Origin of the sequence: Listeria sp. ILCC796, assembly GCF_900186175.1 — a bacterium.
GTDB lineage: Bacteria > Bacillota > Bacilli > Lactobacillales > Listeriaceae > Listeria > Listeria goaensis.
This window is the reverse complement of record NZ_FYBV01000002.1, coordinates 230,687-346,029: the sequence shown is the minus strand read 5'-3', so window position 1 is coordinate 346,029 and position 115,343 is coordinate 230,687. Positions and strand designations below refer to the sequence as shown.

119 protein-coding genes and 1 other annotated feature (1 of these 120 cut by a window edge) are annotated in these 115,343 nt (G+C 39.8%); of the genes, 83 read left to right on the top strand and 36 right to left on the bottom strand.

Features of this window, described 5'->3' with window-relative positions; translation table 11 throughout:
- Positions 1-466 precede the first annotated feature (466 nt).
- The 5 genes from CFS04_RS04395 to CFS04_RS04375 all read left to right on the top strand — a co-directional run bounded on the left by CFS04_RS04395 (position 467) and on the right by CFS04_RS04375 (position 2,920).
- Positions 467-1,018 carry a hypothetical protein gene (locus CFS04_RS04395; RefSeq protein WP_088809395.1) on the top strand — a complete coding sequence of 184 codons (552 nt, stop codon included), beginning with the start codon at positions 467-469 and terminating at the stop codon, positions 1,016-1,018.
- Between the two features lie 88 nt (positions 1,019-1,106).
- Positions 1,107-1,406 (top strand): hypothetical protein, encoded by a 300-nt coding sequence (locus CFS04_RS04390; protein WP_088809394.1) that lies wholly within the window; start codon positions 1,107-1,109, stop codon positions 1,404-1,406.
- Positions 1,407-1,681: 275 nt separating this feature from the next.
- On the top strand, positions 1,682-2,140 hold the full coding sequence (locus tag CFS04_RS04385; RefSeq protein ID WP_088809393.1) for an EndoU domain-containing protein: 459 nt from the start codon (positions 1,682-1,684) through the stop codon (positions 2,138-2,140).
- 19 nt (positions 2,141-2,159) lie between these two features.
- Entirely contained in the window at positions 2,160-2,468 is a 309-nt protein-coding gene (locus CFS04_RS04380) for a hypothetical protein (protein WP_088809392.1), read from the top strand.
- Positions 2,469-2,737: 269 nt separating this feature from the next.
- Entirely contained in the window at positions 2,738-2,920 is a 183-nt protein-coding gene (locus tag CFS04_RS04375) for a hypothetical protein (RefSeq protein WP_179946376.1), read from the top strand.
- Positions 2,921-3,378: 458 nt separating this feature from the next.
- On the opposite strand, the gene CFS04_RS04365 is transcribed toward CFS04_RS04375, so the two are convergent.
- From CFS04_RS04365 to CFS04_RS04355, 3 genes are all read right to left on the bottom strand, one after another.
- Complete coding sequence (locus CFS04_RS04365) at positions 3,379-3,777, bottom strand: hypothetical protein (protein ID WP_088809391.1); 399 nt, start codon at positions 3,775-3,777, stop codon at positions 3,379-3,381.
- A gap of 117 nt (positions 3,778-3,894) precedes the next feature.
- Positions 3,895-4,239, bottom strand: a complete 345-nt coding sequence (locus CFS04_RS04360) for a DUF4870 domain-containing protein (protein ID WP_088809390.1) — start codon at positions 4,237-4,239, stop codon at positions 3,895-3,897.
- A gap of 107 nt (positions 4,240-4,346) precedes the next feature.
- Positions 4,347-5,687 carry an MATE family efflux transporter gene (locus CFS04_RS04355; RefSeq protein ID WP_088809389.1) on the bottom strand — a complete coding sequence of 447 codons (1,341 nt, stop codon included), beginning with the start codon at positions 5,685-5,687 and terminating at the stop codon, positions 4,347-4,349.
- A gap of 193 nt (positions 5,688-5,880) precedes the next feature.
- Here CFS04_RS04355 and CFS04_RS04350 point away from each other — a divergent pair, with 193 nt between their 5' ends.
- The 5 genes from CFS04_RS04350 (at position 5,881) to CFS04_RS04330 (ending at position 10,972) form a co-directional block, all read left to right on the top strand.
- The gene (locus CFS04_RS04350; RefSeq protein ID WP_088809388.1) at positions 5,881-6,372 is read left to right on the top strand and encodes a MarR family winged helix-turn-helix transcriptional regulator; all 492 of its coding nucleotides are present in this window, start codon (positions 5,881-5,883) and stop codon (positions 6,370-6,372) included.
- Entirely contained in the window at positions 6,356-8,080 is a 1,725-nt protein-coding gene (locus tag CFS04_RS04345) for an ABC transporter ATP-binding protein (RefSeq protein ID WP_088809387.1), read from the top strand. Before CFS04_RS04350 ends, CFS04_RS04345 begins: the two co-directional genes overlap by 17 nt.
- On the top strand, positions 8,077-9,906 hold the full coding sequence (locus tag CFS04_RS04340; protein ID WP_088809386.1) for an ABC transporter ATP-binding protein: 1,830 nt from the start codon (positions 8,077-8,079) through the stop codon (positions 9,904-9,906). Before CFS04_RS04345 ends, CFS04_RS04340 begins: the two co-directional genes overlap by 4 nt.
- Positions 9,907-10,084: 178 nt before the next feature.
- Positions 10,085-10,366, top strand: a complete 282-nt coding sequence (locus tag CFS04_RS04335) for a rhodanese-like domain-containing protein (RefSeq protein WP_088809385.1) — start codon at positions 10,085-10,087, stop codon at positions 10,364-10,366.
- 207 nt (positions 10,367-10,573) lie between these two features.
- Positions 10,574-10,972 (top strand): peptidoglycan-binding protein, encoded by a 399-nt coding sequence (locus tag CFS04_RS04330; RefSeq protein ID WP_088809384.1) that lies wholly within the window; start codon positions 10,574-10,576, stop codon positions 10,970-10,972.
- Positions 10,973-11,141: 169 nt separating this feature from the next.
- On the opposite strand, the gene CFS04_RS04325 is transcribed toward CFS04_RS04330, so the two are convergent.
- A complete protein-coding gene (locus tag CFS04_RS04325; RefSeq protein ID WP_088809383.1) occupies positions 11,142-11,768 on the bottom strand; it encodes an FMN-dependent NADH-azoreductase in 627 nt (208 codons plus the stop codon).
- A gap of 153 nt (positions 11,769-11,921) precedes the next feature.
- Here CFS04_RS04325 and eis point away from each other — a divergent pair, with 153 nt between their 5' ends.
- Positions 11,922-13,079, top strand: a complete 1,158-nt coding sequence (gene eis, locus CFS04_RS04320) for an enhanced intracellular survival protein Eis (RefSeq protein WP_088809382.1) — start codon at positions 11,922-11,924, stop codon at positions 13,077-13,079.
- A 69-nt stretch (positions 13,080-13,148) separates the two neighbouring features.
- Here eis and CFS04_RS04315 read toward each other — a convergent pair whose 3' ends face one another.
- Complete coding sequence (locus CFS04_RS04315) at positions 13,149-13,874, bottom strand: Crp/Fnr family transcriptional regulator (protein ID WP_088809381.1); 726 nt, start codon at positions 13,872-13,874, stop codon at positions 13,149-13,151.
- A gap of 321 nt (positions 13,875-14,195) precedes the next feature.
- Between CFS04_RS04315 and CFS04_RS04310 the strand changes: the two genes are divergently transcribed.
- The 6 genes from CFS04_RS04310 (at position 14,196) to CFS04_RS04285 (ending at position 20,879) form a co-directional block, all read left to right on the top strand.
- Positions 14,196-17,156 (top strand): pectate lyase-like adhesive domain-containing protein, encoded by a 2,961-nt coding sequence (locus tag CFS04_RS04310; RefSeq protein ID WP_088809380.1) that lies wholly within the window; start codon positions 14,196-14,198, stop codon positions 17,154-17,156.
- A 15-nt stretch (positions 17,157-17,171) separates the two neighbouring features.
- The gene (locus CFS04_RS04305; protein WP_088809379.1) at positions 17,172-17,552 is read left to right on the top strand and encodes an LPXTG cell wall anchor domain-containing protein; all 381 of its coding nucleotides are present in this window, start codon (positions 17,172-17,174) and stop codon (positions 17,550-17,552) included.
- Positions 17,545-18,276 carry a WxL domain-containing protein gene (locus CFS04_RS04300; protein ID WP_088809378.1) on the top strand — a complete coding sequence of 244 codons (732 nt, stop codon included), beginning with the start codon at positions 17,545-17,547 and terminating at the stop codon, positions 18,274-18,276. Before CFS04_RS04305 ends, CFS04_RS04300 begins: the two co-directional genes overlap by 8 nt.
- A 30-nt stretch (positions 18,277-18,306) precedes the next feature.
- Positions 18,307-19,008 (top strand): WxL domain-containing protein, encoded by a 702-nt coding sequence (locus CFS04_RS04295; protein WP_088809377.1) that lies wholly within the window; start codon positions 18,307-18,309, stop codon positions 19,006-19,008.
- 69 nt (positions 19,009-19,077) lie between these two features.
- Positions 19,078-19,797 (top strand): WxL domain-containing protein, encoded by a 720-nt coding sequence (locus CFS04_RS04290; protein ID WP_088809376.1) that lies wholly within the window; start codon positions 19,078-19,080, stop codon positions 19,795-19,797.
- 62 nt (positions 19,798-19,859) lie between these two features.
- Entirely contained in the window at positions 19,860-20,879 is a 1,020-nt protein-coding gene (locus CFS04_RS04285; protein ID WP_088809375.1) for a DUF916 and DUF3324 domain-containing protein, read from the top strand.
- A gap of 21 nt (positions 20,880-20,900) precedes the next feature.
- Here the strand turns inward: CFS04_RS04285 and CFS04_RS04280 are convergent, their stop codons facing one another.
- Together CFS04_RS04280 and CFS04_RS04275 are read right to left on the bottom strand one after the other, a co-directional pair.
- Positions 20,901-21,548, bottom strand: a complete 648-nt coding sequence (locus CFS04_RS04280; protein ID WP_088809374.1) for a FusB/FusC family EF-G-binding protein — start codon at positions 21,546-21,548, stop codon at positions 20,901-20,903.
- 89 nt (positions 21,549-21,637) lie between these two features.
- On the bottom strand, positions 21,638-21,895 hold the full coding sequence (locus CFS04_RS04275) for a CD3324 family protein (RefSeq protein ID WP_088809373.1): 258 nt from the start codon (positions 21,893-21,895) through the stop codon (positions 21,638-21,640).
- A gap of 233 nt (positions 21,896-22,128) precedes the next feature.
- Between CFS04_RS04275 and CFS04_RS04270 the strand changes: the two genes are divergently transcribed.
- The gene (locus tag CFS04_RS04270) at positions 22,129-22,476 is read left to right on the top strand and encodes a helix-turn-helix domain-containing protein (protein ID WP_088809372.1); all 348 of its coding nucleotides are present in this window, start codon (positions 22,129-22,131) and stop codon (positions 22,474-22,476) included.
- A gap of 107 nt (positions 22,477-22,583) precedes the next feature.
- On the opposite strand, the gene CFS04_RS04265 is transcribed toward CFS04_RS04270, so the two are convergent.
- A complete protein-coding gene (locus CFS04_RS04265) occupies positions 22,584-23,180 on the bottom strand; it encodes a competence protein ComK (protein WP_088809371.1) in 597 nt (198 codons plus the stop codon).
- Between the two features lie 232 nt (positions 23,181-23,412).
- Between CFS04_RS04265 and CFS04_RS04260 the strand changes: the two genes are divergently transcribed.
- From CFS04_RS04260 to CFS04_RS04245, 4 genes are all read left to right on the top strand, one after another.
- Positions 23,413-23,649 carry an IDEAL domain-containing protein gene (locus CFS04_RS04260; RefSeq protein ID WP_088809370.1) on the top strand — a complete coding sequence of 79 codons (237 nt, stop codon included), beginning with the start codon at positions 23,413-23,415 and terminating at the stop codon, positions 23,647-23,649.
- 148 nt (positions 23,650-23,797) lie between these two features.
- The gene (gene addB, locus CFS04_RS04255) at positions 23,798-27,277 is read left to right on the top strand and encodes a helicase-exonuclease AddAB subunit AddB (protein ID WP_088809369.1); all 3,480 of its coding nucleotides are present in this window, start codon (positions 23,798-23,800) and stop codon (positions 27,275-27,277) included.
- Positions 27,274-30,954, top strand: a complete 3,681-nt coding sequence (gene addA / locus CFS04_RS04250; protein WP_088809368.1) for a helicase-exonuclease AddAB subunit AddA — start codon at positions 27,274-27,276, stop codon at positions 30,952-30,954. Before addB ends, addA begins: the two co-directional genes overlap by 4 nt.
- A gap of 57 nt (positions 30,955-31,011) precedes the next feature.
- The gene (locus CFS04_RS04245; RefSeq protein ID WP_088809367.1) at positions 31,012-31,374 is read left to right on the top strand and encodes a YisL family protein; all 363 of its coding nucleotides are present in this window, start codon (positions 31,012-31,014) and stop codon (positions 31,372-31,374) included.
- Between the two features lie 48 nt (positions 31,375-31,422).
- Here CFS04_RS04245 and CFS04_RS04240 read toward each other — a convergent pair whose 3' ends face one another.
- The gene (locus CFS04_RS04240; protein WP_088809366.1) at positions 31,423-32,229 is read right to left on the bottom strand and encodes a Cof-type HAD-IIB family hydrolase; all 807 of its coding nucleotides are present in this window, start codon (positions 32,227-32,229) and stop codon (positions 31,423-31,425) included.
- Positions 32,230-32,364: 135 nt separating this feature from the next.
- On the opposite strand from CFS04_RS04240, the gene yjfP reads away from it, so the two are divergent.
- Together yjfP and CFS04_RS04230 are read left to right on the top strand one after the other, a co-directional pair.
- Positions 32,365-33,117 (top strand): esterase, encoded by a 753-nt coding sequence (gene yjfP, locus CFS04_RS04235; protein ID WP_088809365.1) that lies wholly within the window; start codon positions 32,365-32,367, stop codon positions 33,115-33,117.
- Positions 33,118-33,191: 74 nt separating this feature from the next.
- Positions 33,192-33,500, top strand: coding sequence for a metal-sulfur cluster assembly factor (locus CFS04_RS04230; RefSeq protein ID WP_088809364.1), 309 nt, complete (start codon positions 33,192-33,194; stop codon positions 33,498-33,500).
- Between the two features lie 41 nt (positions 33,501-33,541).
- On the opposite strand, the gene CFS04_RS04225 is transcribed toward CFS04_RS04230, so the two are convergent.
- The gene (locus tag CFS04_RS04225; RefSeq protein WP_088809363.1) at positions 33,542-33,886 is read right to left on the bottom strand and encodes a PTS lactose/cellobiose transporter subunit IIA; all 345 of its coding nucleotides are present in this window, start codon (positions 33,884-33,886) and stop codon (positions 33,542-33,544) included.
- Positions 33,887-34,016: 130 nt separating this feature from the next.
- Here CFS04_RS04225 and CFS04_RS04220 point away from each other — a divergent pair, with 130 nt between their 5' ends.
- Entirely contained in the window at positions 34,017-34,208 is a 192-nt protein-coding gene (locus tag CFS04_RS04220) for a bZIP transcription factor (protein ID WP_088809362.1), read from the top strand.
- A gap of 456 nt (positions 34,209-34,664) precedes the next feature.
- Here the strand turns inward: CFS04_RS04220 and CFS04_RS04210 are convergent, their stop codons facing one another.
- Both CFS04_RS04210 and CFS04_RS04205 read right to left on the bottom strand, forming a co-directional pair.
- Entirely contained in the window at positions 34,665-34,931 is a 267-nt protein-coding gene (locus CFS04_RS04210) for a hypothetical protein (protein WP_088809361.1), read from the bottom strand.
- Between the two features lie 108 nt (positions 34,932-35,039).
- A complete protein-coding gene (locus tag CFS04_RS04205) occupies positions 35,040-36,332 on the bottom strand; it encodes an NCS2 family permease (protein ID WP_088809360.1) in 1,293 nt (430 codons plus the stop codon).
- Positions 36,333-36,506: 174 nt separating this feature from the next.
- Here CFS04_RS04205 and CFS04_RS04200 point away from each other — a divergent pair, with 174 nt between their 5' ends.
- Complete coding sequence (locus tag CFS04_RS04200; RefSeq protein ID WP_088809359.1) at positions 36,507-37,148, top strand: HAD family phosphatase; 642 nt, start codon at positions 36,507-36,509, stop codon at positions 37,146-37,148.
- Positions 37,149-37,193: 45 nt separating this feature from the next.
- Here the strand turns inward: CFS04_RS04200 and CFS04_RS04195 are convergent, their stop codons facing one another.
- From CFS04_RS04195 to CFS04_RS04185, 3 genes are all read right to left on the bottom strand, one after another.
- Positions 37,194-38,342 (bottom strand): pyridoxal phosphate-dependent aminotransferase, encoded by a 1,149-nt coding sequence (locus tag CFS04_RS04195; RefSeq protein ID WP_088809358.1) that lies wholly within the window; start codon positions 38,340-38,342, stop codon positions 37,194-37,196.
- 61 nt (positions 38,343-38,403) lie between these two features.
- On the bottom strand, positions 38,404-39,129 hold the full coding sequence (locus CFS04_RS04190; protein ID WP_088809357.1) for an amino acid ABC transporter ATP-binding protein: 726 nt from the start codon (positions 39,127-39,129) through the stop codon (positions 38,404-38,406).
- Positions 39,122-40,579 (bottom strand): ABC transporter permease subunit, encoded by a 1,458-nt coding sequence (locus tag CFS04_RS04185; RefSeq protein WP_088809356.1) that lies wholly within the window; start codon positions 40,577-40,579, stop codon positions 39,122-39,124. Before CFS04_RS04185 ends, CFS04_RS04190 begins: the two co-directional genes overlap by 8 nt.
- Before the next feature lie 173 nt (positions 40,580-40,752).
- Between CFS04_RS04185 and CFS04_RS04180 the strand changes: the two genes are divergently transcribed.
- The gene (locus CFS04_RS04180) at positions 40,753-41,079 is read left to right on the top strand and encodes a DUF3592 domain-containing protein (RefSeq protein ID WP_088809355.1); all 327 of its coding nucleotides are present in this window, start codon (positions 40,753-40,755) and stop codon (positions 41,077-41,079) included.
- A 59-nt stretch (positions 41,080-41,138) separates the two neighbouring features.
- On the opposite strand, the gene CFS04_RS04175 is transcribed toward CFS04_RS04180, so the two are convergent.
- The 3 genes from CFS04_RS04175 to CFS04_RS04165 all read right to left on the bottom strand — a co-directional run bounded on the left by CFS04_RS04175 (position 41,139) and on the right by CFS04_RS04165 (position 43,364).
- Positions 41,139-41,645, bottom strand: a complete 507-nt coding sequence (locus tag CFS04_RS04175) for a hypothetical protein (RefSeq protein WP_088809354.1) — start codon at positions 41,643-41,645, stop codon at positions 41,139-41,141.
- Positions 41,646-41,733: 88 nt separating this feature from the next.
- A complete protein-coding gene (locus tag CFS04_RS04170) occupies positions 41,734-42,732 on the bottom strand; it encodes an inorganic phosphate transporter (protein WP_088809353.1) in 999 nt (332 codons plus the stop codon).
- An 11-nt stretch (positions 42,733-42,743) separates the two neighbouring features.
- Positions 42,744-43,364 (bottom strand): DUF47 domain-containing protein, encoded by a 621-nt coding sequence (locus CFS04_RS04165; RefSeq protein ID WP_088809352.1) that lies wholly within the window; start codon positions 43,362-43,364, stop codon positions 42,744-42,746.
- Between the two features lie 429 nt (positions 43,365-43,793).
- Between CFS04_RS04165 and CFS04_RS04160 the strand changes: the two genes are divergently transcribed.
- Genes CFS04_RS04160 through CFS04_RS04150 form a run of 3 tightly spaced genes read left to right on the top strand, consistent with a single transcriptional unit; the run spans position 43,794 to position 45,714 of the window.
- On the top strand, positions 43,794-44,657 hold the full coding sequence (locus tag CFS04_RS04160) for an aldo/keto reductase (protein ID WP_088809458.1): 864 nt from the start codon (positions 43,794-43,796) through the stop codon (positions 44,655-44,657).
- On the top strand, positions 44,654-45,322 hold the full coding sequence (locus CFS04_RS04155) for a DNA alkylation repair protein (protein ID WP_088809351.1): 669 nt from the start codon (positions 44,654-44,656) through the stop codon (positions 45,320-45,322). Before CFS04_RS04160 ends, CFS04_RS04155 begins: the two co-directional genes overlap by 4 nt.
- Positions 45,319-45,714, top strand: a complete 396-nt coding sequence (locus CFS04_RS04150; protein ID WP_088809350.1) for a VOC family protein — start codon at positions 45,319-45,321, stop codon at positions 45,712-45,714. Before CFS04_RS04155 ends, CFS04_RS04150 begins: the two co-directional genes overlap by 4 nt.
- An 8-nt stretch (positions 45,715-45,722) precedes the next feature.
- On the opposite strand, the gene CFS04_RS04145 is transcribed toward CFS04_RS04150, so the two are convergent.
- The 4 genes from CFS04_RS04145 to CFS04_RS04130 all read right to left on the bottom strand — a co-directional run bounded on the left by CFS04_RS04145 (position 45,723) and on the right by CFS04_RS04130 (position 49,489).
- A complete protein-coding gene (locus tag CFS04_RS04145; protein WP_088809349.1) occupies positions 45,723-46,574 on the bottom strand; it encodes an RluA family pseudouridine synthase in 852 nt (283 codons plus the stop codon).
- Positions 46,575-46,615: 41 nt separating this feature from the next.
- Positions 46,616-47,920: a hemolysin family protein gene (locus CFS04_RS04140; RefSeq protein WP_088809457.1), complete on the bottom strand. Its 1,305-nt coding sequence runs from the start codon at positions 47,918-47,920 to the stop codon at positions 46,616-46,618.
- Positions 47,921-48,140: 220 nt separating this feature from the next.
- A complete protein-coding gene (locus tag CFS04_RS04135; RefSeq protein WP_088809348.1) occupies positions 48,141-49,013 on the bottom strand; it encodes a cation diffusion facilitator family transporter in 873 nt (290 codons plus the stop codon).
- Positions 49,014-49,063: 50 nt separating this feature from the next.
- Positions 49,064-49,489, bottom strand: a complete 426-nt coding sequence (locus tag CFS04_RS04130; RefSeq protein WP_088809347.1) for a hypothetical protein — start codon at positions 49,487-49,489, stop codon at positions 49,064-49,066.
- Between the two features lie 255 nt (positions 49,490-49,744).
- Here CFS04_RS04130 and CFS04_RS04125 point away from each other — a divergent pair, with 255 nt between their 5' ends.
- The 8 genes from CFS04_RS04125 to CFS04_RS04090 all read left to right on the top strand — a co-directional run bounded on the left by CFS04_RS04125 (position 49,745) and on the right by CFS04_RS04090 (position 58,443).
- Positions 49,745-51,886 (top strand): transglycosylase domain-containing protein, encoded by a 2,142-nt coding sequence (locus tag CFS04_RS04125; RefSeq protein WP_088809346.1) that lies wholly within the window; start codon positions 49,745-49,747, stop codon positions 51,884-51,886.
- A 289-nt stretch (positions 51,887-52,175) separates the two neighbouring features.
- Positions 52,176-52,379, top strand: coding sequence for a PLD nuclease N-terminal domain-containing protein (locus CFS04_RS04120; RefSeq protein WP_088809345.1), 204 nt, complete (start codon positions 52,176-52,178; stop codon positions 52,377-52,379).
- A complete protein-coding gene (locus tag CFS04_RS04115) occupies positions 52,376-53,281 on the top strand; it encodes an ABC transporter ATP-binding protein (protein WP_088809344.1) in 906 nt (301 codons plus the stop codon). The genes CFS04_RS04120 and CFS04_RS04115 overlap by 4 nt, the downstream gene beginning before the upstream one ends.
- Positions 53,278-54,066 carry an ABC transporter permease gene (locus tag CFS04_RS04110; RefSeq protein ID WP_088809343.1) on the top strand — a complete coding sequence of 263 codons (789 nt, stop codon included), beginning with the start codon at positions 53,278-53,280 and terminating at the stop codon, positions 54,064-54,066. The genes CFS04_RS04115 and CFS04_RS04110 overlap by 4 nt, the downstream gene beginning before the upstream one ends.
- Before the next feature lie 531 nt (positions 54,067-54,597).
- Entirely contained in the window at positions 54,598-55,308 is a 711-nt protein-coding gene (locus CFS04_RS04105) for a PoNe immunity protein domain-containing protein (protein WP_088809342.1), read from the top strand.
- A 137-nt stretch (positions 55,309-55,445) separates the two neighbouring features.
- The gene (fumC, locus tag CFS04_RS04100; RefSeq protein WP_088809341.1) at positions 55,446-56,807 is read left to right on the top strand and encodes a class II fumarate hydratase; all 1,362 of its coding nucleotides are present in this window, start codon (positions 55,446-55,448) and stop codon (positions 56,805-56,807) included.
- Positions 56,808-56,895: 88 nt separating this feature from the next.
- Positions 56,896-58,029, top strand: a complete 1,134-nt coding sequence (locus tag CFS04_RS04095; protein WP_088809340.1) for a DUF445 domain-containing protein — start codon at positions 56,896-56,898, stop codon at positions 58,027-58,029.
- Positions 58,030-58,092: 63 nt separating this feature from the next.
- The gene (locus tag CFS04_RS04090; protein WP_088809339.1) at positions 58,093-58,443 is read left to right on the top strand and encodes a YlbF family regulator; all 351 of its coding nucleotides are present in this window, start codon (positions 58,093-58,095) and stop codon (positions 58,441-58,443) included.
- Between the two features lie 41 nt (positions 58,444-58,484).
- Here CFS04_RS04090 and CFS04_RS04085 read toward each other — a convergent pair whose 3' ends face one another.
- Positions 58,485-58,940 carry a hypothetical protein gene (locus CFS04_RS04085; RefSeq protein WP_088809338.1) on the bottom strand — a complete coding sequence of 152 codons (456 nt, stop codon included), beginning with the start codon at positions 58,938-58,940 and terminating at the stop codon, positions 58,485-58,487.
- Between the two features lie 143 nt (positions 58,941-59,083).
- Here CFS04_RS04085 and CFS04_RS04080 point away from each other — a divergent pair, with 143 nt between their 5' ends.
- The 3 genes from CFS04_RS04080 to yhaM are packed head-to-tail and all read left to right on the top strand — an operon-like array spanning position 59,084 to position 63,992.
- Positions 59,084-60,304 carry a DNA repair exonuclease gene (locus CFS04_RS04080; RefSeq protein ID WP_088809337.1) on the top strand — a complete coding sequence of 407 codons (1,221 nt, stop codon included), beginning with the start codon at positions 59,084-59,086 and terminating at the stop codon, positions 60,302-60,304.
- The gene (locus tag CFS04_RS04075) at positions 60,301-63,006 is read left to right on the top strand and encodes an AAA family ATPase (RefSeq protein ID WP_088809336.1); all 2,706 of its coding nucleotides are present in this window, start codon (positions 60,301-60,303) and stop codon (positions 63,004-63,006) included. The genes CFS04_RS04080 and CFS04_RS04075 overlap by 4 nt, the downstream gene beginning before the upstream one ends.
- A gap of 38 nt (positions 63,007-63,044) precedes the next feature.
- Complete coding sequence (gene yhaM / locus CFS04_RS04070) at positions 63,045-63,992, top strand: 3'-5' exoribonuclease YhaM (protein ID WP_088809335.1); 948 nt, start codon at positions 63,045-63,047, stop codon at positions 63,990-63,992.
- 36 nt (positions 63,993-64,028) lie between these two features.
- Here the strand turns inward: yhaM and CFS04_RS04065 are convergent, their stop codons facing one another.
- From CFS04_RS04065 to CFS04_RS04050, 4 genes are all read right to left on the bottom strand, one after another.
- Positions 64,029-64,907: a peptidylprolyl isomerase gene (locus CFS04_RS04065; protein WP_088809456.1), complete on the bottom strand. Its 879-nt coding sequence runs from the start codon at positions 64,905-64,907 to the stop codon at positions 64,029-64,031.
- A gap of 132 nt (positions 64,908-65,039) precedes the next feature.
- Entirely contained in the window at positions 65,040-65,579 is a 540-nt protein-coding gene (locus CFS04_RS04060; protein ID WP_088809334.1) for a DUF3267 domain-containing protein, read from the bottom strand.
- Positions 65,580-65,733: 154 nt separating this feature from the next.
- The gene (locus CFS04_RS04055; RefSeq protein ID WP_088809333.1) at positions 65,734-66,096 is read right to left on the bottom strand and encodes a YtxH domain-containing protein; all 363 of its coding nucleotides are present in this window, start codon (positions 66,094-66,096) and stop codon (positions 65,734-65,736) included.
- Between the two features lie 34 nt (positions 66,097-66,130).
- Complete coding sequence (locus CFS04_RS04050; protein WP_088809332.1) at positions 66,131-66,559, bottom strand: HIT family protein; 429 nt, start codon at positions 66,557-66,559, stop codon at positions 66,131-66,133.
- 180 nt (positions 66,560-66,739) lie between these two features.
- Here CFS04_RS04050 and CFS04_RS04045 point away from each other — a divergent pair, with 180 nt between their 5' ends.
- A complete protein-coding gene (locus CFS04_RS04045) occupies positions 66,740-67,489 on the top strand; it encodes an ABC transporter ATP-binding protein (RefSeq protein WP_088809331.1) in 750 nt (249 codons plus the stop codon).
- Complete coding sequence (locus CFS04_RS04040; RefSeq protein ID WP_088809330.1) at positions 67,476-68,696, top strand: ABC transporter permease; 1,221 nt, start codon at positions 67,476-67,478, stop codon at positions 68,694-68,696. Before CFS04_RS04045 ends, CFS04_RS04040 begins: the two co-directional genes overlap by 14 nt.
- Before the next feature lie 163 nt (positions 68,697-68,859).
- Here CFS04_RS04040 and CFS04_RS04035 read toward each other — a convergent pair whose 3' ends face one another.
- The gene (locus tag CFS04_RS04035) at positions 68,860-69,363 is read right to left on the bottom strand and encodes an antibiotic biosynthesis monooxygenase (protein ID WP_088809329.1); all 504 of its coding nucleotides are present in this window, start codon (positions 69,361-69,363) and stop codon (positions 68,860-68,862) included.
- A 162-nt stretch (positions 69,364-69,525) separates the two neighbouring features.
- Here CFS04_RS04035 and hemE point away from each other — a divergent pair, with 162 nt between their 5' ends.
- The 7 genes from hemE to gpmA all read left to right on the top strand — a co-directional run bounded on the left by hemE (position 69,526) and on the right by gpmA (position 77,344).
- Positions 69,526-70,587 (top strand): uroporphyrinogen decarboxylase, encoded by a 1,062-nt coding sequence (gene hemE, locus CFS04_RS04030; RefSeq protein ID WP_088809328.1) that lies wholly within the window; start codon positions 69,526-69,528, stop codon positions 70,585-70,587.
- The gene (gene hemH, locus CFS04_RS04025; RefSeq protein WP_088809327.1) at positions 70,581-71,516 is read left to right on the top strand and encodes a ferrochelatase; all 936 of its coding nucleotides are present in this window, start codon (positions 70,581-70,583) and stop codon (positions 71,514-71,516) included. Before hemE ends, hemH begins: the two co-directional genes overlap by 7 nt.
- Positions 71,517-71,660: 144 nt before the next feature.
- Positions 71,661-72,008 carry a hypothetical protein gene (locus CFS04_RS04020; RefSeq protein ID WP_088809326.1) on the top strand — a complete coding sequence of 116 codons (348 nt, stop codon included), beginning with the start codon at positions 71,661-71,663 and terminating at the stop codon, positions 72,006-72,008.
- A 166-nt stretch (positions 72,009-72,174) separates the two neighbouring features.
- Positions 72,175-72,963 (top strand): GNAT family N-acetyltransferase, encoded by a 789-nt coding sequence (locus CFS04_RS04015; protein WP_088809325.1) that lies wholly within the window; start codon positions 72,175-72,177, stop codon positions 72,961-72,963.
- Positions 72,964-73,062: 99 nt separating this feature from the next.
- Positions 73,063-73,734 carry a Bax inhibitor-1/YccA family protein gene (locus CFS04_RS04010; protein WP_088809324.1) on the top strand — a complete coding sequence of 224 codons (672 nt, stop codon included), beginning with the start codon at positions 73,063-73,065 and terminating at the stop codon, positions 73,732-73,734.
- Between the two features lie 139 nt (positions 73,735-73,873).
- On the top strand, positions 73,874-76,474 hold the full coding sequence (clpB, locus tag CFS04_RS04005; RefSeq protein ID WP_088809323.1) for an ATP-dependent chaperone ClpB: 2,601 nt from the start codon (positions 73,874-73,876) through the stop codon (positions 76,472-76,474).
- Positions 76,475-76,654: 180 nt separating this feature from the next.
- The gene (gene gpmA / locus CFS04_RS04000) at positions 76,655-77,344 is read left to right on the top strand and encodes a 2,3-diphosphoglycerate-dependent phosphoglycerate mutase (protein ID WP_088809322.1); all 690 of its coding nucleotides are present in this window, start codon (positions 76,655-76,657) and stop codon (positions 77,342-77,344) included.
- A gap of 30 nt (positions 77,345-77,374) precedes the next feature.
- Here the strand turns inward: gpmA and CFS04_RS03995 are convergent, their stop codons facing one another.
- Positions 77,375-77,563 carry a YjzD family protein gene (locus CFS04_RS03995; protein ID WP_007474606.1) on the bottom strand — a complete coding sequence of 63 codons (189 nt, stop codon included), beginning with the start codon at positions 77,561-77,563 and terminating at the stop codon, positions 77,375-77,377.
- Between the two features lie 286 nt (positions 77,564-77,849).
- Here CFS04_RS03995 and CFS04_RS03990 point away from each other — a divergent pair, with 286 nt between their 5' ends.
- The 6 genes from CFS04_RS03990 to CFS04_RS03965 all read left to right on the top strand — a co-directional run bounded on the left by CFS04_RS03990 (position 77,850) and on the right by CFS04_RS03965 (position 83,565).
- Positions 77,850-78,941 (top strand): glucosaminidase domain-containing protein, encoded by a 1,092-nt coding sequence (locus tag CFS04_RS03990; protein ID WP_088809321.1) that lies wholly within the window; start codon positions 77,850-77,852, stop codon positions 78,939-78,941.
- A gap of 120 nt (positions 78,942-79,061) precedes the next feature.
- On the top strand, positions 79,062-80,015 hold the full coding sequence (locus CFS04_RS03985; RefSeq protein ID WP_088809320.1) for a DUF4822 domain-containing protein: 954 nt from the start codon (positions 79,062-79,064) through the stop codon (positions 80,013-80,015).
- 129 nt (positions 80,016-80,144) lie between these two features.
- Complete coding sequence (locus CFS04_RS03980) at positions 80,145-81,086, top strand: beta-ketoacyl-ACP synthase III (RefSeq protein WP_088809319.1); 942 nt, start codon at positions 80,145-80,147, stop codon at positions 81,084-81,086.
- Between the two features lie 254 nt (positions 81,087-81,340).
- Positions 81,341-82,582 carry a beta-ketoacyl-ACP synthase II gene (gene fabF / locus CFS04_RS03975; RefSeq protein ID WP_088809318.1) on the top strand — a complete coding sequence of 414 codons (1,242 nt, stop codon included), beginning with the start codon at positions 81,341-81,343 and terminating at the stop codon, positions 82,580-82,582.
- A gap of 114 nt (positions 82,583-82,696) precedes the next feature.
- Entirely contained in the window at positions 82,697-83,137 is a 441-nt protein-coding gene (locus CFS04_RS03970) for a MarR family winged helix-turn-helix transcriptional regulator (protein WP_088809317.1), read from the top strand.
- 11 nt (positions 83,138-83,148) lie between these two features.
- Complete coding sequence (locus CFS04_RS03965; protein ID WP_088809316.1) at positions 83,149-83,565, top strand: organic hydroperoxide resistance protein; 417 nt, start codon at positions 83,149-83,151, stop codon at positions 83,563-83,565.
- A 41-nt stretch (positions 83,566-83,606) separates the two neighbouring features.
- Here CFS04_RS03965 and trpS read toward each other — a convergent pair whose 3' ends face one another.
- Both trpS and CFS04_RS03955 read right to left on the bottom strand, forming a co-directional pair.
- Complete coding sequence (gene trpS, locus CFS04_RS03960; RefSeq protein ID WP_088809315.1) at positions 83,607-84,599, bottom strand: tryptophan--tRNA ligase; 993 nt, start codon at positions 84,597-84,599, stop codon at positions 83,607-83,609.
- A 71-nt stretch (positions 84,600-84,670) separates the two neighbouring features.
- Positions 84,671-84,881: a binding site (T-box leader), on the bottom strand.
- A gap of 46 nt (positions 84,882-84,927) precedes the next feature.
- Positions 84,928-85,275 (bottom strand): DUF3899 domain-containing protein, encoded by a 348-nt coding sequence (locus CFS04_RS03955; RefSeq protein WP_088809314.1) that lies wholly within the window; start codon positions 85,273-85,275, stop codon positions 84,928-84,930.
- Positions 85,276-85,911: 636 nt separating this feature from the next.
- Between CFS04_RS03955 and CFS04_RS03950 the strand changes: the two genes are divergently transcribed.
- The 9 genes from CFS04_RS03950 (at position 85,912) to pepF (ending at position 96,530) form a co-directional block, all read left to right on the top strand.
- Positions 85,912-87,591: a peptide ABC transporter substrate-binding protein gene (locus CFS04_RS03950; RefSeq protein WP_088809313.1), complete on the top strand. Its 1,680-nt coding sequence runs from the start codon at positions 85,912-85,914 to the stop codon at positions 87,589-87,591.
- A 237-nt stretch (positions 87,592-87,828) separates the two neighbouring features.
- Positions 87,829-88,758 carry an oligopeptide ABC transporter permease gene (gene opp3b / locus CFS04_RS03945; protein ID WP_088809312.1) on the top strand — a complete coding sequence of 310 codons (930 nt, stop codon included), beginning with the start codon at positions 87,829-87,831 and terminating at the stop codon, positions 88,756-88,758.
- Positions 88,758-89,789: an oligopeptide ABC transporter permease gene (gene opp3C / locus CFS04_RS03940; RefSeq protein ID WP_088809311.1), complete on the top strand. Its 1,032-nt coding sequence runs from the start codon at positions 88,758-88,760 to the stop codon at positions 89,787-89,789. The genes opp3b and opp3C overlap by 1 nt, the downstream gene beginning before the upstream one ends.
- Before the next feature lie 17 nt (positions 89,790-89,806).
- Positions 89,807-90,886, top strand: coding sequence for an ABC transporter ATP-binding protein (locus CFS04_RS03935; protein ID WP_088809310.1), 1,080 nt, complete (start codon positions 89,807-89,809; stop codon positions 90,884-90,886).
- Positions 90,879-91,835 (top strand): ABC transporter ATP-binding protein, encoded by a 957-nt coding sequence (locus CFS04_RS03930; RefSeq protein WP_240310315.1) that lies wholly within the window; start codon positions 90,879-90,881, stop codon positions 91,833-91,835. The genes CFS04_RS03935 and CFS04_RS03930 overlap by 8 nt, the downstream gene beginning before the upstream one ends.
- Before the next feature lie 336 nt (positions 91,836-92,171).
- Complete coding sequence (gene spxA / locus CFS04_RS03925) at positions 92,172-92,567, top strand: transcriptional regulator SpxA (RefSeq protein WP_007474633.1); 396 nt, start codon at positions 92,172-92,174, stop codon at positions 92,565-92,567.
- Positions 92,568-92,757: 190 nt separating this feature from the next.
- Entirely contained in the window at positions 92,758-93,414 is a 657-nt protein-coding gene (gene mecA, locus CFS04_RS03920; protein ID WP_088809308.1) for an adaptor protein MecA, read from the top strand.
- 122 nt (positions 93,415-93,536) lie between these two features.
- The gene (locus CFS04_RS03915) at positions 93,537-94,640 is read left to right on the top strand and encodes a competence protein CoiA family protein (protein ID WP_088809307.1); all 1,104 of its coding nucleotides are present in this window, start codon (positions 93,537-93,539) and stop codon (positions 94,638-94,640) included.
- Positions 94,641-94,715: 75 nt separating this feature from the next.
- Entirely contained in the window at positions 94,716-96,530 is a 1,815-nt protein-coding gene (gene pepF, locus CFS04_RS03910; protein ID WP_088809306.1) for an oligoendopeptidase F, read from the top strand.
- Positions 96,531-96,925: 395 nt separating this feature from the next.
- Here pepF and CFS04_RS03905 read toward each other — a convergent pair whose 3' ends face one another.
- On the bottom strand, positions 96,926-97,261 hold the full coding sequence (locus CFS04_RS03905; protein WP_088809305.1) for a DUF898 family protein: 336 nt from the start codon (positions 97,259-97,261) through the stop codon (positions 96,926-96,928).
- Between the two features lie 189 nt (positions 97,262-97,450).
- On the opposite strand from CFS04_RS03905, the gene CFS04_RS03900 reads away from it, so the two are divergent.
- Positions 97,451-98,239 (top strand): Cof-type HAD-IIB family hydrolase, encoded by a 789-nt coding sequence (locus CFS04_RS03900; protein ID WP_088809304.1) that lies wholly within the window; start codon positions 97,451-97,453, stop codon positions 98,237-98,239.
- Here the strand turns inward: CFS04_RS03900 and CFS04_RS03895 are convergent.
- The gene (locus CFS04_RS03895) at positions 98,236-98,535 is read right to left on the bottom strand and encodes an MGMT family protein (protein ID WP_088809303.1); all 300 of its coding nucleotides are present in this window, start codon (positions 98,533-98,535) and stop codon (positions 98,236-98,238) included. The genes CFS04_RS03900 and CFS04_RS03895 overlap by 4 nt on opposite strands.
- An 86-nt stretch (positions 98,536-98,621) precedes the next feature.
- Here CFS04_RS03895 and CFS04_RS03890 point away from each other — a divergent pair, with 86 nt between their 5' ends.
- Positions 98,622-99,656 (top strand): nucleoid-associated protein, encoded by a 1,035-nt coding sequence (locus CFS04_RS03890; protein ID WP_088809302.1) that lies wholly within the window; start codon positions 98,622-98,624, stop codon positions 99,654-99,656.
- 41 nt (positions 99,657-99,697) lie between these two features.
- Here the strand turns inward: CFS04_RS03890 and CFS04_RS03885 are convergent, their stop codons facing one another.
- Positions 99,698-100,078, bottom strand: a complete 381-nt coding sequence (locus CFS04_RS03885) for a VOC family protein (protein WP_088809301.1) — start codon at positions 100,076-100,078, stop codon at positions 99,698-99,700.
- 134 nt (positions 100,079-100,212) lie between these two features.
- On the opposite strand from CFS04_RS03885, the gene CFS04_RS03880 reads away from it, so the two are divergent.
- From CFS04_RS03880 to CFS04_RS03825, 12 genes are all read left to right on the top strand, one after another.
- On the top strand, positions 100,213-100,839 hold the full coding sequence (locus tag CFS04_RS03880; protein WP_088809455.1) for an MBL fold metallo-hydrolase: 627 nt from the start codon (positions 100,213-100,215) through the stop codon (positions 100,837-100,839).
- Positions 100,840-100,851: 12 nt separating this feature from the next.
- Positions 100,852-101,103: a (4Fe-4S)-binding protein gene (locus tag CFS04_RS03875; protein WP_088809300.1), complete on the top strand. Its 252-nt coding sequence runs from the start codon at positions 100,852-100,854 to the stop codon at positions 101,101-101,103.
- Positions 101,093-101,398 carry a GNAT family N-acetyltransferase gene (locus tag CFS04_RS03870; RefSeq protein WP_369821460.1) on the top strand — a complete coding sequence of 102 codons (306 nt, stop codon included), beginning with the start codon at positions 101,093-101,095 and terminating at the stop codon, positions 101,396-101,398. Before CFS04_RS03875 ends, CFS04_RS03870 begins: the two co-directional genes overlap by 11 nt.
- Entirely contained in the window at positions 101,395-102,531 is a 1,137-nt protein-coding gene (locus tag CFS04_RS03865; protein ID WP_088809298.1) for a low temperature requirement protein A, read from the top strand. The genes CFS04_RS03870 and CFS04_RS03865 overlap by 4 nt, the downstream gene beginning before the upstream one ends.
- Before the next feature lie 226 nt (positions 102,532-102,757).
- Entirely contained in the window at positions 102,758-104,125 is a 1,368-nt protein-coding gene (locus tag CFS04_RS03860) for an Nramp family divalent metal transporter (protein ID WP_088809297.1), read from the top strand.
- 61 nt (positions 104,126-104,186) lie between these two features.
- The gene (locus CFS04_RS03855) at positions 104,187-105,074 is read left to right on the top strand and encodes an AraC family transcriptional regulator (protein WP_088809296.1); all 888 of its coding nucleotides are present in this window, start codon (positions 104,187-104,189) and stop codon (positions 105,072-105,074) included.
- A gap of 61 nt (positions 105,075-105,135) precedes the next feature.
- Complete coding sequence (locus CFS04_RS03850) at positions 105,136-106,206, top strand: Gfo/Idh/MocA family protein (RefSeq protein WP_088809295.1); 1,071 nt, start codon at positions 105,136-105,138, stop codon at positions 106,204-106,206.
- Positions 106,207-106,222: 16 nt separating this feature from the next.
- A complete protein-coding gene (locus tag CFS04_RS03845) occupies positions 106,223-106,957 on the top strand; it encodes a sugar phosphate isomerase/epimerase (protein WP_179946375.1) in 735 nt (244 codons plus the stop codon).
- The gene (locus tag CFS04_RS03840) at positions 106,954-107,676 is read left to right on the top strand and encodes a ThuA domain-containing protein (protein WP_088809293.1); all 723 of its coding nucleotides are present in this window, start codon (positions 106,954-106,956) and stop codon (positions 107,674-107,676) included. Before CFS04_RS03845 ends, CFS04_RS03840 begins: the two co-directional genes overlap by 4 nt.
- A gap of 6 nt (positions 107,677-107,682) precedes the next feature.
- Positions 107,683-108,651, top strand: a complete 969-nt coding sequence (locus CFS04_RS03835) for a sugar phosphate isomerase/epimerase (protein WP_088809292.1) — start codon at positions 107,683-107,685, stop codon at positions 108,649-108,651.
- Positions 108,651-109,709, top strand: coding sequence for a Gfo/Idh/MocA family protein (locus CFS04_RS03830; RefSeq protein WP_088809291.1), 1,059 nt, complete (start codon positions 108,651-108,653; stop codon positions 109,707-109,709). Before CFS04_RS03835 ends, CFS04_RS03830 begins: the two co-directional genes overlap by 1 nt.
- A gap of 89 nt (positions 109,710-109,798) precedes the next feature.
- Entirely contained in the window at positions 109,799-110,401 is a 603-nt protein-coding gene (locus tag CFS04_RS03825; RefSeq protein ID WP_088809290.1) for a DJ-1/PfpI family protein, read from the top strand.
- Between the two features lie 36 nt (positions 110,402-110,437).
- On the opposite strand, the gene CFS04_RS03820 is transcribed toward CFS04_RS03825, so the two are convergent.
- Positions 110,438-110,959 carry a GNAT family N-acetyltransferase gene (locus CFS04_RS03820; RefSeq protein WP_088809289.1) on the bottom strand — a complete coding sequence of 174 codons (522 nt, stop codon included), beginning with the start codon at positions 110,957-110,959 and terminating at the stop codon, positions 110,438-110,440.
- A gap of 63 nt (positions 110,960-111,022) precedes the next feature.
- Positions 111,023-111,439, bottom strand: coding sequence for a hypothetical protein (locus CFS04_RS03815; protein ID WP_088809288.1), 417 nt, complete (start codon positions 111,437-111,439; stop codon positions 111,023-111,025).
- Between the two features lie 389 nt (positions 111,440-111,828).
- On the opposite strand from CFS04_RS03815, the gene CFS04_RS03810 reads away from it, so the two are divergent.
- From CFS04_RS03810 to ahpF, 4 genes are all read left to right on the top strand, one after another.
- Positions 111,829-113,340: an ABC-F family ATP-binding cassette domain-containing protein gene (locus CFS04_RS03810; RefSeq protein ID WP_088809287.1), complete on the top strand. Its 1,512-nt coding sequence runs from the start codon at positions 111,829-111,831 to the stop codon at positions 113,338-113,340.
- Positions 113,341-113,385: 45 nt separating this feature from the next.
- A complete protein-coding gene (locus CFS04_RS03805) occupies positions 113,386-113,823 on the top strand; it encodes an SRPBCC domain-containing protein (protein WP_088809286.1) in 438 nt (145 codons plus the stop codon).
- 225 nt (positions 113,824-114,048) lie between these two features.
- Positions 114,049-114,612 carry an alkyl hydroperoxide reductase subunit C gene (gene ahpC, locus CFS04_RS03800; RefSeq protein ID WP_088809285.1) on the top strand — a complete coding sequence of 188 codons (564 nt, stop codon included), beginning with the start codon at positions 114,049-114,051 and terminating at the stop codon, positions 114,610-114,612.
- Between the two features lie 2 nt (positions 114,613-114,614).
- On the top strand, positions 114,615-115,343 hold the 5' end (the start) of the coding sequence (gene ahpF / locus CFS04_RS03795; protein WP_088809284.1) for an alkyl hydroperoxide reductase subunit F. The gene runs 801 nt beyond the window's last position; 729 of the gene's 1,530 nt are visible here — the first part of the coding sequence; it begins with the start codon at positions 114,615-114,617; its stop codon lies off the right edge, out of view.

The following is a 115,343-nucleotide window of genomic DNA, read 5'->3' as shown; positions in this document are numbered from 1 at the left end:
AATGGTGCTACTGTGAAAATTTTTGGAAGTAGGTTATAGGTAATTTTTCTCCTTCATCAGAAAAATGAAAGAACAAATTCAAATGTTAAAGCAAACGTTGGTCATGTTATGCTGAAAAGTCTCGAGGAACAAATCAAAGTCTAGCTATTTAGTGAGTTCCTCGGGCACCAACAAACAGACATGCCCAATAAAGAAAGTCAATAGCGACGTTAGGAGAGCCTAGCGGTCTATTGACTTTCTTTATAGTGTGTTACAGATTAGAAAACTCAGTTTTATCTATTTTTTCCACTTCCTTTTAAATTCCCCTTTTCCAGTCCGCATAAACTAGCAAATTACGCTGGAGTAGCACTCTTACAATTTGGGTCTGCTGGAAAGGAAAGTACTTAGACCCAAGTGATTACCAAATTATCACGAATGAGGAGTTAAACAAAAAATCACTGAATCGTGGAAAACCGGCACCTATTATATGGACGGCACGCAATACACAGGTATGGTTGGTGGCACGCTTCGGGCATCAACGTATGTGGAATCGGTGAAAGGTACGCTGGCTGAAAGTGGCCTGATGGACGTGGTGATGGGGCTAGGCTTGAGTACTGCGGCGATTCGGGGGAGTATGACGTATGAGAAAGCCAGTGGGGCTGATGTAACTTCAAAATACGATGATTTATATACTTATAAATATCATGGATATGACAATCCAGGACCATTGAATGAAGTTAGAGGACAACCAAATAAGAATTTTTATGGCGGCAGATATGATATGGAGGTTTTAAAAGAACCGAAAGTCTACTATAGAGGTGGAGATTCGACAAGTCCCTTAGGAAAGTGGTTCACAGAAACACCACCTAGTTCAGTAGCAGATGTTCGAATCAATTCGGCAGTAAAACCTCAATGGTTAGATAAAAATGGGGCATTAACGGGAACATCCACGATAGATACAGTTTATAAGGTTGAGATACCAGCTGGTACAGCAATTTACAAAGGACCAGTAGGGAATCTATCAAGGAGGCTTAAATAATAATCAAGTATTTATTCAAGAGCCATGGCTTTTAGACAAAGTAAATATTTTAGGGAAGCAACCATTAAAGTAGGATAGGGTGAGTTATTTGGAAACTGAACTTGAGATTAAAATTGTAGTACAACAATTATTACCGCTTTTAATAAAATATGATAATGGAAAAATCAAATATCAAATTCAGAAGTTAAAAGATATAAGTGAAATTTTAGATTCAGATATGAAGAGTTCGAAAAAAAAAGAACTATTAAAAGATATGTCGAAGAATATTTATCCTCCTCAAGGAGGATTAACTGATTTTTATGTTTGGGATAATGATAACTCAAAAAGAATAGAAATCAATCAGTCCATCAGTGCATTAAATGATAAACTTTGGAATTTAATAAAATAAAAAAGGCACTTTACTATCTGATTGGAGTCGAATAGTAAAGCCTTGACTAGTAAGCTGTAACTCACTAATCAAGTTGCCGATAGCTAACAAAAGCTAGCTGTATTCACTGTATAGAAGTCGCACTACCGAAAAAGATATGAGAAAACTAACTTTGTAGAGAGAGTAGCGTACTCATATCTTTTTAACTGTTTTTAAAAGTATAAAATCAGTGTGTTGCTTGGTATGAGAGACGGTTTGTTAAGTGGGCAGGAACATTACCTTAGGAATCAAGTAACATGGAATCGTGGAAAACCGGCACCTATTATATGGACGGCACGCTTCGGGCATCAGCGTATGTGGAATCGGTGAAAGGCACGCTGGATGAAAGTGGCCTGATGGACGTGGTGATGGGGTTGGGCTTAAGTACGACGGCGATTCGGGGGAGTATGACGTATGAGAAAGCTGATGTGACTAATATAAAAAATAATGTACCTGATTCAACATTAAAGCATGTTAATTTAGGGGATTTCAATACTAATAATAGGTTGATTAATGGTGGTCATGGACAAAGTAATATGGATTATTTGAAAGAGAATAATATAGATTTTAATATTGCTAAAGAATATCTAAGAATAGGAAATGGTCAGTCATGGTTTCCTAAAGCGTGGAATGATTCTAAAATTCGTGATGCTGGTAATCACATAAATAATCTTCCACAGAATAAGAACTTACCTGATAACTCTAAACAAACGTAAAAGAAGGAGAGGGCTAAAAATGATTGCTTTTGAAAAAATAGAGAATTTAATAAATGAAAGAAAAGAATTATTACCGGATGACCCAAGAATTAATGAAATATGGGATGAACTGACACAAATATTTTCGGAAGATGAGAAAACGACGATTGAATATCTGAATAATTGTTCTGAAAGTCAATTAAAATGGATAAGCGAAGTATTTGAAGATATATCAGAAAATTTACAAAGTGAAGATCTTATTGATACATTAGAAAAACTGCAGAAAAAATTTCCGAATTTAGATTTGGAGATGGATATTTCATATGCCAAAGAAGCATTGAATAATTAAATTAGTAAAATAAAAAGGCGCTTTACTATCTGATTGGAGTCGGATAGTAAAGCCTTGATTAGTAAGCGTGAACTCACTAATCAAGTTGTCAATAGTTAAAAAAACTAACTGTATTTTTAGAAAATACTTTTCTAGTATTAATAAGTATTGCCAGAAAATATAAGTGAATAATGATAGGTTTTAATGAATCCTTAAAAGCCATATACTGTGTTGTAAAATGATACAGAGATTCAACAAATAATCCCCAACTTACAATACTTGAGGAATTATTGGCAGAACTGGACAAAGATAATCCGGATGTCAAGTTGCTTGAGGAATTAAATCATTCTTTGTATCCTCCGTATGCTGGATTAAGTGAATTCTTTATTTGGGACGATGATTTTGATAAACGCATAGAGTTAAATAATCCTGTCGATAATGCAAAAAGAATCACATGGGAAATGCTAAACTAAATATTTTGTGTTTTTTTTGCAACAGAGTGTAGTATTTTCAAATAATTCCAGTAGATGAAGAAAAAATCTTGGGTAGCTATTTACAAATTGGGCTGCTTTTTGGGATACTATAACTGGATTAGTTGAATCGCTAGAGTGAATATTGGCCAGAATTAGAAAATCCTATTCCAGTGGAAGCAAATTCATTAAAAGAAATGCCTCATAAATTTAACGAAAAGTACCCTACAATGGAATCTGAAATAGAGTATAAATAAATTTGAAGATATAATAGCTAATACATTGAGCTTATAGGGTTGTAGCATAATGGGATTAAATTAATGTTGATTGATCATTTCACTCAAAGAGGACAGCTAAAAAAATGCTACCCTCTTTCTTATTACTCATTTATCGACTAGGTATGAAGCTATGCCCCCCTCGCTTTGCTAATGCTAAACTCTGGCGACACAACTTACCGTTTGCTACCCGTCAGACCGTTTTCCAGATGCACGCCCACTTAGAGCTTTTCCACCTCGAAAAACAAAGAAAATAACGCCAAGTACCGCGCTAATAATTCCGCCAAGTAAAGAAATACCAACAAGCACAATCGCCCCAGCAAGTTGCATAATTCCCAAAATAACAACAGCGGCAACTAAACCGTAAATAAAGCCGTAAAGAGCAAACCACCCTAAACTCACTTTTTGGCTAAAACCGTAAAAAATTTCAGCTATTGTACTGCCCACTAAAACGAGTGGGGCGGCAAAGAGAATCGCTGAAAAAATATCGGCCGTTGTAAGCGCGTCAAATAGGAGCGCCTCAATTCCAAGAACAGCCAAAATCCCTAAAATAAATACCGTTAAATAGGCGATGATAAAACGCAATTTGAACACTCCTTCCGTTAACAGTATATCATAAAATAAGTGTGAACTTTTTGTTTAAAATAAAAAGCACCTGCTTGATTCACCTTGAACGTTTCAGTGAATCAAACAAGCGTTTTTTTATTCCGTGAGAAAAGCATCTTCTTCTCGACCAACTAGCATGCGCACACCTTGAATGATGTTAAACAGGAACAAAGTGGCTGTTAAAATAACCAAGGTAACCACAACCCCAAAGGCAACAAAACCTACTGTATGTGAACTGTCCGTGCTGACGGCAACGAGTGAAAGAATGCAAAATGTTAGAAATACGCCAATTGTAGGCAATATATGTGTGAACAGGGCGACTTTTGAATGATGTTTAACATCGCGAGCCTCTCCAAAAACCCAAATGAATAAAGGGACTAATATTGGTGCAAATAAAATACTGAAATAACTAAGCGCATTGACAATTCTATGGTTATTCAATTTTGAACACCCTCCTTTAACTGATAACTTTATTATAAAGAAAGGAGAAAATGATAACCATCGAATGAAGTGACAATTTTAAGTTTTGGAATGACAGTTTTGTAAGTTTAGATAACAGATTTAAGCGTCCATACTTTACTGCGCCAGCGCCTGAACATCAGGAAGGAACGAATGCCTTCGTCAATAATATAGGCGATCCAAACGCCGACTAGTCCAAGTCCTGCTGTAATGCCAAGCACGTATGAAAACGGCAAGCTGACAATCCACATGACGATGATGCCAACAATAAATGGAAATTTAACGTCGCCAGTTGAATTTAAACTGCTAATAATAATGATGTTGGTTGCTCGGAAAAGCTCAAGCGCAATAGAAAGCAAGAATAAATTTTTCGTCATAGCAATCACGAGTTCATTGGACGTAAAGAGGCTCATAATTGGTTCGGCGAAAAGGTAAAGTAAAATACTGACGACGAGCGCGATAACTACGCCGATTTTCCAACTTTTTATACCTTGCTGATACGCCTTTTCAACTTCCTTTGCGCCAACTGCGCGGCCAATTAAAATTTGTGAAGCTTGACCAATCGCTATTGCAAAAAGCGCAACGAATTGACTGACGCTAGAGGCGTACACCTTGGTTGTAAGGGCTTCGGTGCCTAGAATGGCGATAATTGCTGTTATGACCAGCTGCGAGCCAGCGTAAGACATATTTTCGCCAGCTGAAGGAAGACCTAGTTTTAATATCGAATAAAGAAGTTTTTTGGAATAATGCTTTAGCTTCCCAAAAGTAAACGTGTAGCCGATATATTTTTTGAGCATGAAAATAGCCATAATCATACCGATGAAATTGGCGATGGCTGTAGCGATCCCAACTCCGGCGACACCTAAGTCTAAGTAAGCAAGTGGTCCGTAAAGGAATACATAGTTCCCGACAACATTAATGACACTAATTGTGATGGGGACAAGCATTGCTTGCCTCACGTAACCGTGGACACGGATAATCGGTAAAATGGACGAATGAATTGCGATGACAATAGAGCTGCCGCCAATAATTTCAAGAAAAGGTGAGCCAACACGAATAAGTTCTTCATCTAAACCGACAAGTCTAAGGAATGTATCGCTTGCAAATAAAAAGATAATACTCATAATAATTCCGATAATAAAAGCGACAATTAGGCCGTTAGTTATGACGCGTTCAATCATTTTATGGCGTTCGGCGCCAATCATTTGGGCAACTAAAATTTGCACACCGACACTGATAAAGCCGTACATAATAATGGAAATTACGAGAATTTGGCTGGCGACACCGGTTGCGGCAACAGCCTCATCTGAGTAATGCCCTAGCATGAAAACGTCAACATAATTTATCATGATGCGTAAAAATTGTTCAATAAAAATAGGCCACGCCAATGTAAAAAGACTCATTTTTGCGATATTTGTATGATCTGCCATGTGAAAACCCCCTTTTGATGTTTGTTTTTCCGGGCAAATGTGAATAATAAAAAAGTACGTGTACAACAAGGAACATTATAAGGGATTCAACCTTAAAAGTATAGGCTTTTTTAGGACTTCGCCTTTTTTAGTTGACTTTTAATTCAAACTAGATATAATTAGTTAGGTAAACTAATTAAAAGGAGGGGCATACATGTACCCGTCTGATGAAGATTTGGGGCAGTCAGTCATTAAAGCGTTCATGAATTTTAAGCGAGCTGAAATGTCGAGTTTCCACATGGAAGGCTACACGAAAGCTGAAACGCGTTTTATGTTTGTTCTTTTTCACGGGATTAAAATGAGTGATTCAGAGCTTGGCGTGCGCGTTTCTGAACTTGGCAAGCGACTGCGCATTTCGAAACCAAGTGTGACCCAGCAAATTAATGCGCTTGAAAAGAAAGGGCTCATTATCCGCACTCAAAATCCGACCGACAAACGCGCTGCTTATTTGAACTTTACTGAAAAAGGAAAAGCGCTGACAGAAAAAATGATTCAATCTTTTCATAAAAACTTCGAAGATATGCGCGATTTTCTCGGGGAAGAGGATATGCGCACACTCATTATGCTACTTGAAAAATTAACGGATTATTTGAACGAGAAGGCGAAACAAGAAGGAGGCGCAGTGCCAAATGATAAAACTTTTTAAGCGACTGAAGCCCTATTCATGGGGGATTATCGTTGTATTAGTTTTAACTTTTATCCAAGTTATTGGGCAGCTTTATTTGCCTACACTCATGTCAAACATCATTGATAAAGGTGTTGTGACGGGCGATAAGCCCTATATTTGGAAAACCGGTGGGCTAATGCTCTTACTTTCGGCTGGAGCAGTTGTTTTATCGGTTATTATCGTGTATATCGCATCACGTATTTCCATGGGCTTTGGACGTGATTTACGGGATAAAATCTTTACACAAGTTGAAAATTTCTCTTTGCAGGAATTTAACAAAGTGGGGACATCATCGCTTATTACGAGAACGACAAATGATGTTGTCCAAATTCAAAATGTACTTTATATGATGCTTAGAATGATGGTTATGGCGCCGATTATGCTTATCGGCGGGATTATTATGGCGGTTGGACGCGATGCAAAACTATCGTTAATTTTTGTGGTCGTTCTGCCAATCTTGCTATTACTTGTCGTGTTACTAGGCGGTAAAGCAATGCCGATGTTTAAAAAACTGCAAAAGAAAATGGATAAATTAAATCAAGTTATCCGTGAAGGTCTAACAGGTATCCGCGTTATTCGCGCTTTTAACCGCAATCAAGATGAATTAAATAAATTTGAAGAAGCGAATAATGATTATGCCATAACGGCAATTGGCGTAAACCGCCTGCTGTCGCTTATGAGCCCGCTCATGATGCTCATTATGAATTTAACGTCCATCGCCATCATTTGGCTTGGGGCTCACTTCATTAGTGACGGTAACATGATGGTCGGCGACTTGATGGCTTTCATTCAATATGCCATGCAAATTATGATGAGCTTTATGATGCTTTCTGCTGTCTTCATTTTCATTCCGCGTGCTGGTGCTTCCGCAGAACGTATCAACGAAGTGCTCGATATGAGCGCAGAAATTTTAGACCCTGCTGCACCAAAAGCGGCTGACGGACGCGCAACGCTTGAATTCCAAAACGCATCTTTCCGTTATGAAGGCGCAGAAAAACCAGTTATTGCAGACATTAGCTTTAAGGCTAAAGCGGGTGAGACGATTGCCATAATTGGGAGTACAGGCGCTGGGAAATCCACATTAATTAATATGGTTCCCCGCTTCTATGACACCGAAAACGGCAGCATCCTAATGAACGGCGTCAATGTGCGCGATATGTCGCAAGAAGAATTGCGCGAAAAAATTGGGCTTGTGCCACAAAAAGCGGTTCTTTTCACGGGCGACATCGAATCAAATCTCCGCTACGGAAAAGAAGACGCCACGGAAGAAGAAATGTGGAAGGCTCTCGAAATCGCCCAAGCGAAAGACTTTGTCTCCAAATTACGAAAAGGTCTTCATTCGCGCGTTGAGCAAGGCGGAAACAATTTCTCCGGCGGGCAAAAGCAACGGCTTGCAATTGCGAGAGCGCTCATCCGGAAGCCAGAAATCTACATTTTCGACGACAGTTTCTCCGCACTCGATTTTAAAACAGATGCGAAGTTGCGCAGTGCGTTAAAAGAAGAAGTAGAAGATGCCATTATGATTATTGTGGCGCAGCGCATTACATCTGTTGTTGATGCAGATCAAATCATCGTTTTAAATGAAGGTAAAGTTGCCGGAATTGGTACGCATAATGAGCTAAAAGAATCCAATGAGATTTACCGCGAAATCATGCGTTCACAACTTTCAGAGGAGGAGATAGCATGAGTCCAGGACCAGGTCCAGGTGGAGGCTCTCACGGCGGAGCAATGGGTGTGAAATCGAAACCAAAAGACTTTAAAAATACATTATTCCGTTTGCTTGGCTATATGAAGCCCCGAACAGTAGCGATTTCAGTCGTCTTTATCTTTGCGATTCTCTCCACCATTTTTAATATTTTTAGCCCGAAAGAATTAGGGAAAGCAACAACTGAAATTTTCAAAGGCGTCATGAGCCCAGCTGGCATTAATGACGATAAAATTTTCAACATTCTATTCTTCGTGTTCCTCCTTTATGTCGGAAGTTCAGTCTTCAGCTTTGTTCAGCAATACGTGATGTCAAGTGTCGCGCAACGTACCGTATATGATATGCGTCGCGATTTAAAGGAAAAAATGGCACGTATGCCGCTCAAATATTACGATACCCGTTCTAACGGGGATATTTTAAGTCGCGCTGTCAACGATATGGACAACATCGCGAATACGCTCCAACAATCCTTGACGCAGGCCATAACGGCGATTGTTCAAATTGTCGGCGTACTCATTATGATGCTAACCATTAGTTGGCAGATGACCCTAATTGTTGTGGCGACTGTACCGCTAAGTATCATTATTGTAGGTATCATCGCGAGCAAGTCGCAGGCATTCTTCGCGGCGCAACAGCGCAATTTAGGGATTCTAAATGATACGGTCGAGGAAACTTACGGCGGTCAAACGATTGTGAAGGCGTTTGGTCAAGAGAAAAAAACGCTCGTCAAATTTGATGAAGTCAACGAAGACTACTACAAAGCGGCTAAAAAAGCCCAATTTATTTCGGGTATCATGATGCCGATGATGCAATTTGTAGGTAACTTAGGTTACGTAGCCGTCTGTGTTGGCGGTGGGATTTTTGTGACGAACGGCACCTTGCAAGTCGGTGATATTCAAGCCTTCACGCAATACGTGCAACTGTTCTCACAACCCATTTCTAGCGTAGCAAACATCGCGAACGTCATTCAATCAACCATTGCTTCTGCGGAACGTGTTTTTGAAATTATGGACGAAGAAGAAGAACAAGACATGATTCCGGAAACTGTTCCTACGATTAACGAAGAAAATGGTAAGATTGTTTTCGACCATGTAGAGTTTGGGTATTCGCCTGATAAACCGCTCATGCAGGACCTGAAAATTAACGTAAGCAAAGGGCAAATGGTAGCAATTGTTGGCCCAACTGGTGCAGGTAAAACAACGATTATCAACCTGCTCATGCGTTTTTACGATGTAGATAACGGCGCGATTCGCATCGACGGCGTAGACACGCGCGACATGACGAAAGACGAAGTCCGCGCGAAATTTGGAATGGTGCTGCAAGACACATGGCTCTTTAGCGGAACCATCGCTGAAAACATCGCTTATGGTCGGGAAGGTGCCACGATTGATGAAGTAGTCGGAGCTGCCAAAGCGGCGTATGCAGACGATTTCATTCGCCGCTTGCCAGACGGTTACGACACAGTTTTAAATGAAGAGGGGACCAATATTTCACAAGGGCAAAAACAACTACTAACGATTGCCCGCGCGATTTTATCCGACCCAAGCATTTTAATTCTAGACGAAGCAACGTCTAGCGTTGACACAAGAACCGAGCTAAACATTCAGCTCGCAATGGGGAACTTAATGGAAGGCCGAACAAGTTTTGTCATCGCCCACCGTTTATCCACTATCCGCGACGCCGACTTAATTCTTGTCATGAACCACGGTGATGTTATCGAACAAGGTACACACCAACAACTCCTTAGCGAAAACGGCTTTTACGCCGACCTATACAATAGCCAATTTACAGGTTCGCAAGCAGTGTAATAGTCAGAAAAACCGAATGATAAGTCATTCGGTTTTTCTGTGCTTAAAAAATAAAGTCACACCTTATTTTTTAGTTAAAATTTCTTTTGAGCAGTCTTCTTGAATGTTAGGAGAATTTTTCGTTATGATGAAGGTAACTTATTTCCCGGGAAATAAAAAAAGTTGAGGTGGAATAAAGATGTTTTTATCAATCACAACAAGTGAATTAGAAGGAAAACTAGATGTTTATGAAATACTAGACGTACGCGATGCAGATGATTTTAGTGCGCGACACATAGAAGGTGCAACGAATATCCCCATTTCCGAATTGGAAGAAAACGTAAACACGCTTTCCAAAGAAAAAGTATACGCAGTCATTTGCTATGCAGGTGGACGCTCTCAAAGAGCAACTGAATTTTTAGACAGCCAAGGCTTCCAAGTGACCAATGTAAGTGGCGGCATGAATGAGTGGTCAAAATAAAAAGCAGACGTTATAAAAACAGCTCTCGGTACTAATCCGAGAGCTGTTTATTTGGTTGTAAAAGGAAAGCGATTTAGCATAAGTGAATCAAATTGTGGAATATGGACATTATTAAAGGCCATATACATTAAGTTATGACAAAAAATACAAATTTTGAAAAGGCATTAAATGATACAATGAATAAGAATTAAAAAAGGAGGTAGGAAAATGAAGAAAATATGGATGGCAATTAGTTTCATTGGTATTCTATCATTTAGTTACGTGGGGATTACGATTATTGACTCGCCTAAAGTAGTTGAAGCAGCAGGATGTTCTGGGAATATTAAGCGAGATTTAGGTGCATCGTACTTTAATCAAAGCAAAGACAGCAGGTACTATAAAAAAGCCGTAAAAGTTATTCAAAATAACTATAATGCATGGCTGTTTAACACGCATTCCTACAGTTACTACAATAACCATAAACTTAATGTAGATGGCTACTTTGGCTCGAAAACAACGCAAGCAGTGAAAGTGTTTCAAAGTTATGTGAAAAAATATTGGGACAGAAATTTAGCTGTTGACGGATCAGTAGGACAGCATACGTGGCATTACTTATACTGGCAATAATAAATATTGACATACATAAAAACACGAACAACTCTTTTCTGTTTAAAATAAGACTAGCGTGGTTAAAATTGTGAGAAAGACAGGAATCTTCCGGTGTTACCGATTAGCGTCTTAAAAAGTGAACCGCCCCCCAAATCTAACTTTTGGGGGGCGGTTCACTTTCTATTTTTTAAAATTGTTCAGCAAGCTTAATAGCTTCATCACGACCAGCTTGGATTAAATCTTTTGCTTGATCAGGACGAGCGTTGTGTCCTTCAACAACAACCATTTCCGTTTCCGTAACACCGAAGTGGCTTAAAATGTTTTTGACGTAGTTTAAGGACATTTCATAACTTTCTAGTGGACCGTCAGAATAAATGCCACCACGTGCATTAAGCAAAGCAACTTTTTTATCAGTTACTAAACCAACAGGACCTTCTGGCGTATATTTAAACGTCTTACCAGCTTGGTTTAAATAAAACAGGTAAGTTAAAAATTGCGCGGGAATACTGAAATTCCAAAGAGGGAAAGCCATAACGACTTTATCAGCTTTTAAAAATTGGTTTAAGTAGCCGTTTGCAATATCAGAAAGGCGTTTTTCGTCTTCTGTTAAAGGCTCGCCGGCAGCTTCTTTATGTAGCCCACTCATCATCACACCATCGTAGTAAGGCAGGTCTACTTCAAATAAATTCAGTTCAGTAACTTGGTCTCCGGGATGACTTTTTTTATACGCATCCAAAAATGTTTCATAAAGCGTCACGCTGACAGAACGCTCTGCAGGTAATCCATTCGCTTTAATAAATAATACGTTTGACATAAGATTGATTCCTCCAAATTTTTAATAATACTTATACAGTTTAGCTGAAAACCACACAAAATAGCAAGTTCTTAGCTTACAAAAAATTAGTAGCTTTTAAGAAGAATTCTAAATAGGAACATGATACACTAAAGGGGACAGGAGGGATTTAATTTGGAAATAAGAAAAATTGCGGAAGAAGAAATCCACCAAATTAAACGATTGCGAGATTATGCTTTTCGCACACCAGGCGGCGGTGGGGAGGAAGACTTTTTATTTTGGATGGAGCGGGCAACTAGGTTAGGGGCCTTTTCAGACGGAAAACTAAGCGCACAAGTGATGACGTATCCACTAGACGTATCGTTTTTAGGTCAGAAAATAAAAATGGGCGGTGTGGCTTATGTAGCTACATTTCCAGAAAATAGACGCAGTGGTTTTATTCGGGCACTCATGACAGCGTCGCTAAACGAGATGAAGGAATTAGGTCAGCTTGTCTCTTATTTACACCCTTTCGACATTCCTTTTTATCAAAAATTTGGGTTTGACCTTGTGGCAAATGAGGTTAGCGTGAGCCTAAAGCTGAAAAATCTGAAGCGGCGTTCGAGTGGTCGCGGCGAGATTGTGCGGACAAGTGCCAACCAGCCTGACTTTAGCGATGTGCGGGCGGTCTATGAAACGTATGCGACAAATCACCACGGCATGCTGGTTCGCGGTGACGACTGGTGGGGCAGACTTAGTCGGCGCGGCTATACGAATGAAGTGGCCTTATTTCGAGATGAGCAAAATGAACCGCGAGGCTACCTTCTATACGGATTCAAAGGATCAGAAATGCTTGTGCATGAACTGGTTGCGCTTGATTTCGCTGCGGAATGTGAGCTGTGGGCATTTATTTCGAGCCATGATTCGATGTTTGAAACCGTCCAGGCGACGCATTTTGGGACGCCAGCTGAAGTGGCACTAGCGCTACCAAATGTGACGGGTCTTAAGATGGAAACGGAATTCAATTGGATGGCGCGCATTGTTGAGGTGGAGGCGTTTTTAAACGCAATTTCATTTCAAACGGCAGAAAAAGTCTATGTGGAAATCCAAAATGATGTCGCTGACTTCAATCATGGCATTTTTGAGATAGGTGACAAAATTCGGCGGGTCGAAAGTGCACCAAACGATTTGCTTTTACAAACAGATATAGGAACGTTTAGCCAAATGATGTTTGGCTTTATGCGCCCGAAAGAACTTGCCTATTACGGAAAAATGACGGCGAGTGATAAGGTGCTTGCGATTTTTGAAGCAGCAATTCCAAATGTGAAACCCCGATTTTATGATGGGTTTTAAAAAATAGAGACCATTTTGGTCTCTATTTTCCTATTAAGTCCGAAAAGATTTATTTCGGACTTTTTTTAATTACATAGAAGAAATAGCAATAGACGGGTCATAATAACTTGCCAAGCCTTCAATATCTTTAATAATAAATGGTTTAGAGCTAGATTCTAAAATACCCTCTTTTACGAAAAAATTAAGGTGTCCTGAAATGCTTGATTGAGCGCAGTTGCACAAAGAAGCTAAGACAGACTGGGAAATTGCTGCAGGGAGGTGAGAGGCGTTGCCTTGCTTCTCGCCAATATAAGTGGCTAAAATTTGCAAGTTAATCGCTAGCGTTTCAACAGGAGGTAATTTATTGACAGCTGTCATAAATGTTGAAAAAGAAAGAGCAGCTAAACCTAATTCGGCTAAAAAGTGGAAAAATTTAGGCTGAACGTAAAGGTGATCAACTAAGAAATCACGATTAATCTCATATACTGTCATTTCTGTAGCGGCTCGAACTCGGTAAGGTAACTTAACTTCGAACGTGAATAAATTTTTTAAGATGGGTTTAGCATGAAACAATGTCCAATCAGAATAAAAAGTAGTCACATGCGGTTTATCTTGATAAAAGACTTCAAAAAAAGCGAGACCCTTTTGAATAAGATAAATCGTGTGCTCTTGATCACTTTGGCTTGAGGTGATAATTTGATTCCTTTTTATATGAAGTTTTCGAATGTGACTATCGGATAGACTGGTATTTTGGTGCAAATAATCAAGTAGTTCTTTCATTGGCTTGGAAGTGGAGCCTTCTGAAATAAATTCCATACATTCCTCCAGAAAATTGATTTTATATATAGTATACGATTATACAATAATAAATATAACCGTTATAGTCAATTTGAACAAGAGAAAACGAATGAAAATCCCCTTTTTTTAGACACAAAATGTTCAAAAGTAACATTTATTTGTATAAATCGCAATAAATAAAGCGGTTTATTTTATTTTCAGACACAATTTGTTCACAATTATGTTGCGGAATTATCGCTGTAAATATTTCCAATGATTTTATCCTTGTATACTAAAAAGTATCAAAGGGAGTCAAACTTACCTTTTGATTCATTTCAAGAGTGAAAGAGGTGAGAAAATTTGAAAAAGGGATTTCGCATCATCACAACGATATTTCTTGTTGCGAGCTTAGCTATCATAATTCCACTACAAGGAAGTGGGGTTTTCGATAGGATGTTTCAAACGGTCAAAGCTGAAGCCGAAAATGTTGCGAATGTGACTACATATCAGGAACTTGAAACCGCAATGGGAAATCAAGCAATTACTGAAATAAATATTATGAATGATATTGAATTTACGAACTATCCATCAACAAGCGCGGGTGAAGTGAATGTAACAGTTCCAGCTCGGAGCATTACAATAAATGGTAACAATCATCATGTGGATTTTCGTAAGCGGGGTTACTTGATGAACTTTGGTTCGACAAAAATTAACATCACCCTTCAAAATATTAAGATGTATGGCCAAAACTACTGGGGACCATTCCGAATTTACGGAACGGCTGGTGTTGGTTCTACTTTTACTTTCGATAATATCGAATACACAGGGGCCCAACTAACCGCTTCCTATCAAGCAGATGTCATTGTAAAAGGAACAGTGAAGAATGCTTCTGTTAACTCGTATGTAAGTCCATTTAATGGAACCACTTACAATGCTTTAACAAACCAAACAAACCTTGAAGTGACGAACATCACCTTCACAAGCGGATCTAACTATACAGGAACAACAGAAAATGCCACAGTTTTAATGCTTGGAACTGGCGGGACTAAAGGAAACGCCGTGATTGAAGAAGGCGCTAAGCTTAACCTGACAGGAGGCGGCAACGGACTTAGTGGCGAAGGACAATGGACAACCATTCAACTAAATGGAAATTTTGAGATGCAAAGAAATTCCGAGGTTAACATTACGACGCCGAATGCCTCAACCCGTGGAGGGATTCAATTAGGTAACGACTCAAAACTACTCGTACAAGACGATGCAAAGCTAACGCTTAATATGGATGGTCCGTTTACTGACGCTTATAATAAAAATCCAATTAACGTAGGAACAAACGCTTCATTTGAAGTAGCAGACGGAGCAAGTCTCATCGTCAATGCAACGAGTCAAGGAACTGGAACTGGCGCTCTAGTTTATACGGGAACAAGTAGTCTATTTAAGATTGGCAAAAAATCAATTTTCAAATTAAAAGCCGACGGAACCGGAGCAAAAAACCTCATTCGTATCGGCGGAACATCCACTTTTAGTTTTGAAGATGCAGGGGAAGTTGACATTGATGCTTCCGCCAATACAAATGCCAATACACGCCCCATTTATATGGTGAGTGGAAGTTTCAAAGCCTCCATTCAACGTGTAAAAGCATGGACGACAGCCAATGTCGCTGGCACGCCAACGTATGATTGGTATCCGATGTACGACATGAATATCCCGTATGTCGGCGCCAATGTTCAAACGACACTAACTGGGAATAGCATTACTCAAGAAACCCAAGATAATTTCATTGCGAACTACCGGACGCAAAACTTCAAGCGTGTATTATTTGAATATATTCCAGATGTTTCCGTCATCATAGATGCACTATCCGATAATAAAACGCAGGCAAATAGCCATACGATTACGGGAATTACAAACCCCAATGCGTGGGTCATGTTTTCCGGTGATTCAGCCATTCCAACAGGAACAATACCCGCGCAAGATAAAAGCGACACTAAGATGTACCATGTCAAAGCTGACGCTTCTGGAAATTACACGTATACACTTCCAGATGGGCAATTTTTCTCTGCAGGAAATACGGTTGTGGCCTATGCGTATTTAGACGGAAAAAACGCCACAACAAATACAGTTGTCTCGGATGAAACCCCGCCTGATAAGCCTGTTTTAAGCCCCATAAAAGATGTGGATGCATCCATTAAGGTGAAAGCCGAACCAAACGTGACAGTTACCATTTATGATTCATCGGATAATCGTATATTGGCAAGCGAGACATCAAATACAGAAGATTATGAAATTTCGATTCCGGCAGATAAGCGCCCGCTAGCACCGTATGTGTCTTACTATGCAACCGCGACTGATTCGGCAGGAAATATTAGTGAGCAGTCCAATTTTGAACTGGTAAGTGATACAACACCGCCAGAAGCAAATCCAATTACTCAAACCGTGCAACTTGGCGCGTCTTTTACAACAGATGCTAAAAGTCTTGTAGAAAATGTTTTTGATAATGCGGGTTTGGAGGATTTGACCTATACGATTATTTCAGAGCCAGACGTGAGCCGAATTGGTCATTCGACGGCTGTTGTAAGGATTCAAGACCGTGCGGCGAACTATCGTGATTTTACAATTCCAGTTTTTGTGGAAGATGGTAGCACGAGTTCGAATAATGATGCGATGTTAACAAGTACTGATTTTACGATACTAGCACAAAGCGTACCTGCTACAGAAGCGGAATTAGATGAATTAATTGTAACGAACGGTCAAGTAAAAGCTTGGAAAAAGCCTTCTGGTGAAGATATTACAGATCAAGTTGTGATTGTAAACAGAGGCGGGCTATCAAGCACACCGGGTGAATATGATGTGAAAATTTCTGTTTTAGGTGTTGAACGGACAATCCACGTAACCGTTAAAGCAGGAACGCTAGAATTTAAAGAAATTCCAACTGACATTTCATTTGGCAACGTGACCATCAAATCGAAACCACAACTTGTTACTCCAAAAAATGATGTAAAGATTACGATTGAAGATTCACGAGCTACTCCTAAAGAATGGACGCTGATGGCACAACTTACGACGCCGCTTGCAACGGACAGCGGAGATGCGCTAAACAGTTTGGTTATTCGCACAAAACAAAATGGCGTAACCGACTATTTAGAGCTGACGGATCAAGGAACTACACCTGTATACACGAATAAATCAGCTACTACAGGTACAACGGTCATCGACTTAAATACGACGCAAGATGAGGGGATATTGCTTAATGTTTTACCTGGGCTGGCAAAAGCTAAAGCTTACTATACAAAAATTAGATGGACACTTCAAGACGCCCCTTGATGAAAGGAGAGAACGATGCGACGCATAATAAAATGGTCAAGTTATCTTCTGTTACTTTCTGTGTTACTCACAACGAATCCGCTTTTTACAAAGGCTCAAAACTATGATGTTGAAGTAGGGATTTCATTTAGTGGGCAATCGATTGAAAGTGAAACACCACATGGGAATTTACCCGAAGGAGGCACGTCTAACTGGCAGACGCCAACGGATCAAGGTGGAACTAAGCCGAATCAATTGGAGCAAACGGCTTTAGGCAAGTTACCGACTACGGGGGACCAATTTTCAGTTTTCGGATTGATTATCGGTATGGAGTGTTTGGCGATTGGCTGTAGCTTATTTTTACTACAAAAAAGAAAAGAAGATAACGATTATGGGAGGAGTAAGAAATATGAATAAGGGAACGAAATGGCTAGTAGCGAGCGCGGTTTTAACGACTGCAATTTTTAGTGAAAGTATCCATGTTTTGGCGGTTGACGGGGGGAGTATAACGTCAGATGCAGACCTGACTTATGAAAAAAACACAAGTACGACAAACCCGATTGACCCGACTGAGCCAGGCAATGTTATCACACCTGACCCAGATAATCCGGGACAACCTGGGACTGCTGGGCCATTAAGTATTGATTTTGCTTCCAATTTACGTTTTGGTTTGCAAAAGATGTCGGGTAAACAAGAAACCTACTATGCTCATTTAACTAAAGTTGTTGAGACTGCAACTGGCGCTAAAAAAGAGGTGCCAAACTATGTGCAAGTAACGGATAACCGTGGCTCAAACGGCGGTTGGCACTTGACTGTGAAGCAAAATGGTCAACTTATGAACGGAGCGAACGCTTTAGAGGGAGCCCAAATTAGTTTGCTAAATAGCACGCTTGTCACTTTGCATGATGGAAATGTCCCAACGGCTAATACGCTTATAACGCTCGATCCCGTTTCTGGTGATGCAGTTGAAATTGTCAATGCACAAGCCGGAACTGGTAGTGGAACTTGGGCGAACTTGTTTGGTAAAGATGTATCCGAAGCGGCAACGAGTGTCAAATTAGTTGTGCCAGGAAAAACACAAAAAGTAGAAGGTCAATATAAAACGACTCTCACGTTTGAACTTGTAGATTCACCAGCGTGATATTTTATTTAAAAAAAGGAGAGATTTTTGATGGAGAAATTATTAAAAGTAGCAGCAATTAGCGTTATCGTAGCAGGAGGAATAGGGTACGGGACAGAAGCCTTTGCGGCTGATGTAACGTCTAAAGGGGACATTACTTTTACTCAAAATACAGATCCAGGAAAACCAGAAGTTCCAGGAACAGGTGAAGAAATTGATCCAGGAACGCCAGCGCCAACTCCTGGGCCGCTAAGTATTAACTATGTTTCCAATATTCATTTCGCGGACCAAATGATTTCTGGTAACAACGAAGTTTATTATGCCAATCTAGATAAAGTAACGCTTTCCGCATCTAGTACAGAAGTGGAAGTACCAAACTTTGTGCAAGTATCCGACAACCGCGGCTCAAATGCAGGTTGGCACTTAACGGTAGAACAAGTAGGTCAATTTAAAAATGGCGCAAGCACACTAACAGGAGCAAAATTATCCTTCCAAAATGCAACGATGCAATCATCAAAAGCGACTGCAACAAACACACCGACAGCGTATTCATTTGAACTTGATCCAGCGGGCACTGCATCAGATGTTGTCGATGCAGCAGCAAATAAAGGAATGGGAACATGGTCAACATCATTCGGTGACGCGACTACAGCTGCGCAAAGTATCTCACTTTCCGTACCCGGCGACACAGCAAAAATCGTTGGGAAATATGAAGCTGAGTTAAAATGGACATTAACTGACACTCCTGCTTAAAACGGTCAAAAAGTCGCGCGGAAGACCCACTTTCGCGTGACGCCATTTTAAAGGAAGGGAGAAGCGTAGATGTGTAAACTAAAATGGAGCATGAGTCTCCTTACCATACTTGTCGGCTGTATGACTTTTTCCGGCAACGCTTTCGCTGTAGGCACAGAAACAAATGCAGATGTCACGTTCCAAGCTGATGATACAGGAGTCACACCACCAATTGATCCAACCGATCCTGGAGCGGATGTGACACCAACAGAACCTGTAAATCCAACAAGTGGCGCGCTTCGCATTGATTTTGCTGCGGCATTAAATTTCGGTACACAAAAAATTTCTGGAGAAGCCAAGAACTATAACGCGCTTTATACAGAAGTAACAACCGCTTTAGGTGGAAAGAAATACGTACCAAACTTTGTGCAAGTAACAGATAATCGCGGCTCTAATTCTGGTTGGTCACTTTCGGTTTCGGGCACTGAATTTGTTTCAGCTAGCCATGCTGTTTTAGAAGGTGCTGCCCTTACAATGTCAGGGGTTCATCTCACCTCCACTATGGATTCTAAATTTACACCAAGCGTTGTTGCAACAGATGTAACTTTAAATGCGTCAGGTCAAAATTTAGTCACTGCTAGAGAAAATGAAGGCATGGCAACATGGGCAATCGCATTTGGTAACCTTTCAGGAGCGGATGAGTTGGCAACTAATCCTAACGTATCACTCCACATTCCTGCTGAGGCAAGGAAAATAGCAGGCGAAACATATACGTCAACGATAACATGGACCCTTGAAGCGACACCATAAACAGAAGGGGGAACGCAAAATCCCCCTTTTCCCAAAAGAAAGGGTGGCTAAGGAGTAAAAATATGAAAAAATTTTTAGCAAGCATTTTAATAAGCCTATTAGGCCTAGGAATTTGGCTAGTTCCTTCTCATGCTGACGCAGCTTCGACGATGAACTTCTCAGTAACAGCCGTGATACCAGATAACCAAATCGATAAATCAAAAACATACTTCGATTTGAGAATGAAACCGGGTGAGACGCAAGCCCTCGAGGTCGTCGTAACAAACGGCCTAAATCGCACCATCACAATTGAAAGCCATGCTAACACAGCCGTAACGAATGATAATGGGATTGTCGACTACAGCAATACGAAGCCCAATTTAGATAAGAGTTTGAAAACCCCATTTTCCGAAATTGCCAAAATGGACGAAGAAATAACAATCCCAGCAAATGGTACAAAAACTGTTAAAGTGAACGTAACCATGCCAAAAGAAGAATATGACGGACAAATTCTAGGTGGACTTCATTTTACTGAAAAACTAGATAAAGAATCGGAAACAGAAGAGGAAGGCGTACAAATTAAAAATTTATATGCCTATGTTATTGGCGTTTTACTGACAGAAAACGACACTGAAGTCAAGCCAGACATGCAACTAGGTGACATTAATCCAGCGCAAATTAATTACCGCAATGTGCTAAAAGCGAACTTGCAAAATACGCAGCCAGTAATTCTAACAGATTTAGAAGTAAAAGCGCGAGTTACTAAAAAAGGCCGCGATAAAACATTACATGAAACAAATAAAAAAAATATGCGTCTCGCTCCAAACTCTAACTTCAACTATGGTATAAATTGGGAAAATCAAGAGTTTAAAGCGGGCAAATACACCCTCCACATGACCGCTAAATCCAATGAAAACGAGTGGAAGTGGACAAAAGACTTTGAAATCAAAGGCGATGAAGCGAAAGCTTTGAACAATAAAGCAGTGGAACTAGAAAAAGACTATACAATGTGGCTCATTCTAGGCGCCGTCTTGTTAGGCATTATCTTGCTTATCCTTGTGTTCTTACTTGGCAAGCGTTCTAGTCGTAAAAAAGATAAGTAAAGCGAGCCTTTTTGGCTCGCTTTACTTATTTCCCCGAACATATTCAAATAAGAAATCTAATTTTTCAGTGTCCGTGATATGCGCATTGCAAGTTGCCTCATCTTGGCAAATATAGTTGCTAAGCGCTTTGTAATTATGATTTTTCGTATCCGTCTTAACATCTACTGTAAAAAGTCCAACAGCCCCCATATGGTGACAAAAATGACAAATGCCTTTTTGCGGGCTAGGTAGGAAACTTCCGGACAAGCCGCGCATTGTCCCGTCAATTTCACGAACAATAAATTTTTTCATACTTCCTTTATCGTACCAACTTAAATAAGTCAGGTGTGAAAAATCAGCAGGACTTAAATGAGGCGGATGAAGTTTCTTCGCTTTTTTAAACAGTTTTTTTAATTGCGCATCTGTAGTAGCGCGAAATGGAATGCAATAAGGCTCAAGCGAATCTTTAAAATGCGTATAATCCGACTCGTTTTTTATAGAAACAAGAGGTTTCAAAAGCTCTAATTGGTCTGTCATTAAAGAGTCAAATGCTTTTTCAGCTTTGTTTAGCGAGTAATATGCAAATTCTTGCTTTACTTTAATATCATTTACTCTTTGCTCTGCATCAAGAACATGTTTCGCTTGCCGTAAAATTTGATTTAACACGTGATTTTCGATAAATGCTTCCATATAAAATCACCTCCAATCCTTATTTTACAACGAAAGAACACTTAAAATATAGTCTAAGAACATTTTATAGTCAAATAAAGCAGCTGACTTTATTTTCGATAAACAATATTTTTGATAGTGCTTTCAGATAAAAAGTATTTTTCAGCAAGTTCTCGAATCGTAGAACTGCTCTCAAAATCCTTCTTTATCAGTGCATTTCGTTCTTTTAGCCGCAGATTAATTCCAGACTCGCTTCCCCAAGCCTTTTTTGACCGTACAGGGATATAAAGAAATTCTCCATCTACATATTTTTGAATTTCAAGAATTAATTTTTCAGGTAATATATTTTCAACAGTTTGATACTTCATAAGGCTAGCTCCTTTATTATTTAATCCATAATAAGTAGCAAAGCCCAGTATTGGCGATTAAGAATAATCCATACAAAGAATCGCCATTTTCAGGCTTTGCATGGAACAGCATTACATTAGCAGACATGCTGATCACCTCCTAAATTTAAAAATAATTTTATAAAAGTAGCTAACAAATGTCGAATTCTTTTTCTGACATTGCTATAATAGAAAGTAGAAAAGAGGTGGTTGAAGTGGATTTTGGTGAAAAGTTAATTAATCTACGAAAGAAAAATAGACTAACACAAAAAGAACTTGCTAAGAAAATTGGTGTGACACCTTCAACAATCAGTAAATATGAAAGCGCAACACATAAACCACCAATTTTTATTTTAGCCAAATTAGCAGAAACACTAGGGACAACCACAGAATTTTTGCTTGACGATGTAGCAGGTTTAAGAGAAAAAAATTCTGTCAATGCATTCCCGCTAATTGGAAATCCAGAACTAGAAAAATGGTATTTAGAACTACCATACTCGTTTTCTGAAAAAGATTTGCAGTTACTTAAAGATATTTCAAGTGCTATTGAAAACCAAAAATAACGATACATCGAGGTATTCAACATATAGTTGAATGCCTATTTAGTTTACCATATACATACTCGAACGATTATGTTATTGGTGGAGTTATTTAAAACTCCACTATTTTTTTACTCTATGAATGGATTATGCGGCCCATTTTTGGGCGATGTTTTGTACGATGTGAAAGGTTCAGCCACAATTCCAGATGGTGGAAAGAATGCATTATTATACGGGAATTGTGTTTCCATCATACGCATCTTCTGCGAGAACTTCATGTGTAACATAGATGTACGTGCAACTTGATTATTAAAAGAGGAAATCGAAACATCAATTTTAATCATTTCAAAATTAGAAAACTGTACAAGTGTCTGGTTATCTTTTGTCCCGTGGTATTCTTTAATATGTTGCGGAAAAACCCAAATGCAGTTTGGATTTGTTGGTGAAGCTGTCGGAAAAGTATACGTAAATGAAATAGGATCAATAATAATTGGCGGCTTATGAGTGATGCCTATTAGATGCTTAGTTCCTTCCCTCCTACCATCATAATTCGCACCGAAAAACTTGCAACTGGTTTTAATTAACTCAAATGGGGTAAATTTAGAAATAGAGTCAGACCCAATTTCAATTACCCTCGAAAAAAGTGGACCTCCGGCCGAGTGTGGCAAAATAATCATCGTATGTGGATTCACCTCATAGATTTGTTTCTCTGCTTTCTTGTTTTCCATTTTCATACATCCCTTTCTCGTGATAGTCTTTTTTAATTATGTAAAGAAGTAGTTCACTTCAAAACACCAATGTTAAGGAGTTACTATTTTTTCGTAATTATAGCACAGAAAAAAACGGGAGTCAGTATATTTTGGGAAAGTAGAGTTTTGGAGCAGTACAATGATTTTTGAAGCCAAATTGTGAATTTTCGGAGTTGTTTTCGCCATATAGTAGTGAAAGGAGTGATTAGTCGTGGAAATGCGAGATTTTTCAAACTCATTAATGAATCAAGTTGGCATTTTAAAAGGAGAAAAAGAGTTAACAAACGTCTTTATTGAGTGCTACATGACAATGCTCCTAGATCAGAGGAAAGTAGAACAGTTGAAAAAAGAAGTCGATATTGCTCTCGATAAGAAGGACGAAAAAAGTTTTATAGAGCTTACAAATAAAATAAATGAAATTCAAAAGGAAATGCTAGCATTTCAGTGAATTTTATGAAAAACTAAGGTAAAGAAGAATTTGCCTTAGTTTTTTTATTGTAGCGCTTAAAATTTTATAAATGGACCTCAAAATAATACTAGACGAAGTTAGTATTTTTGGTTAAAATAAAACAAAACGTATGTTCGGTGGTGAGGCTATGAGTTTACAGTTTATATCTGGAAGGGCTGGAAGCGGAAAAACAACTTTTTTGATTGAGCAACTCAAAAAAAGAATGCTAGAAAATCCCAGTGAGAATCAAATTCTCATTGTGCCAGATCAAATGACATATCAAATGGAGCGATTTCTTTTTAAACAAACCGGATTTAAAGGGATGATGAATATTCAAGTTTACAGTTTCAGCCGAGTAGCGTGGCGAGTATTACAAGAAACTGGTGGACTTTCTCGAGTATTTTTGACCCATTCTGGTATGGAGATGCTTGTACGACAAGTTGTGCAAGAAGAAGCTGGTGAGTTGAGGCTGTTTGGGAAAGCTTCTTCTAAAAGAGGGTTTTACAAAGAATTAACTAGTTTGTTCCAAGAATTAAAGCAATACGAAGTAGAATTAGCTGAGCTAAAGCAACAGTCTGAAGAAGCAAATGATTTTGCGATGCGCGAAAAACTAGCAGATATTTCATTAATTTATGAGCGTTATCAAGAAAAATTATTCGGAAAATTTCTTGAAAATGAAGATTATTTACGTTTGTTAAATGAAAAAATGGACAAAAGTCCATATGCCCAAAATGCCTCTATCTATTTTGATGGCTTCGACTCTTTTTCAAAACAGGAAATTTCAGTGATTTCAAAATTTATGGAAGTTGCTAACCAAGTGCAAATTACTTTGACTACAAGTAAGGAAGCTGTCGCTGGACAATTAAATGATTTTGATATGTTTGAATTGACCCGAGAGTCCTTATTACAAATCAGAGAAGCAGCTAATAATTTAGGAATACATGAAAAATCACTTGTGTTTTTAAATACGAACAAGCGATTGCAACACCCAGATCTTACTCACCTTGAAGCAAATTGGGGACAAAGCAGGTCTGCAAAATATGAAGGAGAAATATCTGGAATCCGCCTTCATCAAGCGAATAATAGACATTCTGAGCTAGAAGGAATTGCCCGTGAGGTGAAACGCTTAGTTCGCGAGGAAAACTATCATTTTTCTGATTGCGCCATACTGGTTCGCAATATGGCTGATTATGAAGAAACCATTTCTTCCGTATTTCGCGCCCATAAGCTACCGTATTTTTGGGATAAAAAACGTTCTATGGCAAAACATCCTTTGATTGAGTTTATTCGTTCTAGTTTAGATGCACTAAAACTAAATTGGCAGTATGAAACGCTTTTTCAGACAGTTCGAACAGAGTTTTTCTTTCCAATTGAGAAAGATATTAGTATCTACCGGAAAAAAGTAGATTTATTTGAGAACTATTTATTAGAGAATGGTATTTTTAATCGCGGACGTTTTATGAAAAGCGATAAATGGACATATCGGCGAATTCGCGGCCTTGAAACGAATGTGCAGACGCAAACGGACGCTGAACTCGAAATCGAAGAACAAATCAATGAAGTCCGTAACCTTATTCAAATTCCACTTCTTTTTCTTGAAGATAAATTGCATTCAGCTAAGACAGGAAAAGAATATGCAGAAAGTCTATTTGCTTATTTAGAAAAGCTAAATGTGGCTGAACGTATTGAATTATGGCGTGCTCGTGCAGACGAGGAAGGACTACTTGAACTATCTCGTGAGCATGAACAAGCTTGGCATGCCGTTATCAATCTCCTCGATGAATTTGTGGAATTATTAGGAGATACCGTAATTTCGCTGGATGATTTTATTGAAATTATTCAGACAGGACTTGAGTCGATGGAGTTTTCATTGCTTCCACCTTCTCTTGATCAATTTGTTGTCACGGATATGGAACATGCTCGTTTGTTAGAAGAAAAGATTGTTTTTGCAATAGGTCTTAATGATGGTGTGTTTCCGAAGAAAGTGGGCGATAAAGGCATTATCTCAGACGAAGAACGCGAAACCATGACAAATGATGGAATTGCTTTAAAACCAAGAAGCTATCAATCACTTATTCAAGAAGAGTTCATAGCTTATCGTGTATTTACAGCTGCAAGTGACCGGCTGTATTTAAGCTATCCAATTGCTGATTCAGAAGGGAAATTGCTTTCAGCTTCTAACTATGTACGTAAGATAAAAACGGTGTTTCCAACTTTAAATGAAGAGCTATATTTAAGTGATCCATCACTTTTATCAGAAAAAGAGCAAATGGAGTATATTGCGGGTGAGATGGATGCGCTAGGTTTTCTTACCGCTCAACTACAAATGTATAAGCAAGGATATAAGATTGCGCCAATCTGGTGGGATGTTTATAACATTTTTATTAAGAGTAAAAATAAACTAGCTTTACAAGTGCTTGCAAGTTTAAACTATCATAACGATACAACTAGATTGACCGAGGAGACAGCTACAGAATTGTTCGGTGATAAAATTCATGCCAGTGTTTCTCGTATGGAAAAATTTTTCAGTTGTGAGTTTCAACATTTTGCTCAGTATGGCTTGAAGCTTGAAGAAAGAAAAACATATCAATTACAAGCTGTTGATATGGGGGAAATCTTCCATGGGGCGATGGAGTGGATATCCGCTCAGCTAAAAGAACGCGGCATTGATTGGGGAGCTCTATCTGAAAATGATTGTTTGACTCTAGCTAATCAAGCGATGACTTATTTAGCGCCGAAACTGCAACATGAAATACTTCTTAGTACAAAAAGAATGGCGTATATTCAATATAAGTTGCTTCACATTATTTTACGTGCAACTAATGTGCTAAATGAACAAGCGAAACAAAGTACATTTCGTCCGCTTGGTTTAGAGGTTGATTTCGGTATTGGGAAAAGTATTCCCGCAATGAAGATTCCGTTAAAAGGCGAGCGTGAATTGTTCTTGCAAGGGCGCATCGACCGAATTGATTACGCTAGTGCAGATGAACGAAATTATCTCCGCATTATCGACTATAAATCTAGCGCACGAGATTTACAACTTCCCGAAATTTATTATGGACTTGCGCTCCAAATGCTAACTTACTTAGATATAGTCGTGACAAATGCTAAGAAATTAGTAGGAAATGATGCTGACCCAGCAGGTGTTCTTTATTTTCATATGCACAATAAGCTTGTCAGTGCCGATAGTCCATTAGATGATGAAATACTTGAAAAAGAGCTTCAGAAAAGTTTTAAGATGAAAGGAATTGTTTTAGGCGATCCTCTTGCTGTAACGCTTATGGATAACTCAATTAAAGACGGGGGAGCCTCCTTAATTGTTCCTGCCGAAATTAAAAAAGATAACACGCTTAGCGCAAGGTCAAAAACAGCTTCTAAAGAGGACTTTGATTCTATGCGGCATTTTGTTCGCCACAAATATCAGGAGGCTGGGAACAAAATTTTAGATGGGGAAGTAACAATCAATCCGTATCATTTAAAAGAAACAACGCCGTGTAACTTTTGTCCGTTTCGCTCAGTATGTCAATTTGATCCAGGTTCACAAAGTGACAAGTATCGCTATTTGGCGTCAGAAAAACCAGAAGTAATTATTCAGAAAATGAGAGAAGAAGGAGGGGAGAGTCAATGAATCAACTACCTGCTAAGCCAGAAAATGCAACATGGACTGATGAGCAGTGGCAAGCGATTCATGCGAGAGGTCAGAATATTCTAGTTGCGGCAGCGGCTGGTTCGGGGAAAACAGCTGTGTTAGTAAATAGAATTATCGAAAGGCTTCAAGATGAAGAAAATCCGTGCAATGTGGACGAGTTACTGGTCGTTACATTTACGAATGCTTCGGCAGCTGAAATGAAACATCGCGTCGGACAAGCATTAGAGAATGCCCTGGTGCAAAAACCGGATTCACTACACTTGAAGAAACAACTGGCACTTTTAAATAATGCATCGATTCAAACACTCCATTCCTTTTGTTTAGATTTAATTCGCAAATATTATTATATTGCAAGTGTCGACCCGGATTTTAGGTTGATGGACAGCATTGAAAGTATGATGTTGCGAGATGAAGTTATAGATAAGTTACTAGAGGAAGAATATGCAAAGCCAAATAATGAAGCTTTTTTCCATCTCGTGGATAGTCTGACAGACGATCGGTCAGACCGAAATTTAACAGAAGTGGTTTCGAAGCTATATGACTTTTCGAGAGCGAATCCAAATCCAGAAAAGTGGTTAAAACAGCTCGTTGATTTTTATGAAACTAAGGATTTGCAAGGGATAAAGGATCTACCATTTTATGATGAAATCATGAATCAGATTCAGTTGTCCATTCAACAAGCACTAGGTGCGCTTCAGCAAGGAATGAATATTGCCAAAATGGTCGACGGTCCAGAAAGCTACATAACAAATTTTACAGAAGATATCGCTGAGGTAGAAACGTTGACTGGACTTCTTGACGATGACTGGAACAAACTGCGCGAAGGTTTTTCTCAAGTCGTTTTCGGTCGTTTGAAGCCGCTTAAAAATAAAGAGGAAGTAGATGAACAGTTAGTAAAGCAAGCAAAAAAAGCTAGAGATCGTGCTAAGAAATATATTCAAGATGCAGCGACAGATTGGTTTAAACGTGAAGAACGAGCGTATTTAAGCGATTTAGAAAATATGAAGCCAGATGTTGCCACGCTTATTCAACTTGTTCAAAATTTCTCCGAACAGTTTTTTCGGGAAAAAGAAAGAAAAGGTGTGCTCGATTTTAATGACCTAGAGCATCTAGCGCTTGCCATTTTATCAGAAAACGATTCGCCCTCATTTGTAGCAAAAGAGCTCCAAAGTCGCTATCATGAAGTGTTGATTGACGAATATCAAGATACTAATCTAGTCCAAGAAACTATTTTGCAATATGTGACTTATTCGGGCGAAGCGGATGGGAATTTATTTATGGTAGGCGATGTGAAGCAATCTATATACCGCTTCCGTCTTGCTGAACCTACACTGTTTATGTGGAAATATGAAAATTACCGACTAGACGGAAAAGATACTGGTTTACGTATTGATTTAGCCAAAAATTTTAGAAGTCGAGCAGAAGTTCTAAATGCGACTAACTTTATTTTTAAACAAATTATGGATAAAGAAGTCGGCGAAATTGCATATGATTCGGCAGCAGAACTTGTTCTTGGTGCTAGTTTCGAAGAACATAATAATACTGAAACAGAACTGATGGTAGTAGACATGAAGAAAAAGTCGCTCGATACAGAAGAGGGCTTATCAAAGGACGAATTACAAAAAAATCAGCTTGAAGCGAGAGCCATTGCCCAGAAAGTCAAAAAGATGATAGATGAAAAATATCCTGTTTTTGATAAATCAATGAAGCAATTTCGACCAATTCGCTACCAAGATGTTGTCATCTTATCAAGAGCGATGACTAGTGCGCCTGACATCGAGGAGGCTATGAGAGAGCAAGATATTCCTTTCTATGCATCTAGCCAACGTGGTTATTTTGAAGCGGTTGAAGTGGCCGTCATGATTTCGGTGCTTAAAATTATCGATAACCCTTATCAGGATATTCCGCTTGCCTCGGTTGTACGCTCACCGATTATCGGATTATCAGAAGAAGAGCTTGCCTCTGTTAGACTGGTTAACAATCGCAGCTATTTTTTCGATGCATTAGAAGAATATGCCAAACAACCAAACCAAACAGCAGAAAAGATAAGCTCTTTTTTAGAAAAACTAGTAAAATGGCGAGAACTTTCCATTCGTGAGAATCTAACAACGCTTATTTGGCAGATTTATGAAGAAACCGGCTTTTTTGAGTTTGTAGGTGGACTTCCAGGTGGCAAAGTGCGGCAAGCCAATTTACAAGCGCTATATGAGCGGGCGGGACAATACGAAAAGACAGCATTTCGTGGCTTATTTCGATTTGTTCGTTTCGTAGAACGTTTAGAACTGCGTGGCGATGATTTTGGTACAGCGAAGGTATTAGGCGAAAAAGAAGATGTTGTTCGTATGATGACCATTCATTCAAGCAAAGGCTTGGAATTTCCAGTTGTTATTCTAGCGGGAGTAGGACGCAAATTTAATATGCGTGATATTAATAGTAAAGTATTGCTTGATAAAGACTTTGGTTTTGCATCAAGTTATACGGACGTTCAGAAACGAATTACTTATCCGACAATCATGCAACAAGTTTTCCGTAAGAAAAAAATAAATGAAATGATTGCAGAAGAAATGCGCGTTCTATATGTCGCTATGACGAGAGCAGAAGAAAAATTAATTATTGTTGGGACGATTCCGGAATGGGAAGAAACATTAGAAAACGCGTTTCAAGTAGCGAAAATGACCGACTGGGTCTTGCCGCCGAGCATTAGAGTGCAGGCAAGAACTTATCTCGACTGGATACTTCAGACGCTAATTCGGCATCCTGATTTTGCGGAGCAGGTTAATAAAACAGCAGGCGTAACACTGCCAACAGATATGAAATTGTGTGTTACGATTATTGAGAAGGAAACTTTGACAGATGATTTTGTGAATGAACAAGCCCAGCCCTATTTGCGCTCATTAGAAACGCTTGAAGAAGTCCCGCTTTCTGGCGGAGCAGAAGGGCAAATTGCTGAGATTTTTTCCTTCAAATATGAGAAGCAAGCAGCAACTGAAATTCGCTCTAAACAGTCGGTTACAGAATTAAAAAGGCAGTTTCAAATTCAAGATAGTTTTAGTGATGACCGCTTTTTGAAAACGTTAAAACAAGCTTCGCTTAAGCGCCCCAAATTTATGCAGGAAAATAAATTAAGCAGTACGGAAATTGGGACGGCAATGCATACTGTCATGCAGGCGATATCGTTTGAAGCGATACCTGATGAGGCAGAATTAGATCAACTTTTAGATGAGATGGTGGCAGAGTACAAATTAACAGAAACAGAGAGTAGAGCAATTCGTAGGCAACAAATCCTTTCTTTTTTTCAAACAGCACTTGGTAAAAAAATGGTTGAAGGGGTGGATCAATTAGCTAAGGAGGTTCCATTTGTGTATCAGCTTCCTGCTAATCGGGTGTCTGAAGGTGCAGACGACGCGGACACCATTTTAATCCAAGGTGTAGTAGACTGTATGTTAATAGAGGATGATGGGATTATTTTGATTGATTTTAAGACGGATCGTACCGAGGGGAAATATGCGTCTAGGGAGCAAATGGAGAAAACCATGCATAGCCGTTATCATACGCAATTGGAATTGTACCGGGAGGCTGTACAAGCTATCACAGGCTTGCCGGTGAAGCAAGCCTCACTGTACTTCTTTGATTCGGGAGAAATACTGGATTTTTGAGGACTACAAGCGTTCATGCTATGATAGAACATATAATAAAAGAGGAGAGGGATTTTTATGTGGGGATATTTACATTTAATATCGTGGGCGGCTATTTTTGTACTGACAATTGCGGCGTTTATCGCATATCCAAAGTCAGAAAAAAGCTTTACGATACTTGCGATGATTAATCGTGTTTTCTACTTGCTTGTTATTTTTAGTGGGATTATGATGATTCAATATAGTGTAGAGAAAGGTTGGCTCATTGCGATTTTTAAAATTTTAATGGGACTTCTTACAATTGGTGTGATTGAAATGTTGCTTAGCTATCGGAAAAAACAAAAGCCGACAGGAATGTTTTTTATATTGTTTTTTGTGGCTGTCATTGTAACGGTATCTCTTGGGTTTTACCTATCAGGTGGAGCGCCTTTATTTAATTAAAAAAGGACTAATGGAGCTCCCTAAAAGAGTTTTCATCAGTCCAGCAGTTTATAAGATATTTTCTTCTAAATAAACGGCAATACCGTCTTCTTCGTTGGAAAGTGTGATGGTGTTGGCTACGTTTTTTGCAGATGGGACAGCGTTTCCCATCGCAACGCCAACGCCAGCATAGTCCAACATTTGTAAATCATTTGATTCATCGCCAAAAGCAATGATGTCTTTTTGAGAGATGCCAAGTGATTTTGCTGCTTTTTGGATTCCAACGGCTTTATGAATGCCGTATTTTACGATTTCAACAGCTGGCCAGCTCGCACCCCAAGTGTGATGAGAAATAACATCAGCCAATTGTTCATCAAGATGTTTGCTCATTAAAGCCAGTTCTTCATTTTTTCCAAAGAAAAGTAGTGAAGTTGCGTTGGCGTTAATTGCATTTCGTATATTTCCGATGATCATGTTGTTGACGCCTAAATGAAAGGTGTCGGGCACAGTGTCATCGCTACGCTCTAAAAAAACGCTATCTTGAACTTCAGCAGCAATATTAGCAAGGGGTAGTTGATAAGAGTAATCAAGTATATCTCTTACGATATTTAAGTCGATTGCTTCGTGGTAACCATCATGGAAATTGACGTCGAGTGGGTGATGCAAAACAGCACCGTTAAAATTAACAATAGGTGTTGTAAGTTCTAGTTCGCTATAATAGAAGCTGCTTAAACGGTAAGGGCGACCAGTTGCAATCATTACTTCGTGGCCAAGGTTACGTGCTGATTCAAGAGCTACCTTTGTTCGTTTCGAGATAGTTTGGTCATCTTTTAAAGTTGTGCCATCTAAATCAAGTACAATTAATTTTTTATCCATAGTTAGCTCCTTTTAATTAAGTTGGATATTTTTTGTTAGCATAATCTACTATCATGATAGACTGTAAAAGAATCTTTGTAAATGAAAGAACATTAATAATTGGTAAGAAAAACAAATAGAAATGAGGCCGTGCAATTGATTCAAGTATTTCATGAAAAAATAAAAGATATTCCAGTTTTACATATTGTTGGCGAAAAATATAGTGCAGAAAAGATTCGAACTGTAGTATTTTATCATGGATTTCAGTCCCAAAAAGAGCTGTACCTTCAGTATGGCTATTTTTTAGCTGAAAAAGGGATTCGAGTGATTTTGCCAGATGCGAAATTTCACGGAGAACGAAAAGGGAATATTAGCGAAGAAGAGCAAGCGATGTATTTTTGGGATGCTGTGCAGGCAAATATTGATGAACTAGGTGGAATTGTTGATGAGCTTGTTGAGAGAGGACTTACTAATAAGCAAGAAGTGGGCGTTGGCGGTGTATCCATGGGAGCGATTACTTCGCTTGGAATATTAGCCAAATATGACTGGATAAAAGTTGTTGTGAGCCTCATGGGAAGTGCTTATTATGGTCATTTTGCTAAAGCGCTTGTCAAGCAGTCCGTAGAGTACGGGTTGGAATTTCCTTTTGATGTTGAAAGTAGGATTGCGGCGCTGAATCCGTACGATTTAAGTGAGCAACTTGAAAAAATAGAGAACCGTCCACTGCTTTTATGGCACGGGAAAAAAGACGATGTCGTTCCGTTCGCTTATAGTGAAAAACTGTTCCAAACATTGGTGGAACAGCAATTAGATCAGAATGTAGAATTTATTGTTGATCAAAAAGCGAAACATAAAGTGAGCATTGAAGGAATTTTAGCTGGCGTGGCGTTTTTTGAGAAGCACCTCTAGAACAACGATAGTGAAAATGATTCTCATGTATGATACAATAATTTTACAAACAGCTAAAAGGAGGTTCGTACCTAGTGGATGAGGAACTAAAAGAAAATATTATGGGTGCACTTGAACAAGTGATTGACCCTGAACTTGGAATTGATATTGTCAATATTGGTTTAGTCTACGATGTAGATTTAGATGAAGACGGTTTATGTACGGTAACCATGACGTTAACGACGATGGGCTGCCCGCTTGCTGGCGTGCTGACAGATCAGGTTCACGCAGCGTTAAGTGATATCCCAGAAGTTAAAGATACGAATGTTGAAATCGTTTGGAATCCACCTTGGACAAAGGACCGGATGTCACGTTATGCTAAAATTGCACTCGGTATCCGTTAAATAAAAAAGTGAGAGCTAGCATCTACACAGGATGCTAGCTCTCACTTTTTTTCAAGTTGTTCAATTCGTTTAACGAGAGCGGCTTCACGTTCATAAACTTTTACAAGCTTTTTAGCGAGATTTAATTCGGTGTGCGCGGTCATTAAATGATCTTGACCATGAATTAATAAAAAACTAGGTGCGGTATTTTCAGTTTCTCTTTGTGAAACTAATTTAACTTGCCAACTGTGACCGCTTTGGTATTCAACTAAACCAGCTTGTAGGTGTGCTTCTGCGGACGCAAAATCATATTTTTCGGCGGCATCAATTGCGTTAAAGGCTTCTTTTCGTGTGTTGCCACCATGAAAAATCATTTTAACAACGGCTTCCTCAGTTTTAATCCCCATAATCTCACCTCAACATATACTTTCTTTTTATTTTAGCAGAATAAAGCGAATAAATCAGCCTATAGATGGATTTAGTGAAGAGTTTTTTTGTTTATAATGAAAGTATCTAGTTAAGTAGGAGGGATTTTTCATGGAAGAGCGTTTATACGAGCTAGAAGATAAGGTTCAAGATTTAGAGCTTGAAATTTTTGAATTGAAAAAACAAGTCCATGAGCTGGAAAGTCATCCGAATGAAAGTAGGGGTTTGCTAGGCGGACAAGTGTGGGTTTTAATTCCCATTATAGCCATTATTGGCGGTGTTCTTATTACTATTTTGGATTGATGAAAAAATTTTGTAAAAAATATAAGGGTTTTTACTCGATTTTTTTGTCATTTTTAGATATTATGTATAAAGGTGCTATTTTTTTAAAAGAATTATTCTAATTGGTCACAAATTTTCCACAGTTTGTTCCCTTGCTTTTTTTGAGAAGAATAGTACAATATAAAGTATAGAGTTTTATCCTGATGAAAGCGAAATTGTATATTTTGTTTTCATGGGGATAAGACCCTATCATGGTTATAGTGGCTTTCGGTGTATCCATCTTCCAATAGATTAACGTTTGTTAATCGTCTGTTTTGACACCGAACCATTATTTGTTTTCATTCATCTCATTTGCCGTGTAGTTCTGTTTATGCCTCATCCCGTTATGCATAGACTGATGAACATGATGGCGACGCTGAATTTCTATTCAGCGTATTTTTTTTGCCATAAAAAAAGAAGAAGTATGACTTCCTCTCTTTAAAAATAATAGCTAATAATAAAACCAATGAAATTTGGGACTGCCGCAATGGCGAACATGATGCTCCACTGCATTTGTTTTTTTCGATTTGGATTGCCAGCGCGGCCACCTAAAGAGACGAAAGCAGAACAGAAAATAGAGGCGAACACGAGTAGCGCAGCGATAAATGAAAATAAGGTCGAAAGCGTGTAATTTGGTAAGATGAAGCTAGATAAAAAGATAAGAAATGCTAAACCGATGCCGGCTAAAAATGATTTTAAGTACAAAGTAGTCATCCTTTTCTAAATTAAGATTACTTTCTTTATAGCAAACGTAGCTTTTTTTGTCTAGTAAAAAAAGCCAAAAGTCTCGGAGGAAACTTCTGGCTTTTGGCATTAATGTGGTAAGAAGGCGACTAAAATGAAGAATAGTACGGCGATAACAATGAGGAATACGTTAAGCTCACGCCATTTACCAGTAAATATTTTTAGGATTGGATAAGAAATGAAACCAAACGCAAGTCCGATTGCAATGCTTGAAGTTAGTGGCATCGCTAGAATGACTAGGAATGCTGGGAATGCCTCGTCAAGCGTATCCCAATCAATTTCTCTAACAGCGCCAATCATCATGCTTCCAACGATGATAAGAGCGGGAGCTGTAATGGCTGAGATGCCGGAAACAGCGCCAACTAGTGGTGCGAAAAAGGCTGAGATGACGAACAGAATCGAAACCGTTAGCGTCGTCAAGCCGGTTCGTCCGCCAGTTGCCACACCTGCTGTGGACTCAATATAAGCGCTCGTAGGGGTTGTTCCAAAAACAGAGCCGACTGTAGTTGCGACCGCATCCGCCATTAGAGCTTGTTTGGCATTCGGCAATGATTCGCCTTTCATTAGGCCTGCTCGCTTGGCTACGCCAATCATTGTGCCAGTCGTATCGAAAATGGTAATAAGTAAAAATGATAAAATGACAGCGTATAAACTGTGTGTGATAACATCTGAAAATGCGTTAAGCGGGTTTGTAAATACAAATTCAGGCATTGGCGGCAATTTTACGAAGCCATCTGTGAATTTTAGTTCGCCGGTGAAAAAGGCGATGATACCTGTGGCAATCATACCGATGAATAAAGCGCCTTTTACATTTAGAGCCAGGAAGATTAACGTGATAAGTAGGCCTGCAATGGCAAGCAGTGCTTCTGACGAGTGTAGGTTTCCTAGGCCGACCAAGTTTGAATCGTTTTGTACGATGATGCCGGTCATTCGGAAGCCAAGAAATGCAATGAACAAGCCAATTCCGGCGGTGATACCAGCTTTTAGATTATGCGGAATAGCCGTGATGATTTTCTCCCGAAACGGTGTTAATGAAAGCAGTAAGAAAATAAGTCCCGCGACAAAAACGGCCGCGAAAGCTACTGAATAATCGAGTTTTTGAGTGGTGACAACAGTGACGAAATAAGCATTCATTCCGAGGCCAGGTGCGATAGCGATTGGGTAGTTGGCGAATAATGCCATCCATAGGGTACCTACAACAGCGGAAATGATTGTGGCCATAAACACTGTGTTAAACGGCACGCCTGCTGCAGATAAAATCGCTGGGTTCACGACGATAATGTATACCATCGTTAAGAAAGTTGTAAATCCGGAGATGATTTCTGTTCTAGCATCGGTTCCGTTTGCTTTTAATTGAAACATAAAATAGTGACACTCCCTTTAATTAATGTTATTTACGAACAATAACTATTACACATACAATAATATTCGTTTTTTAGTTAAAAAGCAAGTGCGGCTTGGCAATTTTTTCGCGCTACCGTCAAAAAGTGAATTATGATACAATGAAAAGGATTACAAAAAGAAGGAGGGCGCAATTTGAAGGCGATTATATTTGATTTTGATGGTACGATGATTGATACCGAAAATTTATGGCATGAAGAAACCATGCGCTATGTCAAAGAAAATTATGATATTACAATTCCCGCGCATATTTATCAAGCGATAATTGGAACATCAGAAGAACCATTACATGAATACTTATTGGAAAAAACAGCCGGGCGGTTTAATGTCGAAAAATTTACAGCCCATATTGCGGAACGTTTACACGGAGGTGTAGATGAATTAGAACTTCGGGAAGGCTTCCTACATATTTTTAATTACGCCGTTCAAAATAATTTTAAAATTGGTTTAGCAACCAGTTCTGGTCGCGATTGGGTCATTCCTGTTTTAGAAAAATTTGAGTTGTTGAAACATTTTTCTAGCATCCAAACAGCCGATGATGTTACAAACATAAAACCGCATCCTGAACTTTACATAAAGGCAATCGAAGAACTGGGGGCGGGAATTGAACGCACTTTTGCCGTTGAGGATTCCTTAAACGGTACGCTAGCCGCAAAAGAAGCCGGCATCCAAGTTATCGTTGTCCCAAATGAAGCAACAAGCGGCATCAAATTCCCCGCAGACGTCAAAATCTATCCCAACTTTGAAGCAATTCCATTAACAGAAGTATTCAAATAAGCCATACGCCAAGCGTATGGCTTATCTTTATCTAATTTTACAAATCTAAAATTCAAGCCCCGCCAGTCGGTCGAAAGCTTCTTCTAGTGTTTTTAAGTCTTGAGTTGCCGCTAGTCGGACATAATTGTCGCCGCCATCGCCAAATGCGCGTCCCGGGATAACGAGAACTTGCGTTTTTTTCAACAGATATTCACTAAAAGTTACAGAATCCATGCCTGTTTTCGTGATATTTAGAAAAGCGTAAATCGAACCTTTCACAGGATGAAGGGATAAATAGGGAATTTCTTTGACGCGTTTTGCGACGTATTCCAGGCGTTCCTGAAAGACTTTACTTACCTCTGGGATAAGTTCTTCCGCATGATTTAAAGCGTAAATAGCCGCACGCTGTGAAGGAGTAGGGGCAGAGTAGGTGATGCCCTCGTTTACAAGCTTGGCTGCCTCGTTAATATAGCTCGGTGCAACCATGTAACCAAGCCGCCAGCCTGTCATCGCAAAGTTTTTCGACATGCTGCCGAACGTAATCGTGTTTTCCGGCGCAAGACGCGCCATCGGAATAAAAGGCTCATAAAAACTAAAACCGTCGTACACTTCGTCAGAAAGAATATAAAAATGATGTTTCTTAGCAAGCTCCGCGATTTTCTCAAGCGTTTCAAGTGAAAAAACCGCGCCAGTTGGATTGTTCGGCGAATTTAAAATAAGCGCCTTCGTTTTATCCGTGATGGCCGCCTCTAAAATGTCCGTATGAATCATAAAATCATCTTTTTCAAAAGTAGGAATGATGACCGGCACGCCACCAGCTGCCAAAACCTGATCTTTATACGGCGAAAAATAAGGTTCATGAATGATAACTTCGTCGCCTGGATTTATAATGACTTGTAGCGCCAAATACATGCCGTGCAAAGCGCCAACAGTTGCCCGAACTTGATTTCGCTCAAAAGAAAGTTCATATGTACGCTTGAAAAAATCACGAATGGCGTCAATCAACTCGACATCGCCGCCTGATTCCGTGTATTTCGTATGCCCCGCTGTAACGTCTTTGAAAGCCGCCTCAATGATTTTCTGATTCGTAATTAAATCCGGATCCCCAATGGAAAGGTCCCAAATGTTTGGCGTTGTTTTCGCAAGCGTCCCAATATCCGCTAAAATATTAACAGGCGTTTCCTGCCATTTCGCACTAATAAAACTTTTATCCATTATGTCATCTCCCTAACGAAAAAGGAACGCACGGAGCATCCCTTTTTCTTGTATTGTAGCATTAAGCTAAAACTTTTCCTAGAAAATCTTTCGTCCGTTCATTTTGCGGATTGCCGAAAATTTCTTCCGGTGTGCCCATTTCTTGAACAACACCAGCGTCCATAAAGACGACACGGTCAGCCACTTCACGAGCAAAGCCCATTTCATGTGTGACAACCACCATCGTCATGCCCTCTTTCGCAAGAGATTTCATGACGCTTAGCACCTCGCCGACCATTTCTGGATCAAGCGCGGAAGTAGGTTCATCAAACAGCATCACATCGGGATTCATCGCGAGCGCTCTAGCGATAGCCACACGTTGCTGTTGACCGCCAGATAAACTTGACGGATAACTTGATGCTTTTTCTGCTAACCCCACTTTGGTTAAAAGCTGAGTCGCGTGTGTTTTCGCTTTGTCGGCGTTCTCTTGCTTGACCTTCAGAGGAGCAAGCATTAAATTCTCAAGTACAGTTTTATGTGGAAATAAATTGAAGTTTTGAAAGACCATGCCCATTCTTTGGCGTAAGCTGTTGATATCCGTACCCTTGGCAAGCAAATTTTTGCCTTCGAATAAAATTTCACCGCTTGTCGGTGTTTCTAGTAAATTTAAACAGCGTAGGAAAGTACTTTTGCCGCTTCCAGAGGGGCCAATGACCACCACCACTTCTCCGGCTTGAATGTCTAAATCAATTCCTTTTAGAACCTCATTTTTCCCAAAATATTTGTGTAAATCATTGACTTTAATCACTTGTTTTCATTCTCCTTTCAGCAACGCCTAGCAGTCTTGATAAGCTGAACGTTAAAACAAAGTAGATGAGCGATGTGATGATAAGCGGAATAAATGGCTTGAAGCTTGCGCCTTGAACAACACCTGTCATAAACATCAGCTCGCTGACGCCGATGATGGAAACAACGGAAGATTCTTTAATAACTGTTACGAATTCATTTCCAAGCGCAGGGAGGATATTTTTAATCGCCTGCGGAAGAATGATGTAACGCATTGCTGCACCTTGTGTCATGCCAAGCGAGCGAGCCGCCTCCATCTGACCTTTATTCACGGCCGAAATACCAGCACGAATAATTTCTGCTACATATGCGGCGCTGTTTAAAGATAGCGCGATGCAACCTGATGCAAAAGCAGATAAATTCAGCCCGAAAACTTGTGTGCCGAAGAAAACGATGAAAATTTGCACGAGTAGTGGGGTACCACGAACAAATTCGATGTACCAAGTCGCCGGCCAGCGCAACCATCTTGTTTTCGCTAGTTTGAGGAGAGCAAGGAAAGCACCAAAGATAGCACCGAAAAACACGCCAATCGCAGCGAGCGCAATCGTATAAAGTGTTCCTTTTACAAAATAACTACCATACTGCTCAAAAAAACCACCTTTTTGGAACATTAGCTCATTCGCTTCTTTTTGATAGTCTTTCAAAAGCCCCTCATCTTTAATCGTTTTAATAGATGAGTTTACTTGATCTTTGAGCGAGGTTGCCCCTTTTTGCATCGCAATCGCTGTTTCTTTTTCGCCATTTACAAATGTAATATCAGAAATGGCAAGCGCCTTATCTTGACTAACATAAGCATCAGCAACAGGCCCCTCAAGCACAACACCGTCTACTTTATTACTCTTTAAGTTTAAAATCAGGTCAGGTACTTTTTGAAGTGAAACGACCGAAGATCCCGTCAGCTCGTTTTGAGCCAGCTCTTCCTGTGTCGTCTGCTTCTGCGCCCCAACTTTCTTGCCGTCAAAGTCTTGTGTGGACGTAAATTTATTTACATCCGCTTTTCGAACAATCACTTTTTGTTGTACGGTCATATACGGGTTCGAGAAATCGACTTCCTTTAAACGTTCCGGTGTAGGCGACATGCCTGAAATGATTAAATCAATTTTCCCGGTTTTTAAGGCGCCTAGGAGGCTATCAAAGCCCATCTCTTTAATATCAAGTTGAACATCCATATCGTCCGCAATTTTTTGCGCGATACTAATATCGAAACCAACCGTTTTATCTTTTCCGTTGATTGTTTGGTGGAATTCATAAGGTGGATAGTCAGCAGATAAGCCAACAACAAGCGTCCCTTTATCTTTAATTGCTTGCAAAGAATTGTCGGAAGCTGCATGTGCAGGAATGAAACTTGAAAAAATGAAAAGAAAAATAAGTCCAATAACTGCGAGCTTCTGCAAGATATTTTTCTGTGCCATGTGCATAACTCCTTTTTTGTATCATTGATGTAATAATAATACATCAATATGTTTAAATATGCAATGTTTTTTTGAAAATTTAGCACTTGAAACTTAAATTGCTATTTTACTACGGGTAAGGTATATTGAAAGCGATACAGAAGTTTTGTTGTAACATAAGGGAGCTTAGAACGATGAAGAAAAGATTTTTAAAGATTTTAATTATTTTTGGCATTGTATTGGTCATTCTTTGGCTATCAGGATTTCTTAAGATAATCTATGTTTATTTGAACAACACAGAAACGACAGCCGAAATTACTCAAGTGAAAAGAACGTTCGAAAAAACGAATTCTGGGAACGTTTATAAAATATATGTCACATATAAAACAGACAATCAGGAAGAAATCCAAACAAGTTTTAGGGAAACTGTTGATGTGTATGAAGCTGATTATTATTACGTTGGAAATACAATTTCAGTGCTCTATTCAAATTGGACACCGTCAGTTTGTTTAGGTCAATGAATGAGGAAGGAAAATGTTTTGCTCATAAAAAAACTATAGACAAGATTAGTTGTCTACAGTCAAAATTCTTCCTTCATCAATTTCTGGATAAAATATCCGAGGAAGAAAAAATTATCGGGGATATTCGTATTGTCGGATAAAAAGTCAAAAGTGACATCATTTTCATTTTCCGTAATGACTGCACTTTCTTGTCCGTGGAATAAAATAATAATCGGAGCATCCTTTTGCTTTTGAATAATCTCAATTGGAAACTCGCCGTCCGTAGAAATAATATGTAGGGGATAATTAGGAAGGTCTTTTTCTACAAAAGAAATGGCCTTTTTGTTTTGCTTATCATGATAGACGATAGAAGCTCCGTCTTTACCAAGCCAACCAATTTCGAGGGTAATCGAGCTGAGCTCTTGATCCATTGTAGATGTATAGGCGAAAATATCATGATTTTTAGAAAAAGCAATTTTGGAAGCAAGTTTGACAAGTTGCCCGATGCTTTCATCTTTTTCGTTTTTCACCTCAATGGGTCGATTTTTAGCGACATAAAGTGGCTTTTCATAATAAAACCTGGACATCAAAAAACTCCTTTCCTTATTTTGTATACGTATTCCCTTTTTTAAAACAAAAAAACCACTACCAGAAGCGGTAATGGTTTGAACAGTTTTATAAGAATAAACGTAAAATGAAAAAGGCTAGCGCTGCAATAACAGCGGAAATTGGGAGTGTGATAATCCAAGTAATAATCATACGTTGTGCGGTATCCCATTTGACCCCTTTTACGCGATGCGCGGTACCAACGCCAAGAATAGACGAGCTGATAACGTGCGTAGTGCTGACTGGTAAATGAATGAAAGTAGCGCCGAAAATAACGATAACAGAACCGAGGTCAGCTGCAACCCCGTTTACTGGCTTGATTTTCATAATTTTACCACCAACGGTTTTGATGATTTTCCAACCACCAATACTTGTTCCAACAGCCATGGCAACTGCACAGGCAACCTGTACCCATAATTGCACCTCATCATCGGATTGGAATCCATTTGCGATGAGCGCCATTGTAATAATACCCATTGATTTTTGTGCATCATTTGTTCCGTGCGTATAAGACTGGAGGGCTGCTGTTCCGACCTGAATCATTCGGAAGCGACGATTTGTCGCGGCTAAATTTAAGTTTTTCAAGAAAATCTTAAATAAAGTGTAGAGCGTATACCCGACAGCAAAAGCTAGGAACGGAGAAGCGATAAGACCAATCAATATTTTGGAAAACCCACCGTATTCAATGGCAGAAAATCCTGCGGAAGCAATCGCAGCTCCTGCAATGGAACCGATTAAAGCATGCGAAGAACTACTTGGAATACCATAGTACCAAGTAAGTAGGTTCCAGAAGATAGCGGCTAAAAGTGCGGCTAAGATTACAATTTCGCCGTGCGGCACGCTAAATGGATCTACGATGTCTTTCGTAATCGTTTTGGCAACACCAGTAAAGGAGATTGCCCCGACAAAGTTCATAACAGCAGCTAAAACAATTGCATGTTTGGGCTTAAGAGCCTTTGTGGAAACACTCGTCGCAATGGCGTTGGCTGTATCATGAAACCCGTTAATCAGGTCAAATGCAAGCGCGGCCAGTACGATGACTACGGTAATTAGTAACATTCCTTCCATCTGGTTGCTCCTTACGCGTTTTTCATGACAATTGATTCAAGCGTGTTTGCAACGCTTTGACAGTTGTCAGCGATTTCTTCTAGGTTTTCATAAACTTCTTTTTTGCGGATGATTTTAACCGCATCGGTTTCTTCTTGGAAAAGCTTAATTAATGATTCGCGGTAAACTTCATCGCACTGAGACTCATAATCTTTAATTTGAATCGCAAGCTTGCGTACGTCTTTAAGTTTCTTATCGAAAACTAAATCTACTGCTTTTTCGATTTCAACCGTACTTTTTTGAATAGCTTCAATGAATTTAAGCATATAGTCGTCATAATGCGTGATTTGACAGATTTCAAGTGAAAAAGCTGTTTGCTCAAGGCCGTCCATAACATCGTCTAGACGATTGGTAAGCTCAAGCATATCTTCACGTTCGATTGGCGTGATAAAAGCATCGTTTAGTTCCATAATCATTTTATGGACCATTGTATCACCAGTTGTTTCATACTCTTTCATTTTATCTGAGAAAGTATGCAAGTCCTCCACTGAATTGATGTTGTAAGATGCAAAAAAGTTGGCGCCTTCATGCAAATTTACTGCAATATCATGAAGCAAAGATGCAAAACGGTCTTTTTTGTTTTTAAAAGCCATTTTTTTCAATTCCCCCGATCTTTTTAGTAAGTCATTTTGGTCATTTTAAGTTGCCCTTCAAGTTAGAACAGGAAGGGTTCTCTCTTTACAATTTGCTTACAAAAAAATAAAAAACTTTTACTTGAAATTTACCACATGTTAATACTAACATATTGATGCTCTAAATAGTAACTTTTTTTTAAGTATAAAGTTACATAAATCGGTCGTAAACGCTTCCATTGCCAAAAATAAAACGTTGCGTAGCTTTAACTAAGAAATAAATTTTTTTAAGTTCATTTCTTTCGGACGATTGCTGACACAAAATTAGCTCATGAAATTATCCTTTTTAGTGGGAAGAAAAGAATAATTTCGGTATACTGGGAGTATTATGTAGAATCTTTTTTGGATAGCTAAAGGAGGTTTGTCAAAGTGAAGACTTTAAAGGACAAAATGATGCTTACAAACGGGGAACAAATTCCATACATTGGCTTAGGTGTTTTTCAGATGAGCGAACCCAATTATATTATGCAAGCTGTTATGCAGGCAATTGAATGCGGCTACCGTCTATTTGATACGGCAGCTGTTTATAATAATGAGAAACAAGTTGGTAATGCGATTCATGCGTGTGACGTAGAACGAGACGAACTTTTTATTAGTTCGAAAATTTGGAATGGCAATCAAGGTTATGACGAAACACTTTTTGCGTTTGAACGCACACTTCAAAATTTAAAGCTGGACTATTTAGATTTATATTTAATTCATTGGCCGATTGCGGGGAAATATCTCGATACGTGGCGGGCTTTCGAACGCCTACTGCGCGAGGGGGCTGTGAAATCAATTGGGGTCGCGAATTTTAAACAGCATCACCTCGAAAAATTATTCCAAGTGGCACAAGAGAAACCCGTTTTAAACCAAGTGGAAACGCACCCGCTACTGCCGCAAAATGAGCTGCGCGAATTTTTGAAGAAACATGATATTGCGCATGCCGCATGGTCGCCGCTTGCGAAAGGGACGCTGATGCAGCATCCGGTTATTGTCGATATCGCGAAAAAGCACGGGGCGTTTGTGGATCAGGTGATTTTGCAGTGGCATTTAAATCGAGATACGATTATTATCCCGAAATCGATTACGTCAAGTAGAATACGTGAAAATGCCAATTTGGCGTATTTTAAATTGGACAATGAAGATATGCGGAAATTAAATAAGTTGGAAACGGGGACATATGTTGGTCCTGACCCGGACGACTTGGACTACTTTTTGAACAGTGTGGAGCGCGAGCGGGAATTCATTGAATCAGGAGATAAGGACGCATGAGCGACTTGCAAAAAATCAAAGACGCGTTACAAAAACTTGCCAGTGCGGAGAATCAGCCCAAAATGGAAGCCTATATGAAAAATCAGTTCGCTTTTTTGGGGATAAAAGCTGGTCCGCGCAAGGAATTTGTACGCGACTATGTAAAGATAAACGGTGCTCCCGAAAATCTCGAATTGCTGGCAGAAAAACTATACCGCGAACCTTACCGGGAATACCAATACGTGGCGATTGATTTATTGATCCGCTACATGAAAAAAGCAGATGAAAATGTGATTTCTGTTTATGAGAAGCTCATTCAAGAAAAATCTTGGTGGGATACGGTTGATTTGCTAGCTAGCACGCTTGTTGGTCACTATTTTTTGAAATATCCCGAACAAATGGCGCCTTACAATCATAAATGGGTGACGGGCGACAACATGTGGCTTGTTAGAACCGCGATTTTATTTCAACTGAAGTATAAAGAAAAGACGAATGAAGCGATTCTTTTTGGAAATTGCGATCAGTGGCGTCATTCCAAGGAATTTTTTATTCAAAAAGCAATTGGCTGGGCGCTCCGCGAGTATGCCAAAACGAAACCTGACAAGGTGAAACAATATGTACTTCGTGCGAACCTTGCGCCGCTTAGTAAACGAGAAGCGCTGAAGCATTTTAAGGACACGCTATGAAGTTGCATCATGTGGAACTTTACGTGGGGGATTTAGAGGCGTCGCGGGAATTTTGGTCGTTTGTGTTGGAAAAACTTGGCTACTCGCTTTTTTCCCAGTGGGAGAAAGGTTTTAGCTACTCAGATTCGGATTGTTACATCGTCTTTGTGCAGGCGGAGGAGCCATTTTTGCCTTTTGGGTACCACAGGGCGCGAATTGGTTTAAATCACTTGGCGTTTTATGAGGCGTCGCGCGCAAAAATCGATGAATGGCGGTCAACTTTGCGTGAGCGCGGGGTAAAATTGCTTTACGATGAGCGTTATCCATATGCGGCAGGAGCCGATTATTACGCAGTCTTTTTTGAAGACCCAGACGGTATGAAAGTCGAGATAACAAATAGCGGTAGCCGGTGAGGCTACTGCTATTTGTATACCCAATCGCGCCCGGGGGACACTTCAAATGTCATTTTTTCTTCGGTGAACGGGTGGGTGAGGTGGAGCCGTTCGGCGTGCAGCAAGACACGTCTTGCGCGCTTTGAACCACCGTAAAGTGTGTCGCCAACAATTGGGTGGTGGATACTGGACGTGTGGACACGAATTTGATGGGTGCGGCCAGTTTTAAGCGTGCAGCGGACGAGCGTGACACCTGCTGTTTTGTCGGCGCTTAAAACGTGAATGTGCGTTTCGGCAGCTTGCCCGTTTGGACTCACACGTTTTTTGCCAGACTGGTGGCGGTCATTTCCGATGGGCTGGTTGATGATGCAGTCACCGTTTAAAACGCCGCCTAGGACAGCTAAATATTCGCGTTTAATTTGCCGCATTTCGAGTTTATACGAAAGGGCAGCTAGGCTGAGCGAATGTTTCGCGAAAAGGATGAGCCCGGATGTCGTTTGATCGAGGCGATGGACAGGCAAAGCGGTGCCGCCACGCGTTTTATTCAAGTAGAATTGAACGTGATTTGCAAGCGTATCCGTTTCACTTGGCGCATTCGGATGGGTTTTCACGCCAGCCGCTTTGTTCACAACAAGCAGATGCGCATCTTCAAAGACCACATCAAGCGGTGCTTTAGTCGCATGAATCGGCTTGTCTTGCGTGGGCAAGGTCAAAATGCCGCCAGAAACGAGCGGTTTGTCGAAGTCTATCAAAACCCCATTAAGCAGCACATTTCCTGCCATACGCAACTCATGGCGCGCCTTTTTCCCAAGATGAAAAAGCTCTTTTAGCACTTCTGCAAGCGTCAGCCCGTCCCAGCTCGGCAAAATTTGAATTTCCACAGTAATTCCTCCTACAAAAGAAGAAAGAATAAGCACGTGGCCTATTCTTCCAGTTTTTTAAAGATTTCTAAGTACTCGATATGATGCGGTTCTGCCTCTTTTACGCGGAAAATAAATCCGCCATATTCAATTTCGTCTCCGACTTCGACTTCGTAGTTTTGCGTTAAGAACCAACCACCAATTGTGTCGACTTCATCTTCCGCGAGATCCGTACCTAAAATATTATTTACTTCGTCAATCAAGAGTTTTGCGTCCACGATAAAATGCCCATCTTTAATTTTTCTGATTTCTGGAATTTCATCTGCATCGAATTCATCGCGAATATCGCCAACGATTTCCTCGACAATATCTTCTACCGTGACAAGGCCAGATGTGCCGCCGTACTCATCTAAAAGAATGGCAATATGTGAACGCTCTTTTTGCATGCGAATTAAAAGTTCCTTAATGGGAATCGTTTCAATGACACGAATAATTGGTTTTACAAACGGGTCAATTGGAAACGGCTTACTTGATTCATGTTCGACGTAAGCCGACAAGATTTCCTTCAAGTTTAAAACCCCGATAATATGATCTTTATCACCGTCAATGACAGGATAACGCGTGTAGCGCTCGTTTTTCATGATGTCAGAAAGACCAGAAATATCAGAGCCGGAATCAACGGTCACAATTTCCGTACGCGGAATCATAATTTCTTTTGCCATTCGTTCATCAAAATCGAAAATTTTATTTACATAACGAAATTCCGACTGGTTAATTTCGCCGCTCTTGTAGCTTTCGCCAACAATGATGCGCAGTTCTTCTTCCGTGTGGGCAATTTCATGCTCACTAGCTGGCTCCAAGCCAAACAATTTCGAGATTAGAACAGAAGATTCATTGAGCAACCAAATGAACGGGAACATGATTTTATAAAAATAATGTAGCGGTCTCGCAACTGTAAGTGCGACAGCTTCTGTTTTATCGATAGCGAGCGTTTTTGGTACAAGCTCCCCAACGACCACATGTAAAAAGGTGATGAATACAAAAGCAATCACAAAGGAAAGAATCGTTACAGCCGAACTCGGAATGGCAAGCATGTCGAAGAGTGGATGTAAGGCCGCCTCAACCGTAGATTCACCGAGCCAACCAAGACCTAGCGAACTAATCGTAATCCCAAGCTGGCAGGCAGATAAGTACGCATTTAAATGGTTATAAATGTATCGTGCCAGTTTAGCACGCTTGTTTCCTTCTGAAATAAGCTGGTCTAGCCTACTCGGTCGCATTTTCACAATTGCAAATTCTGTCGCCACGAAAAAGGCGGAAACTGCAATTAAAAATGCAATAATTAAAAACTTAATCGTTAATATCAATCGCATGCCATCTATAGAACACTATAAATGGCTAACACCTCCTATGGTATCTGTTTTTTTATGAAAGCAGGTGTGAGCTTAGTTCCCAAGAGGAAATACTAGAAGCATCGCCCTGCATAAATTGATTTAGTTTCTCTGCCCCATCGGTATATTCCCTCCCAACCTTAAAAAGCTATACATACTCAAATTATAATGGACTTTCCAAAAGAAAACAACGAATTTATTCTTTAGAAAAAGGCTCGATATGTACAAGCGTGTAAGCATTTGGAAATTCCGTACGAATCACGCTTTCGATGCGCTCGGTAATGGCGTGACTTTCGGTTACATTTAGCGCCGCATCAACCGAGATGGTTGCGTCAATCCAAATACGATTACCGTTAAAACGTGCTTTAATATCCTTCACCTCTTTGACATCGTCCACGCCCGCAATTAGCTTGTGGATTTCTTCCAGTTTGGAGACATCGAATCCGTCTGTCAAACTATGCGCGGCATCAAAGAAAATTTTGACGGCGGTGTAGCCGATGAGAACGCCGACAAGAAGGGCGGTGACCGCATCAAGCCACGGCAACCCAATGATGGCGCCTAAAATCCCAAGACAAGCCCCAAAGCTGACCCAAGCGTCGGAACGATTATCATATGCGGCAGCACGAATGGCTTGACTGTCGATTTTTTTCGAAAGCCGAATGTTAAAAAGATAAATGATGTACATAAACACGCCAGAAAAGAAGGCTACAATGGCAGTGAGCATGCTCGGTGTGCCGTAATTTTTTTGAATTAAGTTGACGATGGATTCAAAGACAACTTGTAAGCTGACGAGTAGCATGATAAAAGAGGCAACTAGTGAGCTGATGGTTTCGGTTCGGCGATGGCCATAGGCGTGGTCTTTGTCCGGCGGAATACGCGAAATTCGAAGGCCAATTAATAGGGCGATAATGGCGATAACATCGGTTGTGTTGTTTAAGCCGTCTGCAAAAAGAGCGTCAGAATGCCCAATAAGTCCAACTGTTACTTTTAGCGCGGCGACAAAGATGTAGGCAAACATGCTTAGGAAAGCGGCTTTTTCTGCTTTTTTAATATCTTGATAGGCTTCCACTTTTCATTCCTCATTTCATTACAAAAATCTCTCCGAAAAAATTCGGAGAGCTAAACTTCTATAAAAGCTTTTTTTAATTGTTTTACCGAAAGTGCGATCGTGTCACACACTTCTTGGTAGTGCGCCCACTTTGCTGGTAATTCATTGATGTGTTCGGGGTCTTCAATATCCCAGTAAACGATTTTTTTGTTAAACGCATCTGGGAAATTCGGTGCTAATTCATTTGTAGAATCGTAAATCGTCACAATTAAATCTGCATCCTCAAGCAATTTTTGGCTAGGCGTGTAAGAAAAACTGTTTGGAGCTTCCATTGAAAATTCATGAAGCACATCATTTACAAAAGAAGTTTCCCGCGCTTTTGACCAAGAGCCGCTGATGAAAGTGACATCACGAAGCGGTAGTTTCTTTGCCCAAGCAAGCGCAATGCTGCTACGAATATGCGATTGTGACAAAAAATAAATAAGCTTGTGAGTCATATTCCAAATCCTTTCTACATCAGTCTGAAAAATAATCTAGCAATATTGTAAAAGTACCCCTTTTTCGCGTTTAGAAACATGATTTATAGGAAAAGTTTTAGAGGAATTGTGACAATGTTATGGCAAGTGTTTACTTTGACTAAAAATAAGACTTAAGAAGGTAGAAAAAAATTCTGATTTAGCGTAAAATGATTATATTCCCGTGTATTTTTATATGCGCGGAGAAAACTAATTAGAGAAAGCTAGGAGATAAATTTGGAAAATTTTAAGCAGCTGATTGTGAAGTATTTTAAACAATTTTTCAGCTTTATCTGGAAATGGATTGGCATTGGATGGCGCAAATTTAGGCGCTTTTTGAGAAATCGTCATGTAATTAAAATTATTATTTTAGCAGTTTTATTAGCGGTATTAGGATTTATTGTATACTTGACGATTGTGGCCAAATCAGCAGATATTGACGCGCTTAAAAAGGGACTTGAAACAGCTACGATTATTTATGATAAGGACGGGGACAAAGCAGGGGAACTTTCGTCTACTGATGCGACGTTTGTTAAAATTGATAAAATTTCCCAAAACTTACAAGACGCAGTTGTTTCCATTGAAGATCGCAAATTTTATGAGCATAATGGTTTTGATATAAAAGGGATAATGCGTTCTGCAGCTGGACTCGTTTCAACTGGTGGGATAACCGGCGGAGGAAGTACGATTACGCAGCAGCTCGCTAAAAATGCTTTGCTAACCCAAGAACAGACGTTTACACGTAAAGCAAAAGAATTGTTTATGGCACGTGAAATTGAGCGGACATATTCGAAAGATGAGATTTTAGAGATGTACTTAAACCGTTCGTACTTTGGTAACGGTGAATGGGGTGTAGAAAACGCATCTAAAAAATACTTCGGCAAATCAGCGGCCGATTTAAACGTTCCAGAAGCCGCTACAATTGCGGGTTTACTTCAGGCGCCTAGTGCGTACGACCCTTACAAGCATTTAGACAAAGCAACGAACCGTAGAAATATGGTTTTAAAAGCGATGCAGGAAAATGGAAAAATTACAGAAGCGCAGTATAAAGAGTATAGCAACACGAAAATTGTGTTAACGAACAAGGCGCAAGACCCACTTGCGAATAAATATCCGTGGTATATTGATGCGGTCATTAATGAGGCGGTCAATGAAGCCGATGTGACGCAAGATGAAATCATGAAAAAAGGTTATAAAATCTACACAGAACTTGACCAAAACTATCAGACTTCGCTTGAAGGAACGTATAGCGATGACAGTTTATTCCCGAAAAATGCGGCAGACGGGACGCTTGTTCAATCTGGTGCGGTATTAATGGATCCAGCAACTGGCGGAATTCGGGCGTTAGTTGGCGGACGCGGAGAACATACTTTCCGAGGGTTTAACCGTGCAACGCAAATGAAAGCTCAACCAGGTTCCACAATGAAACCTTTAGCAGTGTATGTGCCAGCGCTTGAAGCAGGCTGGAAAGTAGACGACATGCTGCAAGATGAGAAGACAACGTATGAAGGCAACTATACCCCGACCAATGTTGGTGGCTACTATCAAGGTGAAGTGCCGATGTATGAGGCTGTCGCTAAATCGATTAATGCGCCTGCTGTGTGGCTTCTTGATCAAATAGGAATTAAAAAAGGTGTTAAATCTTCGAAGGAATTTGGTATTCCGCTTGAAGAAAGCGATGATACGCTCGGACTTGCGCTTGGTGGCTTAAGCAAAGGTGCTTCACCAGTTGATATGGCAACGGCTTACGCAACCTTTGCGAACAAGGGCGTTAAACCAGAAAAGGGCTACATCATTAGTAAGATTGTCGATCCTGCGGGTAACACAATCTATGAACATGTACCAGAAACAAAACGCATCATTTCGGAAAAAACTTCGAATTCAATGACCTCGATGCTTTTGGACGTTGTTAACACTGGAACAGGTACAAACGCTGCTGTTGCAGGATATGAAATGGCCGGGAAAACGGGGTCAACGCAAGTTCCGTTTGATGATACAAGTGGAACGAAAGACCAGTGGTTCGTCGGGTACACACCCGATTTAGTAGGCGCTGTTTGGATTGGCTTCGATAAAACGGATGAGGCGCACTACTTAAAAACAACTAGTTCGCAAGGCGTTGCTAATTTGGCACACTACGTCATGAAGAGCGGATTGCGCTATCAAACGCCGCAAGATTTTGATACGAAGAGTGCCGCACAAGAAACAAAAGCGAAGGAAAAAGAAGAAAAACAAAAAGCGGCAGAAAAAGATGATTTCTGGAATACCGTCAAAGAAAAAGCAAATGATGCTGGAGACGCCATCGAAAAAGGCGCTGACAAAGTCGTTGAATTCGGCGGGAAAGTCAAAGATGGCATCGGAGATTGGATTGGTTCGTGGTAATAAGCAATTAAGTTGGAGCATTTAGCTCCAACTCAGACTGATGACAAACAGCGATCTTCGTTGTTAAAGCCTCCGTTCCGCTCCTCGCGTACTCGAGTACGCTCCGGTGCGGTACTCGGCTTTGCCTAGAATCTCACCATTTGTCATCAGTCTGAATATAGTGGGATTACGTTTTGTTTTGTGTTTTTCTACAATCTGAGTTGGAGCATTTAGCGCCAACTTTTTTTATGTGATTGACTAGAAGTGTTATCTGTTATACAATATATATAACAGAAAAGGAGTGTTTAATATGGAATTTGCAGGAATTAATTGGGCCTTAATTTTACCTATCTTAATTTTAAATCTTGTTCTACTTATTACGGCGCTTGTCGACTTAATTAGACACTGGAATGTGCGCAAAAATGCCATCATTTGGCTTGTCGTTATTTGTTTTATTAATACAATTGGTCCAGTGATTTACTTTATTTTTGGAAGAAAAGAGGAGTTCAAATGACAGAGCTCCGCATTCAAAATTTGTCCAAGCGTTTTGGCGCGCAAAAAGCAGTTCAAAATGTGGATTTAGTTGTGCCAGACGGGGCGTGCCTCGCACTGATTGGCCCAAATGGTGCTGGGAAAACGACACTAATTAATATGCTGGTGCAAATTTTGAAACCAGATGGCGGTGAGATTTTGCTTGACGGGAAACCAATTCGGCATTTGAAAAATTTGATTGGCTACTTGCCGCAGTATCCGCATTTTTATGGTTGGATGACGGCGAAAGAATGCCTGAACTTTATGGGCAAGCTATCCAAAATGAATCAAGCCGATTTAAATGTGCGCATTCCGGAAGTTTTAGCGCTCGTCGGTTTGGAAAAAGAAGGAAACAAACGAATTAGTGGGTTTTCAGGCGGCATGCGTCAGCGTTTAGGCATAGCTCAAGCCATTTTGCATCGCCCGAAATTGCTTGTCATGGACGAGCCAGTCTCGGCACTGGATCCAATTGGACGTATGGAAGTCATTCGGTTGGTTGAGAAATTGAAATCGGAAACGACCATTTTGTTTTCAACGCACATTTTGGCGGATGCCGCTGAAATTTGTGACCATATTACGATGATCAAAAAAGGTGAAGTGGTACTTGATAAGCCGCTCGAAACGCTTTTAAAAGAAGCAAGCACAAATGTTTTTGAAGTGGAACTATTAGGCGAAAACGCAGCGTGGTATGCGGAAGTAAGCGAACACTCAAACATTTTGTTTTCCGAAAAAAAAGGCTCGGTTTACCGGTTTGAAGTGCAAAATAAAGCGGAAATGAGTGTTTTTTTGTTGCAGTCGCTTGCATCAGCGAATGTCGAAGTGGTGCGCTTTATGAATGTGCATGAAACGCTCGAACAAATTTTTATGAAGAAGGTGAGCGAATGAATGCATTACTTGTGAAAGAATGGCTCGAAATGAAACGCAACTTAAAGCTATTATGGTTGCCAATTGTTTTCGCGATTCTTGGCTTAACGCAGCCGCTTATTGTAAAATTCCTACCAGAAATTCTAAAAGCAGTCGGCGGCATTCAAAACGCAGATGCGCTCACACAAATGATGGGCCCCACGACGCCAGAAGTCATTTTAGGTCAAACGCTCGCTTCGCAATTCGACCAGCTCGGCATCATCATTTTTGCAGTCGCAGCGATGGGCACTATTTTGGCCGACAGAACAAGCGGCATGCTCGCTTTTATTATGACGCGTCCCGTTGAACTCAGCAGTTACATTGGCACGAAATGGCTTAGCCAGATCACAACCGCATTTTGCGCACTGCTGTTTGGCTACGCGCTATCCGCTTATTACACGATTCTTTTATTCGGTCATTTAAGTTTAAAACGAGTCATCATCGCCTTTTTGATTTATTTTGTCTGGTTTTGTTTCGTGGTCGGAATTGTCATCTTGGCCAGTGCCTTCTTCAAAAGCAGTGCCGCTGTAGCGAGTACCGCTGTCGTGCTCGCGATTGTTTTCACTGCGCTCAATGCGGTAGACTCAAAATGGCTAGCACTAAATCCAGCCTATTTAAGCAAAAACGCGGTCGAATTTTTAGCCAGTGGTAAGGTTTTAGAATGGTTTTACGTCTCTTTAGTCCTTACGGTGATTTATCTAGTCGCACTATTCGTTTTAACGCTTGTCGTGATGCGAAAAAAACCATTACAGGTTGAGAACCATTAAAAGAGCAAATAGATTCATAAAGAAACGCACTTTTCATTTGAAGAGTGCGTTTTTTAGCTGCAACTGATAAACAAGTTGTCCGTCGTAACTCAGACCACAAATCGACTTTTATTGCCAGTTGGATATAATGTGGTTGTGAACATTTGAACTTTAAGCATAGGAGAGTAAGATGTTTGACTGGTTTGATAGGGATGAAGCCAGTGAGGCAAAAAGTAAGAAACGAAAATATCAAAATTTAGTGACTAAAATTGGATAAATCGAACGAGATATTCAAATGGCTGTTAAGGAAACGGTGTCGTTAGAAATGACACAGTATTTAAATCCTTATAACTAACCAGGACAACGATTAAAAGTAACCAGGATATTCTGTTAGATGGTATAATAGCACAGAAATTGCCGAATTAATAAAAGTTGAATTATTAATGTATCCTAAAAATGTTCAATCGCTATTAGTAAATGTTGATGTAAATGGGAATCATGTTGAGAGGGTCTTAGATTCAGCAGGTAAAAAAAACAGTGAAGGAGAATGTTATGCGAGATATTATTAAAGATTCACTATACTTTGAAAACCATCTCAATGAAATAAATAGATTGATAAAGAAATATGCTGATATGAAACTCATAATTATAGGTGAATATGGGGAAAATAGTCCGAGGGTGAGGACTGCTAATATAATTTTATCGAACTATTATCTTGATAAAATAAACTCGCTATATTCAATGGGTAAAACCCAAAATGAGATTAAAGAAGTTTATTCTTACTTTGTTGAAACACTTGATTCAACATGGGATAAAGAAACTGGAAGTTATATACAATTACTTCAAGCTGTTTCACTTGGAATATTCTTAGAGGAGACTAAAGAGCTTGAAATATTGCAGCAGTTAGTACAAAGAGAAGGTTTTCATGATTTTCTGATTGATTATATGTTTCATAGTGTAGATAATTCATGGGTGAAAACTAATGAGCTTGCATTCACTAGACCATATGAAACTTTGAAAGCTGTGACGCAAGCTCACACAAAAGAGGTAGCGGAAACATTACTGAAGCAATATGTGGAAAAAGAATGGTATCAAGGTCATCGTGATGCTGGTTGGTATAATTCACATAAAAGCCCTCATGCTATCTATAACGGATATTGGAGTTATGAAAGTGGGGCAGTTGCTAAAATTATGCAACTTAATGATGCGGAATTTCAAACTATTAAATATTATCCTTATGATTTTGTACAATATGAACAATGAAGAGTCTGGAGCGTACTTAGCATTTGTTCCGTGAAAAAAATAGAGAAGCAAAAAGCCATCTTTAAAAACGGTTTTTTGCTTATTTTTATGACTCAGACTCTTTTTAAATATGCTATACTATTTTCGAGGTGAGGATTGTGGAACGAATTGAAAAGGATTCATTTGGTGAGATTTCTGTTGATGCGAGTAAATTTTGGGGGGCACAAACTGAGCGGAGTCGGCAAAATTTTAAAATTGGTGAGCGACGAATGCCACTTGAAATTATTGATGCTTTTGCGTTTTTGAAAAAAGCTTGCGCAAATGTGAATGCTGCTGCTGGGAAGCTTGAAATGGAGAAAGCGCAAGCAATTGGCCGTGCCTGTGACCGCATTTTGAGCGGCGAACTAGACGAGCATTTTCCACTTGTTGTGTTCCAAACAGGGAGCGGCACGCAGACAAATATGAACGTGAATGAAGTGATTGCATTTGTTTCGGAGGAAAATGGAACAAAGGTGCATCCTAACGATGATGTGAACATGTCGCAAAGCTCAAACGATACGTTTCCGACCGCAATGCACATTGCTGCGTATAAGGTGATTCATCAAAATCTTTTGCCAGAACTCGATAAATTTCAAGCTATTTTAAAAGAAAAGAAAGAAGCTTATATGCAAGTCGTGAAAATCGGGCGGACGCATTTACAAGATGCAACGCCGCTTACGCTCGGACAAGAAATTAGTGGTTATGAGGCGATGATTAAAAATGCCAAACGTTTTATTGAGGAAAGTAGCGGTTCACTTCGCGCGCTGGCAATTGGTGGCACCGCCGTTGGAACCGGGATTAATGCATCGAAAGATTTCGGAGAACAAGTCGCAGCCGAGCTTGGCAAGATGACCGGCAATCCATTTGTGTCGGACGAAAATAAGTTTTTTGCGCTCTCAAGCCACAGCCCAATCAATTATGTGCATGGCGCCATTCGTGCTCTTGCGTCTGATCTCATGAAAATAGCAAACGACATTCGTTTTTTAGCCAGCGGACCAAGAAGTGGAATTGGCGAAATTAGCATTCCAGAAAACGAGCCCGGTAGCTCTATTATGCCGGGGAAAGTCAACCCGACGCAGTGTGAGGCGCTTACAATGGTTGCCGCACAAGTGATGGGCAATGATACAACAATCAATGTGGCGAGCAGCCAAGGGAACTTGGAATTAAACGTGTATAAGCCGGTCATTATCGACAACTTTTTAGAATCTGTACGTTTGCTGACAGATGGTATGAAATCGTTCCGTATCCACTGTTTAACGGGGCTTGTCGCCAATGAAGCTGTCATTCAAGAAAAACTCAAGAACTCGCTCATGCTCGTGACAGCCTTAAATCCACATATCGGCTACGAGAAAGCCGCAGAAATTGCGAAGGCGGCACATAAAAATGGCACGACATTACGCGAAGCCGCGGTCACTTCTGGCTACATAACAGAAGAGCAGTTTGACGCTTTTATTGACCCGCTTAAAATGACGAACCTTTAATCATACTTTAGAATGAAATTCCCCGAGAAGCATTGTCGCTTGGGGAATTTTCGCGTATAATGAAACCACTCTAAAGGGTGGTGCAAAGATGCAAACTATAGTAACAATTGGGTTAATGGCGCTAATCGGTGGTTTTATTGGAGCGATGACGAATTTTATTGCGATTCGCATGCTTTTTAGACCATTTGAGGCGAAATATATCGGAAAATGGCGCGTGCCGTTTACACCGGGATTGATCCCTAAAAGACGGGACGAACTCGCGAAAAAAATAGGTGAAGTGATTGTCGAACACTTGCTCACTGGCGATATGATACAGCGCAAACTAGAAGATGAGGCACTTCAAAAGGAAGTTATCCTAACCGTACAACAATTATTTGAAGAAAAAATGGCGCTGCGGACGACACCAGAGGAACTCGCAGAACTCGCTGGATTTAAAGACGGGAAGGAAAGGCTCATTCACTGGGTTTCGGACAAAATCGAACAAGAGCTAACCCGCTTTTTGGAAGAAAAACAGGATGTGGCATTGCAGCAATTTGTTCCCGCCGAACTAAAAAACAGTGTAAAGAAACATTTGCCTGATATGACAAAAATAGGCACTGAACGCGTTCAAAGCTACATTTTAAGCGAAGCCGGCGCCGCACAAATTGCCGCTATGTTAAACAAGTTTTTCACCGAACATGGCAAAATGGGCAGCTTTGCAAAGCTTGTTTTAAACGTGGAATCCTTGACGGAAAAAGCGCAAAAAGAATTGGTAAAAATGCTTGCGCAACCTGAAACGGAGCAAATGATTTTAAATTTATGTGAAACCGAACTCGACCATGTATTTTCACAAAAATTAAATGACATTTTGGCAGCGGATAAATGGCAGCAATTTACTCAGCAAATAAAACATGAAAGTGAGCAATTTTTACGTTCGGAGAAATGGTTGAATAAGCCACTTCAGGACAATTTGAGGAAATATGAAACGCATATTTCGGAGCATCTCATTCCGTATGCCACACTTCGCGTACTCGATTTTGTCGCAAGCCACAGTGCCGACATGATGAAGCGACTGGATATTTCAGGCCTTGTCGAAAAACAAATCGAGACATTTTCCCTAGAAGAGGTAGAAGCGATTGTAATCGATATTTCGGGACGCGAGCTAAAAATGATTACGTATCTCGGCGGTGTTTTAGGTGGTTTTATCGGAATTATTCAAGGGATTCTAGCGATTTGGGTGTGACAAGCGTTAAGACTTTTGTTATAGTTAGTTAAGAAGAAATAAACTATTTTGGAGGACTTACTAATGAGCGAAAATATTTATGATTTAGCACATGGTTTAGACAAAGGAATTCGTGAAACAAACGAATTTAAAAGCTTGCAAGAAGCATACAAAAATGTGAACGCAGACGAGGAAGCTAAAACAAAGTTCAATCGTTTTCGTGAAATTCAAGTTACGATTCAAGAAAAACAAATGACGGGTCAGCCGATTGATGATGAAACGGTTCAAACTGCACAAGAAGTTGCTGAGGATGTGCAACAAAACGAACTGATTATTGCTTTAATGGAAAAAGAACAAGCGATGAGCACAATCATTAACGATTTGAATCGCATTATCATGACACCACTACAAGATTTATACGAAGTACAACAATAAAAAAGAAACCGCGCCAAGTGTTTGGTGCGGTTTTCATCTATTTATAGGAACGACTGTGCTTCAAGTTCAAGAGCCAGTTCTTTAGCTTGGACTAAAATAGGGGACGCCGTCTGCGCGTTTATTTTTTCAAATGAGAGCAACTTATATTTCTGCGGCTCTTCTTTGACGCCCTCAAAAATAAGTGGCACTACAGTGTCCTTAGAAAAATTCAAATCGACTAAATAAAGCGCACAAATTTGGTGCAGCAGCCGTTTTCCGTCCATTTCATGACCGATTAAGAAATCAAATGTACCAAGTGTTCTTTTCGCTTCGGGGAAAACGCGATACATACTCAGGTGACGTTTTAGTGCGTCATCAAGCATTTCGTCCTCCAAAAGACTTCCACCCGGCAAATCATATTTTTGCTTAAACGGGCCATTCTCGCGCATAACGACCAGGATATGCTGTTCATGAATATATAAGCCATACGTGCAAAAAATACGGTTCCAGTTCCCCATATTATCAATCCCTTCCGTTAACAATCTATAGTTTATTGTAGCACAACTTTAGCTGATTAAAATAGGGCTCTGGCAGGACTTGCGAAAAAAAGTCATTCTCGGTATAATTAGAACATACATTCGTTTTTAGGAGGTGGATAAAAATGAAAGAAGTAAAATTTTTACATATTGCAGATTTGCATTTAGACAGTCCTTTTGTCGGTTTGAAGTCCCTTCCTAAGCCGATTTACGAACAAATTAAAGAAGCGAGCTATCGTTCATTTCAAGAAACAATCAGGCGGGCGGTAGCCGAACAAGTGGATTTTGTCCTAATTGCAGGCGATATTTATGATAAGGAAGACCGCAGTATTAAGGCGCAAGTTCAATTTTACAAAGAGATGAAACGGCTGGAAGAAGCCAAAATTGACGTGTTCCTTATTCACGGAAACCATGATTTTTTAGAAAAAGGAAAAGATTTAATTGCCTTGCCTGAAAATGTGCACACGTTTTTCGAGGAAGTAAGCGATATGGTTTGGCAAGATGGCGACAAAAAAGTAAAAATATACGGCTTTAGTTACCCAGCGCGGCATGTATTAGAAAATAAGACGGCTCTTTATCAAACAAGTGGCGATGCGGATTTTCATATTGCGATGTTACACGGGTCGGAGCTTACGAAATCGAGCGAGCACGATGTGTATGCACCGTTTCGTTTGGAAGAAATTACTCGAAAAGGATTTGACTACTGGGCGCTTGGGCACATTCATAAACGCGAGATTTTGTCTGAAAACCCAGGCGTATATTATCCGGGCGTTATTCAAGGCCGAAATCGGAAAGAAGCTGGCGAAAAAGGTGGCACAATTGTTACGTTAAACGAATTTGGCGTGCAATTTGATTTTTTTCAAACGGCACCAATTATTTGGGAACAAATTCGCCTAGAATTTAAGGAAGAGGTAACGAATAACAGCCTTTTTCGCAAATTAGAAGATGTTCTTTTGGAATTTGAAAATCGTGAGGCTTCTTATATTTTGGACATTGACGTCTCGATTAATCAAAACATTGCGCACGAAGAATGGCTGCCCATGTTGCAAGACGGTCGCGCTAATGAAACGCCTTTTGTATGGGTGAATCGTCTAAGCTTTATGACAAAAAAAGGTTTGTCTAAAGATTGGTTCCACGAAGGGATTTTGCAGGGTGAATTGACGCGTTCAGCGGCGGAGTTAAGCGAGGAAGAGGCTTTTTTCAAAAATGTTGAGCCGCTCTATTTTCATAATGGCATCAGAAAATTTTTGCCAGATATAACGGAAGATAAGCGTGCCCAAATTGTGTTACAGGCGACCAAAAAAGTAGATGAAATCCTAAATCAGGTGGAGGGAGAGCGCAAATGAAAATAACTGCCATTGCGATTTTAGGTTACGGAAAATGGTCGAATGTGACGTTTTCGGATTTAGCAGATTTCCAACTTGTTTACGGCGGCAACGAAGCTGGCAAGTCTACGATTATGGCTTTTATTCATAGCGTTTTATTTGGATTTCCGACAAAGCAAAGTTCGATTCCGCGTATGGAGCCAAAAAATAAAGGGCCATACGGTGGGAAATTAACGCTTGCTGACACGAAACTTGGCGTTGTCACGGTTGAACGGTTGCGCGGAAAAGCAACGGGGGACGTAACGGTTCAACTCGAAAACGGTGACGTGTTCGGCGAGGAGAAGCTAGCGGAGATTTTAGGCGAGATGGATCGTCAAACGTACGAAGCGATTTTTTCTTTTGATATTCACGGTTTGCAACACGTTCAGCAAATGAAACAAGCTGAGTTTGAAAAGCAGCTGCTAGTAGCGGGAACTGCCGGTTCGGATACGCTTTTACAGGCGCTTTTGCAACTTGAAAAGCAAATGGAACTCTTGTTTAAGCCAAATGGACGGAATCCGCAAATCAACCAAGCGATTCAAGCGACAAATAAAGTGCATGAATCCTATCTTTCGGCTAAGCAAAACAATGATAATTACGCCAAGCTACTTGCGAAATTGACAGAGCTAGACGATGCATCGGCGGAAAGATTTAACGAACGCAAAACGTTGACAGGCGAACTTTCAAAACTTGAATGGATGAAGGAAAAATGGCCGGTTTATACGGAGTGGCAATCCTTACAAGAGAAAATCAAACCGGCAGCAGATGAATTTCCAGTAGATGGAAATATCCGCTTAGAGCACTTTCTAAATCGGATACGCGAACGCGAAAATGAATTATTACAACTGAAAGAGCGTAAAAAAGTGCTGGAAGACAGTGGGATTCAAAACGGAGCGATTGCGGATAAATCACAAATTGGCCAGATTGAATCGCAACTTGAAATGTGGCCGATTTATCAGGAACGCAAAGCGGCATTTTTAGAGCTGCAATTTGAAGAGCGGAAACAATTGGAACAGGTGACAATGGAATTTGATGAGCTGCCACTTCATTGGACGGCTGAAACTGATCAAGAAGTAAAACAAATTAGTCGCGAGCAGGAAAAGCTGGACAATGATGTTAGAACGGAAGAATTAACACGCGCTTTTCTCCAAAAAGAAGAAGATGGTGTGCAAGAAGAAATTGATGCATTGGAAGAAGTAATGTGGCCGGCTGAAAAATGGAAAGAAAGTGCGAACCACAAAAATACGAGCAAATGGCGCGAATTTTTGTGGCCGACTTCCATGATTTTGACACTGTTTTCTGTCGTGCTAGCCATGGTGTTTTCCTCGTTTTGGCTGTATGGACTGGCTGTTTTATTCGCTGCAAGCTCGCTTTTTTTCTATATGAAAAGGCCAGCGCAAAATGTGGAGGCGCAGTTCATTTATGAAGAGCAGAAAAAATACCGCAACAAATGGCAGCAATTGTATGTGAAAATGGACGGCATCGCCCATAAAAAAGCACAGAGCGAAATGATTCTTCAAGAAAAATCAGAGAAAAAAGCATATTTAGAACAAAAACAAGCTTTGATCTATGAAAAATGGGATATGCCACCTAAAAATGATTTTTCAGTAGATATGGCCGAACTGAAAGCACAAATTGAATTGCAAAACAGATTGGTGGACATCAAACGCCAATTAGTCGAAAAAGAAAAATTCATCAAGGACTGGGAAGCTAATTTATTCGCCCTGCCTGGCGATGCGACCTCGCCTGAAGAGCGCGTAGCATATTTGCGGCAAAGCTTAATTTCATATCGGGAAAATCAAACGGATTTTGCGAAGCGTGAGGAAAAATTAGACCAGCTTGCAAACCAAATTGATTTGCTTGAACGTGATTTGCGGGACTTAAAACTGGAAAAAAGCAACTTGATGGCGCAAGCCGGCGCGCATTCAGAGGACGATTTTAGACAAAAGGGGCTTGAAGCGCAAGTGCATCAAGAGGCCAAAGCACGGTTACTGCTTTTAGAAGCCGAATTGCCGGCACGGGAAAATTTTGCGGGCTATGATGAACTTTCTAAGCTGAAGGAGCAAGAATTTTTGGTGAAGCAAAAAATCGCCAATTTAGAAGCAGAATCGCGCGAATTTGAGCGGCAACGTGCCGAATTGAAACACGAAATTGAACGACTTGAAGAAGGTGGTCTGTATGCGGAACAAAAACAGCTGTTTTATTTAGCGCAAACGGATTTAACGGAACTTGCGGAAGAGTGGTTTGTTTTAAAGACCGCGCATGAAGTGTTGAAGCAAACAGTTGTCCACTTACAAGAAGAAAAATTTCCGAAAGCTTTGCAATTTGCTTCGACTTATTTTGAAAAGTTAACGCACGAAAGATATAAGCGGATTTATTTTGAAAATAATCGCATACGTGTTGAAAATACTGAACAAGTGATGTTTTCGCCAGAAGAACTCAGTCAAGCGACAAAAGAGCAACTTTACTTATCACTACGTTTTGCTTTAGTTGAAACGATAGCTGATGAATATCCATTCCCTATTCTGATTGATGATGGCTTTGTTAATTTTGATCAGTCGCGTCTCGATTTAATGATGGAACTTCTGCGCTATAAAAAAACGAGCAATCAAGTTATTTTCTTTACGTGTCATGAGGAAACTAGCAAATATTTTTCACCTAACGATAGACTCATGCTATACTAAACATAAGAAAATGCATAGACGGAAAGTAGGCGAAATGATTGGAAAGAAAATTATTAGAATTTGATGTCGGCGAGAGCATAGAGTTGTTTTTACTCATAAAATCCAGTGTGAAAGGAACGGCAAGCAACGGGAAACCATTCCTGAGCCTTGTCTTGCAAGATAAATCTGGAGAACTTGAAGCAAAACTTTGGGATGTGTCAGAAAACGATGAAGCGGCTTATGCAGCAGAACATATCGTTCACATTGCAGGTGATATTCAAAATTATCGCGGAAGAAAGCAGCTCAAAATCCGTCAAATTCGTCAGGCGAGCCCTTTAGACAATGTGAGCGCAGGCGAATTTATGGAAACGGCCCCAGCTAATAAAGATGAAATGGCCGAAGAGATTACACAATATATTTTTGAAATGAAAAATGCCAATTTACAACGCATCACGCGTTCGCTTTTAAAAAAATATCAGGATAAGTTTTATGATTATCCTGCGGCGGTTCGACACCACCATGAGTTTGTATCAGGTTTAAGTTACCATGTCGTTTCCATGCTGAGACTCGCCAAATCCATTAGTGACCTTTATCCAAGCGTTAATCGCGATTTGCTTTATGCAGGAGTTATTTTACACGATTTGGGAAAAGTTATTGAATTGTCTGGGCCTGTTTCCACAACGTATACGATAGAAGGCAATTTGATTGGGCACATCTCGATTGTCGTAGAAGAAGTGAGTAAAATGGCTGAGGAATTGCATATTGACGGGGAAGAAGTAGTTGTTTTAAAACATATTCTACTTGCTCATCATGGTAAAGGGGAGTGGGGAAGCCCTAAGCCACCACTTGTCCGAGAAGCGGAAATTTTGCATCAAATTGATTTGATGGACGCTTCAATGAACATGATGGAGAAAGCACTACGCCATACAAAACCAGGAGAATTTTCAGAACGAATCTTCGGCTTGGATAACCGTGCTTTTTATCGTCCAACTTTCGATGATAAATAAAAAGGATAGCCTAATTTTAGGCTATCCTTTTTGCTTTTATTTTTTAGAGTCGTCGCTAGATTTAGAAGATGAATAATCTTTAAATGCATCTTTCAAATCTTTGTCTTCAATTTTCACATCAGCGTCTTTGTAAACATCTTTAAGCGCTTTTTGCATGTTTTCTTGGTTGATTTGAGAAGCTACATAAGCATCTTTTACTTGTTTCTTATCTTTTTCAAAAGTAGTTTTGCTTGCTGGTTCATCCATTTGGATAATGTGGTAACCATATTGAGTTTTTACAGGAGCACTGACGTCGCCTTTGTTTTTAAGAGCATAAGCTGCTTTTTCAAACGCAGGATCCATTTTTCCTGGACCGAATGGCTCAAGTTTACCGCCATTTTCTTTTGTTGCTGTATCAGTAGAGTATTCTTTTGCTAAGTCAGCGAATTTTGCACCGTCTTTAAGTTTTTTCTCTACTTCGTTTGCAGTTTTTTCATCACCAACAAGAATATGACTTACAGTAATATCTGGTTGCCAAGTTTTGTAGTATTCTTTTAGCGTTTTATCATCGGTTTTAATGTTTGCTTCAGTAGCTTTTGTTACAAGCATGTTGTACTTGATGTTTTCTTTGAAGCTTTCTTCAGTTAAACCGCTTTGCGCAAGAACTGTTGCAAATTGATCGCCATATTGATCTTTGTATTTTTGAACTTCAGCATCAACTTCTTTGTCCGTTACTTTATACTTATCTTCAAGAATTTTCTCGAAAGTAAGTTGTTGAACAATTTGATCGCCGTATTTATCTTTCATTGCTTCGTAAAGCTCATCTTTGGTAACGTCCCCGTTATCAGTTTTGACAACATCGCCGCCATTACCACAGGCTGTTAAACCGACTACTGCCATTGCAGAAACGATTCCTAATGTCATTTTCTTTTTGATTTTCATTAAACTAAACACTCTCCTTAGTTGATTGTAAATATCTCCTGTTTACGAATACTATCATAACACATTTTATTCCATAATTTATGAATATGTCAAAAATTTAATGGTATTCTCATGGAATTTTTGCACTTACTCAGCGATTAAAATAGAAAAGCCACGTTTTCCATCCTCAACATAGCAATTTTTCGGGCATTTGCGTATACGGTTGACGTGAATAAAGTCAGGACAACACATTCCAATATGGACCGATAGTAAAATGAGAAATACCGGTGAATTCCAAATCGGAATCAAAAGCGCAATGCCAAAAAAGATAAATAGAATGAAAAGAAACGGGAAAAGCAATGAAAAAATATATCGCTTTCGTGGAACAATTTGTTTAATACGAACATGAAGACAAGGTAGTATATAAAAATGCTTTTTAATACCAATTTGTAGTCCAGAGTGATAACGGAATAAAGCTACCACATGTAGCACCTTATGAATAGGATAAATGAAAACGAGTCCTAAAAAAGAAGCCAAGTTATACGTAGTATCAAAATTATCAAAAACTAAAAAATTGTGAACCAAAAATAACACGCAAAGTGCGATAAATGAAATGAACGCACTTTTTAAAATAACACGATTATATTCATCACGGCGCTCTGTGTTAACAGATTTAAAGCAGCGCATTTTAACGTCCTCCAGTATATTCATCTTCGTACATACCATAGTATTGTATGCTCTCCTGCTTCGTATTTCAAGTCTTTTTAGAAATTTGATGGAAGAATTATGACGAAAAATTGACAGAAAAATCCCTCTACCAAGTGATAGAGGGAGATAAACATTACTTTGTATCTTTTTTTAATGTTTTTTCTAAGTCAGAAATTGTTTTTTGCATATCTTTAATTTCATCTTTTAAACGTTTTTTCTCTGGTTCCATTTCTTCATTCCATTTTGAAACAGATTCCATAATATCACCTGAAACATCTTTTAAAAGCGCGCTTCCTTCCGTGCCTAAAACTTGGACGGACTGTATTAATTCATTCGCATTATACGCAAGCTCTTTTAAAATAACGGATGCTTCACCAGATTTTTCTACAATGTTTTGACGCAATTCGCGACCGGATTTTGGTGCAAATAAAATGGATGTCGCAGCACCGGTAACAGCTCCCGCGAGTATACCGAATATCAAAGATTTTTTATCCAAAATAATCACTCCTTAGCAAGTTAGGTACCCAAAACTATAAATTTATTAAAGCGCTAATTTTTTCGGCGCGTTCGAGAAATTCTTCCTGGGTATATGTATTTGAGTTCTCTTTCCATTTAAGACCGAAGTCATCATTATTTTTTGAATAACGTGGTATTAAATGTACGTGGCAATGAAAGACGGTTTGTGAAGCCACTTCTTCATTATTATTTAAAATATTTAGTCCATCCGCATTGTAAACATTTTTTACAGCGTTTGCGATTTTAGGAATACGCCTGAAAAGTTGAGCAGCCGTATCTTCATCTAAATCAAGCATGTTGCGAGCATGTTTTTTCGGAACAACAAGCGTATGGCCTTTTGTCACTTGTCCTAAATCTAAAAAGGCATAAACGGCATCATCTTCATAGATTTTTGCAGAGGGAATATCCCCATTTATAATTTTGCAGAAAATACAATCTTCCACGTGCAATACCACCTTTCGTTAGTTAAATTGTTTCTACATACTAATTTACCATAAAAAAATCGGAAAAGCTTGTTTCAGGGCTAGATAATTATTGAGAAGTTTAGTTATAAATATGCTATTATTAAAAGTAAGCAAAAAATAGATTACAGACTGAGATTATTTAAGGAGGCTTCTAAAACAATGCCCTTACTTGAAGTAGAACACTTAACTGGTGGCTATACGAAACGACCAGTATTAAAAGATATTTCATTTGAAATTGAAGAAAAGCAAATTATTGGACTCATTGGATTAAACGGAGCGGGGAAGAGTACTACAATAAAGCATATCACCGGATTAATGCAACCCAAAATAGGACAAATTCGAATTAATGGTCACGAATTAACGGAAAATGTTGAAAAATATCGCTCACAGTTTTCCTATATTCCAGAAACGCCGATATTATATGAAGAATTAACTTTGCACGAACATTTAGAGCTTACAGCAATGGCTTATGGCCTGACGCAGGAAGAGTTTGAAGCGCGAATGACACCACTTTTAAAAGAATTTCGTTTAGAAAAAAAATTAAATTGGTTTCCGGCGCATTTTTCAAAAGGAATGAAACAAAAGGTGATGATTATGTCTGCTTTCCTAGTAGAGCCGAAACTATATATTATCGATGAACCATTTGTCGGTCTAGATCCGCTTGGAATCCAGTCTTTGCTCGGTTGGATTCGCGAAATGCGTGATAAAGGTGCGAGCATTTTAATGTCAACGCATATTTTGGCAACAGCCGAAAAGTATTGCGATAGTTTTATCATTCTTCATCACGGCGAAGTACGAGCAGAAGGGACGCTTCAGGAGTTGCAAGAACAATTTGGGATGAGCGGAGCATCTCTGGATGAAATCTATGTCCAATTAACAAAGGAAGAAGACAACAATGAAGAAATTTGACAGCCTAGAACTTTTTCGCGAAAGATTTAGTTCTTATACAGATGAGTTAAATAAATATCTCCGTTATATGTTTAACGACCATCTGCTTTTCGTGTTAATCATTGGTATAGGAGCAGGTATTTTTTATTATGCTGATTGGGTAAAACATATCTCGCCTAGTTTTCCAGCAGTACCGCTCATGGTTGTATTATTAACATGCACAGTTTGTTTTGGTAGTATCGCTACGCTTTTAAAACGACCTGATGCTGTATATTTAATTGTTCAAGAAAAAGAAATGCATCGCTACTTTCAAAAAACAAAATGGACAACGGCTTTCATGCAAAGCTATCTATTTGCCATTGTCTTACTTGCTGCAATGCCAATGTATGTGGCGGTAACAGGCTATAGCTACACACGTTTTATGCCATTATTTATCATGATTCTCGGAATTAAATTTTGGAACACATATGTTCAATTTGAAGTGGCTAAGCTGGATAATCCTGACACCACATGGATGTTTTTCCGCGTTTTAATCAACGCATTTAGTTTATATGTGCTGCTAGCTTTTTCACTATTTTGGGCAATCCCGCTTGTCATCATCTTATTTGCAGGAAGTTTTTATTTTATCCGCTTAAAAGTAGTAGGAAAAACACTGCGCTGGGAGTATCTAATTGAAAAAGAAGAGGCGCGCATGAACCGCTTCTATCGCCTAGTCAACCTCTTTACAGATGTGCCGCATCTGAAAGGTACAGTCAGACGAAGAAGTTATTTGGATTTCTTATATAAACCGATTCCCTACGCGAAACGCAAAACATTCGCTTATTTATTCAGCAGGACTTTTGTAAGAACAAACGAATATATTGGATTGTACACGCGCCTAGTAGCAATCGCGCTATTGCTACTCATTTTCATTCAAGGCTTCTATATTAATATTATCGTTTCCTTACTTTTTCTATATTTAACTGGATTTCAGTTTATTCCAATGCTCAAACATTTTGATGGACAAATGATGCTTCAACTTTATCCAATTCAAGATGCTTACCGAACACGAAGTTTCATTCACTTCGTCCGTATTTTGCTTGTCGCCCAAGCAGTTCTATTCGGAATTGTTGGAGTCGCTCAAAATGGCACAATTGGAGGATTAGTCATTTTAGGTGCAAATTTGGCCTTTGTTGCCATTTTTTCCTTCCTATACATTCCATTTCGCGTCAAGAAAATGTACGCATAAAGTAGCTTGTAGAAAAATGCTAAACTTAAGCAAAACATACCACGTATAATCAGACTGTTGACAAATGGTGAGATTTTAGGCAAAGCCGAGGCAAGAACTGTTTGTCATCAGTCTGATAAAGAAACGCGTTGTGAGCGATCTGCTCACAACGCGTTTCTTTATTTTATTTCGAGTCATGCGAGAATTCAGGGAAATGATACGTATCAATATGTGAAAAACCAATTTGCGTATTATTATTTTCCATCACTTTAATTACTTGCGCATGATGAGGCGTTGTTTTCCACGCTTGGTAATACCGTTCAGAATCCCAAAACGTCAAAATTAAGTATTTGTTTTGCGTCACTGATTGTCCAAGCTGAACACATTGTAAGCCTGCCGTATCAGCTAAAATAGCAGCAATGTTTTGATACATCTTAAGAAAAATGGGAATCTCTTCATCACGTACCATGATATATTCAAAGGTTACAGAACCGAAACCTTTTATTTCACCGTAAGATTGCATTAAACGGTACGTGGAAGCCTCCTTTAAAACAGTAGGATTTTTTGATTCTTCAATTAAAACCGCATTGCTATAATTTTGTAAAAGAATAAGTGGTTCATTTGGGTGGTCAGCCAGCACTTGCCGCAAATAGTGCTCCGTTCCAGATGTAATATAAATATTTTTCATGATCCTAACCAGCTTTCTGTTTTGAAATTATGTTGCTGAAATTCATTTTCCACCTTTAGAAAGTTTTAAACAAGCTTTAAGCAATTTGTTTGGTTTTAAACATGATTTTTAGTATTCTTGGGTGGGACTGTAAAATATTATATGCGAGGGGCAGACAACGGGATGAAAAAAATCGAGAATGACTTGTTTTTACGAGCTGCAAGAAAGGAAGCGGTTGATACGATACCAGTTTGGTATATGCGACAAGCTGGACGTTCTCAGCCGGAATATCGAAAACTAAAAGAAAAGTATTCGCTTTTTGAAATCACGCATAACCCAGAATTATGTGCGTATGTGACGCGTCTTCCTGTAGAAAATTATGGTGTAGATGCAGCAATTTTATATAAAGATATTATGACGCCACTCGTCGGAATGGGCGTCGAAGTTGAAATCAAAAGTGGGATTGGGCCTGTCATCCATAATCCGATTCGGACCATTCAAGATGTTGAAAAGCTAGACGTGCTTTCGCCGCAGACAGATGTACCTTATATTTTAGACACGATAAAGTTATTAACAGAGGAACAACTTACTGTGCCGCTCATTGGTTTTTCAGGCGCGCCGTTTACACTGGCAAGCTATATGGTAGAAGGTGGTCCTTCTAAAAGCTATCATAAAACGAAAAGTTTGATGTATCGTGAGCCAGCGCTTTGGTTTTTACTTATGGAGAAACTTGGAAAAATGACAGCAGATTATTTAATTGCCCAAATTGAAGCCGGAGCAAGTGCCGTCCAGATTTTCGATTCCTGGGTCGGGGCAGTCAGTCGGGCCGATTATGTGCAGTACATAAAACCGACGATGCAGGAAATCATTCGAACAGTGAAAGCGGTGCATCCAGATGTGCCAATCATTATGCAAGCAGTCGCTGCGGCACATCTTGTAGATGAATTTAACGATTTACAAGTAGATGTTGTTGGTGTTGATTGGCGTATGACGATACAAGAAGCACAAGAAAGGCTGTCGAATATGGCATTACAAGGGAACTTAGACCCTTCCATGCTTCTCGCAAAAGAAAAATGTTTTGAGCAAACGAATGAAATCCTCGTGCAAGGAACGAAAAAGCCGGGCTTTATTTTCAATCTGGGTCATGGTGTTTTCCCTGAGGTTGAGCCCGAAATGTTGAAAGAATTGACGCGTTTTATTCATGAACGTAGCAAAATTTTATTAGGGAGTGACAGAAAATCATGAAACAAGTTGGATTATTAGTGATGGCTTACGGAACACCTTATAAAGATGAAGATATCGAGCGTTATTACACAGATATTCGGCACGGAAGAAAGCCAACAGATGAGATGGTTTCGGACTTGCGCGGCAGATATCACGCAATCGGTGGCTTATCGCCGCTTGCCAAAATAACCGAGGAGCAAGCGTATGGTCTCGAACGGACGCTTAATGAGTTTCAAGAGGAAGTGCAGTTCAAAGCTTATATTGGATTAAAGCATATTGAGCCTTTCATCGAGGACGCTGTTTCAAAGATGCGTAAGGACGGAATTGATGAGGCGATATCAATTGTTTTAGCACCGCACTACTCGAGCTTTAGCGTCCGAGCGTACAATAAGCGCGCACAAGATGCAGCAGACAAGCTCGGCGGGCCGGTCATTAGAAACATTAACGACTGGTACACGGAACCGAAATTTATTCAAATGTGGGCGGACCGAATTAACGCCGCGACAAATGAAATCCCAAATAGCGAACTAGATGAAAGCATTCTAATTGTTTCCGCGCATAGCTTGCCTGAAAAAATTAAAGCGCACGGCGACCCGTATCCTGACCAATTAGCTGAAACTGCAAAATTACTTTTTGATAAAGTAAACGTACCGCATTACGCGCTAGGCTGGCAAAGCGAAGGAAAAACTGGCGAGCCGTGGCTTGGGCCAGATGTGCAAGACTTAACGCGCGATTTATACAAGGAAAAAGCGTACAAACATTTCATTTACACACCAGTTGGCTTTGTTGCAGAACACCTTGAAGTGCTTTACGACAATGATTATGAATGTAAAGTGGTGACAGACGAAGTAGGTGCGACTTATCATCGTCCACCAATGCCAAATGCGGATCCAGAGTTTTTAGAAGTCTTAAAAACGGTTGTTTGGAATAAATATAAAGCGAAATTCTGAGAGTGCACTTAGTGTGCTCTTTTTGTTTCTGAAAAAATGAAAACGTTTTCGATTTTTTTACCATAATACTATAAACTTTTAATCGGATTCTCATTTTTATGGGGCATAATGAATTAAGGTTAAGGTTCATAGGAGGTTTAAATGATGAATAATACAAAAGAGAAAAAACGAATTGCTGATAATGTAGCGTTTTATATGACGATGAATGGATATACAAAACGAACTTTCGCGAAAGCAGTTGGCGTAAGTCAAAATACAATCACGGCAGTTATGACAGGAAAGATGAGGAATCAAAAGAAATTTGATAAATACATACACGACATGACCGAAAAACTTCAATTAGAAGTAAATTATTTTAAAAAAGATCAAGCGGAAATTGCGGCTGAACCAATTAAATTCCAAGACGAAAATAAACTTCATCTTGGCGATGAAAAATTCAACACCTTAAGTTTGATGCTGAAAATTGGCGAAATACATTACGAATGGGAATAAAATTGACAAGAGCTCCTTATTTCATTTGAGATAAGGGGTTTTTATTTGCTTTAAAATAATTGCTAGCACAGGGCTCTTTTATGTCCAACTTGTTGACTAATTTTCATTTATCAACTAAAATGAAAGCACTTTTTGATGAGCTATTTTGGATAGGGAGTGGAAGAACTTGATTAAAAAACTGACATCAGCAAATGAACAAGAACTGAACGAACTACTTAAACCAGAAGCACTTTTAAATTTGTTTATTTTAGGAGATATCGAAAATTTCGGCTATGATAATGATATTATTGACATTTGGGGCGAATACAATGAAGATTCTTCTGAATTAATTGCTTGTCTATTACGGTTTGAACGTAATTTCTTACCTTATTCAAAAACAGAAAACTTCAATGCGCAAGGTTTTGCGGAAATCATTAAAGGTTATGAAAATTTTAATATTAGCGGGATTCCGCGTGTGACGAAGCAATTTGAGAAGTATATTCCAGATTTAAACAAGAAGCGTCATGATTCTTTCTTTGGAAAATGCAATAATGCGAGCATGATGAATGCGAATCGTGAAGTGATTATCCGGTCGGCAAAAGCTGAAGATGTTGCGGAAATTATTACGATGCGCGCAGAGATTAAAGAATTTGGTGAACGCGTGGAAAATGAGGAGCTTGTTATTCGGCAATTAGAACAAGGGTCGAAACGGATTTATTATATTGAACAAGATAATCGTGTTGTATCTGTTGTGGAATCGTCAGCAGAGAATTCTTTTTCAGCGATGATTACGGGTGTGGCAACACTTGATACATACAGAGGGAACGGATTTGCGAGTACACTGATGAAACGAATTTGTTGTGATTTACTTGCGGAAGGTAAAACGCCATGTTTATTTTATGATAATCCGGTTGCTGGAAAAATTTATCATAAAATTGGCTTTGAAGATGTGAGTGATTTTGCGCTTTACAGATAAGGGATAGTCCGATATGAAAACCATACGCAAGTCTGATAGGGATTCCTTTGGAAATATGCTATACTTTTTTTATGAGTTTAAAGACGGGAGAGATTTATGATGAGTGAAGTAAGACAAAATGAACGGATACACGCTGAAGAAGCGACTAATAAGCAAGTGATTATGCAAAAAACATTAAACTGGTTCGTGATTTCATTACTAGTTGCAACACTCGGGGCGGCAGTGGGGAACTCGCTTAATCCAGCTTGGTTTATCCCACTTGTTGTGTTAGAATTTGCGCTTTTAATTGCGGCCATTGTTGTTCGTAGGAAAAAAGAATTGAGTCGAACATGGGGATTCCCAATTTTACTCGCTTTTGCCTTCGTAACAGGCCTGATGCTTGGCCCAACGTTAACGTATTATTTTAACGCCGGCGCAGGAACAGCCGTTTTACTTGCCTTTGTGACGGCATCGGTTACGTTCACAGTACTAGGCTTTGTCGGAGCAAAAATGAAAACCGACTTACACTTTTTAGGGAAAGCTTTGTTCGCGGGACTAATTATTTTAGTGCTATTCTCGCTTTTTGGATTGTTTATGCCGCTAGGCGGATTCTCAATGATTATTGCGGGAGCAGGAACATTAATTTTCTCGCTTTACATTTTGTTTGATTTCAACCAAATTATGAAACGAGACGTAACGCTTGATGATGTTCCAATGCTTGCACTTAGCTTATATTTGGATTTTCTAAATCTATTTCTATACTTGCTCCAATTGTTCACTGGACGCGATTAATAGTCAAAACTCATCGGGGGATATCTTCGGTGAGTTTTTTTGGAAAAAGTTATAATTTCATTGGACAAAGAAGGTCAAACGTCCTATAATATCATTAAGGTCAAATTTGGTCAAAGTGTATTTTAAAGGAGGCCATATGATGGAAATGCAAAAATTTACAACGCAAGTTCAGGAGACAATTGAGGAGGCGCAGAAATTGGCGCAAGGTGCTTTGCATCAGGCGATTGATGTGGTGCATATTTTTAAAGTGCTGCTAGATGAGAGCGACTTTACAAAACGTGTGTATGACATCGCGGAAGTCCGCGCGGACGCGCTTAACGAAACGCTTACGAATGCTTTAGACAAAATTCCTGTTGTAAGTGGAACGAACATTGAATACGGGAGTTCGATGACTCAAGAGCTTTACACGTTAATGATGGACGCTGAGAAAGAAGAAAAAGAGTTGAATGATGAATTTATTTCAACGGAACATTTACTTTTAGCGATAATGAATCAAAAGAAAACGGTTGTGGCGGAGGAAATTTTGTCACAAGGTAAAAATAAAAAAATGATTTTAGATGCGGTGATGCAAATTCGAGGAGGTAAGCGTGTGACTAGTCAAAATGCAGAAGAAAATTATGAGGCTTTAACGAAATACGGGCGGGATTTAGTTGCGGAAGTGCGCAGCGGGAAACTTGACCCGGTTATTGGGCGCGATACGGAAATTCGTAACGTGATTCGGATTTTATCGCGGAAAACGAAAAATAATCCGGTTCTAATTGGGGAACCAGGCGTTGGGAAAACGGCGATTGTGGAAGGACTTGCACAGCGAATTGTACGCAAAGATGTGCCAGAAGGCTTAAAAGATAAAACGATTATTTCGCTTGATTTAGGGGCGCTCATTGCTGGCGCGAAATACCGCGGGGAATTTGAGGAGCGTTTGAAGGCGGTTCTGCAAGAAGTGAAGGAATCAGAAGGGCAAGTCCTACTTTTCATTGATGAAATTCATACGATTGTTGGGGCCGGCAAAACGGATGGGGCGATGGATGCTGGGAATATGCTGAAACCGATGCTCGCGCGGGGCGAGCTCCACTGTATTGGCGCGACAACGCTTGATGAATATCGCCAGTACATCGAAAAAGATGCTGCACTAGAGCGCCGCTTTCAAAAAGTATTAGTTCCCGAACCGACTGTCGAGGATACGGTTTCGATTTTACGGGGGTTAAAGGAGCGATTTGAAATCCACCACGGGGTTAATATTCACGATAACGCGCTTGTAGCGGCCGCAACACTTTCGAACCGCTATATTACCGACCGCTTCTTGCCAGATAAGGCTATTGACCTGATTGACGAGGCGTGTGCGACAATTCGGGTGGAGATTGACTCGATGCCGAGTGAGCTTGACGAAGTGACACGTAAAGTGATGCAACTCGAAATTGAAGAGGCGGCTTTAAAAGAAGAAAAAGACCCAGCAAGTGTTAGACGCCTAGAAATGCTTCAAAAAGAATTAGCGGACTACAAAGAAGAAGCAAACAAAATGAAATCAAAGTGGGAATCTGAAAAAAGTGAGATTGGTAAAATTCGCGAAGTGCGTGAGCAAATTGATGCAGCTCGCCACGCGCTTGAAGAGGCTGAAAATAATTATGATTTAGCGAAGGCGGCGGAACTGCGTCACGGGAAGATTCCAGAACTCGAAAAAGAATTAGCGCAACTTGAAGCGGAAAATCATGCAAAGGCGCAAGATGAGGAGCGTTTACTTCAAGAAGAAGTGACGGAAAATGAAATTGCTGAAATTATTGGGCGCTGGACGGGTATTCCGGTGACAAAACTTGTTGAAGGCGAACGAGAGAAGCTATTAAAACTGGCGGACGCACTTCATGAAAAGGTGATTGGGCAAGACAATGCGGTCGATTTAGTCAGCGATGCAGTGCTTCGTGCGCGCGCTGGAATTAAAGATCCGAATCGTCCAATTGGTTCGTTTATTTTCTTAGGGCCGACGGGGGTTGGGAAGACGGAGCTTGCGAAAGCTTTGGCTTACAATATGTTTGATTCGGAAGAGCATATGATTCGGATTGATATGTCGGAATATATGGAGAAACATGCGGTTTCAAGGCTGGTCGGTGCGCCTCCTGGCTATGTTGGTTATGAGGAAGGCGGGCAATTGACGGAAGCTGTGCGGCGTAATCCGTATTCGATTGTATTGCTAGATGAAATCGAAAAGGCGCATCCAGATGTGTTCAATATTTTGCTACAAGTGCTAGACGATGGTCGCATTACAGATTCGCAAGGGAGACTTGTGGACTTCAAAAATACGGTCATCATTATGACGAGCAACATCGGTTCGACGATGCTACTTGAACGCACGGAAGATGGCGAAATTTCTGCTGAGCTCGAACAAGATGTGCAAAAGGTGCTGCAAGCGTCGTTCAAGCCGGAATTTTTAAATCGTGTAGATGACATTGTTTTATTCAAACCTCTTACGCTAGAAAATGTCAAAGGAATTGTGGAGAAACTGGTTGCCCAGTTACAGCTGCGGCTACAAGCGCAGGAAATTCACATTTCGATGACAGATGAAGCCAAACAATTTGTTGCCGAGGAGGCCTATGATCCAGTTTACGGTGCGCGACCACTAAAACGCTATTTAGTTCGCCATGTGGAAACCCCGCTTGCACGCGAAATTGTTTCTGGCGCAGTTATGCCGCATACAACTGTTGAAATTGGACTTGTGGACGGAGAATTTACATTTAATGTGACGGATTAGAAGTAGGAGCGGATTTCCGCTCCTACTTCTTTGCTATTTTTAGCAACTCACATCATAAAAAAACGAGGAGTCGCTTAGTTGAAAGGAGTAAGCCAACTGCTTTTAAGGTTTATTTTCTACTAAAAAAGGGAAAATTTTGGTGTTAAGGTGTATAGTAGGTGTAGAGAGGATGATGAAGTTATGAAATTAGTTTTAATCCGTCATGGTCAAAGTGAGTGGAATAAACTGAATTTGTTTACTGGTTGGCATGATGTGGACTTATCCGAAGAAGGCATTTTGGAAGCAAAAACTGCTGGAAAGCGCATTAAAGAAGCAGGTCTAGAATTTGATGTCGCCTTTACCTCCGTTTTAACGCGTGCGATTAAAACGCTCAATTTTGCTTTAGAGGAGTCAAATCAAATGTGGGTGCCCGTACATAAATCGTGGCGTTTAAATGAACGGCATTACGGGGCTTTACAAGGATTGAATAAACAAGAAACAGCCGATAAATATGGTGCCGACCAGGTGCAAAAATGGCGTCGCAGCTATGACACGTTGCCGCCGCTGTTAGAAGAAAATGACGAGCGCCAAGCTAAAAACGATCGCCGCTATCAACTTCTTGATACACATGCGATTCCTTCTGGGGAAAATTTGAAGGTTACGCTTGAACGGGTAATCCCGTACTGGATGGACACAATTGCGCCGGAAATTAAATCAGGAAATCGCGTTGTGATTGCTGCTCACGGAAACAGTTTGCGCGCACTCGTGAAATTCCTAGAAGGCATTAGCGATGATGACATTATGGAACTCGAAATCCCAACAGGCGTTCCGCTTGTTTATGAGCTGGATAATGAATTGCAACCGCTAAACAAATATTATCTCGACAAATAAAAAGAAGCGTCCCAAACGGGACGCTTCTTTTTATTTAATATCGTAAATTTCGCTATCTTTTGGCATAAGAAGTGGAATAACAAGTACGAAAAATGAAATCCCAACTGTCAAAATAAGTCCTCTAGTGAAATCGAATGGCACGTAAAGCATGGAAGAAAGTACGAATTCAGCCATCATCGAAAGGAAAAACACCCAAATGATTGTTACGATATAACGCATAGCGGACACCTCGATTCACATTATTACTTGGTTAATTTTAGCATAAAGAAACAAATTATTCCAGTTTTAGCAAAGACACAAATAAAAAGTGTCACTGGATTGTAACATTTAGCTGAAAAACAGTTAAAAGCGTGTGATAGCAATACTTTTTTTGTTGTGTATTCATGATGTGATAAAACTGTTATATTTTTCACATCTTTTTATAATAAACAGCTGTTAAACTAAGTTTTGCAATTGAGGTTTACAGCAAGACAACTTTAAAGAATAGGATGTGCAATAAAGAAAGATGAAAAAAATTAAACATGCTGTTATAGCGTCGGTTATTGCTACTTCTGCTTTACTGCCGTTTGCTACTGTACAAGCGGAAGCTGCTGATAAATCGGGTGTAACAGCGTCACTTCAAGGAATGACAGTTTCACAGCAACAATTTGTTCAAGATATAGCACCAAAAGCGCAAGAACTACAAAAAAAATATGGTGTGTTAACAAGCGTCACAATCGCCCAAGCTATCGTAGAATCGAATTGGGGAAACAGTGGATTATCCACGCAAGCGAATAATTTATTTGGGATTAAAGGTTCTTATAATGGTGATTCCATCACCATGCAAACAACAGAATATGCCGGGGATGAGGCCTATAAAACAGATGCGGCATTTCGTTCTTACCCGAGCAGAGCAGCCTCTGTAGAAGATCATACGATGTTATTTGTAAATGGAATCAGCAGCGATCCTTACCTCTATCATGATGTATTAAATGAAACAGATTATAAACAAGCTTCAAAAGCCATTCAAGAAGCTGGATATGCGACAGATCCAAACTATGCCAATACTTTAATCCAAACCATTGAACGCTATAATTTAACCGCATATGATGATATTTATGATTCGATTCAAAAATCAGAATACGTGCTCGCTTATGGAAAAATGGAAGATCCTAAAAACGCCGCTATTTGGACCTCCCCGTACGGGACAAAAGGAGCAAAAAAAGTAGCCAATGCTTCCGCTTATAAAGAGAAAAGTTTACGTTTAGGTAAGAAAGTAACAACTGAAAGTGGCGACTGGTATGAAATTTTTGAAAATGGCAAACGTCTTGGCTACGTGGACACAGATGTAGTAGAAATTTTCTATACGCCAAAAAATGAAGTGCAAAAAGAAATGAAAAAATATGTCGTTGAAAATGACCAAAAAATTTATACGTATCCAGTAGAAGACAGCTCACAAATAAAAGGTAATCTTAACGATTTAAAAGGTAAGAAAGTCACTATCGATAAACGCGCTGATGTCAACAATGAATATTGGTATCGCATCACTGACAAAGATGGTAAATCGGTCGGCTGGTCAAAAGCGCCTGGTTTTTCCGACAACAACCCTAATAAATAGATAGTTAAAAAAATCGCCTAGTGCGATTTTTTTGTTCATAAAAAGTTTATTTTTTCTTTAGTTGGAGTTTAGTTTCTTTCGGTAAGATGACGATAGAAATTAACAAAGGAGGAAAAAATAATGAATAAACAAGTAAAAATAATGGGGGCATTTCTGCTCGGCGGAGCGGTGTTATTCACAACAGCATACGGGCAAACTACTTACGGTGAGGCGAAAAATGTCGAAGCAAAGAAATATGAACAAAAGAAAAAGTATGTTTCTGGGGAAAAAGCAACGCAAATACTCGGGAGCACCAACTGGCAAGGCACGAAAGTTTATGATAAAAAGGGGAATGACCTGACAGCAGAAAATCAAAACTTTATCGGCTTAGCAAAATACGAGTCTGAAACTGGACGCTACGAGTTCTTTGATGCTAAAACCGGGGAGTCAAGAAATGATGCGGGAACTTTCTTTGTAACCAATGATGGTAAAAAACGCGTTTTAATTTCGGAAACGTTAAACTATCAAGCGGTTGTCGAGATGGAAAAAATCAATCGCGATATTTTCACTTATAAACGCATGGGAAAAGATAAAGCGGGCAAAGACGTAGAAGTATACGTGGAGCACATTCCGTATAAAGGCAAAGATTTACAATTTACACAGCCGGACAAACAATTGAATTCGCAAACTGGAAAAATTATGAAATATGTTGACGGAGATAAAATTTTAGGAAACCGGCTTTGGAATGGCACAAAAGTTTTAGATGAAAAAGGAAATGATGTGACGGCTCAAAATCGGAACTTCATTAGCTTAGCAAAATTTGATAGCAAGACGAATAAATATGAATTTTACAACTTGCAAACGGGTGAAAGTCGGATGGACTATGGCTACTTTGACGTTTTACATGGTAATAAAATTCGCGCGCACGTTTCAATTGGAACAAATAAATACGGCGCCGCACTTGAACTTACAGAACTAAATCCAAATAAATTTACGTATAAACGAATCGGCAAAGATGCAGCAGGAAATGATGTTGTTGTTTTTGTGGAACATGAGCCTTATAAAGGACAATTAAATCCGAAATTTAGTTTCTAATTTATTCCCCTAGTACAGTTTTTGTGCTGGGGGTTTTTTACATAAAAAAACAATAAAATTGCTAATCGGACTAATATCTGTTAAAATTAGCACCAGGTCATAAAGACAGCTTTATATGGAGGAGAAACAATGAACGCAGGTATTCTAGGAGTAGGGAAATATGTTCCTGAAAGAGTATTAACTAACTTTGATTTGGAAAAAATGATGGAAACATCTGACGAATGGATTCGCACGCGTACAGGAATTCAAGAAAGACGTATCGCGCGTGACGATGAATATACACATGACATGGCTTATGAGGCGGCCAAAAAAGCAATTGAAAATGCAGGGTTGACGCCTGAAGATATTGATTTATTTATTGTGGCAACGATAACCCAAGAAGCTACTTTTCCGTCCGTTGGGAATATTATTCAAGATCGTTTGGGGGCTAAAAACGCTGCAGCCATGGACTTAGAAGCAGCATGCTCCGGATTCACCTACGGCGTTGTGACAGCTTCTCAATTTATCCAAACAGGGGCTTACAAGCATGTTGTTGTTGTTGGGGTAGATAAGTTATCAAAAATTACCGATTGGGACGACAGAAGTACAGCTGTATTATTTGGTGATGGTGCTGGCGCAGTTGTGATGGGGCCAGTTTCTGAAGATAAAGGTTTGCTATCGTTTGTTTTAGGTTCTGATGGTTCAGGCGGTAAATATTTAAATTTAAAAGCAGAGAATAATAAAATGTATATGAATGGACGTGAAGTTTTCCGTTTTGCTGTGCGTAAAATGGGTGATGCGTCAATGCAAGTGTTAGAAAAAGCTGGCTTAGAGAAAGCGGACTTAGACTTGCTAATTCCTCATCAAGCAAATATTCGTATCATGGAAGCATCGCGTGAGCGTCTAGATTTACCAGAAGAAAAATTAATGAAGACGGTTCATAAATACGGCAATACATCATCATCGTCCATCGCACTTGCTTTAATCGATGCGGTCGAGGAAGGACGAGTAAAAGACGGCGACAACTTATTACTTGTTGGCTTCGGCGCAGGTTTAACTTGGGGAGCGCTAGTTCTCCGTTGGGGTAAATAAATGCTTTGATTTTTAGATGTTTGAGGTGTTTTTATGTATAGATAAAGACACCTTTCTTTCTTTTGTGGTATAATAAAATCGGCTTGAATTTTGCTTCAAACCAAGCTCTATTTATTTGTACAATAGCTGCCAAGTTGGCTATATGTTTTTGCTATATTTTTATTTATTATTTTGAAGCAACAAATATTAAGGATGACTCCTGTCAGTTGACAGAAGTTGTTTTTTCATGAGCCCAAAGACAAGGAGATGAGTACATGGAAAGAAGAAGAGTAGTCGTTACTGGTATTGGAGCAGTTACACCACTTGGAAATGATGCAGAAACTTCTTGGGAAAACGCGAAAAATGGTGTTAACGGTGTTAAAGAATTAACGCGTTTAAATCCTGATGATTTCCCAGTGAAAATTGCTGCTGAATTAAAGGACTTCGATGTTGAAAAATATATCGAGAAAAAAGAAGCTCGTAAGATGGATCGTTTCACTCACTATGCAATTGCAGGTGCAGAAATGGCATTAAACGACGCTGATTTTAAAATTGATGATTCCAATGCTGAGCGTGTAGGCGTTTGGATTGGTTCTGGTATCGGCGGAATGGAAACTTTTGAAACACAATATGATACGTATATTAATCGTGGTCTTCGCCGAGTTAGCCCATTCTTTGTTCCAATGATGATTCCAGACATGGCTTCTGGTCAAGTATCAATCCGTTTTGGTGCCAAAGGAATTAATACCGCAACGGTGACGGCTTGTGCAACAGGCACAAACTCAATTGGTGATGCTTTCAAAGTGATTGAACGTGGCGATGCCGACGTGATGATTACAGGTGGAAGTGAAGCACCAATTACAAAAATGGCGCTCGCTGGCTTTTGTGCTAATAAAGCTTTGTCGCTAAATCCAGACCCTGAAACAGCTTGCCGTCCATTTGATAAAGACCGCGATGGCTTTATTATCGGTGAAGGTGCAGGAATTGTTATTTTAGAAGAGTATGAACACGCTAAAGCACGTGGCGCTAAAATTTATGCAGAAGTTGTTGGCTACGGTTCAACAAGTGATGCGCATCATATTACAGCACCAGCTCCAAACGGCGAAGGTGCAGCACGTTCGATGAAACAAGCTTTAAACGATGCTGGATTAGAGCCGGAAAGTGTAGACTATATTAATGCACACGGAACAAGTACAGGTTATAACGATGAATTCGAAACAGCTGCAGTTAAAACGGTTTTTGGCGACCATGCTTATAAGTTAGCTGTTAGTTCAACAAAATCTATGACAGGGCACACATTAGGCGCATCTGGCGGAATTGAAGCCATTTTCTCTGTTCTAACGATTCGCGATAGTGTGATTCCACCAACGATCCATCTTGAAAATCCAGATGAGCTTTGCGATCTTGACTACGTGCCAAATGTTGCGCGGAAGCAAGATGTAAAAGTGGCAATGTCCAATTCATTTGGTTTCGGCGGACATAATGCGACGCTAGTATTTAAAAAATTTGAGGCGTGATGATAAAGGACTTGAACAATATTGTTCAAGTCCTTTTTTTTGAGCAAACAATTCGCTTTTTGTTAAAATATTGCTTACAATTAAATTGCGAACAATATAAAAGGAGATGATTTTATGGAAACAAATCATCGATTACTAGATGAGCAGCTATGTTTTGCAATTTATAACGTCCAGCGCAACTTCACAAAATACTACCGGAAAGCGCTCAGTCCCTTCCAGCTAACCTACCCACAGTACATCGTTTTGCTCGCCCTCTGGGAACAAGACGCACAGAGCGTAATGGAACTTGGCGCACAGCTAGATTTAGATAGCGGAACACTGACCCCTTTGCTTAAAAGAATGGAACAAGATGGGCTAGTCCTCCGGAACCGCAAGCAAAGCGACGAGCGTGTCGTCATCATCTCTTTGACGGAAAAGGGTAGCCAATTGGAAGGCGCAGTTATTGGCGCAGTGAATGCATGCATTCAGCAATTGTTTTCTGGGCAAGTTGGGCATACAAATTTACTTGCAGATGTGAAAAACTTGAATGAGACACTTAAAAGTTATTTAATTTAGGAGGAGAAAAAATGAAAAAATTATATGAAACAACGGTTGTTAATACAGGTGGCAGAAGCGGGGAAGTGCATTCAGAGGACAATGTCTTTTTCTTTGATATTTCGGCGCCGAAGGAACTTGGTGGCGACGGAGGCGGTGGCACAAATCCAGAACAGCTATTTGCCGCCGGATATAGCTCTTGCTTTAATAGCGCGCTGGAACTTGTTATGGGAAAAGCAGGCGTAACAGGCAAAAGCGAAGTAACCGCAACAGTTTCCCTATATAACGATCCAGAAGACAACGGATTTAAAGTTGGTGTGGATTTGGTAGCACATATCGACGGCGTGGACGAAGCGACTGCCAAAGAGTTGATTGAAAAAGCCCACCAAGTTTGTCCGTACAGCAAAGCAACACGCGGCAACATCGATGTTACGCTGCAAATTGTATAAGCAAGAAGCCAAAATCAAAAAATTGATTTTGGCTTCTTTTTTTAACGGCGTTTGCGGCCGAGTCCAATGGCATTTTCCATTTTTTTAAGGGTCTTATTAGCAACAAAACGGGCTTTTTCAGCACCTTCATCAAGAATTCTATCCAATTCATCAGATTGCAGAAAGTCTTCGTAGCGCGTTTGAATCGGCTCTAATTCCTGAACAACAAATTCGGCAAGGTCAGATTTAAAATCGCCATAGCCTTTCCCCGCGTATTTTTCTTCGATGGTAGAAACCGTTTCGCCCGTTAAAGCAGAATAAATGGAGAGTAAGTTAGAAATACCAGGCTTACTTTCCTTGTCATATTGCACGACACCAGATGAATCGGTGACCGCACTCTTGATTTTCTTCCTAATCGTGCTTGGAGGATCTAACAAATAGATGGCACTTTTAATATTTTCATCGGATTTACTCATTTTTTTCGTTGGTTCCTGTAAAGACATCACGCGCGCGCCTTGTTTTGGAACGAAAATATCGGGCACTTTAAAGATTTCGTTATGTTTTTTGTTAAAGCGATCCGCTAAATCACGCGTTAATTCAATGTGCTGCTTTTGGTCGTCACCAACCGGAACAAGATCGGTTTGATAGAGTAAAATATCGGCAGCCATTAGCGGCGGATAAGTTAGTAGTCCTGCGCTGACACCAGCTTTCCCAGCAGACTTATCTTTAAATTGGGTCATTCGCTCCAGCTCGCCAATGTACACATTACATTGCAAAATCCATGCAGCTTGCGCGTGCGCCGGAACTTCTGATTGAATAAATAAGGTCGCTTTCTCTGGGTCTAAACCAACCGCTAAATACAGTGCGGCCAAGCTTCTAATTTGCTTTCTAAGTTTTAAGCGGTCTTGAGGCACCGTAATGGCGTGCTCGTCAACAATACAGTAGTAGCAGTCATATTCGTCTTGGAAGCTACCAAACTGTTTTAATGCGCCGATATAATTCCCAAGTGTTAAATCACCACTCGGTTGAATACCAGAAAAAATAACTTTTTTCATCCTGTTTTCCTCCTAAAATTAATATGCGATCGAGAGAACATAAAAACCGCCCGTCTCTAGCAAAAAATTCTGCTAGGGACGAACGGTTTGTCCGCGGTACCACCCTAATTGCTTTAAAAAGCACTCATAAGATAACGGTCTTAAGCCGCCACTTGCTACTAAAAGTTCACAAGCAGTTCTCGGGAAGCCCATTCCATTTTGTTCTATACTTGTTTCCACCAAACACAAGCTCTCTATAAATAGTTTACACAAAATGTACTATTTTCCCTCTAACGCATCAGTTATAGTAATGACATTTTACCAAGAAATGGAATAAGCTGTCAAACTCTTACATATAATAAAACAGCATAACAAGAAAACTTGAAGCAAGCACAATGAGAGAACTAATCAAAATATCGAGATACGGAATCCCGACAAGTTCCGAGAGCATCATATCCGAAAACTCGTTATCTTCTTCGCCTTTAAATTTCCGGGACACTTTACGAAAACCGTCGTGTACGCGGTCAAGAAAGCCAGAGCGCATAATATAAACGATAAGACCTATTATGAAGACGCTAAAACCAACATAAAAGGAAAGGTCAATATACTGCAGGAGCGTAAAATGTTGCTGAAAAAGCATTATAATTAGAATAAGAACTTCTTGAATAACCGTATAGATGATTAATCGTTTTAACAAATGCATGTCACCTCGCGTTTTTGATTCTTGTATTACTTTAGCATAAAAAAAGAAGGTAGACGAATTTTAATTGTTTAGCAAATATGACGACAGATTATTCGGACAATTGTAGATATTTAGTAATAAATGAGTGAGTGACTGGCTTTCTGATGATGTAATGAAATGTTACAATTTTTTATTTTGAAAAATCCCATTATATCAACCTTTTTATTAATGATTCATAAATTAAATTTATTTTTTAGTCTTTTTATATAGACAAGAGCAAAAAAAAAGTATATAAATAAATATAATCCTAAAATTATTCGGGATTAACATCACTTTTTGTTAGTATTTTAGTTTTGCTTGTTTTTTGATAGACAAATTCCGAATTCAAGGCAAAAGTAGTTTGACTAAACTAGATTTATTTTCTGAAAACTTAATCAATGGTGTTTCGTCTTTCAAATCAATGTACTAAACGTATGTATTATTTGTCAGACTTTTCATATTCTTTAGCCATTGTGAGAATTTTTTTGAAATTTATCACTTTTAGCCTTGATTTGAAATATTTGGTTAAATCAATTTACAAAGCTTAAAAAACTGAGGTATAATAACAAGTGAAACAATTTTTCAGAAAAATAAAAAAGGGAGGTATATTTAGTGAAAAAATCTAAATTATTTTTAGCTCTTGGATTGACACTTGTACTGAGCTTAGTCTTAGTAGCATGTGGAGGAGGAAATGATTCTTCGTCCGACGATAAAAAAGGCTCAGGTGATGGTAAAGCATCAGGGGAACAAGTTCTTAACTTGTCAGAATCAGCATTAATTCCTTCTGCTGATAGTTCAAAAGCAGATGACCAAGTTGGTTTAAATGTACTTAACCAAACAAATGAAGGTCTATATGCGCTTGACAAAGATGGTATTCCTGCAATTGCTGGAGCCGCTGAAGAACCAAAAGTTAGTGATGACAAAACAGTCTATACCTTCAAATTACGTGACGATGCAAAATGGTCTAACGGTGACCCTGTTACAGCCAAAGATTATGTCTTTGCTTGGCAACGTGCGGTTAACCCAGACACAGCTGCAACGTATTCTTACTTATTCTCCGCTATCAAAAATGGTGAAGAAATTGTAGCAGGTAAGATGAAACCTGAAGAATTAGGGATTAAAGCAGTAGATGATAAAACTCTTGAAATTACATTATCTAAACCAGCTGCTTACATTAATTCATTATTCGCATTCCCAACATTCTTCCCATTAAATGAGAAGTTTGTAACGGAAAAAGGCGAAAAATATGCTCAAAACAGTGATAATATTTTATATAACGGTCCTTTCGTATTGAAAGATTGGACAGGAACGAATAAAAAATGGACTTACGTTAAAAACGATAACTACTGGGATAGAGACGCTGTGAAATTGAAACAAATCAATGTTCAAGTTGTTCAAGACGCAGGAACTAACTTAAATCTTTATAACACTGGTAAAATTGACCGCGCGCTTCTAAGTGCTGAATATTCTGCCCAAAATAAAGATAATAAAGACTACACTGTAGTTAATGATTCTTCAACTTTCTACATTAAATTTAACCAAGAACGCAAAGGGAAGAAAACTCCACTTGCAAATAAAAACATTCGTAAAGCAATTGCACTTGCAATTGATAAAGAAGCGTATGTAAATACTGTACTTCAAAATGGTTCTAAACCAGCTAACAACTTAGTGCCACCAGATTTCACATTTGATCCAGGTAACAAAGAAGACTATGTGAAAGAATCTGGCGCACACTTAGAATACAATAAAGAAGAAGCTCAAAAAGCTTGGAAACAAGGTTTGAAAGAGCTAGGAGTAAGTAACCTTACTTTAGAATTTACAAGTGATGATACTGAAAATGCTAAAAAATCTTCTGAATTTATTCAAAACCAATTAGAAACTAACCTTGATGGTTTGAAAGTGAACCTTAAAAATGTACCATTCAAGATTCGCTTGCAAAACGACCAAAACCAAGATTATGATGTTTCTATGAGTGGTTGGGGTCCTGACTATCAAGATCCATCTACTTTCTTAGATTTATTCCAAACAGGTGGCGCTCAAAACAGAATGAGCTACTCTAATCCTGATTATGATAAAATCTTAGAAGATGCAGCTGTGACTTATGCGGCTGAACCACAAAAACGTTGGGATGAAATGGTTAAAGCAGAGCAAATCTTGCTTACAGATGATGTAGCGATTTCGCCACTTTACCACCGTTCAAATGCATACTTGCAACAATCTTATATTAAGGATTTACAAAAAAATCCATTTGGTCCTGACTATACGTACAAAAATACGTATTTGACTAAATAAGTTTTTAAGAAATGCTTGACTTGAGAGAGAGTATATTTCGATATACTCTCTCATTTTGCTGATGTTTTGCGAGATGCAACAAAACGCTTTAACGTCATATTTAAATTTGGAAAAAGTAGGTTTTGAGAAAATTACTTGATTAACATATGTAATGAAATAAAATAAAGGCTCTAAGCATATGGCGAATTTTTGAAAACCTTTAACACATAAAAATAAATTTGGGAGGTGTAGAGATAGATGGCAAAATATACGTTAAAACGCGTTTTCTACATGTTAATAACACTCTTCATTATTGCTTCGGTTACATTCTTCCTAATGAAGCTTTTGCCGGGTACACCGTATCGTAATCAGGAAAAACTATCTGATGAGCAAATTCATATTATGAATGAGAAATACGGTTTAAATGATCCGGTGCCTGTTCAATATTTTAATTATATGACAGGTTTAGTAAAAGGGGATTTAGGGGTATCTTTCCAACTTGACAATCGTCCTGTATCTGAAATTCTAGGCGCGCTTATTGGTCCATCCATCACACTCGCACTAGAAGCAATGGTTTTTGGTCTTTTCTTTGGTATTATTTTAGGAGTTATCGCCGCCATGTATCAGAATAGGTGGCCTGACTATACCAGTACCTTCATTGCGATACTAGGAAAATCGATTCCTTCTTTCGTCTTCGCTACAGTCCTGCAATACTGGATTGGAGCAAAATTACAATGGTTGCCTGTAGCTGGGTGGGGGACTTTTGCAGAATCTATTTTACCAGCATTTGCGCTTGCAATGTTTCCACTTGCAACAGCAGCACGTTTCATGAGAACTGAATTAATTGATGTATTTGCATCTGACTATATTTTGCTTGCCAAAGCAAAAGGGAACAGTCGACCTGAAATAGCAGTGAAACATGCTATTCGAAATGCACTTATTCCGCTTATTACTGTTATAGGACCATTGTCTGTTGCGCTGATGACAGGTTCACTTGTAATTGAAAATATTTATGGGATTCCTGGGATTGGTAGCCAATTTGTAATGTCTATACAAACGAATGATTATCCGGTAATTATGGGAACTACTTTACTATTTGCTGTGATGTTAATACTAGTCATTCTTATTGTAGATATTTTATATGGACTAATTGATCCTCGAATTCGTGTGTCTGGAGGGAAAAAATAATGGCAGAAAAAATTGCAAAAGAAATGTTCCAGCCAGTGCAAATTAAAGATGCTGAAGCAGAAAAAATTTCACGCCCAAGTTTGACTTTCCTTCAAGACTCATGGATACGCGTACGGAAAAATAAAGCTGCTTTAGTTTCAATCATAGTATTAGGGGTTATCGTTTTGATGGCTATTTTTGGGCAATATATGTCACCAAATCTAGGTCCTAAAAATAGTGTTAACTACCAAAATAATCAATATGCAAGTTTACCTCCGAAAGTACCTGGTTTTGAGAATATGCCTTTTTGGAATGGTAAACAGAATATTGGTGGTACAGAAGTAGATGTTTATCAACAAAAAAATGTTGAAGAAGGCACATACTATTGGTTAGGAAGTGATACATTAGGTCGTGACCAATTTGCTCGTATTTGGGCTGGGACACGAGTTTCACTTATTATTGCTGTTGTTGCGGCACTATGTGACTTGGTTGTCGGCGTTGCATACGGACTTATTTCCGGGTATAAAGGTGGCAGAGTTGATAGTATCATGCAAAGAATACTGGAAGTACTCTCCGCTATTCCTAATTTAGTGGTTGTTATTTTGATGATTTTAGTACTGAAAGCTGGTATGGTTTCAATAATTATCGCCATTGCGATGACGAGTTGGATAACGATGGCCAGGGTTGTTAGGGGACAAGTTTTAAAACTGAAAGACCAAGAATTTGTTCTGGCATCCTTAACTCTAGGTGAATCTGTTCCTAAGATTCTAAGCAAGCATCTTTTACCTAACGTAGCAGGTGTTGTTATCATTAACGTTATGTTTAGTATTCCAAGTGCGATATTCTTTGAAGCTTTCTTAAGTTTTATCGGTTTAGGTTTACCTGCGCCGACAGCTTCACTTGGAACATTAATTAATGACGGGTATAAAACCCTTCAAGTATTGCCGTATATGGTTTTATATCCATCGATTGTATTATGTATTATTATGATTGCATTTAACTTAGTAGCTGACGGACTTCGCGATGCGTTCGATCCGAAAATGCGGGACTAAAGGAGAGGTGAGGAAAAATGGAAAAACTATTAGAAGTTAAAGATTTACACATTTCCTTCCACACTTATGCCGGCGAAGTCCAAGCCATTCGTGGAGTGAATTTTGATCTTCATAAAGGTGAAACTCTTGCTATTGTGGGAGAATCAGGTTCTGGGAAATCAGTTACGACAAAAGCAGTTATGAGGTTGCTTCCTGAAAGTAACTCTAGCATAAAATCCGGTCAAATTTTATTTGATGGGAAGGACTTGGCGACAGCGTCTGAAAAGCAAATGCAAAAGATTCGTGGTAAAGATATCTCGATGATTTTCCAAGATCCGATGACGTCGCTTAATCCAACAATGCCGATTTGGAAGCAAATTGCGGAACCGCTTATTAAGCATCAGAAAATTAGTAAGACAGAAGCGCGTAAAACGGCACTTCGCTTACTTCAACTGGTAGGAATTCCAAACGCTGAGGAACGCGTTAAGCAGTATCCGCACCAATTTTCCGGAGGGATGCGCCAACGTGTTGTTATTGCCATTTCACTCGCGTGTAACCCGCAGATTTTAATCGCGGATGAGCCTACGACAGCACTAGACGTAACAATCCAAGCTCAAATTTTAGACCTAATGAAAGATCTTCAACAAAAAATTGATACATCTATCATTTTCATTACGCATGACCTTGGTGTAGTAGCGAATGTGGCGGATAGAGTTGCTGTTATGTATGCAGGGAAAATTGTTGAAATTGGGACGGTAGATGAAATTTTCTATAACCCGCAACACCCGTATACATGGGGCTTGATTAGTTCAATGCCAACGCTTGATACAGATGATGAGGAATTATATGTTATTCCGGGAACTCCTCCTGATTTATTAAAACCGCCAAAAGGTGATGCGTTCGCTGCGCGTAACCAATATGCGATGGCGATAGATTTGGAAGAGCAACCGCCGATGTTTAAAGTATCCGATACGCATTATGCGGCGACTTGGTTACTTCATCCGGATGCGCCTGAAGTAACGCCTCCAGATGCTGTATTAAGACGTCAAGAACAATTTGCGAAGGAACATCCTGGTATGCAAGCTGTTCATGCGAAGGGGGTCGAACAAGGTGAGTGAACGCGAAAAATTACTTGAAATCCACAATTTAAAACAATACTTCAATGAAGGCAAAGCGAATGAAGTTCGTGCTGTGGACGATATTTCTTTTGATATTTATAAAGGTGAAACACTGGGCCTTGTAGGTGAATCAGGCTGTGGGAAATCAACGACTGGTCGTACCATTATTCGTTTGTATGACGCAACAGGTGGCGAAGTTTTATACAACGGTAAAAATGTTCATGCAAAAAAATCTCGTAAAGAGATGCATGAATTTCGTCGTAAAATGCAAATGATTTTCCAAGATCCTTATGCGTCTTTAAATCCGCGTATGAAAGTGCGTGATATTATTGCAGAGGGAATTAATATTCATGATCTTGCAAGTTCTCCAGCTGACGCTGATGAACAAGTTTATAAGTTGCTTGAAACAGTTGGTTTGAGCAAAGAACATGCTGGCCGTTATCCACATGAGTTCTCAGGTGGACAAAGACAACGTATTGGAATTGCTCGAGCACTTGCTGTTCAACCAGAATTTATCATTGCAGATGAACCGATTTCAGCACTTGATGTTTCTATTCAAGCTCAAGTAGTCAATCTTTTGAAGGAATTGCAAAAAGATAAGGGACTAACGTATCTCTTTATTGCACATGACCTTTCAATGGTAAAATATATTAGTGATCGTATTGGTGTCATGTATTTTGGGAAATTAGTTGAGTTAGCTCCAGCTAATGATTTGTACCGTGCACCGCTACATCCTTATACGGAGTCGCTTTTATCTGCTATTCCACTTCCAGACCCGAATTATGAACGTACTCGTGTGCGTAAAGCATATGATCCAACGATGCATAATTATAAAGACGGTGAAGAATTGAAAATGCGTGAAGTTGCTGAGGGACATTTTGTTTATTGTTCGGAAGCGGAACTTGAGTCTTATAAAGAGAAGCATGCTAGCTTGATAGCTAGTGTATAAATAAGTAAAAGAGTTCTAGCATTTTGCTAGAATTCTTTTGTTTAATGAGAAATATTGATAGTGAATTCTCATTGAATTTTAATAAATCTGAGGAAATTTTCATGTGATTCTAGTTTAAACCAAGTATAGTAAGGGTACATACTAAGAGCGACTTACTAAAAAACATTTCTACATATTTGTTATAATTTTTTCGAAAATAGTATATAGAATTTCACAAGTTTAGTGTATAATGGAAATGTAAGTTCTTATATTGCTATTTTCAAAATAGAGAAATGAATTAGCGATTCGTTTGTGAATGAAACAAAATTAAAACCGATTAAGGAGTGTGAATGTCTAATGGTAACGTTATACACTTCACCTAGTTGCACATCTTGCCGTAAAGCACGTGCATGGTTAGAAGAACATGAAATCCCTTATAAAGAAAGAAATATTTTTTCTGAACCACTGAGTTTAGATGAAATAAAAGAAATCCTCCGTATGACGGAAGATGGAACAGATGAAATTATTTCAACACGTTCTAAAACATTCCAGAAACTAAACGTTGACTTGGACAGTTTACCTCTACAAGAGTTGTTTGAGTTAATTCAAAAGAATCCGGGTTTGCTTAGACGCCCGATTATTATTGATGAGAAGCGTTTACAAGTTGGTTACAATGAAGATGAAATTCGTCGTTTTTTACCAAGAAAAGTAAGAACTTATCAACTTCGAGAAGCACAAAAAATGGTTAACTAAACTGATTATATTAGGGTTGTTGAATGAATTTTTGTTCAGCAACTTTTTTTCTTGCTTATTTTTGGATTTTCGGCTAATATTATAAGACTACCAGTAAATAATGGTGGTATAAAATGCAGTTTTGAGCTAAAATATAAGTAAAGTAGTACCCTTCATTGTCAATGACTAATTTGGAAGGGAGAGTGTGACGATGGAAATTGAACGAATTAACGAAGATACAATCAAGTTTTATATTTCTTATCTTGATTTAGAAGAGCGTGGTTTTAATCAGGAAGATGTCTGGTATGACCGTGAGAAAAGTGAAGAACTTTTCTGGGAAATGATGGACGAGCTGAAATATGAAGAAGAGTTCTCTCCGGAAGGTCCGCTCTGGATTCAAGTACAAGCGCTAAAACATGGCTTAGAAGTATTTGTTACAAAAGCAAGTATTTCTGGTAAAGGTGAGGGAAATTTAAACCTCAGTGTAACACAGGGCGATGAATTGGCGGAAGAACGAATTGAAAAAATGCTGGAGGAAAATTTTAATCCAGTTAAAAAGGATAATTCAAATACTGAAGATACGTTAGAGTTTATTTTAGAATTTAATGATTTTGAAGATTTGATTACAATGAGCCAAGCAACTGGGCTTGAACATGTAACGACAAAATTATTTTCATACAAGGACAACTATTATTTGTATGTTGAGTTTCCTGAAGTAGAAATTAACGAAAAAAACATTGACAATGTTGTAAGTATTTTACTTGAGTATGGTTTGGAATCAAGCTTGACAGGTTATATTCTTGAAGAATATGGCAATCTAGTCTTGGATACGCCTGCTTTAGAACAAATTAAGAAACATTTTAATTAGAAACGATGAAAGACTTATTTCCGCTGATTGTGGAATAGGTCTTTTTTTATGCAAGAATTTTTTTGATTAAAGAAGGATTTTGAGATTACACGGCGAATTTAAAATATAAAAGAGGTGCATCTATGTTTACTGCTCAAACTGAAACTGGTAAAGTCATTACAGTTACAAAGACCAATCGAGATTTATTAGAAAAGAATAAAATGCGTTACGTATGTTGTTGCTGCCAAGAAGAAGTTATTTTAAAAAATGGCGATATTAAAGTACCACATTTTGCTCATAAAAAAGGTGGCAAGTGCAAGACTGCTTCTGAGGGCGAATCAGCTAAGCATTTGAAGGCTAAAGAGCTACTATTAGGTTGGCTCAGTGCCCAAGCTTTTCAAGTGGATTTAGAACATTATTTCTCGGAGATTAAGCGGCAAGCAGATTTATTTGTTGAGGGAAATATTGTGCTCGAGTATCAATGTTCAACAATACCAATTAAAGAAATGATTGAACGAACGGAAAACTACTTATCTCTTAGTTTAAAGCCCTACTGGATATTAGGACAAGAATTAACAATGCGCGGGGGCAAGTATTTGTTTTCAGCTTTTCAGTTAGCTTTTTTGCTAAAAGATAAAGATTTAGGCTACTACTTATTTTGTTTTCATCCAGAAGAAAAGTGTTTTGAGTTAATTTATCATATTCATCATTATGTGGGGAAATATTTTTTTGCTTCATCGATGAAGTTACCACTTTCTATTTCACTCGAAGAAATGCAAGCTAAAATAGCGAGAATTCGTTTTAAAAGTTTATACATTAAACGCAACCGTAAAATGGAACGGGAGCATTTAAGTTATTTCTACGCAAAGTATAAAAGTAAGAGTATGTTTTCAAAGCAGCTGTATCAATCAGGCTATGCCATTTTGAATCTACCATCAGAAATTGGTGTTCAGTTGTCACGGCAGTTTCTGACCCACACACCAGCATTAGAATGGCAGTTCTTGCTATGGGAAAATTTCTTTAAGCTACTTGAAGTGGGTGATACTTTTAGTAAAGAGCATATCGTACAATATTTCAGAAAGTATGTTGTTGGAATTAAAATGATTTTCCTGCCACTTAATGAATGTCATTTGCTACTTGAGGAATACTTGCTTTTCTTAGAGAGTGAGGGTGTTTTGGTGGAATATATTGCGGGACGTTTCCGCATAAAACGGCAGATTATTTATATCGAAAAGTTGTTTAGATAAAGAGTTGTGATTTTTTGCAATTTATGAATTCTTGGCTCATAATAAAAGAAATATGACTTTGGGGGTTATGGATTTATGGTGGAAAATAAAATCAAAACAATTCCTGCAAGAAACGAAGTGCCTGAACATTTAACATGGGACTTAACGACTATTTTTGAAAGTGATGAGGCATGGGAAAACGGTTTTAAAGAGGTGCAGCAGTTAAGCGGGAAGAGTGCTGCTTATAAAGGAACGCTAGGCGAAAGCGCGAAACATTTGCTTCGTGCATTGCAATTTAGAGATGATTTATTAAATAAATTAGAAAATGTGTATGTGTATGCGCATTTGAAGTTAGATCAAGATACGGCGGATGCAAAATATCAAGGTTTAAATAGCCGTGCGGGAAGCTTAATTACACAAGTTATCTCGGGGATATCCTATTTTGATCCGGAGATTTTAGCGATAGATGAGGACGTATTAGCTTCTTATTTGAAAGAAAATGAAGACTTAAAACTCTATAAACATCTGCTAGATGATTTGAATTTAAGTCGTCCTTATATTTTGTCGGAGAAAGAGGAAGCCATTTTAGCAAGTGCTGGTGAAGTACTGGGAAGCCCGTCTAGAACATTTAATACATTAAATAATGCTGATTTGAAATTTCCAACGATAGAGGGTGAAGATGGAAACAAAATTGAAATCACGCATGGTCAATATGGTAAGCTTTTAGAAAGTGGAAACCGCCGCGTTCGCCAAGAAGCCTTTTTGGGTATGTATTCGGTTTATGAAGGCTTAAAGAATACCCTTGCAACGACACTTAGTGGACAAGTGAAGAAATCTAATTTTTATGCGAAAACAAGAGGATATAAATCGGCCAGAGAAGCGGCTTTGTCTTCAAATCACATTCCAGAATCGGTCTATGACTCACTTGTTGAAACAGTTAATGCACATTTGCCTTTATTACATCGTTATGTCGCTCTTCGCAAAGAACTTTTAGGCTTAGATGAATTGCATATGTATGATATGTATACACCGCTATCAAATGATGTGAACCTTGAGTTTACGTATGAGAATGCCAAGGATATTGTCTTAAATGGCTTGCTTCCATTAGGCGCGGAGTATCAAGAAATTCTAAAAGAAGCTTTTGATAAACGCTGGATTGACGTTGTTGAAAATAAAGGGAAACGGAGCGGGGCATATTCGTCAGGTGCGTATAGTACAAGCCCATATATATTGATGAATTGGCAAGATACAATTGACAACGTATTTACACTTGCGCATGAATTAGGGCATAGTGTGCATAGTTATTATACGCGGAAAAATCAGCCATACGTATATGGGGATTATTCTATTTTCTTAGCGGAAGTTGCTTCGACAACAAATGAAAATCTACTAACAGATTATTTATTGAAGAAGTATGAGGATAAAAAAGTTAGAGCCTATTTGTTAAATCATTACTTAGATGGTTTTAAAGGAACGGTTTTCCGGCAAACGCAATTTGCTGAGTTTGAGCATCTGATTCATCAAGCTGATCAAGAAGGCGAGGCTCTTACAGCGGAATATTTAACAGAAAACTATTTTAGAATTAATAAGAATTATTATGGGTCTGATGCCATGAAGTACGATGATGAAATTGGTTATGAATGGTCTAGAATTCCACATTTCTATATGAACTATTATGTTTTCCAATATGCAACTGGGTTTTCTGCTGCTTCTGCACTTAGCGCGAAAATTTTGAATGAAGGAGAGAAAGCTGTTCAGGATTATGTGCAATTTTTAAAGGCTGGGAGCTCAGATTTCCCAATTGAGGTATTAAAACGCGCTGGTGTGGATATGACAACACCAAAACCTGTTGAAGATGCGCTCAAGGTCTTTGAAGAAAAGCTAAATGAATTAGAATCATTAACAAAATAAATTTGTGAAATATTGGGTTTGTGAAAAATTTTCTCGAGAAACTTATAAAAAGAAGCTTTGCTATTTGAGAAAGCTTCTTTTTGTTATAGTTTTTACGTGTTAGATTAAAACAGTTAAGAGTATTGTTAAGAACAAGTCGCTAGAGGTGTTACATCGCCTGGAAATTGCCTGTGTGTGTATTATTTTTTAATAGTAATAATTAGATGGGAATGAATTTAAAATAAAAAGTTTGTGAAGTGTTGAATTAATTGAAAGAATGTGATATATTTATACAGTGAAATATATCACAAACAAATACCCCCTTTATTTGATTGTGTGAATTTCTCCTTTTGATTGCGCTGAAAAGAGCCGTGGACCAAGTCCACGGCTTTTTTCGTTTGTTTGCTGCTGGAATTCTAGTTTTTGAACGTGGTGTTTTTTACTTTCCAGTCTTCTAGTTTGATAAATAACCAGAAACTATAAATTCCAAAAGTGATGATTGTCAAGAGCAACCACTTTATCCAATTGCCGAACAGTCCAACTGCTGAGCCGTTGAATTGTAGTCTTTTCCCTTCCACAACTGTGTGATTTATTTTCCAGCCGTAGACCATGCATAGAGCCCACGGGAAGCAAATTCCAATCGTGCATACTGTGACTAGAGCGCCTAGTATACTCCAACCAATATACTGTAATAGCCCGCCGTCGAAGAATGAGGATCTACCATTCTTTGTTTCTAAGATAGTTTCTGACATGAGTTTTCCTCCTGAAATATAAGTAATACTACAGACTTTTTAGATTGTGTCGCAGTAATTTTAATTATACTAGTTTGGATTCGATTTGCAAATATTTATTAATAATGCACTTGAAGAATATTTTTTATAAACAGTTGACATGAAATGCATTTCATTTGGTATAGTGGAGATGAGGAAAGGTGTGTTGGAATGATTAAATTAGTGGCAGTAGATATGGATGGGACTTTTTTGGATGATAAGAAGAACTATGATAGGGAATGGTTTTTGGATATTTATGGGCGTATGAGGCGCGTAGGAGCGGAATTTGTTGTTGCGAGTGGCAACCAGTATGTCCAATTAGCTACATTTTTTGAAGAGATAAAAGAGGAGATTACATTCGTTTCGGATAACGGGGCGTATGTGCGGAAAGGCGACGAGGATATTTTTGCGGGCATTTTTGATAAGCGTGCTTTTGCTGAGATTACGGCAGTTCTGCGTGAGAAAACGGATTTTGAGACCATTATTTGTGGGAAGAAAGGCGCGTATGTACTGGAGACGGTGTCGGAAGAATTTTGTGATTTTGTGAAATTTTATTGCCCGGTTTTAATAAAAGTGGCTGACTTTTCGGAGATTGATGATGTGGTGTTTAAATTTGCGCTTTCTTGCAAGGAGGAGGAAACATACCGCTTGCTGGACGAGTTAAGTGGTTCGATTAGTCATTTGGCGACGCCTGTTAGTAGTGGGCATGGTAGTATTGATTTGATTCAGCCGGGTTATCATAAAGGGCATGCGATTGAGATTTTGATGGAGAAATGGGGCATTTCTAAAGACGAAGTGATGACTTTTGGAGATGGTGGCAATGATTTAGAGATGCTTAGGCTCGCGGAATTTAGTTTTGCGATGGAGAATGCGCCTGATTATGTGAAAAAAGCAGCTCGTTTTGAGGCGAAATCAAATAATGATTCGGGTGTGTTAGTTGAGCTGGATAAGCGCTTCTAGCCTTGCCAGAAACATTGTTTTAAATTGACACAACCATTCTTTTTAAAGGGGACGTTTTCTTGATGTAGTAATGTTGTTTGTTCGGGCCAGCCGGGAACGGTGCGTCCGGATGAGTTCACAACGCGATGACAAGGCATGTTAAGTGTGCGGTCGGTATGTTTTAGGACGTTGCCGACTAGGCGGGCGTTTTTAGGATGGTGAATCATATAGGCGATTTGGCCGTATGTGGTTACTTTGCCTTCTGGGATTCGCTGGATGACGGAATAGACGCTGTTGATAAATGCTTGAGTGGCCATTTGAAAAACTCCTTTTTAGTTTAGTATAGCAAATTTTTGGATTGTCAGGTATGCTAATAGTTGGAAAGATTGGAGTGACGAATTAGATGGTGGATTTTACATATGCGAAAGTGAAGCAGCTCGTAGTTCATTTTGTGGGGAATAAAGCGCAGGAGGAAGGCTATGAGGTGTCAAAAAATTGTTTGACGGATATTTCGGAAGATTTGAACCGGACGCTTGTTTCGATTTTTTGTGATGGTTTTCAAAATGATGATTTTTTTCATTTTACGCATGAAACGAGTTTGGATTTCAATGAGGTTTATACATATTCTAATAATATTTTTGCTGATAATACGCATTTTTTAGAGGATACAGAGCAAATTTTAAAGCATTTATATAGTGAATCGACACATCCGAATATTAAAAGTGGTGATGTGTGGATTTTTGAATTGGAAGGCTGCGTTGTGGATGGGAATTTCACGAATGCAATTGGGATCTTTAAAGTGGAAAATAAAGAAGTATATGTTAAAAATGATTTTAATGGGGAAAAATTCACGATTAGTTATGATTCAGGGGTGACGGGTACTGATTTAGATAAAGGGTGCTTTATTTTTAATGATGCACTTGAAGATGGAGGCAAAGTGCTGGTGCTCAGTCGGCTTTCAAAAAATGACTCGATATATTGGAAGGACCGCTTTTTAGCGATTGAAAAAACTGCGGATGAAAAATTTTATACAGAGAGCTTTGTTAATATTTGTACGGACTATATTAAGCAAAAAGAGGAGTCGCTGATGGAGAAGGCGAGTTTTGTGAAGGCGACGAGCGAGTATATGCAGTCGTCAGAAATGCTTGATATTGATGCGTTTACGGAGAAAACGATTGAGAGTCCGGTGCAACAGGCGGAATTTAAGACGATTGTGGAGAACTTTGAGCAGGAAAATAATTTTCGTTTGCCGAAGGAATTTCAGGTGGACGAGGAAAAAGCGGAGAAGCTTTCTAAAAAAGTGAGAAAAACGCTTAAATTGGGGCGAAATATTACGCTTACGGTTAAGGATTTGGAAAACTTGAACGAAGATGATTTTGTGCAAGGGTATGATCAGGAACGTGGACGGAAGTATATGATTGTTTATTTTGATGAGTAAAAAAGCCAAGCATGTTGTGAACGCATGCTTGGCTTTTATTTTTAGCGATTTTGAATAACTTCTGTTTTGTAGCCGTCTGGGTCGGTGATGAAGTAATAAGTTGGATCGCTACCTGGAAGACCTTTTAAGTCTGTAACGGTGTAGCCCGCTTGGACGTGTTTTTGGTGAGAGGCTTTCAAGTCGTCTACACCAACAGCTAGGTGGCCATAGCCGTCGCCAATATTATAAGGTTCCTTTTTATCATAATTATAAGTGAGTTCAAGTTCGAATCCACCCTCTTCGAAAGCGAGATATACGAGCGTGAATTCGTGTTCTGGAAAGTCTTTGCGGCGTGTTTCTTTTAATGCAAAAGCGTTCGTGTAAAAATCAAGGGATTTGTCTAAGTGTTGGACGCGGATGCATGTATGTAGCATATTTGCCATTTTATTTCCTCCTCTTTTGGTTCTTGTTTTATTTTAGTATAGCGGTCTATGAATTTCAACCTCGAGGACTCGCGTTGTTTGGATTCGTGCGTTATAATGAAGCTAGAAATTATAATGAAGGTGTGGGTGTTTGCATGCTAAAAGTAGAGCATATTGTGACAGGGCCAGTGGAAGAAAATACGTATGTGGTTCATGACGGGAAGTCGCTTCTGGTCATTGATCCGGGAAGTGAGCCGGAGCGAATCATTGAGATGATTGAAGGGACAGGTGCAAAGCCAGTGGCGATTTTGCTGACGCATACGCATTATGACCATATTGGTGCGTTAGACGCGATTCGTGACCACTACGAGATTCCTGTTTACGTGAGTCCGCTTGAAGAGGAATGGCTTGGGAATCCGGAGCATAATGGTTCGATTATGTTAAGAGATTACGGATTTGCTTTGATTAAAGCGCGTCCCGCGGAATTTGAACTGGAGATGCGAGATTATGATTTTTCTGGTATCAAATTTAAAGTCGTACCGACGCCAGGGCATTCCATTGGGAGTGTGAGTTTTATTTTCGGTGATTTTGCCGTAGTTGGTGACGCTTTATTTAAAGGCAGCATTGGGCGGACAGACCTTTATACGGGTGACACGGAGATGCTTCTTAGTAGTATTCAAACTGAGCTATTTACTTTGCCTGATGAAACGATTATTTACCCGGGGCACCGAGAGTCTTCTACGATAGGTTTTGAAAAAGCGACAAATCCATATTTTAATTAGGAGGAATGCTTGATGAATGAACAAGAATTACTCGAAAAGGGCTACCGCAAGTATGACGGGGAAAAAGTAGATGTGTTTTTCAATACGTCAATTTGTGCACACTCGGGAAATTGTGTGCGCGGGAATGGTGAGCTGTTTAATTTGGACCGGAAACCATGGATTTTACCAGATAATGTTGCGCCAGAAGAGGTTGTTCGCGTCATTGATACGTGCCCGAGTGGGGCGCTGAAGTACATTGTTCATACGACTGAAAATGAAAAGTAGGGAGAGATGTGTGATGGAATTCAAAAATGGTGAGAACCGAATTTATGCACTTGATGATAACGGAGAAGAAGTAGGCGAGATTACATTTACAGATGCAGGTGAAACGATGTTTATCATTGATCATACTGGTGTGGATGATAAGATGCGTGGCCAAGGAATTGCTAGCCAATTAGTGGCGCACGCTGTCGAAAAGGCAAGACGGGAAAATAAAAAAGTGATTCCGCTTTGTCCGTTTGCTAAAGCTGAGTTTGCACGTAAGAAGGAGTACCAAGAAGTGGAAGCGAACCGTAAATGAATGTTTTAGACTTGAAGAAAGAGCGAAAAGTTTCCTGGCTTGAGCTCTTTTTCGATTTAGTCTTCGTAACTGCGGTGTCGAGCACGACGCATTTATTGCTTGAAGTTGACGAGCATCCGGGGAAAGTTGCTGTTTATTTTGGCGAATATTTGCTGATGGTGACGCCGATGTTTTGGGCATGGATTGGTCAGACGATGTTTTTCAATCGCTACGGGGAACAAGTGAAAAGACCCGAGATGTTTATGTTGAGCCAGATGTTCTTCCTCATTTTGATGACGGCGAGTTTTGATTTGAACTTTAACAATACATTTTATACGTTTATCATTGGGTATGCGGGGATTCGGCTGATTACGGTTTTACAATATTTTATTGTGAGCAAAAGGCTTTTGGCGGATGCTAGGCGTGTTTCGAAGTTGCTCGGAACGATTTTTCTAATAGGCATTCTCATTTCGCTAAGTTCGATGTTTTTTGCTAGCCCAATTCGTTATTTTGTCATGTATGTGGGGATTTCATTTGATATTATTATGCCGATTGTGCTCACACGTCGCCTAAAAAAAGTACCCGTGGATTTCTCGCACTTGGCGGAGCGCTTTGGATTGTTTGTCATTATTACTTTTGGGGAAAGTATCGTTGCGATTACCAGCCTTTTAGTTGGGCATACAGAAAATTTATACATGTTACTTTATACGATATTAAGTTTCGGTCTAATTGCCACGCTTTTCGTGTCTTACTTCCACAGTTTTGAACATGCTTTAGACAATGAAAAGGAAACAAACGGGCAAGTTTTACTTTACGGGCATTATTTTATAATCGTTTCCATCATGATTCTTGCCGCAAATATTCATTTGCTCTTTGCTGGGCATCTTGAAAAGAACATTCTACTGCTGTTTAGTTATGGTGCGGTCGCCGTATTTTTTATTGCGAAACAAATTGTGTTTGGGTTTCATCAAAAAGCGGAAATCGAATTTTCTTTTTGGAAAGACACCATGCTAGTGCTGCTTCTAATCGCCGCGTTTTTAATCAACCAATTGACGACCTTACCTGTTGTAGCGAGCTTCGTTTCGCTGTGGCTTATTGCGCTTCTCGATTTGGCGCTGCAATTTAGGAAGACGCGGAGGGTGCGCGGGAAGTGAATTTATTTGAAAATAGGTGGGCACTGGTGGTTGCTTATCTGACTGGATAAATGCTTCTTTTGTGGAAATGGAATTAGATAAAAAAGATTGCTATCAATGTGATAGTGAGAGTCGACTCATCTTTATGGGGGCGGCTCTTTTTTTACAAAACTCGATATTTTCCTATTGACAAAAATGTTTCCTTGATGCAAAATATATTTATTAGAAATAGAGAGAAGGCAGGCATATGGAGTCAGAGGAGCTTATCATAAATAAAAAAAAGAAAAAGGGAGCGTGGATTCAAGACGCGCACAATGTTAGTTTGGAAGAAGTGCATAGCACGGTTCGGATCCCTAAAAATGCTGGTTTTATGAAAAAATTGTTGGCGTTTATGGGGCCAGGATCGCTTGTTGCGGTTGGTTACGTGGATCCGGGGAACTGGGCGACATCAATTGCTGGGGGCGCGAGATTTGGCTATACGTTGCTTAGTGTCGTTTTAATTTCCAACTTAATTGCGATGCTTTTGCAAAGTTTGTCGGCGAAGCTTGGAATTGTGACGGGAATGGATCTCGCGCAGGCAACTCGGGCTGCTGTTGGGAAAAAAACGGCGGTGGTGCTGTGGATTTTGACGGAGCTTGCTATTATTGCAACGGATATTGCGGAGGTCATTGGCTCTGCCATTGCGCTGAATTTATTGTTTGGTATCCCGCTGCTTTTAGGGGTGGCGATTACGACGCTCGACGTCTTGCTGCTTTTACTTTTACAGAAAAAAGGGTTTCGTATTATTGAATCCATCGTCATTGTTTTAATGACGACCATTCTTTTAATATTTGGGTTTGAGGTTGTGGTTTCGCACCCGAACGTGGCGGAGCTTATGAAAGGCTATATTCCGCAAAAAGAAATTGCGACAAACCCTGCGATGCTTTTCATTGCGCTTGGCATACTTGGGGCGACAGTGATGCCGCACAATTTGTATTTGCACTCGTCACTTGTGCAGACGAGGCGCTACGACCGGACACGAGATGGGAAGAAGGAAGCGGTCAAATTCGCGAAGATTGACTCCACTTTTTCCCTAACCGTAGCTTTTGTTATTAATTCTATGATTTTGATTCTCGGCGCCGCGGCATTTCACGGTACGGGGCTGAATGTGACGGAGATTGAGGGGGCGTATAATCTGCTCGGTCCGACGCTTGGTATGGGGATTGCGAGTACACTTTTTGCTGTGGCACTTCTTCTTTCTGGGCAAAATTCGACCATTACGGGTACTTTAAGCGGTCAAATCGTCATGGAGGGTTTTATTCACCTTCGTATGAAACCGTGGCTACGGCGTGTGATTACGAGGCTTCTTGCGGTCATTCCTGTGTTTATCGTGACGCTTCTAGCAGGCGAAAAAGGAACGGGTTCGCTGCTGCTTTGGAGTCAGGTTATTCTTAGCTTGCAATTGCCGTTTGCGGTTGTACCACTCGTTTTGTTTACGAGTAGCAAACAAAAAATGGGTGAGTTTGCGAATAGCCGCTTAGTGAAAATCACCGCCTGGTGCGCAACAATTGTGATTGTGGCGCTGAATATTTTCTTGCTTAGTTATATCGTTATGACGGGTCAAGATTTAGGGTAACACACGGCGGGGGATTTATAGTAAAATGGATGAGAAGCCTAAGGAAAAAGGAGCATATACGATGGGCAATTATCTTGAAATCCCGAATTTGGACAAAAATTTTCCGTTTCGTACATTTACAAATGATGGCGAAGTGCTTGTGTATCCTCATTGGCATAAAGAAATCGAAATCATTTATGTGCTTCGTGGCAGTTTGAATTTAGGTGTGAACGATGTGCCGATTCAGATGAATGCGGGAGAAATTCAAATCATTAATGGCGGCGATGTACATTATTTTCTTGGTTCCCCGAACAGCGAGCGAATCGTGATTCAATTTGATTTGGCGTTTTTCCAACAAGATAAGAAGTCAGATGAGCAAGCCGATTTACGGCGTTTGTTTCAAACATGCGTAAGCTCAAGCAGGCACTGGGACGATCCGATTCGTTCGAAGATGCGCGAACTGATTTTGGCGATTCACGAAGAAGAGCAAAAGCAGAAAGACGGATTTGAATATGCGACAAAGGCCAAAATGTTGGAGATGCTCGTTTTGCTATACCGCGAAGTGCCAAAAAATGAAGCTATTCCAGATAACTTGTTTCAAGGCGAGGCCGTTTTGAAATCGCAGGAAACGTTAGAGATGCTTGATGAAATTTTTTCTTATATTGAACAGCGCTACAAAGAGCCAATTGCTTTACAGGAAATGGCTGATTTGACTGGCTTTAGCACGTATTACTTCACAAAGTTTTTTAAACGCAACACGGGTATGACTTTTGTTACCTTTTTAAATGATTATCGTTTAAATAAAGCAAAATGGATTTTAATAAATGAAGCCTATCCAATTACGGAAGTTGCGGAAATGACGGGCTTTAGTAGTGTCAAAACGTTCCACCATGCTTTTAAGCGAGCGATGGGAATTGCGCCACTTAAATTCAGGAAGACAATATACGAGAAGAATCGGACAATAAAGTAGGAAGAATTTCTCTCATTTGTTTTGTATGATAAGGCTATACAAAACGAATGGGGGATTTTTTATGAAGATTGGAATTATCGGTTGTGGTGGTATTGCAAACGGAAAACATATGCCTAGTTTGGCGCAAGTTGAAGGTGTGGAAATGGTCGCTTTTTGCGATATTATTCGAGAACGTGCAGAGGCGGCAAAACGTGATTTTGGGACAGAAAATGCAAGCGTATACACGAACTTCAAAGAACTGTTAACGGATAAAAGTATTGATGTGATTCATGTTTGTACGCCGAATATTTCGCATGCCGAAATTACAATTGCGGCGTTACATGCGGATAAACATGTGATGTGTGAAAAACCGATGGCGAAAACGGCTAAGGAAGCTCAGGCGATGATTGATGCGGCAAAGGAAACAGGGAAGAAATTAACCATTGGGTATCAAAATCGTTTCCGCAAAGATTCTCGTTATTTACATACGGTTTGCGCGGACGGGGAACTGGGCGATATTTATTATGCGAAGGCGAAAGCAATTCGTAGACGTGCTGTACCGACATGGGGCGTATTTTTAGACGAGGAAGCTCAAGGCGGCGGCCCGCTGATTGATATTGGCACACATGCGCTTGATTTAACATTATGGATGATGGATAACTATAAGCCGAAATATGTAGTTGGAAATAGCTACCATAAACTTTCAGGGACGGAAAATGCGGCCAATGCTTGGGGTTCTTGGGATCCAGCTAAATTTACTGTGGAAGATTCGGCGTTTGGTTTTATTACGATGGAGAACGGCGCAACAATTGTGCTTGAAGCGAGCTGGGCGCTGAATACGCTAGACGTTGGGGAAGCGAAAACGGTGCTTTCAGGGACACTAGGCGGTGCGGATATGGAAGATGGCCTACGAATTAATGGTGAGGCGCACGGTTTAACATATGAGAAAAAAATTGACCTTGAAACTGGTGGCGTGGATTTCTATGATGGAACGGGTGAGGATCCAGCTGTTCTTGAAGCACAAGCTTGGATTGAGGCACTTCGGGAGGGTCGCGATCCAGTCGTTAGGCCAGAGCAGGCACTAGTTGTGACACAAATTCTAGAAGGCATTTATGAATCGGCAAAAACTGGAAAACCGGTATTTTTTAATTAGAAAGTAGGGGGTTTTGATGAAACAAAAAATCGGACTGCAAATGTGGAGTGTGAAGGAAGATGCAGAACGCGATTTTTTTGGAACACTTGAAAAAATTGCGGAAATGGGCTACGACGGCGTTGAATTTGCGGGTTATTACGGCGTGAGTGCGGCGGATTTGAAGGCGAAGCTCGCGGAACTTAATCTTACGGTAGCAGGTTCGCACATTCCGCTTGAACGCTTGCTTGGCAACATTCGTGAAGTGATTGACTACGAAAAAACGCTTGGTAATAAACATATCGTTTGTCCATATGCGGATTTTAAATCGGCTGAAGCGTGGGCGGAACTGGCTGAACAGTTTGAACAAATTGCGCAAGTCGCGACACAGGCGGGCATGACGTTTAGCTATCACAACCATGCACATGAATTTCGAATGATTGACGGCCAATATATTTTAGACTTTTTGCTCGAAAAAGCGCCACATATTTCGCTCGAACTGGACACGTATTGGGCGGAATTTGCGGGTGTGTCGGCGCCCGATTACATGGAAAAATACAAAACCAGAATGTCGCTTGTGCATTTGAAAGACCGTTTAGGCGACGAAAGCACTGAAATCGGAAATGGCGATTTAAATATCCAAAGTTTTGTTGATGCGGCACGTAAAAATGGCACGGAATGGCTTATTGTGGAACAGGAAGCGTTTCAGAAATTCGAGCCGCTTGAGAGCATTGAAACGGGCTTTCGTAGCCTAGAAGGGATGGTAGCAAAATGACACAAGTCACAGTTTGGAATGAGTTTCGCCATGAGAAAGAAAGCGAGGTCGTGAAAAGCATTTATCCGGATGGGATTCATGGTCAGATAGCGTCATTTCTAAAGGCGGCGGGCTTCGATACGCAGACGGCCACGCTTGATGAGCCTGAACACGGTCTTACGGAAGACGTTTTAAACAAAACCGATTGTTTGATTTGGTGGGGGCATATGGCGCATGGCGAGGTATCGGAAGAAATTGTTTCGCGTGTACAAAAGCATGTTCTCCGTGGTATGGGACTTGTTGTGCTTCACTCGGGGCACATGTCGAAAATTTTTATGCGTCTTATGGGCACAAGTTGCGATTTGAAGTGGCGTGAGGCGGACGAGCGCGAGCGGCTTTTTGTGGTCGATCCGAGTCACCCGATTGCAGAAGGCATTCCAGAATCGTTTGAGCTTGAAAAAGAAGAAATGTACGGCGAGCATTTTGATATTCCAGCGCCTGATGAAACGGTGTTCTTAAGTTGGTTTGAAGGCGGAAATGTATTCCGGAGCGGAATTACGTATAAACGCGGCAACGGGCGAATTTTTTACTTCCAACCAGGCCACGAATCCTACCCAACTTATCACCATGAATGGGTGCAAAAGGTGATTGTAAACGGGGTTAAATGGTGTTCGGAAAATCGCAAGACGTATCCAGAGTATGGGAATCAGCAACCATTTTATACAATTGGAAAGGAGTAATGAGCGATGAAATTAGGAGTTTTTACGCCGCTATTTGCGGATTTAAGTTTAGAGGAAATGCTAGATAAGGCGAAAGAAAGCGGGCTTGACGCGGTGGAAATTGGAACGGGAGGAAATCCTGGGAATCATCACTGCCCAACTGATGAGCTTTTGGAAAGTGCTGCTGCGCGCGAGGCGTATCTTGCGAAATTTCAAGAGCGCGGGATTCAAATTAGTGCGCTAAGCTGTCATGATAATCCGATTTCGCCTGTTAAAGAGGAACGCGAGGCGGCGGATCTGATTTTGCGGAAAACAATTAGGTTGGCGGCACTTTTAGGCGTTCCGGTTGTCAATACGTTTTCGGGGACTGCGGGGGATTCAGACGAAGCGAAGGCGCCAAACTGGCCTGTCATTCCTTGGCCGACGGTTTATAGCGACATGAAAACGTGGCAGTGGGAAACGAAACTCATCCCGTATTGGAAAGAAATTGGCAAATTGGCGGAGGAGCATGGCATCAAAATTGGTATCGAGCTACACGGCGGCTTCCTTTGCCACACACCTTACACAATTTTAAAATTACGGGAAGAAACGAGCGATGCAATTGGGGTCAATCTTGACCCAAGTCATCTTTGGTGGCAGGGGATTGATCCGGTTGGCGCAATTAAAATTTTAGGCGAAGCCGGTGCGATTCATCATTTCCATGCGAAAGACACCTATTTAGACCAAGATAATATTAATATGTATGGCCTTACAGATATGCAACCTTATGGGGAAGTAAAAACGCGTGCGTGGACATTCCGTTCAGTGGGGTGTGGTCATAGCCTCGCAGAATGGTCTGATATGATGAGTGCGCTTCGTACGTACGGATATGATTATGTTGTGAGTATTGAGCATGAAGATCCGCTCATGTCGATTGACGAAGGTTTCAAGCGCGCGGTAACGAATTTGCGTTCGATTTTGATTCGTGATACGCCGCAAGATATGTGGTGGGCATAATGGAAAAGGTGAATTTAGTTATTGTTGGTTTCGGTGGCATGGGGACGTACCATGTGGAGCTTGCTAAAATGAGCGACCATGTTGTTCCTGTTGGGGCTTATGATATTGATGAAAATGTGCACGAAAAAATTCGTGAAAAAGGCTTGCGCGTTTATCGGAGCTATCAGGAAGTTTTGGCTGACGAGTCGGTTCATGCGGTTTTAATTGCGACACCAAATGATGTGCATAAAAAGCTAGTCATTCGCGCGTTAGAGTCTGGCAAGCACGTTTTATGTGAAAAGCCGGTTACGCTAAATAGCGAGGAGCTAAAAGAAATTTTAGCGGTGGCAAAGAAGACTGGGCGGACGTTTATGGTGCATCAAAATCGGCGCTGGGATCAGGATTTCTTGATTATAAAACGCATGCTTCAGGAGAAAGCAATTGGCGATGTATTTCGAATTGAATCGCGCGTGCAAGGGGCAAATGGTATTCCGGGTGACTGGCGTCATTTGAAAGCGCAAGGTGGTGGCATGGTACTTGACTGGGGCGTTCATTTGCTCGATCAGCTGCTATTTATGGTTGATTCGCGCATCAAGAGTGTGTCTGCGAACCTAAGCTTTATTTTAGGAGATGAAGTGGACGATGGTTTTACGAGTTTAATTTCGTTTGAAAATGGTGTGACGGCGCATATTGAAGTGGGGACGACGAACTTTATTAAGCTACCACGCTGGTATGTCCTCGGCACGAACGGAACGGCGGTCATTCGCGACTGGGATATGAGCGGGGAGATGGTAATTGCAACGGAAAATCTGCATAATTCCGAGCCGACGCCGATTCAAGCAGGGCAAGGCCTAACCAAAACGATGGCGCCACCTTCCGAAGAGGCGACGGAAACCGTTTCGCTACCGGCACCACTTGAAATGGAGACGAGCCTGTATAACAATTTTGCGGACGTCATTTTAAACCAGGCAGAACCAATTATTAAAAATGCAGAAGTTTACCGCGTATTGATTTTAATCGAAGCGATTTTTAAAGCCGCAGAAGAAAATAAAATTATTGAAAACTTTGATATCGTTTAAAAAAACGCCACGGTGGAACATTACTAAAAACAGCTTGATTTCTTAAAAGCAGGAATCAGGCTGTTTTTTTAGAAAAAGGAGTGGTAGTCTTGGAAAAAGTACTATTTGTGTTGCTCGACGAATTTGCCGATTGGGAAATTGCCTCCCTTGCAGCGGCTATCAATGAAACGCCAGAAAATGGTGAGGAAAAGCGTTATTTAGTAGAAACCGTGTCCCTTTCAAAAGAACCCATTAAGTCCATTGGCGGAATTACGGTGCTACCCGACTACGCGCTAAATGAAGTCCCAACAGATTTTGTGGCACTCATTTTGATTGGCGGAAATTCATGGCGCAAAAAAGAAAGCGAAGATGTTATGGAACTCGTGCACTATGCAATTAAGCGCAACGCCGTCTTAGGTGCGATTTGTGATGCGGCTTATTTCATTGGCTCGCATGGCGTTCTAAATGAAGTGCAACATACAGCGAATTATTTAGAGGAGTTGCGGGAAGTGCCCGTTTATAAAGGCGAAAAACACTTTGAAGAAAAGCAAGCCGTTCGAGATGGCTTAATCGTTACAGCGAATGGTTCCGCCATTTTTGAGTTTGCGAAGGAAGTTATGCTTGCGATGGAAGCCTTCCCGAAAGAGGAAATTTTGGAATGGTATGATTTCTTTAAACTAGGCTATTACGAGGCGAAAAAGAAAGGCAAATGACAAACGGCGAATATGGCCGTTTGTCATTTGCCTCGTTTAAATATCTTCCGGATTAAGAATGGAAAGCGTCATATGATCTTCCCATTTTCCGTTAATTTTAACATTTTTCCGTGCAATACCTTCTTTTTCAAAGCCAGCTTTTTCTAAAACACGCATGCTCCGAATATTGTGCGGCATGACACCAGCCTCAAGACGGTGCAATTTTAGCTCAGAAAAGGCGATTTCAACAACTTGTTTGACCGCTTCAGTCATATAACCACGGCCATTCATTTCTTTATCTAAAAAGTAACCAATCCAAGCGCTTTGCAAACTATGGCGCAGTACACCAGTGAGCGCGATAAGACCGATGATAGTTTGATCATCTTCAATTAGATACGAATAAGCTTGATCTTTTTCGCGGTCTGACATGGCTTGCATGATGCGTCTTTTTTGTCCAGCAAGCGTATAAAATTCTTCATTTCTTAGCCCTGTGTAGTTTTGGAAAAATTCCCGGTTGCGCAGTTCGAGCGCAAGTAAGTCCTCTGCATCAGACAGTCCCATTTGTCGTATGTGCATCATAAAGCCCCCCAAAAAACGTTTAACTATTTTTAGTATACACGAGTTGGAAAGGTCAGGCGACTTTTAACGCGTTAAAACCATTTCAATGTCATGCAAGTACTTGACCTGCCCTTGTTCTAAGTTTAAAGCAAGCCGGGAGATAACGCCTAGTAGGTCGTTGTTCATTCGAATTTTCTCCGTAATAATGACGCGCGTTTGGTTGTCCTTCGCCGTCTTATATTCCTCCCAAATGTAGCCGCTAAAAAAGCGATGTTTAATTTTATAAACGCGATATTTAGTAGGTTGTTCATCAATGATATGGAATTCCAGTTTTTGCCCGTTCGGATAAAATTCAGTTATTTTATTTGAGGAAGGTTCAGTTTCTACACGTATAATATCTGTCCGCCAAGATACATTACTACGATTGGCTAATAGTTCCCAAACTCTGTCAATAGGGGCAGAAACAATACGTTCAGCTACAGATTTTTCATAGAGCCACATAAAAATTCCCCTTTCTTTCTAATTAACGTTCTTATACCTTTTTTCGGTTTGTTTAAAACGCATTTGACAGAAATTAAAATATGGTTTATTCTGCTAATGAACAGGAAGTGTTGAAATTGAGATTAATTGTACCGTTAGTAGAAAAGATTTCCTCTGCACAACTGAATGCGACAAGGCATTGTGTAGAGGCTAATAAATTCGAAATTCCTTGTCGGTAAAAGCCGCAAATTGAGGTAGTTTATTTGTGTTGCATTTTTACCGACAGTGACTGAAATTTATTTAAAAGGCCAAAGACAAGTGCGCTTGTCTTTGGCCTTTTGTTTTGATAGGAAACAGGAGGCGAACGGAACGCTTCCTGTTTTTTATTTTGTTCGAAAGAGGAGATTGAAATGAGTATTTTAGAAGTAAGAAATTTAACGCAAAGTTTTCCAGATCGCTTACTATATAAAGAAGCGGAATTTAGTATTTACAAAGGAGAACATGTTGGTGTCGTAGGTCAAAACGGCGCAGGCAAAAGCACGCTTTTACAAATTCTACTTGGACAGCTTTTGCCAGATAATGGTGTCATCAAGTGGCAACAAGGCTTACAAATTGGGCATTTAGACCAATATGCGGAAGTGGACGGCGATCACGACATCGAAGCTTATTTGAAGCTTGCCTTTGCGGATTTCTTTCATAAAGAAGAAAAAATGAATGAGCTGTACGCGACTGGTGATGCAGAAGCAATTGAAATGGCAGCGAAAATCCAAGAAACACTACTCCAAATGGATTTTTACGGGATTGACCGAAAAATTGCGGAAGTGACGCGGGGGCTAGGGATTGATGCGTTTTTAGGGCAGCAAGTGAAAAGTTTAAGCGGCGGTCAACGCGCCAAGGTGATTTTGGCGAAGCTACTACTCGAAGCGCCAGATGTTCTGATTTTAGATGAACCGACGAACTTTTTAGATGAATTCCATATTAAGTGGCTTTCAGGCGTATTGCAATCTGCGGAAGGTGCATTTATTGTGGTATCGCATGACCAGGCGTTCTTAGAGGCAGTGACGACGCATATTTTAGATGTTGAATTTGGGACAATTAAAAAGTATACGGGAAACTATCAAGCATTTTTAGGACAAAAAGCGCATTTACAGGAAGCCTATACGCGTGAATATACGAAACAGCAAAGGAAAATTTCGGAAACGGAAGCGTATATTCGGAAAAACAAGGCGGGTGTTCATTCAAAAATGGCGCGGGGGAGGCAAAAACAATTGAATCGGCTGGAACGGATTGCCCCTCCGACGTTCCACGAAAAACCTCGCTTTATTTTTAAAGAAAAAACGGGCGTAGTTAGTGGCGAAAGCCTAGTCGTATCAAAACTTTTAGTTGGCTATCAAAAAGCGCTTTTGCCCGAGCTTGATTTCTACGTGCATGCCGGCGAAAAGCTTGTGATTACAGGGTTCAACGGCATAGGGAAGTCCACGCTTTTGAAAACGATCCTTGGCAAAATTCAAGCCCTTTCTGGAAAAGCTGTTTTTGCTAAAAACGTGCGTATTGGTTACTTTGAGCAAGACCTCGTTTTCCAAGCACCAGAAATGACGCCCCTCGCCTACATTAAAAACAAGTTTCCTGAAAAGGGGACAAAAGAAGTTCGGCAAATTTTAGCGCGTAGCGGCATCCGTGCCGAGTTTGTGGAACGCCCAATTGCTACACTGAGCGGCGGCGAACAGTCCAAGCTAAAACTAACAGAGCTCCTTCTTCTTGAAACGAACTTTTTGATTTTAGATGAGCCGACCAATCATTTGGATGCACTTGCGAAAGCAGCGCTTAGGAAGGCACTCCAAACGTACAAAGGAAGCTTACTTTTAGTATCGCATGAAGCCGATTTCTATAAAAATCTAGCAGAACGCGAATTAAAGTTGTGAGGACAAACAGTTTTTACTACAATAGAAGAAAAGGGGGAGAAGCTTATGCAAACGAATGTGAGTTTACTAATTAAGAAACCTGTAGCGGTCGTTTTTGAAGCTTTTATTGAACCAGACGTGACAACCAAGTTTTGGTTTACCAAAAGTTCCGGTAAGTTAGTTGTTGGTCAAAAAGTAACGTGGGACTGGGAAATGTATGGTGTCTCGGATGAAATTTTAGTTTTAGAAATTATCCCAAATGAGCGTATTCACGTCCGCCATGCGAATGCAAAAGAAACGATTTGGAAGTTTGAGGCGTATTCAGAAACTGAAACTATCGTTAAAATCCAAAATGGTGAATTTGATGAACTGAGTGAGATTATTGATGCAACGGAAGGCTACACGCTCGTATTAAGTGGACTTAAAGCCTATTTAGAGCAGGGCGTCTTGTTAAATTTAATAGAAGATAAACATCCTAACGCAAGAGTGGATAGAGAAAAATAGAGAGCTAATTGATAAAATGAAAAAAATATCACAAATTTAGCTTTAGATTTCACAAACTGAACATGGCTTTGTATCAGGTTTTCATGCTGATGTTGAGCTTCGAATGTTCAGTTTGTATTTATTTTTAGTTTATAAATATTATAATTTACTGTTGACATCTTCCTAAAATCAGATGATAATTTAAAAGTGAGCAATCACGAATTAAAGCTTTTAGGAGGAATTTACATGTCATTAATTGGAAAAGAAATAGAGGAATTTACGGCGAAAGCATTCCACCAAGGTGAATTTATTGATGTATCATCTGAAAACTTTAAAGGAAAATGGAGTGTAGTTTGCTTTTATCCAGCAGATTTCACATTTGTTTGCCCGACAGAGCTTGAGGATTTGCAAGACCAATATAAAACGCTTCAAGATTTAGATGTAGAAGTTTATTCTGTTTCTACAGATACGCACTTTACACATAAAGCATGGCACGATTCTTCAGATGCCATCGGTAAAATCGAGTACATAATGATTGGCGATCCGTCACACACTATTTCAAATATTTTCGATGTGCTGGACGAAGAAGAAGGCTTAGCAAATCGCGGAACATTTATTATTGATCCAGACGGAGTTGTTCAAGCTGTAGAAATTAACGCAGATGGTATTGGTCGCGACGCTAGTACTTTAATCGATAAAATTCGCGCAGGTCAGTACGTGCGGAATAATCCAGGCGAAGTTTGCCCAGCGAAATGGAAAGAAGGCGCTGAAACGCTTAAACCGAGCCTTGACCTTGTAGGGAAAATCTAAAGATGCCTTTAGAAAAAGAAATCAAAGAGCAGCTAGCGGGTTATCTGGAATTACTTGAGCAAGATATTGTCTTAAAGTTAAGTGTCGCAGCAGATGAAAACTCCGAGAAGCTGGCAGAATTTGTAACAGAAATTGCCGAGATGTCGCCTAAAATTCACATGGAAAAAGCGAGCCTTGCGAAAACGCCTAGCTTTAGCGTCGAACGCGTTAATGAAGATATGGGCATTGTTTTTGCAGGCATTCCACTCGGGCACGAATTCACTTCATTCGTTTTAGCGATATTACAAGTGAGCGGCCGGGCACCGAAAGTGGACGAGAAAATCATTCGGCAAATCAAAAAAATTAGTGGAACGTTCCACTTCGAATCTTACGTTAGCCTAACATGTCACAACTGCCCGGACGTCGTTCAGGCACTCAACATCATGAGCATTTTAAACCCAAATATTAGCCATACGATGGTTGAAGGTGGTATGTTTAAAGCGGAAGTCGAAGCGAAAAACATTATGGCTGTTCCGACAGTTTTTGCGAACGGTGAGCCATTTGGAAATGGCCGCATGACAATCGAACAAATCGTAACTAAAATTGCTGGTGCAGCTGACGCGTCGGAGTTTGAAACAAAAGAACCGTTTGATGTCCTCGTCATTGGTGGCGGGCCGGCTGGCGCTAGCGCGGCGATTTACGCGGCTAGAAAAGGTATTCGAACGGGTATCGTAGCTGAAACTTTTGGTGGC

Bases quoted from the DNA above. Each gene is read 5' to 3' on its own strand.
- CFS04_RS04165 (WP_088809352.1), bottom strand. From the start codon at position 43,364: ATGGCTTTTAAAAACAAAAAAGACCGTTTTGCATCTTTGCTTCATGAT.
- CFS04_RS03845 (WP_179946375.1), top strand. From the start codon at position 106,223: ATGAAACAAAAAATCGGACTGCAAATGTGGAGTGTGAAGGAAGATGCA.
- CFS04_RS04240 (WP_088809366.1), bottom strand. From the start codon at position 32,229: ATGGATAAAAAATTAATTGTACTTGATTTAGATGGCACAACTTTAAAA.
- CFS04_RS04335 (WP_088809385.1), top strand. From the start codon at position 10,085: ATGTTTTTATCAATCACAACAAGTGAATTAGAAGGAAAACTAGATGTT.
- CFS04_RS03995 (WP_007474606.1), bottom strand. From the start codon at position 77,563: ATGCGTTATATCGTAACAATCATTTGGGTGTTTTTCCTTTCGATGATG.
- CFS04_RS04305 (WP_088809379.1), top strand. From the start codon at position 17,172: ATGCGACGCATAATAAAATGGTCAAGTTATCTTCTGTTACTTTCTGTG.
- clpB (WP_088809323.1), top strand. From the start codon at position 73,874: ATGGAAATGCAAAAATTTACAACGCAAGTTCAGGAGACAATTGAGGAG.
- CFS04_RS03830 (WP_088809291.1), top strand. From the start codon at position 108,651: ATGGAAAAGGTGAATTTAGTTATTGTTGGTTTCGGTGGCATGGGGACG.
- CFS04_RS04040 (WP_088809330.1), top strand. From the start codon at position 67,476: ATGAAGAAATTTGACAGCCTAGAACTTTTTCGCGAAAGATTTAGTTCT.
- CFS04_RS03850 (WP_088809295.1), top strand. From the start codon at position 105,136: ATGAAGATTGGAATTATCGGTTGTGGTGGTATTGCAAACGGAAAACAT.
- addB (WP_088809369.1), top strand. From the start codon at position 23,798: ATGAGTTTACAGTTTATATCTGGAAGGGCTGGAAGCGGAAAAACAACT.
- CFS04_RS03985 (WP_088809320.1), top strand. From the start codon at position 79,062: ATGAATAAACAAGTAAAAATAATGGGGGCATTTCTGCTCGGCGGAGCG.
- CFS04_RS04090 (WP_088809339.1), top strand. From the start codon at position 58,093: ATGAGCGAAAATATTTATGATTTAGCACATGGTTTAGACAAAGGAATT.
- CFS04_RS04010 (WP_088809324.1), top strand. From the start codon at position 73,063: ATGAGTGAAGTAAGACAAAATGAACGGATACACGCTGAAGAAGCGACT.
- CFS04_RS04170 (WP_088809353.1), bottom strand. From the start codon at position 42,732: ATGGAAGGAATGTTACTAATTACCGTAGTCATCGTACTGGCCGCGCTT.
- CFS04_RS03905 (WP_088809305.1), bottom strand. From the start codon at position 97,261: ATGTCAGAAACTATCTTAGAAACAAAGAATGGTAGATCCTCATTCTTC.
- hemE (WP_088809328.1), top strand. From the start codon at position 69,526: ATGAAAAAAATCGAGAATGACTTGTTTTTACGAGCTGCAAGAAAGGAA.
- CFS04_RS04195 (WP_088809358.1), bottom strand. From the start codon at position 38,342: ATGGATAAAAGTTTTATTAGTGCGAAATGGCAGGAAACGCCTGTTAAT.
- CFS04_RS04085 (WP_088809338.1), bottom strand. From the start codon at position 58,940: ATGGGGAACTGGAACCGTATTTTTTGCACGTATGGCTTATATATTCAT.
- CFS04_RS03870 (WP_369821460.1), top strand. From the start codon at position 101,093: ATGAAAAGTAGGGAGAGATGTGTGATGGAATTCAAAAATGGTGAGAAC.
- CFS04_RS03990 (WP_088809321.1), top strand. From the start codon at position 77,850: ATGAAAAAAATTAAACATGCTGTTATAGCGTCGGTTATTGCTACTTCT.
- CFS04_RS04130 (WP_088809347.1), bottom strand. From the start codon at position 49,489: ATGACTCACAAGCTTATTTATTTTTTGTCACAATCGCATATTCGTAGC.
- CFS04_RS04340 (WP_088809386.1), top strand. From the start codon at position 8,077: ATGAGTCCAGGACCAGGTCCAGGTGGAGGCTCTCACGGCGGAGCAATG.
- gpmA (WP_088809322.1), top strand. From the start codon at position 76,655: ATGAAATTAGTTTTAATCCGTCATGGTCAAAGTGAGTGGAATAAACTG.
- CFS04_RS03880 (WP_088809455.1), top strand. From the start codon at position 100,213: ATGCTAAAAGTAGAGCATATTGTGACAGGGCCAGTGGAAGAAAATACG.
- CFS04_RS03865 (WP_088809298.1), top strand. From the start codon at position 101,395: ATGAATGTTTTAGACTTGAAGAAAGAGCGAAAAGTTTCCTGGCTTGAG.
- CFS04_RS04080 (WP_088809337.1), top strand. From the start codon at position 59,084: ATGAAAGAAGTAAAATTTTTACATATTGCAGATTTGCATTTAGACAGT.
- CFS04_RS04205 (WP_088809360.1), bottom strand. From the start codon at position 36,332: ATGTTTCAATTAAAAGCAAACGGAACCGATGCTAGAACAGAAATCATC.
- CFS04_RS04350 (WP_088809388.1), top strand. From the start codon at position 5,881: ATGTACCCGTCTGATGAAGATTTGGGGCAGTCAGTCATTAAAGCGTTC.
- CFS04_RS04045 (WP_088809331.1), top strand. From the start codon at position 66,740: ATGCCCTTACTTGAAGTAGAACACTTAACTGGTGGCTATACGAAACGA.
- CFS04_RS04315 (WP_088809381.1), bottom strand. From the start codon at position 13,874: ATGGAATTTATTTCAGAAGGCTCCACTTCCAAGCCAATGAAAGAACTA.
- CFS04_RS04220 (WP_088809362.1), top strand. From the start codon at position 34,017: ATGGAAGAGCGTTTATACGAGCTAGAAGATAAGGTTCAAGATTTAGAG.
- CFS04_RS04225 (WP_088809363.1), bottom strand. From the start codon at position 33,886: ATGGGGATTAAAACTGAGGAAGCCGTTGTTAAAATGATTTTTCATGGT.
- CFS04_RS04330 (WP_088809384.1), top strand. From the start codon at position 10,574: ATGAAGAAAATATGGATGGCAATTAGTTTCATTGGTATTCTATCATTT.
- CFS04_RS03840 (WP_088809293.1), top strand. From the start codon at position 106,954: ATGACACAAGTCACAGTTTGGAATGAGTTTCGCCATGAGAAAGAAAGC.
- opp3b (WP_088809312.1), top strand. From the start codon at position 87,829: ATGGCAAAATATACGTTAAAACGCGTTTTCTACATGTTAATAACACTC.
- CFS04_RS03835 (WP_088809292.1), top strand. From the start codon at position 107,683: ATGAAATTAGGAGTTTTTACGCCGCTATTTGCGGATTTAAGTTTAGAG.
- CFS04_RS04355 (WP_088809389.1), bottom strand. From the start codon at position 5,687: ATGGCAGATCATACAAATATCGCAAAAATGAGTCTTTTTACATTGGCG.
- CFS04_RS03890 (WP_088809302.1), top strand. From the start codon at position 98,622: ATGGTGGATTTTACATATGCGAAAGTGAAGCAGCTCGTAGTTCATTTT.
- CFS04_RS03820 (WP_088809289.1), bottom strand. From the start codon at position 110,959: ATGATGCACATACGACAAATGGGACTGTCTGATGCAGAGGACTTACTT.
- CFS04_RS04105 (WP_088809342.1), top strand. From the start codon at position 54,598: ATGCGAGATATTATTAAAGATTCACTATACTTTGAAAACCATCTCAAT.
- CFS04_RS03980 (WP_088809319.1), top strand. From the start codon at position 80,145: ATGAACGCAGGTATTCTAGGAGTAGGGAAATATGTTCCTGAAAGAGTA.
- CFS04_RS04150 (WP_088809350.1), top strand. From the start codon at position 45,319: ATGAAGTTGCATCATGTGGAACTTTACGTGGGGGATTTAGAGGCGTCG.
- CFS04_RS04175 (WP_088809354.1), bottom strand. From the start codon at position 41,645: ATGTCCAGGTTTTATTATGAAAAGCCACTTTATGTCGCTAAAAATCGA.
- CFS04_RS04345 (WP_088809387.1), top strand. From the start codon at position 6,356: ATGATAAAACTTTTTAAGCGACTGAAGCCCTATTCATGGGGGATTATC.
- CFS04_RS04155 (WP_088809351.1), top strand. From the start codon at position 44,654: ATGAGCGACTTGCAAAAAATCAAAGACGCGTTACAAAAACTTGCCAGT.
- CFS04_RS03900 (WP_088809304.1), top strand. From the start codon at position 97,451: ATGATTAAATTAGTGGCAGTAGATATGGATGGGACTTTTTTGGATGAT.
- fabF (WP_088809318.1), top strand. From the start codon at position 81,341: ATGGAAAGAAGAAGAGTAGTCGTTACTGGTATTGGAGCAGTTACACCA.
- CFS04_RS03965 (WP_088809316.1), top strand. From the start codon at position 83,149: ATGAAAAAATTATATGAAACAACGGTTGTTAATACAGGTGGCAGAAGC.
- mecA (WP_088809308.1), top strand. From the start codon at position 92,758: ATGGAAATTGAACGAATTAACGAAGATACAATCAAGTTTTATATTTCT.
- pepF (WP_088809306.1), top strand. From the start codon at position 94,716: ATGGTGGAAAATAAAATCAAAACAATTCCTGCAAGAAACGAAGTGCCT.
- CFS04_RS03855 (WP_088809296.1), top strand. From the start codon at position 104,187: ATGGGCAATTATCTTGAAATCCCGAATTTGGACAAAAATTTTCCGTTT.
- CFS04_RS04265 (WP_088809371.1), bottom strand. From the start codon at position 23,180: ATGGAAAACAAGAAAGCAGAGAAACAAATCTATGAGGTGAATCCACAT.
- CFS04_RS04115 (WP_088809344.1), top strand. From the start codon at position 52,376: ATGACAGAGCTCCGCATTCAAAATTTGTCCAAGCGTTTTGGCGCGCAA.
- CFS04_RS04395 (WP_088809395.1), top strand. From the start codon at position 467: ATGGACGGCACGCAATACACAGGTATGGTTGGTGGCACGCTTCGGGCA.
- opp3C (WP_088809311.1), top strand. From the start codon at position 88,758: ATGGCAGAAAAAATTGCAAAAGAAATGTTCCAGCCAGTGCAAATTAAA.
- CFS04_RS04095 (WP_088809340.1), top strand. From the start codon at position 56,896: ATGCAAACTATAGTAACAATTGGGTTAATGGCGCTAATCGGTGGTTTT.
- CFS04_RS04385 (WP_088809393.1), top strand. From the start codon at position 1,682: ATGGAATCGTGGAAAACCGGCACCTATTATATGGACGGCACGCTTCGG.
- CFS04_RS04180 (WP_088809355.1), top strand. From the start codon at position 40,753: ATGAAGAAAAGATTTTTAAAGATTTTAATTATTTTTGGCATTGTATTG.
- CFS04_RS04020 (WP_088809326.1), top strand. From the start codon at position 71,661: ATGAATAATACAAAAGAGAAAAAACGAATTGCTGATAATGTAGCGTTT.
- CFS04_RS04035 (WP_088809329.1), bottom strand. From the start codon at position 69,363: ATGAAAAATATTTATATTACATCTGGAACGGAGCACTATTTGCGGCAA.
- CFS04_RS04295 (WP_088809377.1), top strand. From the start codon at position 18,307: ATGGAGAAATTATTAAAAGTAGCAGCAATTAGCGTTATCGTAGCAGGA.
- CFS04_RS04280 (WP_088809374.1), bottom strand. From the start codon at position 21,548: ATGGAAGCATTTATCGAAAATCACGTGTTAAATCAAATTTTACGGCAA.
- CFS04_RS03970 (WP_088809317.1), top strand. From the start codon at position 82,697: ATGGAAACAAATCATCGATTACTAGATGAGCAGCTATGTTTTGCAATT.
- CFS04_RS03875 (WP_088809300.1), top strand. From the start codon at position 100,852: ATGAATGAACAAGAATTACTCGAAAAGGGCTACCGCAAGTATGACGGG.
- CFS04_RS04075 (WP_088809336.1), top strand. From the start codon at position 60,301: ATGAAAATAACTGCCATTGCGATTTTAGGTTACGGAAAATGGTCGAAT.
- CFS04_RS04300 (WP_088809378.1), top strand. From the start codon at position 17,545: ATGAATAAGGGAACGAAATGGCTAGTAGCGAGCGCGGTTTTAACGACT.
- CFS04_RS03860 (WP_088809297.1), top strand. From the start codon at position 102,758: ATGGAGTCAGAGGAGCTTATCATAAATAAAAAAAAGAAAAAGGGAGCG.
- CFS04_RS03915 (WP_088809307.1), top strand. From the start codon at position 93,537: ATGTTTACTGCTCAAACTGAAACTGGTAAAGTCATTACAGTTACAAAG.
- CFS04_RS03885 (WP_088809301.1), bottom strand. From the start codon at position 100,078: ATGGCAAATATGCTACATACATGCATCCGCGTCCAACACTTAGACAAA.
- CFS04_RS04160 (WP_088809458.1), top strand. From the start codon at position 43,794: ATGATGCTTACAAACGGGGAACAAATTCCATACATTGGCTTAGGTGTT.
- CFS04_RS04120 (WP_088809345.1), top strand. From the start codon at position 52,176: ATGGAATTTGCAGGAATTAATTGGGCCTTAATTTTACCTATCTTAATT.
- CFS04_RS04245 (WP_088809367.1), top strand. From the start codon at position 31,012: ATGTGGGGATATTTACATTTAATATCGTGGGCGGCTATTTTTGTACTG.
- CFS04_RS03935 (WP_088809310.1), top strand. From the start codon at position 89,807: ATGGAAAAACTATTAGAAGTTAAAGATTTACACATTTCCTTCCACACT.
- spxA (WP_007474633.1), top strand. From the start codon at position 92,172: ATGGTAACGTTATACACTTCACCTAGTTGCACATCTTGCCGTAAAGCA.
- CFS04_RS03805 (WP_088809286.1), top strand. From the start codon at position 113,386: ATGCAAACGAATGTGAGTTTACTAATTAAGAAACCTGTAGCGGTCGTT.
- ahpC (WP_088809285.1), top strand. From the start codon at position 114,049: ATGTCATTAATTGGAAAAGAAATAGAGGAATTTACGGCGAAAGCATTC.
- CFS04_RS04380 (WP_088809392.1), top strand. From the start codon at position 2,160: ATGATTGCTTTTGAAAAAATAGAGAATTTAATAAATGAAAGAAAAGAA.
- addA (WP_088809368.1), top strand. From the start codon at position 27,274: ATGAATCAACTACCTGCTAAGCCAGAAAATGCAACATGGACTGATGAG.
- CFS04_RS04290 (WP_088809376.1), top strand. From the start codon at position 19,078: ATGTGTAAACTAAAATGGAGCATGAGTCTCCTTACCATACTTGTCGGC.
- CFS04_RS03810 (WP_088809287.1), top strand. From the start codon at position 111,829: ATGAGTATTTTAGAAGTAAGAAATTTAACGCAAAGTTTTCCAGATCGC.
- CFS04_RS04060 (WP_088809334.1), bottom strand. From the start codon at position 65,579: ATGCGCTGCTTTAAATCTGTTAACACAGAGCGCCGTGATGAATATAAT.
- CFS04_RS04325 (WP_088809383.1), bottom strand. From the start codon at position 11,768: ATGTCAAACGTATTATTTATTAAAGCGAATGGATTACCTGCAGAGCGT.
- CFS04_RS04275 (WP_088809373.1), bottom strand. From the start codon at position 21,895: ATGAAGTATCAAACTGTTGAAAATATATTACCTGAAAAATTAATTCTT.
- CFS04_RS04285 (WP_088809375.1), top strand. From the start codon at position 19,860: ATGAAAAAATTTTTAGCAAGCATTTTAATAAGCCTATTAGGCCTAGGA.
- trpS (WP_088809315.1), bottom strand. From the start codon at position 84,599: ATGAAAAAAGTTATTTTTTCTGGTATTCAACCGAGTGGTGATTTAACA.
- CFS04_RS03815 (WP_088809288.1), bottom strand. From the start codon at position 111,439: ATGTGGCTCTATGAAAAATCTGTAGCTGAACGTATTGTTTCTGCCCCT.
- CFS04_RS04110 (WP_088809343.1), top strand. From the start codon at position 53,278: ATGAATGCATTACTTGTGAAAGAATGGCTCGAAATGAAACGCAACTTA.
- CFS04_RS04185 (WP_088809356.1), bottom strand. From the start codon at position 40,579: ATGGCACAGAAAAATATCTTGCAGAAGCTCGCAGTTATTGGACTTATT.
- CFS04_RS03895 (WP_088809303.1), bottom strand. From the start codon at position 98,535: ATGGCCACTCAAGCATTTATCAACAGCGTCTATTCCGTCATCCAGCGA.